The 115,343-nt window shown below is 39.1% G+C and carries 102 protein-coding genes (2 of these 102 only partly in view); 40 read left to right on the top strand and 62 right to left on the bottom strand.

Going from position 1 to position 115,343, the window contains the following annotated elements; genetic code table 11:
- On the top strand, positions 1–550 hold the end of the coding sequence (locus GQR87_RS04300) for an efflux RND transporter permease subunit (RefSeq protein WP_158966894.1). Its footprint begins 2,588 nt before the window's first position; the window shows 550 of its 3,138 coding nt (coding positions 2,589–3,138); the start codon falls outside the window, past its left edge; the stop codon is at positions 548–550.
- 76 nt (positions 551–626) lie between these two features.
- On the opposite strand, the gene GQR87_RS04295 is transcribed toward GQR87_RS04300, so the two are convergent.
- The 6 genes from GQR87_RS04295 to GQR87_RS04270 form a co-directional block, all read right to left on the bottom strand.
- Positions 627–1,154: a gluconokinase gene (locus tag GQR87_RS04295; RefSeq protein ID WP_158966892.1), complete on the bottom strand. Its 528-nt coding sequence runs from the start codon at positions 1,152–1,154 to the stop codon at positions 627–629.
- Entirely contained in the window at positions 1,144–3,555 is a 2,412-nt protein-coding gene (locus GQR87_RS04290; RefSeq protein ID WP_158966890.1) for a GH36-type glycosyl hydrolase domain-containing protein, read from the bottom strand. The genes GQR87_RS04295 and GQR87_RS04290 overlap by 11 nt, the downstream gene beginning before the upstream one ends.
- A 1-nt stretch (position 3,556) precedes the next feature.
- Positions 3,557–4,918, bottom strand: coding sequence for an MFS transporter (locus tag GQR87_RS04285; protein WP_158966888.1), 1,362 nt, complete (start codon positions 4,916–4,918; stop codon positions 3,557–3,559).
- 124 nt (positions 4,919–5,042) lie between these two features.
- Positions 5,043–5,906 carry an ABC transporter substrate-binding protein gene (locus GQR87_RS04280; protein ID WP_158966886.1) on the bottom strand — a complete coding sequence of 288 codons (864 nt, stop codon included), beginning with the start codon at positions 5,904–5,906 and terminating at the stop codon, positions 5,043–5,045.
- Positions 5,907–6,047: 141 nt separating this feature from the next.
- On the bottom strand, positions 6,048–7,088 hold the full coding sequence (locus GQR87_RS04275; protein WP_158966884.1) for a general secretion pathway protein GspB: 1,041 nt from the start codon (positions 7,086–7,088) through the stop codon (positions 6,048–6,050).
- Positions 7,081–7,992 (bottom strand): ExeA family protein, encoded by a 912-nt coding sequence (locus tag GQR87_RS04270; protein ID WP_158966882.1) that lies wholly within the window; start codon positions 7,990–7,992, stop codon positions 7,081–7,083. The genes GQR87_RS04275 and GQR87_RS04270 overlap by 8 nt, the downstream gene beginning before the upstream one ends.
- Before the next feature lie 182 nt (positions 7,993–8,174).
- Here GQR87_RS04270 and GQR87_RS04265 point away from each other — a divergent pair, with 182 nt between their 5' ends.
- The 5 genes from GQR87_RS04265 to lgt all read left to right on the top strand — a co-directional run bounded on the left by GQR87_RS04265 (position 8,175) and on the right by lgt (position 13,014).
- The gene (locus GQR87_RS04265) at positions 8,175–9,401 is read left to right on the top strand and encodes a multifunctional CCA addition/repair protein (RefSeq protein WP_158966880.1); all 1,227 of its coding nucleotides are present in this window, start codon (positions 8,175–8,177) and stop codon (positions 9,399–9,401) included.
- Between the two features lie 25 nt (positions 9,402–9,426).
- A complete protein-coding gene (locus GQR87_RS04260) occupies positions 9,427–10,080 on the top strand; it encodes a dUTP diphosphatase (protein WP_158966878.1) in 654 nt (217 codons plus the stop codon).
- 186 nt (positions 10,081–10,266) lie between these two features.
- Positions 10,267–11,889, top strand: a complete 1,623-nt coding sequence (locus tag GQR87_RS04255) for a response regulator (RefSeq protein ID WP_158966876.1) — start codon at positions 10,267–10,269, stop codon at positions 11,887–11,889.
- 23 nt (positions 11,890–11,912) lie between these two features.
- Positions 11,913–12,131: a hypothetical protein gene (locus GQR87_RS04250; protein ID WP_158966874.1), complete on the top strand. Its 219-nt coding sequence runs from the start codon at positions 11,913–11,915 to the stop codon at positions 12,129–12,131.
- A gap of 94 nt (positions 12,132–12,225) precedes the next feature.
- A complete protein-coding gene (gene lgt, locus GQR87_RS04245) occupies positions 12,226–13,014 on the top strand; it encodes a prolipoprotein diacylglyceryl transferase (protein WP_158966872.1) in 789 nt (262 codons plus the stop codon).
- Positions 13,015–13,095: 81 nt separating this feature from the next.
- On the opposite strand, the gene GQR87_RS04240 is transcribed toward lgt, so the two are convergent.
- Both GQR87_RS04240 and GQR87_RS04235 read right to left on the bottom strand, forming a co-directional pair.
- Positions 13,096–13,509: a hypothetical protein gene (locus GQR87_RS04240; RefSeq protein ID WP_158966870.1), complete on the bottom strand. Its 414-nt coding sequence runs from the start codon at positions 13,507–13,509 to the stop codon at positions 13,096–13,098.
- Between the two features lie 101 nt (positions 13,510–13,610).
- The gene (locus tag GQR87_RS04235) at positions 13,611–14,552 is read right to left on the bottom strand and encodes a GlxA family transcriptional regulator (protein ID WP_158966868.1); all 942 of its coding nucleotides are present in this window, start codon (positions 14,550–14,552) and stop codon (positions 13,611–13,613) included.
- Positions 14,553–14,759: 207 nt separating this feature from the next.
- On the opposite strand from GQR87_RS04235, the gene glgC reads away from it, so the two are divergent.
- A complete protein-coding gene (gene glgC, locus GQR87_RS04230; protein ID WP_158966866.1) occupies positions 14,760–16,019 on the top strand; it encodes a glucose-1-phosphate adenylyltransferase in 1,260 nt (419 codons plus the stop codon).
- A gap of 462 nt (positions 16,020–16,481) precedes the next feature.
- Positions 16,482–17,291, top strand: coding sequence for a thioesterase family protein (locus GQR87_RS04225; RefSeq protein ID WP_158966864.1), 810 nt, complete (start codon positions 16,482–16,484; stop codon positions 17,289–17,291).
- A 77-nt stretch (positions 17,292–17,368) separates the two neighbouring features.
- Here the strand turns inward: GQR87_RS04225 and GQR87_RS04220 are convergent, their stop codons facing one another.
- On the bottom strand, positions 17,369–18,214 hold the full coding sequence (locus GQR87_RS04220; RefSeq protein WP_158966862.1) for an HDOD domain-containing protein: 846 nt from the start codon (positions 18,212–18,214) through the stop codon (positions 17,369–17,371).
- 593 nt (positions 18,215–18,807) lie between these two features.
- Here GQR87_RS04220 and GQR87_RS04215 point away from each other — a divergent pair.
- Complete coding sequence (locus GQR87_RS04215) at positions 18,808–20,703, top strand: PQQ-binding-like beta-propeller repeat protein (RefSeq protein ID WP_158966860.1); 1,896 nt, start codon at positions 18,808–18,810, stop codon at positions 20,701–20,703.
- 90 nt (positions 20,704–20,793) lie between these two features.
- On the opposite strand, the gene GQR87_RS04210 is transcribed toward GQR87_RS04215, so the two are convergent.
- Genes GQR87_RS04210 through GQR87_RS04200 form a run of 3 tightly spaced genes read right to left on the bottom strand, consistent with a single transcriptional unit; the run spans position 20,794 to position 23,129 of the window.
- Positions 20,794–21,030 carry a DUF1059 domain-containing protein gene (locus GQR87_RS04210; RefSeq protein WP_158966858.1) on the bottom strand — a complete coding sequence of 79 codons (237 nt, stop codon included), beginning with the start codon at positions 21,028–21,030 and terminating at the stop codon, positions 20,794–20,796.
- Positions 21,031–21,051: 21 nt separating this feature from the next.
- Positions 21,052–21,486, bottom strand: a complete 435-nt coding sequence (locus GQR87_RS04205) for a hypothetical protein (RefSeq protein WP_158966856.1) — start codon at positions 21,484–21,486, stop codon at positions 21,052–21,054.
- Positions 21,486–23,129, bottom strand: a complete 1,644-nt coding sequence (locus GQR87_RS04200) for a cation:proton antiporter (RefSeq protein WP_158966854.1) — start codon at positions 23,127–23,129, stop codon at positions 21,486–21,488. The genes GQR87_RS04205 and GQR87_RS04200 overlap by 1 nt, the downstream gene beginning before the upstream one ends.
- A 162-nt stretch (positions 23,130–23,291) precedes the next feature.
- On the opposite strand from GQR87_RS04200, the gene GQR87_RS04195 reads away from it, so the two are divergent.
- From GQR87_RS04195 to GQR87_RS04185, 3 genes are all read left to right on the top strand, one after another.
- Positions 23,292–24,290 carry a 2-hydroxyacid dehydrogenase gene (locus tag GQR87_RS04195; RefSeq protein ID WP_158966852.1) on the top strand — a complete coding sequence of 333 codons (999 nt, stop codon included), beginning with the start codon at positions 23,292–23,294 and terminating at the stop codon, positions 24,288–24,290.
- A 119-nt stretch (positions 24,291–24,409) separates the two neighbouring features.
- Positions 24,410–24,805, top strand: coding sequence for a DUF3718 domain-containing protein (locus tag GQR87_RS04190; RefSeq protein WP_158966850.1), 396 nt, complete (start codon positions 24,410–24,412; stop codon positions 24,803–24,805).
- A 449-nt stretch (positions 24,806–25,254) separates the two neighbouring features.
- Positions 25,255–25,959 carry a DUF445 domain-containing protein gene (locus GQR87_RS04185; protein ID WP_158966848.1) on the top strand — a complete coding sequence of 235 codons (705 nt, stop codon included), beginning with the start codon at positions 25,255–25,257 and terminating at the stop codon, positions 25,957–25,959.
- Positions 25,960–26,065: 106 nt separating this feature from the next.
- On the opposite strand, the gene GQR87_RS04180 is transcribed toward GQR87_RS04185, so the two are convergent.
- From GQR87_RS04180 to GQR87_RS04170, 3 genes are all read right to left on the bottom strand, one after another.
- Positions 26,066–27,907, bottom strand: a complete 1,842-nt coding sequence (locus GQR87_RS04180; protein WP_158966846.1) for an ABC transporter ATP-binding protein — start codon at positions 27,905–27,907, stop codon at positions 26,066–26,068.
- Between the two features lie 81 nt (positions 27,908–27,988).
- Positions 27,989–28,402 carry an MAPEG family protein gene (locus GQR87_RS04175; protein ID WP_158966843.1) on the bottom strand — a complete coding sequence of 138 codons (414 nt, stop codon included), beginning with the start codon at positions 28,400–28,402 and terminating at the stop codon, positions 27,989–27,991.
- 68 nt (positions 28,403–28,470) lie between these two features.
- Positions 28,471–29,364 carry a LysR substrate-binding domain-containing protein gene (locus GQR87_RS04170; RefSeq protein WP_199271688.1) on the bottom strand — a complete coding sequence of 298 codons (894 nt, stop codon included), beginning with the start codon at positions 29,362–29,364 and terminating at the stop codon, positions 28,471–28,473.
- A 125-nt stretch (positions 29,365–29,489) separates the two neighbouring features.
- Between GQR87_RS04170 and GQR87_RS04165 the strand changes: the two genes are divergently transcribed.
- Positions 29,490–29,834, top strand: a complete 345-nt coding sequence (locus GQR87_RS04165) for a hypothetical protein (protein ID WP_158966839.1) — start codon at positions 29,490–29,492, stop codon at positions 29,832–29,834.
- Here the strand turns inward: GQR87_RS04165 and rlmB are convergent.
- From rlmB to GQR87_RS04145, 4 genes are all read right to left on the bottom strand, one after another.
- A complete protein-coding gene (gene rlmB, locus GQR87_RS04160) occupies positions 29,831–30,568 on the bottom strand; it encodes a 23S rRNA (guanosine(2251)-2'-O)-methyltransferase RlmB (RefSeq protein ID WP_158966837.1) in 738 nt (245 codons plus the stop codon). The two genes, GQR87_RS04165 and rlmB, sit on opposite strands and share 4 nt — an antisense overlap.
- Positions 30,569–32,989, bottom strand: coding sequence for a ribonuclease R (gene rnr / locus GQR87_RS04155; protein WP_158966835.1), 2,421 nt, complete (start codon positions 32,987–32,989; stop codon positions 30,569–30,571).
- 105 nt (positions 32,990–33,094) lie between these two features.
- Positions 33,095–33,724 carry a tetratricopeptide repeat protein gene (locus tag GQR87_RS04150; protein ID WP_158966833.1) on the bottom strand — a complete coding sequence of 210 codons (630 nt, stop codon included), beginning with the start codon at positions 33,722–33,724 and terminating at the stop codon, positions 33,095–33,097.
- Between the two features lie 92 nt (positions 33,725–33,816).
- Positions 33,817–34,053, bottom strand: a complete 237-nt coding sequence (locus GQR87_RS04145) for a TIGR02647 family protein (RefSeq protein ID WP_158966831.1) — start codon at positions 34,051–34,053, stop codon at positions 33,817–33,819.
- A 251-nt stretch (positions 34,054–34,304) separates the two neighbouring features.
- Here GQR87_RS04145 and fre point away from each other — a divergent pair, with 251 nt between their 5' ends.
- A complete protein-coding gene (gene fre / locus GQR87_RS04140; protein WP_158966829.1) occupies positions 34,305–35,003 on the top strand; it encodes an NAD(P)H-flavin reductase in 699 nt (232 codons plus the stop codon).
- A 63-nt stretch (positions 35,004–35,066) separates the two neighbouring features.
- Here the strand turns inward: fre and trmL are convergent, their stop codons facing one another.
- From trmL to GQR87_RS04115, 5 genes are all read right to left on the bottom strand, one after another.
- A complete protein-coding gene (gene trmL / locus GQR87_RS04135) occupies positions 35,067–35,531 on the bottom strand; it encodes a tRNA (uridine(34)/cytosine(34)/5-carboxymethylaminomethyluridine(34)-2'-O)-methyltransferase TrmL (RefSeq protein WP_158966827.1) in 465 nt (154 codons plus the stop codon).
- A gap of 49 nt (positions 35,532–35,580) precedes the next feature.
- Positions 35,581–36,540 (bottom strand): alpha/beta fold hydrolase, encoded by a 960-nt coding sequence (locus GQR87_RS04130; RefSeq protein ID WP_158966825.1) that lies wholly within the window; start codon positions 36,538–36,540, stop codon positions 35,581–35,583.
- 43 nt (positions 36,541–36,583) lie between these two features.
- Entirely contained in the window at positions 36,584–37,021 is a 438-nt protein-coding gene (locus tag GQR87_RS04125; RefSeq protein WP_158966823.1) for a CBS domain-containing protein, read from the bottom strand.
- A 65-nt stretch (positions 37,022–37,086) separates the two neighbouring features.
- Entirely contained in the window at positions 37,087–38,490 is a 1,404-nt protein-coding gene (locus tag GQR87_RS04120) for an ATP-binding protein (RefSeq protein ID WP_158966821.1), read from the bottom strand.
- Positions 38,478–39,182, bottom strand: a complete 705-nt coding sequence (locus GQR87_RS04115; protein ID WP_158966819.1) for a response regulator transcription factor — start codon at positions 39,180–39,182, stop codon at positions 38,478–38,480. Before GQR87_RS04115 ends, GQR87_RS04120 begins: the two co-directional genes overlap by 13 nt.
- Positions 39,183–39,353: 171 nt before the next feature.
- Here GQR87_RS04115 and GQR87_RS04110 point away from each other — a divergent pair, with 171 nt between their 5' ends.
- Positions 39,354–40,163, top strand: a complete 810-nt coding sequence (locus GQR87_RS04110; protein ID WP_158966817.1) for a Spy/CpxP family protein refolding chaperone — start codon at positions 39,354–39,356, stop codon at positions 40,161–40,163.
- Between the two features lie 108 nt (positions 40,164–40,271).
- Here GQR87_RS04110 and GQR87_RS04105 read toward each other — a convergent pair whose 3' ends face one another.
- From GQR87_RS04105 to GQR87_RS04050, 12 genes are all read right to left on the bottom strand, one after another.
- Positions 40,272–40,679 (bottom strand): methylglyoxal synthase, encoded by a 408-nt coding sequence (locus tag GQR87_RS04105; RefSeq protein ID WP_158966815.1) that lies wholly within the window; start codon positions 40,677–40,679, stop codon positions 40,272–40,274.
- 161 nt (positions 40,680–40,840) lie between these two features.
- Positions 40,841–42,718, bottom strand: a complete 1,878-nt coding sequence (locus tag GQR87_RS04100; protein WP_233267398.1) for a sulfatase-like hydrolase/transferase — start codon at positions 42,716–42,718, stop codon at positions 40,841–40,843.
- 149 nt (positions 42,719–42,867) lie between these two features.
- The gene (locus tag GQR87_RS04095) at positions 42,868–44,217 is read right to left on the bottom strand and encodes a family 16 glycosylhydrolase (RefSeq protein WP_158966813.1); all 1,350 of its coding nucleotides are present in this window, start codon (positions 44,215–44,217) and stop codon (positions 42,868–42,870) included.
- A gap of 32 nt (positions 44,218–44,249) precedes the next feature.
- Positions 44,250–46,625, bottom strand: a complete 2,376-nt coding sequence (locus GQR87_RS04090) for an agarase (RefSeq protein WP_158966811.1) — start codon at positions 46,623–46,625, stop codon at positions 44,250–44,252.
- A gap of 154 nt (positions 46,626–46,779) precedes the next feature.
- Positions 46,780–47,001, bottom strand: coding sequence for a hypothetical protein (locus tag GQR87_RS04085; RefSeq protein WP_158966809.1), 222 nt, complete (start codon positions 46,999–47,001; stop codon positions 46,780–46,782).
- Entirely contained in the window at positions 46,994–47,455 is a 462-nt protein-coding gene (locus GQR87_RS04080; RefSeq protein WP_158966807.1) for a hypothetical protein, read from the bottom strand. The genes GQR87_RS04085 and GQR87_RS04080 overlap by 8 nt, the downstream gene beginning before the upstream one ends.
- A complete protein-coding gene (locus GQR87_RS04075) occupies positions 47,452–47,709 on the bottom strand; it encodes a hypothetical protein (RefSeq protein WP_158966805.1) in 258 nt (85 codons plus the stop codon). The genes GQR87_RS04080 and GQR87_RS04075 overlap by 4 nt, the downstream gene beginning before the upstream one ends.
- A 462-nt stretch (positions 47,710–48,171) precedes the next feature.
- Entirely contained in the window at positions 48,172–49,737 is a 1,566-nt protein-coding gene (locus GQR87_RS04070; protein ID WP_158966803.1) for a lectin-like protein, read from the bottom strand.
- A gap of 466 nt (positions 49,738–50,203) precedes the next feature.
- Positions 50,204–52,846, bottom strand: a complete 2,643-nt coding sequence (locus GQR87_RS04065; protein ID WP_158966801.1) for a TonB-dependent siderophore receptor — start codon at positions 52,844–52,846, stop codon at positions 50,204–50,206.
- A gap of 125 nt (positions 52,847–52,971) precedes the next feature.
- Entirely contained in the window at positions 52,972–53,466 is a 495-nt protein-coding gene (locus tag GQR87_RS04060) for a RidA family protein (RefSeq protein WP_158966799.1), read from the bottom strand.
- 17 nt (positions 53,467–53,483) lie between these two features.
- Positions 53,484–54,098: a c-type cytochrome gene (locus tag GQR87_RS04055; protein WP_158966797.1), complete on the bottom strand. Its 615-nt coding sequence runs from the start codon at positions 54,096–54,098 to the stop codon at positions 53,484–53,486.
- Positions 54,088–55,677, bottom strand: coding sequence for an FAD-dependent oxidoreductase (locus GQR87_RS04050; RefSeq protein ID WP_158966795.1), 1,590 nt, complete (start codon positions 55,675–55,677; stop codon positions 54,088–54,090). Before GQR87_RS04050 ends, GQR87_RS04055 begins: the two co-directional genes overlap by 11 nt.
- Before the next feature lie 312 nt (positions 55,678–55,989).
- Between GQR87_RS04050 and GQR87_RS04045 the strand changes: the two genes are divergently transcribed.
- Positions 55,990–56,991 (top strand): LysR family transcriptional regulator, encoded by a 1,002-nt coding sequence (locus tag GQR87_RS04045; RefSeq protein ID WP_158966793.1) that lies wholly within the window; start codon positions 55,990–55,992, stop codon positions 56,989–56,991.
- Here the strand turns inward: GQR87_RS04045 and GQR87_RS04040 are convergent.
- The 3 genes from GQR87_RS04040 to GQR87_RS04030 all read right to left on the bottom strand — a co-directional run bounded on the left by GQR87_RS04040 (position 56,988) and on the right by GQR87_RS04030 (position 59,405).
- Complete coding sequence (locus tag GQR87_RS04040) at positions 56,988–57,314, bottom strand: YunC family protein (protein ID WP_158966791.1); 327 nt, start codon at positions 57,312–57,314, stop codon at positions 56,988–56,990. The genes GQR87_RS04045 and GQR87_RS04040 overlap by 4 nt on opposite strands.
- A 298-nt stretch (positions 57,315–57,612) precedes the next feature.
- Positions 57,613–58,254: a response regulator transcription factor gene (locus GQR87_RS04035; RefSeq protein WP_158966789.1), complete on the bottom strand. Its 642-nt coding sequence runs from the start codon at positions 58,252–58,254 to the stop codon at positions 57,613–57,615.
- Positions 58,255–58,256: 2 nt separating this feature from the next.
- Entirely contained in the window at positions 58,257–59,405 is a 1,149-nt protein-coding gene (locus tag GQR87_RS04030) for a sensor histidine kinase (protein ID WP_158966787.1), read from the bottom strand.
- A 228-nt stretch (positions 59,406–59,633) separates the two neighbouring features.
- Between GQR87_RS04030 and GQR87_RS04025 the strand changes: the two genes are divergently transcribed.
- The 3 genes from GQR87_RS04025 (at position 59,634) to GQR87_RS04015 (ending at position 63,317) form a co-directional block, all read left to right on the top strand.
- Positions 59,634–60,440: a MipA/OmpV family protein gene (locus tag GQR87_RS04025; RefSeq protein ID WP_158966785.1), complete on the top strand. Its 807-nt coding sequence runs from the start codon at positions 59,634–59,636 to the stop codon at positions 60,438–60,440.
- A 223-nt stretch (positions 60,441–60,663) separates the two neighbouring features.
- Positions 60,664–61,671: an aldo/keto reductase gene (locus GQR87_RS04020; protein ID WP_158966783.1), complete on the top strand. Its 1,008-nt coding sequence runs from the start codon at positions 60,664–60,666 to the stop codon at positions 61,669–61,671.
- 743 nt (positions 61,672–62,414) lie between these two features.
- Positions 62,415–63,317 carry a cation diffusion facilitator family transporter gene (locus tag GQR87_RS04015; RefSeq protein WP_158966781.1) on the top strand — a complete coding sequence of 301 codons (903 nt, stop codon included), beginning with the start codon at positions 62,415–62,417 and terminating at the stop codon, positions 63,315–63,317.
- Positions 63,318–63,443: 126 nt separating this feature from the next.
- Here the strand turns inward: GQR87_RS04015 and GQR87_RS04010 are convergent, their stop codons facing one another.
- Entirely contained in the window at positions 63,444–64,841 is a 1,398-nt protein-coding gene (locus GQR87_RS04010; protein WP_158966779.1) for a PhoH family protein, read from the bottom strand.
- 241 nt (positions 64,842–65,082) lie between these two features.
- Here GQR87_RS04010 and rapA point away from each other — a divergent pair, with 241 nt between their 5' ends.
- From rapA to GQR87_RS03990, 4 genes are all read left to right on the top strand, one after another.
- On the top strand, positions 65,083–67,917 hold the full coding sequence (gene rapA / locus GQR87_RS04005) for an RNA polymerase-associated protein RapA (protein ID WP_158966777.1): 2,835 nt from the start codon (positions 65,083–65,085) through the stop codon (positions 67,915–67,917).
- Between the two features lies 1 nt (position 67,918).
- Entirely contained in the window at positions 67,919–68,575 is a 657-nt protein-coding gene (gene rluA, locus GQR87_RS04000) for a bifunctional tRNA pseudouridine(32) synthase/23S rRNA pseudouridine(746) synthase RluA (RefSeq protein ID WP_158966775.1), read from the top strand.
- 384 nt (positions 68,576–68,959) lie between these two features.
- On the top strand, positions 68,960–69,778 hold the full coding sequence (locus tag GQR87_RS03995) for a DUF3530 family protein (protein WP_158966773.1): 819 nt from the start codon (positions 68,960–68,962) through the stop codon (positions 69,776–69,778).
- Between the two features lie 159 nt (positions 69,779–69,937).
- Complete coding sequence (locus tag GQR87_RS03990) at positions 69,938–70,270, top strand: hypothetical protein (RefSeq protein ID WP_199271687.1); 333 nt, start codon at positions 69,938–69,940, stop codon at positions 70,268–70,270.
- Positions 70,271–70,328: 58 nt separating this feature from the next.
- On the opposite strand, the gene GQR87_RS03985 is transcribed toward GQR87_RS03990, so the two are convergent.
- The 8 genes from GQR87_RS03985 to GQR87_RS03950 all read right to left on the bottom strand — a co-directional run bounded on the left by GQR87_RS03985 (position 70,329) and on the right by GQR87_RS03950 (position 78,702).
- Entirely contained in the window at positions 70,329–72,512 is a 2,184-nt protein-coding gene (locus GQR87_RS03985; RefSeq protein ID WP_158966771.1) for a xanthine dehydrogenase family protein molybdopterin-binding subunit, read from the bottom strand.
- Positions 72,512–72,982, bottom strand: coding sequence for a (2Fe-2S)-binding protein (locus tag GQR87_RS03980; RefSeq protein WP_158966769.1), 471 nt, complete (start codon positions 72,980–72,982; stop codon positions 72,512–72,514). The genes GQR87_RS03985 and GQR87_RS03980 overlap by 1 nt, the downstream gene beginning before the upstream one ends.
- Positions 72,983–73,077: 95 nt before the next feature.
- Positions 73,078–74,316 (bottom strand): ABC transporter permease, encoded by a 1,239-nt coding sequence (locus GQR87_RS03975; RefSeq protein WP_233267397.1) that lies wholly within the window; start codon positions 74,314–74,316, stop codon positions 73,078–73,080.
- Positions 74,316–75,494, bottom strand: a complete 1,179-nt coding sequence (locus GQR87_RS03970) for an efflux RND transporter periplasmic adaptor subunit (RefSeq protein WP_158966767.1) — start codon at positions 75,492–75,494, stop codon at positions 74,316–74,318. Before GQR87_RS03970 ends, GQR87_RS03975 begins: the two co-directional genes overlap by 1 nt.
- Positions 75,491–76,471 carry an HlyD family secretion protein gene (locus GQR87_RS03965; RefSeq protein WP_158966765.1) on the bottom strand — a complete coding sequence of 327 codons (981 nt, stop codon included), beginning with the start codon at positions 76,469–76,471 and terminating at the stop codon, positions 75,491–75,493. The genes GQR87_RS03970 and GQR87_RS03965 overlap by 4 nt, the downstream gene beginning before the upstream one ends.
- Positions 76,464–77,450, bottom strand: a complete 987-nt coding sequence (locus GQR87_RS03960; protein WP_158966763.1) for an HlyD family efflux transporter periplasmic adaptor subunit — start codon at positions 77,448–77,450, stop codon at positions 76,464–76,466. The genes GQR87_RS03965 and GQR87_RS03960 overlap by 8 nt, the downstream gene beginning before the upstream one ends.
- Positions 77,451–77,463: 13 nt before the next feature.
- Positions 77,464–78,147 carry an ABC transporter ATP-binding protein gene (locus GQR87_RS03955; protein ID WP_158966761.1) on the bottom strand — a complete coding sequence of 228 codons (684 nt, stop codon included), beginning with the start codon at positions 78,145–78,147 and terminating at the stop codon, positions 77,464–77,466.
- 249 nt (positions 78,148–78,396) lie between these two features.
- Positions 78,397–78,702: a DUF1244 domain-containing protein gene (locus GQR87_RS03950; RefSeq protein ID WP_158966759.1), complete on the bottom strand. Its 306-nt coding sequence runs from the start codon at positions 78,700–78,702 to the stop codon at positions 78,397–78,399.
- 248 nt (positions 78,703–78,950) lie between these two features.
- Between GQR87_RS03950 and GQR87_RS03945 the strand changes: the two genes are divergently transcribed.
- The gene (locus GQR87_RS03945; RefSeq protein WP_158966757.1) at positions 78,951–79,859 is read left to right on the top strand and encodes a hypothetical protein; all 909 of its coding nucleotides are present in this window, start codon (positions 78,951–78,953) and stop codon (positions 79,857–79,859) included.
- Positions 79,860–79,913: 54 nt separating this feature from the next.
- On the opposite strand, the gene GQR87_RS03940 is transcribed toward GQR87_RS03945, so the two are convergent.
- Genes GQR87_RS03940 through GQR87_RS03925 form a run of 4 tightly spaced genes read right to left on the bottom strand, consistent with a single transcriptional unit; the run spans position 79,914 to position 85,875 of the window.
- Positions 79,914–80,543 carry a hypothetical protein gene (locus GQR87_RS03940; protein ID WP_158966755.1) on the bottom strand — a complete coding sequence of 210 codons (630 nt, stop codon included), beginning with the start codon at positions 80,541–80,543 and terminating at the stop codon, positions 79,914–79,916.
- Positions 80,544–80,562: 19 nt separating this feature from the next.
- Positions 80,563–81,441, bottom strand: a complete 879-nt coding sequence (asd, locus tag GQR87_RS03935; RefSeq protein WP_233267396.1) for an archaetidylserine decarboxylase — start codon at positions 81,439–81,441, stop codon at positions 80,563–80,565.
- Positions 81,442–81,446: 5 nt separating this feature from the next.
- Positions 81,447–84,149 (bottom strand): glycosyltransferase, encoded by a 2,703-nt coding sequence (locus tag GQR87_RS03930; RefSeq protein WP_158966751.1) that lies wholly within the window; start codon positions 84,147–84,149, stop codon positions 81,447–81,449.
- A gap of 1 nt (position 84,150) precedes the next feature.
- A complete protein-coding gene (locus GQR87_RS03925) occupies positions 84,151–85,875 on the bottom strand; it encodes an aminotransferase class III-fold pyridoxal phosphate-dependent enzyme (RefSeq protein WP_233267395.1) in 1,725 nt (574 codons plus the stop codon).
- Between the two features lie 370 nt (positions 85,876–86,245).
- Here GQR87_RS03925 and GQR87_RS03920 point away from each other — a divergent pair, with 370 nt between their 5' ends.
- Both GQR87_RS03920 and GQR87_RS03915 read left to right on the top strand, forming a co-directional pair.
- Entirely contained in the window at positions 86,246–87,511 is a 1,266-nt protein-coding gene (locus GQR87_RS03920; RefSeq protein WP_158966747.1) for a family 16 glycosylhydrolase, read from the top strand.
- 15 nt (positions 87,512–87,526) lie between these two features.
- The gene (locus GQR87_RS03915) at positions 87,527–88,939 is read left to right on the top strand and encodes a sulfatase (RefSeq protein WP_158966745.1); all 1,413 of its coding nucleotides are present in this window, start codon (positions 87,527–87,529) and stop codon (positions 88,937–88,939) included.
- 60 nt (positions 88,940–88,999) lie between these two features.
- Here GQR87_RS03915 and GQR87_RS03910 read toward each other — a convergent pair whose 3' ends face one another.
- The 3 genes from GQR87_RS03910 to GQR87_RS03900 all read right to left on the bottom strand — a co-directional run bounded on the left by GQR87_RS03910 (position 89,000) and on the right by GQR87_RS03900 (position 93,621).
- Complete coding sequence (locus tag GQR87_RS03910) at positions 89,000–90,175, bottom strand: serine hydrolase (protein ID WP_158966743.1); 1,176 nt, start codon at positions 90,173–90,175, stop codon at positions 89,000–89,002.
- Between the two features lie 126 nt (positions 90,176–90,301).
- Positions 90,302–91,816, bottom strand: a complete 1,515-nt coding sequence (locus GQR87_RS03905) for an arylsulfatase (RefSeq protein WP_199271686.1) — start codon at positions 91,814–91,816, stop codon at positions 90,302–90,304.
- A gap of 17 nt (positions 91,817–91,833) precedes the next feature.
- Positions 91,834–93,621, bottom strand: a complete 1,788-nt coding sequence (locus GQR87_RS03900; protein ID WP_158966741.1) for a sulfatase-like hydrolase/transferase — start codon at positions 93,619–93,621, stop codon at positions 91,834–91,836.
- A gap of 571 nt (positions 93,622–94,192) precedes the next feature.
- Between GQR87_RS03900 and leuA the strand changes: the two genes are divergently transcribed.
- The 4 genes from leuA to leuD all read left to right on the top strand — a co-directional run bounded on the left by leuA (position 94,193) and on the right by leuD (position 99,031).
- Positions 94,193–95,752 (top strand): 2-isopropylmalate synthase, encoded by a 1,560-nt coding sequence (gene leuA / locus GQR87_RS03895; RefSeq protein WP_158966739.1) that lies wholly within the window; start codon positions 94,193–94,195, stop codon positions 95,750–95,752.
- A gap of 6 nt (positions 95,753–95,758) precedes the next feature.
- A complete protein-coding gene (gene leuB / locus GQR87_RS03890; protein ID WP_158966737.1) occupies positions 95,759–96,847 on the top strand; it encodes a 3-isopropylmalate dehydrogenase in 1,089 nt (362 codons plus the stop codon).
- Between the two features lie 110 nt (positions 96,848–96,957).
- Positions 96,958–98,400, top strand: a complete 1,443-nt coding sequence (gene leuC, locus GQR87_RS03885; RefSeq protein ID WP_158966735.1) for a 3-isopropylmalate dehydratase large subunit — start codon at positions 96,958–96,960, stop codon at positions 98,398–98,400.
- 4 nt (positions 98,401–98,404) lie between these two features.
- On the top strand, positions 98,405–99,031 hold the full coding sequence (gene leuD, locus GQR87_RS03880) for a 3-isopropylmalate dehydratase small subunit (RefSeq protein WP_158966733.1): 627 nt from the start codon (positions 98,405–98,407) through the stop codon (positions 99,029–99,031).
- Positions 99,032–99,160: 129 nt separating this feature from the next.
- On the opposite strand, the gene GQR87_RS03875 is transcribed toward leuD, so the two are convergent.
- The gene (locus GQR87_RS03875) at positions 99,161–100,039 is read right to left on the bottom strand and encodes a LysR family transcriptional regulator (RefSeq protein ID WP_158966731.1); all 879 of its coding nucleotides are present in this window, start codon (positions 100,037–100,039) and stop codon (positions 99,161–99,163) included.
- Between the two features lie 103 nt (positions 100,040–100,142).
- On the opposite strand from GQR87_RS03875, the gene GQR87_RS03870 reads away from it, so the two are divergent.
- The 3 genes from GQR87_RS03870 to GQR87_RS03860 all read left to right on the top strand — a co-directional run bounded on the left by GQR87_RS03870 (position 100,143) and on the right by GQR87_RS03860 (position 102,080).
- Positions 100,143–100,865, top strand: coding sequence for an outer membrane protein (locus tag GQR87_RS03870; RefSeq protein WP_158966729.1), 723 nt, complete (start codon positions 100,143–100,145; stop codon positions 100,863–100,865).
- A gap of 13 nt (positions 100,866–100,878) precedes the next feature.
- On the top strand, positions 100,879–101,229 hold the full coding sequence (locus tag GQR87_RS03865) for an antibiotic biosynthesis monooxygenase (RefSeq protein ID WP_158966727.1): 351 nt from the start codon (positions 100,879–100,881) through the stop codon (positions 101,227–101,229).
- Between the two features lie 80 nt (positions 101,230–101,309).
- The gene (locus GQR87_RS03860) at positions 101,310–102,080 is read left to right on the top strand and encodes a siderophore-interacting protein (protein WP_158966725.1); all 771 of its coding nucleotides are present in this window, start codon (positions 101,310–101,312) and stop codon (positions 102,078–102,080) included.
- A gap of 90 nt (positions 102,081–102,170) precedes the next feature.
- On the opposite strand, the gene GQR87_RS03855 is transcribed toward GQR87_RS03860, so the two are convergent.
- A complete protein-coding gene (locus tag GQR87_RS03855; RefSeq protein WP_158966723.1) occupies positions 102,171–104,147 on the bottom strand; it encodes an ATP-dependent DNA helicase RecQ in 1,977 nt (658 codons plus the stop codon).
- Between the two features lie 47 nt (positions 104,148–104,194).
- Complete coding sequence (locus GQR87_RS03850) at positions 104,195–104,434, bottom strand: DUF2164 domain-containing protein (RefSeq protein WP_158966721.1); 240 nt, start codon at positions 104,432–104,434, stop codon at positions 104,195–104,197.
- 190 nt (positions 104,435–104,624) lie between these two features.
- Here GQR87_RS03850 and GQR87_RS03845 point away from each other — a divergent pair, with 190 nt between their 5' ends.
- The 6 genes from GQR87_RS03845 (at position 104,625) to GQR87_RS03825 (ending at position 109,824) form a co-directional block, all read left to right on the top strand.
- Positions 104,625–105,005, top strand: a complete 381-nt coding sequence (locus tag GQR87_RS03845; protein ID WP_158966719.1) for a DUF2750 domain-containing protein — start codon at positions 104,625–104,627, stop codon at positions 105,003–105,005.
- A gap of 430 nt (positions 105,006–105,435) precedes the next feature.
- Entirely contained in the window at positions 105,436–106,308 is an 873-nt protein-coding gene (locus GQR87_RS03840) for a site-specific integrase (RefSeq protein WP_158966717.1), read from the top strand.
- A 10-nt stretch (positions 106,309–106,318) separates the two neighbouring features.
- A complete protein-coding gene (locus GQR87_RS03835; RefSeq protein ID WP_158966715.1) occupies positions 106,319–107,503 on the top strand; it encodes an IS91 family transposase in 1,185 nt (394 codons plus the stop codon).
- A 121-nt stretch (positions 107,504–107,624) separates the two neighbouring features.
- Complete coding sequence (locus GQR87_RS22520) at positions 107,625–107,750, top strand: hypothetical protein (protein ID WP_255456460.1); 126 nt, start codon at positions 107,625–107,627, stop codon at positions 107,748–107,750.
- Positions 107,751–108,199: 449 nt separating this feature from the next.
- Positions 108,200–109,159, top strand: coding sequence for a calcium/sodium antiporter (locus GQR87_RS03830; protein ID WP_158966713.1), 960 nt, complete (start codon positions 108,200–108,202; stop codon positions 109,157–109,159).
- Between the two features lie 143 nt (positions 109,160–109,302).
- Positions 109,303–109,824, top strand: a complete 522-nt coding sequence (locus GQR87_RS03825) for a YqhA family protein (protein ID WP_158966711.1) — start codon at positions 109,303–109,305, stop codon at positions 109,822–109,824.
- Between the two features lie 503 nt (positions 109,825–110,327).
- Here GQR87_RS03825 and GQR87_RS03820 read toward each other — a convergent pair.
- The 3 genes from GQR87_RS03820 to GQR87_RS03810 all read right to left on the bottom strand — a co-directional run bounded on the left by GQR87_RS03820 (position 110,328) and on the right by GQR87_RS03810 (position 112,634).
- The gene (locus tag GQR87_RS03820) at positions 110,328–110,822 is read right to left on the bottom strand and encodes a hypothetical protein (protein ID WP_158966709.1); all 495 of its coding nucleotides are present in this window, start codon (positions 110,820–110,822) and stop codon (positions 110,328–110,330) included.
- Positions 110,823–111,033: 211 nt separating this feature from the next.
- Positions 111,034–111,573 carry a nucleotidyltransferase family protein gene (locus GQR87_RS03815; RefSeq protein WP_233267394.1) on the bottom strand — a complete coding sequence of 180 codons (540 nt, stop codon included), beginning with the start codon at positions 111,571–111,573 and terminating at the stop codon, positions 111,034–111,036.
- 413 nt (positions 111,574–111,986) lie between these two features.
- Positions 111,987–112,634: a UPF0149 family protein gene (locus GQR87_RS03810; protein WP_158966707.1), complete on the bottom strand. Its 648-nt coding sequence runs from the start codon at positions 112,632–112,634 to the stop codon at positions 111,987–111,989.
- A gap of 166 nt (positions 112,635–112,800) precedes the next feature.
- Here GQR87_RS03810 and GQR87_RS03805 point away from each other — a divergent pair, with 166 nt between their 5' ends.
- A complete protein-coding gene (locus GQR87_RS03805; protein ID WP_158966705.1) occupies positions 112,801–115,008 on the top strand; it encodes a TonB-dependent receptor domain-containing protein in 2,208 nt (735 codons plus the stop codon).
- Between the two features lie 8 nt (positions 115,009–115,016).
- Here GQR87_RS03805 and GQR87_RS03800 read toward each other — a convergent pair whose 3' ends face one another.
- Positions 115,017–115,343, bottom strand: partial view of a Na+/H+ antiporter NhaC family protein gene (locus GQR87_RS03800; RefSeq protein WP_158966703.1) — the end only. Its footprint extends 981 nt past the window's final position; only the last 327 of its 1,308 coding nucleotides appear in the window; its start codon lies off the right edge, out of view — the gene reads right to left on this strand; the stop codon is at positions 115,017–115,019.

Raw genomic sequence — 115,343 nt, 5'->3', positions numbered from 1 at the left:
TTATCATTATGAAGGTTTAGCTCTATTTATTGCTTACGTATTAATGGCTGTGGCATTTAAATCATACAGTCAGCCCTTGTTGATCATGTCCGCCATACCTTTTGCCTATACAGGTTCAATTTTTGGACATCTAGCTCACGAGGTCTATTTTGGTGCTTTCTCGATGTTAGGCATTTTAGCTGCAGCAGGTGTAGTGGTGAACGACAACTTAGTCTTAGTGGATTGTTTAAACAACTTAAAGGCCCAAGGAAAAAGTTCGTTAAATGCGATGAGAGAAGCTTGTCGCTCTCGTTTTAGAGCCATAACATTAACTTCTCTAACCACCTTTGTCGGTCTTATTCCTATGTTATCTGGTGACACAGAACAAGCCAAGTTCTTAGTACCTATGGTGGTATCTCTCGCATACGGCATTATATTCGCAACTCTCACAACATTAATATTGACCCCATGTTTGTATTTAGTTGGGGTCGATATAGAAATAGCAAAAAACAAGCTATTACATGTGTGGAAACATTTGGATAAACCAACTAATACTACGCCAGAAGTTTAGCGATCAGATAAAGTTAGTACCACCTAAATGATCTAGCTATTAGTTAAAAGAAGTGACAGCCTCGAATTGTTTCTAGTTAACCTGAATTCGGGTTAAGAAGTGTCGTACAAACACGGGCTTGTTCGATAATATCTGCAAGCGATTGCTGTATATCAATATCTACAACATCTACCTCTCCTTCAGGCCATTGCATGGAATCAAATTGACTTTGCAACATTGACTCAGGCATAAAATGTCCAGTTCGTGCCTGCATGCGTTGACTTATCAAGGCAATGCTTCCAGTTAAATGGACAAAGATAGTGTTAAAGCCACATTCACGAAACAACTGTCTGTGCTCTCGTTTTAAACCAGAATAAGCCATTACTGAATTTTTTAACGGCTGTTGTCTTAAGTGAACAATGATTCTGTTTAGCCAAGGTAATCTTATTTCATCGGTCAGAGGTATTCCCTTAGCCATCATATTCTTAGCTTGCTCAGAGTGATAATCGTCAGCTTCGACAAATTGATAAGCTAAATCATTAGCAAGTTGACTGGCCACCGAAGATTTACCACAGCCACTCACCCCCATCACTATAATCAACTTGGGCATAGTGTTATTTGTCATGTGAATTAGCCCCTATAAAAGGTAACTTCACCACTACCTGATAAGTATTACCCGCGGTGAATTCAGTTATACAATTTGATTCTAACAATTGCTCGTCTAGCCATACTTCTTGCTGAAGACAGTTTTTATCACGTAAATAGCAAATTTTAAAAGTTGCCCCTCTGAATTGCCTAATTATTTTTGCTTGAGGCCAATCACTTGGTAATTGTGGCTTAATCAACAAGCCTTGTTTACAACCCGAGACACCAAATACCTGTTCAATCAAACAACGGTAAAACCAAGCAACAGTGCCAGTATTAAACAATTGGCTAGACTTACCCGCTTCATTTGGAAACTGATAATAAGCACCTCGATAATAGTTAGGAATAAAAAGAGGTAATTGACCTTTGGTTAAAATGTCTTTATCAGTAGATAACATTTTTTTCAATTGCTCAAATCCTAAATCGCTCTCACCTAAAGTGAATAGGCTATAGGCATAAAAAGCACTGGCATGATTATACACAGAGCCATTTTCAGCTGTGCCCGGAAATTTTTGCGTCACACGGCCTATGTCTTCTACCATATTGGTAAAACAAGGAGCTAACATCATACAACCGTAAGGTGTATCCAAATTTTGTTTAATCGCATTTAACATCAAAGGTATTTGCGGCCCCGAGGCTGCACCACTTAAAAATGCCCAACTCTGAGGATTAAGAAAAATTTTTCCTTCATTATCACCAGCAATGCCAAATACTCGACCATCATCAGTAATACCTCGAGCAAAACGATCTTCCACCCAGCAATGTTGATTAACCTGCTGATTAATTTCAGCAATTTTTTGCATGAGTGTTCGATTGCTTGCTGTCAATTTTGCACTAACATTATTTTGTATATCTACCCACACAGACATAGCATACGCAGATGCCAAGCTTAACCAAGCTGATACCCCTTTACCTTTAAACCCCACCATATTCATAGGGTCACACCAATCACCTTGGTTAATATAACTTAACCCCCTATGATCTCGACTTTTATCCAGCCAAAACATGGCTCGCTTAATATGTTCAGAGACACATGATGTTTGTTCGGTATCAGCAAAAGCCACTTGTTGATCTAATAAGCCATAATCACCTGTTTCATCTAGGTAAGCTTTTAAACAAATAGGTAACCAAACACAGTGATCAGTGTGAGGCACTTGGTTGATATATTTAAGTTCGGCGCCTGCTGTAATTAAAATTCCATCAGGCATTTCACCACTGCTATTTTGTTGACTCAAAGCCAAGATAAAAGCAGCGCGACTCACCTTTGGCAAAATGTAAGCCATGCCCATATTATCTTGCAGATAATTACGAGTTTGAGGGTCGGTAGTCAGACGATTCACATCACCATGATAATAAAGCTGTCTGGCCATCCAATGGTTAACATATGCATTTAATTCTGTATCAGGCGTATCAATCTGTAATACCCCTTTCCCTCTGTGTAAATACTGTTTAAATTCCGTTTCTAAAGCGTCAAACTCTTGCTGGCCATGGGTTAAAAATTGGCTTTTGTAAGCACTGATTTGAGCAAAATCTTTAGCTGGCCCAAATAATAAATGAATGCTTTTACGCTCTTTAGGTTTTAACCGAGCTTTAAATTGCATGACTGCAGTGGGCGTACAATAATTTGCCACACTATTATTTAAACTTGTTTGTTGTATCGCGGAAGGCTGATGGAGTCCCCCCTCCCCTTCAAATATGTGCTGACTAGTTTCCCAGGAGTCAGCAGGTACATCGGCGGCTAAAAATGTCAGCTCATGCAAACTTTTATTTTTATAATAATCATCGACCTTTTGATAGGGCTCAATACTACGGCACACCACAGCATTTAAAGCAGGTTCAAACTTACCGGACTGATTCATCCAAGAACGATAACCAATAGGGAAATAAGGATAAATACTTAAATCTCTGCCTTGCCCAGACAAATCTTCAACGGTTACCTGCCAACACTCTAGGGCTGCTTCTGTTGGTAAACGCAAACATAAAGTTAAACGAATTTTATTATATTCAGATAACCAAGTAATTTGATGAGGCTCAGCAATAAATTCAAACCTGTCTAGTTTTACTCTAACGGGTTCATAGGGCGCAGAAAAAAAACTACCATCAGCATTATCTTTTACATAAACAAAACGCCCTGGATGATTAGCGTAGTAAGGCTGCTCTGGCTGCATAAATGTTTTTGCTTCAAATGCAGGACCCGAAACATACTTTCCCGCGTCAGGTTGCATAAATTGAGCAAGGGCATAACCACGACAGTTAGCCTGAATTAGCATGTTTTTATTCCACAAGAATCCACTAGCATTTGGCAGTATAGTCGGGCTTTTTAACACATACCGTGCGCCATCATCATGACGTTCTATCGAGCAAAAATTTCCTTTTAACATGTTATGCTTGTTCCTCTTGGCCATATTTCAAATCAGCATGTAAGCTTTTCATTTGGTCCTCATCCAACTGATAAAAACGCACCACAAATACGGCTAATATTGCAAAAGCACCTGGTATCAATGTCATCAATAAAACAATACCTTGTTCAGAGCCGGCATTTTGACTCTGATTCGCCACATAACCCAAAGCACCTAACATCCAACCAATCATTGCACCAGCTAATGCTCCTCCTAACTTTTGCGCAAAAGCAGCGGCAGAAAATATCATAGCGGTGGCTCGTCGACCGGTTTTCCAATGTGAATAATCTGCAGTATCAGCGTACATTGAAAACACTAAGGGAGACTTAGGACCAAGACATAAGCCAATGGCCGCTTGTAAGCTATACATCAACCAAATTTCATCTTTAGGTACAAAATAAAACACCACAGATAAACCAGCCACGGCAGCCATTAACACCATCAATAATTTTTTCTTATCTAAAAACTTGGTCAACAGAGGAGTACTGGCGGCACCAATAGCGAGAGAAATCATATAGATCCCTAAAAAAGTACCAATTAAATCTTCGCGATCCACATAATATTTAAAGTAAAACGTACCAACACTGCCCCGTAATGAGATTGTCATCATTATGACTAAGGCTAAAGTAAAAAGAACCAACCAAGGTTTATTTGAAAGTAAGTCTTTTATATCTTGGATAACTGGTGTTTTTTGACCAGCAGGTGGACTAATACGTTCTTTAGTGGCCAAAAAAGTCACTACAAATAATATCAAAGCGACAAAACCGTACAAGCTCATAGTTAACTGCCAGCCAAGAGCTTCATTGCCTTGACCTAACCAAGCCACTAATTTGGGAGTCATGTAAGCGACTAAGGTTCCCCCTGAAAATGCACCTATAAACCTAAAACTAGTTAAGGTTGTACGTTGCTGACTATCGGCAGTGACCACCCCTAGAAGTGCTCCATAAGGTACATTAATAAAAGTGTAAGCCAACATCATAAATATATAAGTACAATAGGCCCAAATCAGCTTACCGCCATCATCTAAATCAGGCACAGTAAAAGTCAGAATACCTGCTGCCGCGATGGGAATAATCCCCCACAGCAAATAAGGTCTAAATTTACCTAAACGAGTGTTAGTTCTATCAGCTAGGGCGCCCATGATAGGGTCTGAAAATGCATCAATTAGCCTAGTAACTAGCATCATAGTGCCTACGGCCACAGGCGACAAACCAAAAACATCGGTATAAAAAATAAATAAGAACACATCAAAAACACGCCAATAAAAATTAGATGCCACATCCCCCATGGCATAACTGACTTTTTCACCTAAGGATAGTTTTTGGTTACTTGGAACATCCGCCATTTAAGGCTCCTTGCGATGTCTTACAAATTAAGGTTACCAATTATAAACATTAATTTAACATTATTGAAAACGATTTCATTATTAATTTTCGGAATGCCAATTATTACTAGATTTGAGACTTATATTAATTCAGTAATTTACGATATTGATTATCAATAATGGCTCTTTCACCATTACTATCGATCTGCGCTAAGGCTTGGTCAAATTTATCAATCCATAATTGTGAGTCTTTTCCTTGCTTGCTGATTACAAAATGTAAAGGCACCAGAGCAAGTTGTTGAGCAAACACTTTTATCATTTGCTCTTCATCTTGAACGGCTGATAATTTTGAAATATCGATATAGCTATTGATTAATCCCGCATCACTCCAGCCTTTCAGCACATGTTTAATGCATCCAGTTCCATCTTTAACGCGGTTTATTGTCATTGCATATTTATTTACAATATCTTTTTCAAGTGAACTTAAAGCATAGTCATATGGAAAACATAAACGTTTTGTTGTTAATGACTCAAGGGTAGAAAACTCAGAATTTTGCGCCACATACATATAAACAGGTACATGATTAATAGGTTTAGAAAACAATAAGGTCTCGGCTCTTTGCGGGGAGTAAACAAAGGGAAAACTGCCAAAAATTTGTCCTTCATTGGTCCATTTAAGTGCTCTATCCCAAGGTAAATATATAATTTCAGCTTGTACTGATAACTTTTCTAAAACACGCTGAACTATGCTGACTGACCATCCACCATTAGGTAACTTATCATCAATAAATGGAGAGTAATGGTCTCCAGTAGCGATTTTTATAGAAGGATGTTCAGCCCTATGGTGAGCTTCAGCTATAAAAAGAGCTTCAGCCAAACTAACACTTGGTAATAAGACAATAACCCAAATAGTCCAATATAGGTGTCTGATTAACCCGTAAATAGAGCGAATAGAAGTGCTCAAACGTAATTCCATTAAGCATTCTTCTATGATGTGAATTTTATCCATTTTCTACCATACACAACGGCTGTTTCCGATAATTATTTCCCTGATACATTTGCTCGATAACTTGTATTCAAAACTACAACATAATGGAAAATCATAGTATTACAAAAATTTGTGTTAGCGATATTTGTAATATCAAAATTCTTACCAGTCGGTCAGCGCAGCCATTGAAAAATCCTGTCCAGAATACTCTAAAATAACATGTTGTGGTTCTATTCTGATGATCTGCACTTTGTCCGCGATGACATCACCTTCAAACATTTTTGTACCATTTACTCTGACCCACCTTTGTGATGGCTCTGAGGCGTACATATGGGCTGAAAATGACATACTTGGTAAGGTTGTCATCACCCATGCAGGCAGTTGATCAATTCTAAGTACATCTGTTTTAACTGAGCGCTGAGTATTTCCTCTATCTGGCTCATCTGCCACTTGAGCAATCGCTTTGTTAAACTTATCTATCAATTCAGCCGAAATATTCGGTCTACTTTCGGCTACAGCTGGAGCACTTTCTACAACCTTTTCCTGTTCAACAGCGATTACTGTAGCTGGTTCAACGTGCTCTTTAGGTTTAGGTTCTGCAGCTTGTATTGAATTATGTGAGGTAACTGTTTTGTCATCTAGCTGATTTTCTGCTGACTTTATTTCATCTTTTATTCCCTCAGCTCCCACATCAGCGGTCTTAAGTGGGATATTTTGACCGACCCTAATCACAGGCTCAGAGGTAAAAGGAAAAACAGTGAAGACACTTTGATAATTAAATGCAGTTAATCCTAAGCCAAATCCACCTATAGCAATAATACCAAGCTGCACATATCGCTTAACATAGTACTGCCACGCAGAAGGGAGATCTTGTACTGAAGGTAAAAACAAACTGCGATGGTATTGATCTGACAAGCCATCATCAATTCGACTGTTTATCACTGTGTCGCTTTCTAACATTCTACGGGTGGCAGACTTTTTAATTTTCAGGGGCTGATCAGTATCAATTTCAACAGTCTGGTGGTGATCCACTTCTACTTGTTGGATCCCCATTTCAATCAGACCTTGAATCATTTCTTGGCTAGTCACTAGTCCTGATTTTTTAATTTTAATCGGTCCATTTTGCTGAACAACACGTATTATTACCATGCCTGGTTTTAACGCTTGAGTTGTCAGTATATTGTCTTGTTGCTGCTTATGCATTTAACCACCCCGCACTATAACCTAATACTGCAGAGGCGATAAACACGGCCAATAATGTATAAGTCCACACTCGACCTTGTCGCTGTTTAACCACATCAGCGCCCAAAATCTGTTCAGCCGCAGCGATAAATAAATGTTCAGACACCACAGGTAACTGCTTGGTAAACGTTAGGGTTAAAGCCCTATCACAGAGCAAATTAATGACTCTAGGGATCCCCCCGCTAATAGAAAAAGCAGTCTTAATCGTAGCTTTAGAAAACACACTAATATCACCATTTGCTACCCCTAACCTATGACCAATGTAAGCGCTTACCTCTTCTTTAGACAATGGTAATAAGTGATATCGGGCTGTAATTCTTTGAGCTAATTGACGTAATTCATTACGTTTTAATAACTGCTGTAATTCAGGCTGACCAATTAACACCACTTTAAGTAACTTTTCGCGATTGGTTTCTAAATTAGTTAACAATCTTAATTGCTCTAATACCTCAGGCAACAGGTGTTGAGCTTCATCCACTATTAATACAGTATTGATTCCATGTTCATGGTTATTAGCAAGTTTTGCCAAAATTTGATCTGTGAAATATTTTAAGCTGGCATGTTTTTCTTTATATTCAATACCCAATTCATTACAAATGGTTCCCAACAATTCTAGTGAAGATAAAGTAGGATTCAGTATCATAGCCACTTGGGTATTTTCAGGCAATTGTTGCATGAGTTTTCGAGAAACTGTGGTTTTGCCGGTTCCCACTTCCCCAGTCAACATGACAAAACCACCACTTTCCCGTAAACCAAATATGAGATGTGCCAAAGCTTCTTTATGTCTTGGACTCATATATAAATAGTCGGGATTGGGGGCAATAGAAAACGGATTATCATTTAATCCAAAATAGCTAAGATACATAAGTTGAATTAACACGTCCTGTTAGTATAAAAACGTTGGCAAAAGTGCAGTGGGGAAACCCGCCATTAAACTAACCACTAAACCTTTGGTTGTCAAAGACCTGTTGTAAATTTTCCATGGGAAAGCCTTCTGCAAAACTTAGGGATAAGGCATAATAGGACTTCGTTTCTACAGGATTTACTATGCAGCAATATTTAGTCGGTGGCGCAGTTCGCGACAAATTACTTGGCCGTCCTATCAAAGACCGAGACTGGATAGTGGTTGGTAGCACACCAGCACAAATGTTAGATCTAGGCTTTCAGCCTGTTGGTGCTGATTTTCCGGTTTTTCTTCATCCTAAAACAAAAGAAGAATACGCCTTGGCGCGAACCGAGCGTAAAATAGGAGCAGGCTATACAGGTTTTAGTTGTGACGCATCCCAAGAAGTGACCCTAGAAGAAGACTTACTTAGGCGTGACTTAACAATAAATGCCATGGCGATGGATGATAACGGTAATATTATCGATCCTTATAATGGACAAACTGACTTAGCCAATAAACAATTACGCCATGTCTCAGCCGCCTTTAGTGAAGATCCTCTGCGAGTTTTACGTGTCGCTAGATTTGCTGCCCGTTATCATGATTTAGGTTTTAATATAGCAACTGAAACCCTCAGTCTCATGCAACAAATGGTTGAAAGTGGGGAGTTAAACCATTTAACCGCAGAAAGAGTGTGGCAAGAAACAGCCCGAGCTCTTTTAGAAGATCATCCTGAAGTATACTTTGAAAACCTACGACGCTGTGGCGCGTTGAATGTCTGGTTTTCTGAACTTGATATACTTTGGGGAATACCTAACCCAGCAAAGTGGCACCCAGAAGTCGATACAGGTATACATATCATGATGGTGCTACAACAAGTAGCTAAGTTATCCGATAAGCTCCCTGTGCGTTATGCTGCTCTGGTACATGACCTAGGTAAAGGGCTAACCCCCATAGATAACTGGCCGTCGCACCATGGCCACGAAAAATTAGGCTTAAGTGCAATAAGAGAATTAAGTGCTCGCCTCAAAGCGCCTAATGATTGCCGAGAATTAGGCTTATTAGTCAGTGAATACCATAGCCATGTACACCGTGCCTTTGATTTAAAGCCAAGCACTATTTTAGGCATGTTAAACCGCTGTGATGTATGGCGAAAACCAGAACGTTTTGCCGATTTATTACTGGCCTGCAAAGCGGATGCCCGAGGTAGAACCTCTTTTGAAAATATCCCATATGAACAAGCCGATTATATATGGCAGGCTTATCAAGCTGCCGTTAAAGTCGATATAAAGCTTATTTTAGATAAAGGCTTTAGCGGCGCACAAATTAAAAAACAACTCGATCAGCAACGGATAAACGTCATTGCTGAAATGAAAAAAACTATCACTTAGTAAATAATTAACTACAGGACACTCTATGTTAACTTCGCTGCAACTTTCAACAATGTTAAACCTACAAGATGGTATGAACAAAAAGGTCAACCCTGAGTGGCTAAATGCAGGTTACGCTTATTTGCGCGCAGCCATGATTGAATCGGTTGAAGGGATTGAACATCACGGTTGGAAATGGTGGAAAGCACAGCAAAAGGACTTACCTCAATTACAAATGGAATTGGTTGATATATGGCACTTTGCCTTATCCGAGATCATCATTGGTTTTAAGGGAGATGTACAAGAATCGGCTAAAACCATAGCCCAAGAGTTAGCATCTGGCCGTAATCAAGTGACATTTGATGGTAAAGATTATCATTTCAGCCAATTAGGTATTCTCGACAACTTACAATTAATGGCCGGCTTGTGTGCGGCAAAACGTTTTGATGTACCTTTGTTTATCCAAATAGTTGAACAAGCTGAAATGAATTCTGACGAACTATACCGTCAGTACGTTGGCAAAAACATCTTGAATTTCTTCCGTCAGGATCACGGATATAAAGATGGTAGTTACATCAAAGTATGGAACGGTCGTGAAGATAATGAACACTTAGTTGATGTCTTAAATAGTTTAGACATCAACCTAACAAATTACAGTGACCAAGTTTATGCTGGACTAAAACAAGCTTATCCAAGCTAAGTTTTTAGCAATATTGCCGACAATAACTGGTAATTCGCGACTGACTCACTAGTCGCGATAAAATCCAATAAACTTCAGGCGGTAGCTAACATAATCAGTTAATTTACCTTTTTCTGCCAATTCAGCTTATTATTTTCTGTTCAAATACGATAACCTCTAGAGAGATCAGGGGGAAAATATCACGTAATGAATTCGCAACTCGCTAAAAAGACTAAAGTACTGATAGTTGATGACCAAGCTTTAGCTAAGGGATATATGAAATATTCCTTAGAGGAGTTAGGGTTTAGCGACATTACTTACGTAGATAAAATAAACTTGGCGTTAACAGCGATCAGGAACAAACGTTATGACCTAATCATTTGTTCATATAACCTGAAACGAGAACAAGACGGTTATTATTTTTACGACGAAATTAAGACCAATGGTGAATTACCTCTAAGTACTGCTTTTGTGTTTATTAGTGCCGATACCAACTCTGATTTAGTACAAAGTATCATTGAATTGCAACCAGATGACTTTCTCGCTAAACCTTTTACAGTAAAAGACTTAGATCGAAGATTAGGCCGAGTATTAGCACGAAAAGCAGCACTACATGACATATATTTAGCTATCGAAGTTAATCAATATGAAAAGGCCCTATCACAAGTTGAACTTTTTTTAGCAACGCCTAAAAATGCAGAGTTTTTTCCCATAGCATTAAAAATTAAAGGCGAAATGTTGACAGCCTCAGGTCAATTTCAACAAGCCAAAGAGTTTTATTTAGCCGTATTAAAAGTACAAACGTTTACTTGGGCACAACTAGGGCTAGTCAATAGCTATCTTAGATTGGACGAAGACGAATCAGCAGAAAAGTTAGTCTTACGTTTAGCCTTTAAGCCCACCTCGCAGCTTGCTGCCTACGATTTATTAACCGCCTTACAAATAAAACAAAATGACTTTGACACCGCATTAGAATGTGTATTGATGGCCACTGAAATTTCCCCTAGAAGTATTCGCCGTCATAAAACTGCTATGGATTTATCTCGCATCACTCATGACTACGAAACTCAATTCGATGCAGCTAAGAAAATAGTGCGATTTGCCAAAAACTCGATCCATGACAAACCTGAAAACTATCTAAATGTAGCTCGCTCAGGCATAGACTATGCGATGACCACAGATGCAGACGATACAGATCGTTTAATCAGACAAGCAAAAGAATATGTTAGACAACTGAAACAAGCTTTCCCAAAAGCGGAAATGGACGAACAATTACAAGTCATTAATGCTCGGATCTATTATTTAAATGATGAAAAAGACAACGCTTTATCCTTGTTAGAACAGTTAAACGAAGACAATTGGGATAATGACAGTGTTGACTCATTGTTAGATAAAGCCAAGATATTTCATGATTTAGGACTACATGAGCGTTCGCAAAGCGTATTAGAACAAATTGAAAATAGATGTAAATCTGGGACTGAACAAGGTGAAATATTTTTGCACTATATTCACCAAGAGAAAGAAGAAAAAAGTAATATCAAACAGAGCTCCAAAGAACTCAACAATAACGCAGTAAACTATTACCAAAAAGGTGATTTAGACAACGCGCTAGAAACCTTTACCCAAGCCTTTACTTTAATGCCAAAAAGTACTTCAATATCCCTCAACTTATTACAAGTGATTGCATTAAAAGCCAGTAAATTAGGCTTAAACAGCACGTCTTCCATGTTACTAAGAAAGTGTATAAAAAACATTGAAAACAATAAGTTAACTGAAGAACAACAAGAAAGGTATCACAAAATACGTTTAACTTTAGACGAAGCTCGCTAATACACTTTAAAAGAGGCAACCGCTTGACTAAAAGCAACAATCCTAAAAAACTCATTCCTGCCAATGTGCGAGTAATGATAGCGTTAGTGAGTAGCCCAACGTTAATGGTCATAGGCATGTTATTTTATACTCTGTTCACTGACGGCTGGCAAAGTGTATCTATTCCTATGCTTATTTTCTCAGCCATTGGCGCGCTCTGTTATTACATGGTGATAACTGGCAAACTGCCTAAACGAGGTTAATTTTTACAATTTTTCTCTACTCGTCAACTATCTATCAGTTACACTATCCCCATAATTTATATACACATTCATTTAAAAGGTTAAATCAAATTCAATGGAATATTTTACGTGGAATGTTGATCCAGTATTAATCTCACTTTTAGGCTTAAAAATTCACTGGTACGGTGCTTTATTTGCTACTGCGATATTATCTGGTTTGCAAGTAATGAAATGGATATTTAAACAAGAAAAAGCCAACCTGGAATTATTGGATTCTTTATTAGTATATTGTGTCATAGGGATAATTTTAGGCGCTAGATTAGGCCATTGTATTTTTTATGACCCAGCATATTATTTTAGCAACCCACTTAAGATTATTGCTATTTGGGAGGGCGGTTTAGCTAGTCATGGCGGCGGATTAGGAGTCATTCTAGCGGTTTACTTATTTCAGAGAAAATACAAAATTAGCTACTTATGGTTATTAGACCGTTTAGCCATAGCCACAGCCTTGTTTGGTTTTTTTGTACGCTCAGCTAATTTTATGAACTCAGAAATTATTGGTATCCAAACAAATGTTAAATGGGCTGTTATATTCGAAAGAATCGATTCGTTGCCTAGACATCCAGCTCAACTATACGAAGCCTTATCCTATCTCACTATTTTTGCGGTACTTATCGGCCTATATCGACTGACTAACATCAAACAGTATTCTGGGGCATTACTGGGTAGTTTTTTAAGTTTAGTATTCACTGCTAGATTCTTAATTGAATTTGTTAAAGTTAAACAAGCGGCTTATAACAGTGATGTTTGGCTCAATACAGGGCAAGCTTTAAGTATTCCATTCTTTTTAATGGGGCTTTATCTAATTTTTGCATCTTTGTACAAAAAGAAACATAGCGCTTAGAAAAATAAAAATTAAACCTGTGTTAGCTAATATCCATTAGTGATGTCTGCCAAGCTAAGCTGGAATGACAACAAAATGGTATTAGCTAATTTGTGCTGCAGAAATTTTTTGTACCAACCACCAACTAGCCTCTGCTTCCTCTGAAAAGAATCGATAATCACAGCCAGCTTTTTCATAGATATCACTAAGGTGTCGTTTAGCAAATGCCGGAGAGTTTGAATGGTCAACTATAATAGCTGTGGCAACACGTCCTGTTTTTCGTTCTTTTTTAATTGACTGCACAAGATGTTCTGCTGCGTCAGGCACATAAATAGGATCGCCATGCAACACCACCAAAACAGCCCAAGGTTCTCCTGATAAACAGTTAATCAATGGGTTAAAGGTATTCCCAGCTTCTTTTACCGCTTCTAAATTCCAAGGGCCTGAACCTTCAACATATAAAATTCTATCTTTTATATGTAGCTCTACACTTCCATGCCCAATAAATAGTCCCATAAAAAATTAAATATCCCATTAAAAAATTAAACTGAATTAAGAAGTACAGGGTGACAAAGTAATAAACCCAACCAATAAATAATTCAAGAAGATTTATTTGATTATTTATTAATACTAAATTGAGCTTGATACCGACTCGGCGCTACACCTACATATTTATTAAAATTAAACCTGAAAGTAATACCGTTATCATAACCAATTTTTTGCGCTAATTGCTCTACAGTTAAATTTTCAGTCTCTAACAATTGTTTAGCTAGGTTTACTCTTTGCTGATTTAACCAGGCCTTAGGACTGATGCCTAAAGCCTTTTTAAAATGTCTGTCAAAACTGCGCCTAGACATATTTGCCTGAGAGGCTAAGGTATCAACAGTAAGTGGTTTATTAATATTTTCTATAGCCCAATCTAGAGTTTCACTGAATGCGCCGTTTTGTTTAACTAAAGGGGTTTCAATATATTGTGACTGACCGCCACTTCGGTGAGGAGAGATAACCAGTCTTCGAGCCACTTGATTCGCAATTTTATGACCAAAATCTTGACGTACAATTTCAATGCCTAAATCTAAGCCGGCGGCACTGCCCGCAGAACAACTAATATTACTATCTTGGGTATACAGTACATCATCCACAAATTCGACTTTAGGGAATCTTAATTTAAATATTTCAGCATAACGCCAATGAGTTGTCGCTCGCTTATTCTGCAACAACCCTAACTGGGCCAATAAAAATGACCCGGAACAAAAACTAATAATACGTTTTCCGGATTCTGCAAAATGACTGATTTTTTCTGCCATATCTAATCGAACATGATTATTATTAATATCCCAACTGGGAATAATTAGCATATCGTATTGCTGCAGATCATCGGTACATTTAGCGTAAAGAGAAACTCCACCTGTTGCTTTTATTGGTTGTGAGTCAAAAGATATCACTTCAGTCTGATACCAATCAGTATATTCGGGGCGAGGTAAAGCAAAAATTTCAATCGCACAGGATAATTCAAAAATGGCGATATTGTTATAAGCTAAAATTGCAACGTTATACACTCGAACCAGCCTCCGCAAAACTATTAATTATTCACCAAGTTAGCGCTGAACACCAGCAGTAAATTTTGAATTAAAATAAACCAGTCTTAACACTAATCTGTCAATTGTATTAAGTTCATCGTCGTGTAAACTCATAGATGTAAACGCTTATAAGAGTTATTAAAATAAAATAAAAATTTGGCACTTAACTTGAAGGAGTACGGATTTATGGCAAAGCAACCATCTCGCTATATCAGTAATTTAACGCGCGACACTTACGCACTTATTTTAGCTGGCGGCAGAGGGTCACGACTCTATGAATTAACAAATTGGCGAGCAAAACCAGCATTATATTTTGGTGGTAAGTTTCGCATTATCGATTTCCCACTTTCCAACTGTATCAACTCAGGTATTCGAAATGTAGGGGTTGTCACTCAATACAAATCCCATTCGTTAATACGTCACCTCGTTAGAGGCTGGGGACATTTCAAAAAAGAACTAGGAGAATCAGTAGAAATATTACCCGCATCACAAAGATTTTCTGATAATTGGTATGAAGGAACTGCCGACGCAGTATTTCAAAATATCGATATCATCCGTGATGAGTTACCAAAGTTTGTAATGGTTTTGTCAGGTGATCATATTTATCGTATGGACTACGGTAACCTGATTGCTAAGCACGCAGAATCAGGTGCTAAAATGACAGTTTGCTGTATTCCCGTTCCATTAGAAGAAGCCGCTGGCCAGTTTGGTGTGATGTCTGTAGATGAAAACTATAAAATTATTGGCTTTGAAGAAAAGCCTGAACATCCAACACCTTTACCCAATGATCCAGAAAAATGTTTAGCCTCTATGGGCAATTATGTTTTCGATACCGAGTTTTTGTTTGAACAGCTCAAACGTGATGCAGAAAAGTCTGGTTCAGAAAGAGATTTTGGTAAAGATATTATTCCTTCAATTATTGCAGATGGTTCGGTCTACGCTTTTCAATTCGGTAGCGATGATGACGAAACCTATTGGCGTGATGTAGGTACTCTTGATTCGTTTTGGCAAGCCAATATGGAATTAGTCGCACCTGTACCAGCACTTAATTTGTATGACAAAAAATGGCCAATCTGGACATACCAAGAGCAACTACCACCAGCTAAATTTGTTTGGGAAGAAGATAACCGACGAGGAACAGCTATCAATTCAGTAGTATCTGGCGGCTGTATTATCTCAGGAGCGACACTCAGACGCAGTATCTGTTTTTCTAACGCCAGAGTGCATTCTTACAGTGAAATTGAAGACTCAGTATTACTGCCTGATGTTGAAATAGAAAGAAACTGTAGAATACGTAAAGCCATTATCGACCGAGGTTGTATAGTTCCTGAAGGAACAGTTATCGGCCATAGTAAAGAAGATGACTTAGCTCGAGGTTTTAGAGTCACAGACAAAGGTGTTGTTCTCGTAACGAGAGAAATGTTAGGACTGAAAGTAGGTTATTAATACACTACTTTGTAGCAAATAAAGACCGCTTAACTAGCGGTTTTTTTATATGTAAAATTCAGGTTTAATAGCACTCTAGCTAAATTAACCTGAGTTCTGGATAAGAAGTATCGTCCAATCTTAATTTATCATTACAATTCAATAACTTAATAATATCCATCCAATTCACCTCACATGGTTGCTTACTCGGTGACGAAATTTTTCGTGGATAGCAAGGCGGATTGTCGTACGTAATAACGTGTTATTGCTAGACTCTCCTCCAACGCGGCTAGGCAGCCCAACGCCGCAAGGCACAAAAAGAGCGTTATCGAGAGGTTCGGCTTATCCAGTATTCAGGTTAAATTAGTAGTCACTCAGAATTATTTAGCTAGATTGGTATAAGTATAACAACAACTTTTCACAGACTAGACATCAGACCAGTTAGGAGGTATAAATACATAAAGTCTCAACTCAGGATAGCAAATGCATATCGATCAACTTTTACACTCAATTGATACTCAAATGAATGACAACCAGCTGACAGCTAAACTATCAGTATCTGAGTCTTGGTCTCAAGGTCGTACCCTATTCGGCGGCTTATCCGCGGCATTAACCTATCATGCGATGAAACATGCAATAACAAAAGAGCAGTTACTTAGAAGCCTAAATACTAATTTTATTGGTCCAATCAAGCTGGGTGAAGAATTTGAAATCACAATTGAAGTATTACGGCGTGGCAAAAACGTTACTCAAATATTAGGCAGAATAAACCAAGACGGCAAAGCAGTATTATCATCTTTAGCCTGTTTTGGGACAGCAAGACGATCTAAAATAGAGATAAAAAATAATTTACAGCATTGTATGCCGCCGCCAAAAAAAGCTAACTTTTTACCTCAAATACCTAAAGTAACGCCTAAATATTTGGCTCAATTTCAGTTAGCAAAAACTAAAGGCGGTTGGCCATTTACTGGGAATAAAGAAGCCAGCGTGCAAGGTTGGATGCGCTTCGCCACGCCTCCTGAGGTCTTTAGCGATACACATTTAGTGGCTATTATTGATATATGGCCACCGACTATTTTACAAATGTTTAAGTTACCTAAAATGGCTAGCACTATGAGTTGGAATCTGGAATTTATTCATCCTCATTTGCCGATTGCTAATGACGACTGGTGTGCTTACCAAGCAACAACCAGACAAGCCTCTGATGGTTATGCCCATACCGAAGCGAATGTTTGGGACGCAAAAGGAGAGTTAATCGCTATAAGCAGACAAGTTGTTACTGTGTTTGGATAAAATTCGTTATAAAAAACCGTTATAGAGTGAGGATAAATAACGCGAGGGCCTGAGTTCCTCGCGCTAATAAGCAAAAACTAGAAAAGTGAAAAGGATGATGGGCTAAATAAAGCAAGGGCGCTCATTAATTGCAAGTTACTGAAATCCAGGGCATTGTCTACACTCTCTAATTCTAGACCCAAGCTTTCATACATGTCCGGAGTAATATCATCGTATTTAGAGTAATAGTCACCATACACATTATTCAGCGCCAAAATGTAACTTAACTGAATAATTTTTTGCTCTTTGGTTTCAGCAGGCCGCTCACTGACATGAATATGACTTATGATATCTGAAATATCCTGCGGTATTCCCCACTGTTTTAATAGTTCAGCTGATATGGCTGAATATGAAAAACCAAGATATTTTTTCTGCATAGCTAAAGGACGACATTTTTCATCCACTTCAGATCCTTTACGTGCCAGTTCTGGATTGAGTTGAACTAACACCAATTCCCCTAGATTATGTAACAAACCACAAACAAATAACTTCTCTGCCTCTTTAATACCGAGTTCTTCAGCAAAATATTTAGCTAATAAGGCGCAGTTAACACCCAACTCCCAAAACCTTTCCAAATCAACCACTGTGGTATCAATATCTTTAAAAGCCTGAGTAACACCATAGGCTAAAACTAAATCATAAACGGAACGAGTACCTATAACCTGAATAGCTTTTCTGACTGTTGTAATAGTACTAGGAAATTTATATAAGGCACTATTAGAAATTTTTAACACTTGAGACATGATCGCAGGATCATAATTAATGACATCAGCAATATCTTCCATCGAAGTTGCCTCATCATCGATTAACTGTTTTATTTTCATCACAGCTTCAGGAAGCACAAAAACATCATTAGCTATAACTGTATAATCTTCTACTTTCATTAATTAAATTCCCCATACTATTCCTTTAGACCTGAGTGTAATCGATGAATCAATTGAACGCATGGATAATTGTTAAAAAAAGGAATTATAATTACCTAATACTGGGAGATGTTGATCTTTGGTGTGTAAATTTACTCAACCTGAACACTTTTTAATCGCGGAGCTGGTTTGCTTCCGGCATCCTGCCCTACGCTAAAGCGAATAAAGAGTAAAAAGCGTATAGCAAGACCTACTTTCTTTAAAACATAAGAAGCAGAGTTTGTAAGGCATTTCTACTGCTTTATCACTCACTCAAGTAGAACAACTACATCACTCTCGTGCTTCATTGTATAAATACCGCACAATATGCTGCAAAAACATTCACCAAAGATCAACAGCCCCTAATTCAACACACCACAAAAACCATTCAAAGCCGAATACACTGGGACCTAAAGATAAACTAATCCAAGACTTCATTATCCTTAAACAACTGAGGACCAAGCTTACCGCAATGATGTTATACCCAACGACATTTATTAACAAATTGTAAATTAATTTGAAACATTTTGTGTTTTAGTGACAATAACTAGCAATACTTAGACACTCGAGTCCACATGAAATATAACTCTCGCACATTATCCCCTTTATTACTCATATCTTTTCTGAATTTTTTTAGTATCAATGTGGCAGCTCAAACTATCAATATTCAAGAGCAGTGGCCTATGTTTGGTGGGCCTAATGGCAATGGCCAAGTCACCACTCATAATCAACTAAAGAATGAATGGTCTGTACGCACTGGCAAAAATATTAAGTGGCAAGTTGAGCTTCCTGCAGGAGGGCAAAGTGGTATTACGGTTTGGCAAGACCAAGTATTTTTTACTATTAATCGGCCCCTTGACACACCCGCTCTAAATAAGCTCGAAGCACAACATCAAACAGCTAAATTGGCATACGAAACTGAATACACAGCCACAATCACTGATTTAAAACAGAAGAATGATAAAAAGCTAAATGAACTCAATTTGTTAGTAAATAAAACGGCGAATGAATGGAATAAGCTTATAAAAGAAAGACAAGTCCAAAAACTAGCCGAACTGAATTATAGGGCCAAGTTAAAAAATCCCCAGTGGTTAGCGCTGACTAAAAACAAAACGGACAAACTAAACTATATATTCAGTCAAAATAAAACACTAATGACTATGTATGAAAGCTTAACTCAAGCAGAAAATAGCTTGCAACAAAAGGGGATGGGTAGTGACATAATTTTGTACAGTCTCAATGCAATTACAGGCACAGTTCAGTGGCAGAGGACAGTCAAAGGAACAGTAGAGGCAATGTACAATTACACTTTTAGTGATGCAACCTCTCCTTCTCCAGCAACGGATGGTAAACATGTTTGGGTAGTCAATTCAGCTGGCGGTATGGCGGCATTTACTATGCAAGGAAAACCCATCTGGTCACGTACTTTCGAACCATCAAAAGATGCACCTTTTAATAAACAGTACGACACAATTTTATATCGCAAGATGATTTTTAACGTTGAACCTAAAGCACAAGATGACAATAGCCGCATTGATAACTGGAACTATTTACATGCCTTTGATGTAAAAACAGGTAAACGCTTATGGGTAAGTGAAGACGCACTAACTCATTATAGTACGCCGGTTTTCTCATACACAAAGGAAGGGATACCAGCCATTATGATCGGTCGTGGTGGGCCTCACGATGTGCCAGAAAAACCTGAAGGCTTGAGTCTAGTGGATCTTCGTCCTGCTACAGCAGGCAAGTCATTATGGCAATGGCAAGCACCTCATTCAACTAAACCTTTTGGTGGCACCGAGATACAAAATTGGAATACAAACACAGCTTTTTGGCAACAGGGTTTTGATTTTAAGACCTTCGAAATTTATCAACTAGACAGCTCTAGCGGTAAATTTAAAACTAAACAGAATTTACACGAACTCAGCCGTTACCAGTTTGATTTAAATTTACAAGATTATGTCTTACAACAAAATCCTAACTTACAAGGTCACTGGGATCGCCAACCCTACACCCAAGTTGTACTTAATAATAAACTTTATTATATGGTGAGGTACCAGCCCTATATTGCAATGCATGATCTAATAACAGGAGAAAATACCTTGTTAGAAATTCCAACAGAGGTAAAGCGAGAGAAAGGCAAAACTGAGCAATATGTATGGAAAACAATGCAGACCACAGATCAACTAAATTCACGGGGGCAACGTCATAATCCAGAACCTAGAGCACAGGGTGACGGTACGCAAAAGTCCTTTTTAGGATCCCCAATAGTCGTGAACAACAAGATATTTTTTACCAATGCCCACGGCTTAACTTATGTGATTGATGCCAACGTACCTTTTGATCCTAATGCGTTAATTGCGGTTAATGACATAGGCCAAGCTGGTGAAACCGTTTCGTTAAATGCGATGGCATACTCTAATGGCAAATTATTTCACCGTAGTTTGAAATCAATTGTTTGTATTGAGTAAGGCGAATATTGTTTAACTGAACAACGAATAACCGCGGCTCAGAAGAGCCGCCGTTATAATCTAACTTCCAAAAGCTAATTAGTTAAAAGTTTAATCTTCAGGCAAGGCGTCAAACTCAGCCCGTTTTGCATCCATAAATTCTTGCATAGCTTGTGGGTTCATCATCAACATTTGAACTTTACCCATAGCTTCCATATGTTGTGCATCTTGTTGTTGAAACATTTGCATGCCATGCATTTTACTCTGAGTCACTAAATCTTCAAAAGAAGAAGCAGTAAAAGCTAAGTCACAAGCACCACCTAATTGTTTACAAGTCATTGTTTTCATTTTTAATTTCTCTTATTTATATCACTGGTATAATTTAATGGTACCAAATATATGCAACAACCCCATAACTAAACAAATACTTGAACTGATCAACCAAAAAGTCACAGAGTTTTGGCTAATCGCAGGATGAGAACTAATAAATGGTAAAACAAACCCAGCGGTAGCTCTGATTAAATAAACTATACTAATCATCACTAAAGCTATTTTAAGTAACGGCAGTTTTCCGATAATTCCCGCAGCAGATAATGCATACACACCAAAAACACCCAATAAAACGGCAATCCCTGCAGTAATAATAACGGGCTGTATACGGCCTTGTTCAGCCATTTTCGCCATAACTTCCCCAGCACCAAAAAAACGATACCAATTAGGGCCACCGATAATAATACCAATATGGGCTAAAGCCGCGCAAAAACTAGTTATGGCGCCTAACGTTAAGGCTAAGTTATCTTTCATTATTGACTCTGTAATTCGGAGCCTTTTGGCCCCATAGCCCTACGATGAGCTAAACTACTTTTAACCAATAACCTAGCGGTTTCTTGGTATGCATGTACAAAGTCTGTGATACCAATACCTTCTAATGCCTTTTTCTCGGCCAAACTGGATATTTTTACTATAACTTGTGCAGCGGAGTCATATTGTAATATCGCTTGGCATACAATCTTTTTACTCAACAAACTGTTCACTGTCACTATCACACTCGCCGCTTGCTCAATCTTCAATGATTCAAGTACGGGTCGCTTATCTAAGTGGCCAAAATATGCTTGAAACCCGCGCTCTCTTGCTAATAGGACATGCTGCAAATTATCAGAAATAATCACAAATTGAATGCCTTTTTCAGCTAACTCTTTGGCTACAAGGCGTCCAGCTATGGCAAATCCACATATAACAGTATGTTGACTGACATTTATTGGTGATATTTTATCTGACTCAAAAAATTCTTCTGCAAAGTAAGAAGCTAACTTATAAATGTTATTAACCATAAAGGGGGTGACGATCATGGACAACACAGTAACTAGGATCAAAAAACTGCCTAACTCATTAGAGACAAGATTTTCACTTAAGGCCAAAGAAAATATAGCAAAAGAAAACTCGCCAACTTGACATAAGGCAATGGCTGTTTTTACTGAATCACTTTTATTTGATTTACGGCGAATGAGTCCATAAATAATCACCGCCTTTAAAAGCATGGTTAAAGCCAATACAGCTAAGACCCAAAAGAACTCTTGATAAAAATAAACGAAATCAATTTTAGTGCCGATAGAAAAAAAGAATGCTCCGAGTAGAACATCTTTATAAGACGCAATATCCGATTCAACTTTTACATGGAAATTGGTTTCCGCAATGATCATTCCGGCGATAAATGCCCCTAAAGAGTAGGTAAAACCCATTTCGTGAGCTAATAAAGAAGCGCCTATTACGATGCTTAATACTGACCCTAAAAATAGTTCTTCTAACTTAGCATTGGTTGAAAAATGCAATAACCACTCAATAATTTTTTTACCAAGGGTAAACATAAAGACAATCACCAGAGTCGCTGAAATCAGCGTACTCAGTAACACATCCCCCATAGATAATTGGTCATTCGCTAAAAAGCTAATCAATAAAAGTACGGGTATCACTGCCAAGTCTTGGAATATCAAAATAGCCACAGACTTTTCTCCATAAGGAGTAATTACATCTTTCGATTTTTTCAGGTAGCTTAAAACAATAGCAGTGGAGGACAAACTAAAGGCTAAGGCTATTATCACAGAAGCGATTATATTTTGTGCAAACACATAATGTGCCACACAAAATATAACTAAGGCACTACCTATGACTTGAACTAAACCATTAAAAAACACCAGCTCTTTCATTTTTTTCAATTTAGCAAAAGATAGTTCTAAACCAATAGTAAACATCAAAAAAACAATACCAAATTCACCTATTAGATCTAACGAATGTAATTTGTCACTGCCATTAAAATTAAATAAATTACTGATGATAGTGCCGGTAATAATGTAACCAATAATGTGTGATACCGAGAATTTTTTCAAAATAATATTCAACACACTAGCAATTGCCAGTGAGATAAAAATAATCAATAAAATCGAATCCATGAAATAGCCTAAATAAAGTAAGTACCTGTTATTCTACCTAGGATTGACACCACACACATGGCTTAAATAACCATCTCTATACAATTATTAACAAGCTTATTGATAACTGTTATAAAAACACGTTAAATAAGACTCCCATCACTCATCTCTATTGGCTTTGTTATGACTCAAATATCTCAAGTGGCTTTTTTTAGTAGTAAAAATTACGACCAACAAGTATTTAGTAAATTCACCAGCCAGTCTTCGATTAACGTTACCTATATCGAAGCGAAACTAGATGAACTAACCGTCACCTTAGCCACAGGCTTTGATACTGTTTGTGTATTTGTCAACGATGAACTGAATAGCCAAGTAGTCACACAATTAGCAGAGTTAGGCGTTAAACATATAGCTCTTCGCTGTGCTGGTTACAACAATGTAGATATTCCTACCTGTCACCAACTAGGCATAACGGTTAGTCATGTTCCTGTATATTCGCCCCACGCCATAGCCGAACATGCCATGGCCTTGATATTAACTTTAAATAGACGAACCCATAAAGCTTATAACCGAGTAAAAGAAGGTAACTTCGACCTGCAAGGTTTATTAGGTTTTACCATACATAATAAAACTATTGGGGTAATTGGTACCGGTCATATTGGTAGCGCTTTTGTCAATATTGTCAAAGGATTTGGCTGCCGAGTGTTAGCTTACGACCCTTATCCTAATTCAGAATTAGAGTCTGTAGTCGAATATACAAGCCTGCAGCAGTTATTCATTGATAGCGATATTATTAGCTTGCACTGCCCTCTCACCGAAGACAATCGACATATTATTAATCAGCAAAACATCGAAAAAATGAAAAAAGGAGTGATGTTAATTAATACTTCTAGAGGAGGGCTGATTGAAACCAGTGCTTTGATCCAAGGTTTAAAATCACAGAAAATTGCTTATGTAGGTTTGGATGTTTACGAAATGGAATCTGAATTATTCTTCAGAGATAGATCTTGCGAAATGATCCAAGACGACTTATTTCAACGACTTACAACTTTTCATAATGTATTAATCACAGGTCATCAGGGTTTCTTTACCCAAGAAGCATTAAATGAAATCGCACAAACCACAATAAAAAATATAAATGGCTTTGCAAATAATGACAACGAACACACCTGTTTCTTATAACTTTTAACACCTAAGTATCGAAAAGCATGTTTTTTAATCACTAATTTTTCGGTTTAATGTTTGTTAGAAGCCAAGTAAGGCTTTAAAAAACAGCCAACTAATTTATTAGAGTATTTACCATGTTAAATATAGTTAAGACAACAATTGTTATCGCCACTACTTCATTAATCTTTGCTGGCAATGCCCAAGCAGACGTAAATGAAGCATTACAAAATATCTGCACCATAGTAAAAGCAGATGATAAAACCGAATTACGCAAAAAAATGAAAATGGTCGAAACTGACTTCAGCCTAAAAATTAAAGACTATTACGCAGGAGTCTCTTGTGGTGGTAACAGCTTAATTCGTACTGCCATGTTAAGTAATGCAGTAGAAACGGGTACCTTAATCGTAAAAAAAATGCCTAAAAGTGATTTAAGCACCCCAGAACAAGACGGCAAAACTGTCAGTGATTGGGCAATTGAAAATGGCTTAGCAGATTCAGCTCTCGCAGCAGTGTTAAAAGCTCGTATTTAATATTGACTAGCTGCCCATTACCATTTCAACATGGTGTTTAGTTAACCTGAGTTCTGGATAAGAAGTATCGTCTAATCTAAATTTTTCATTACAATTCAATAGCTTAATAACGTTCACCCAAATCACTTCACCTGAATGCTTACTCGGTGACGAAATTTTGGTGTATAGCAATGCGGATTGTCGTACGTAATAACGTGTTATTACTAGACTCTCCTCCATCGCGGCTAGGCAGCCCAACGCCGCTACGCACAAAAAGAGCGTTATCGAGGGGTTTGGCTTATCCAGTATTCAGGTTAGTTAGTATCCTTAAATAGGTAATGTAACTAGCCTAAGAAACGGCCTCAAATGAGGCCGTTTTTTTGTGATTAGTCTTTTGATCATTGACAGTATTAAATATCTTGTTATAACTCCTGCTCATTATTAATCCCCATTCATTAGGAATTAAACAGTTGAATAAAAATGTACTCACTAACCTCCTTGCTCTGGTGTTAATTATTTTAGGTTTTATTTTAGACAACCAAATTATTAAAACAGTCGGCTTGTTTGCTCTATCCGGTGCTATCACAAACTGGTTAGCTATTCATATGTTATTTGAAAAAGTGCCAGGCTTGTATGGTTCTGGCGTGATCCCTGAACGTTTTGAAGATTTTAAAGCAGGTATTCGGAATTTAATTATGCAGCAATTTTTTACTGCCGAAAATATTCAACGATTTATGAGTGATAGCAAACAAAGCGTTAAGATAAACTTAGCGCCAATCATTGACAAAGTCGATTTAGCCCCTACTTTTGATTCTTTGGTCGCGGTGATCCAAGCGTCTTCATTTGGCCAAATGCTCAGCATGTTTGGCGGAGTAGAGGCATTAGAACCGCTAAAACAACCTTTTATCAACAAAATGACAGAATCGATTAAAGATATCAGTGAAAGTGATGAGTTTTCTGAAATATTGCAACAACAACTCACTCACCTCGAAATGGACAACACTCTACAACAGAAAATTAGCAATATAGTTGAGCAACGCCTAAATGAACTCACCCCTATAATGGTTAAAGATATTGTTCAACAAATGATCAAAGAACATTTAGGCTGGTTAGTGGTTTGGGGCGGAGTGTTTGGTGGTTTGATTGGCTTTGTTGCTGCATTAGCGCAAATTTAAAATCAGCCAAACTATAAATAAGTTTTCGAGCTACGAGCATAGAAATTCGTAGCTCGCCACGCCAAGAAAATGGCTCGTAGTTGTAACTCAGAACCCTATGCAGTTTTTACTCTAAACCAATAAAACCACCTGTTTGGTGCTCCCATAATTTGGCGTAAATACCTTTTTTAGCTAATAACTCAGCGTGAGAACCAGACTCCACTATACGGCCTTTATCTAGCACTAATAATCTGTCCATTTGTGCAATAGTGGATAACCTATGGGCTATGGCCAATACGGTTTTGTTTTCCATCACTTTATTTAAACAATGTTGAATGGCCGCTTCCACTTCTGAATCTAAGGCGGAAGTGGCTTCATCTAAAATCAAAATGGGCGCATCTTTTAACATCACTCGAGCGATAGCAATACGCTGACGTTGCCCACCTGAAAGTTTCACCCCACGCTCACCAACATGGGCGTCGTAACCTGTGCGCCCCTGCAAATCAGACAAGGTTTGAATAAATTCATCTGATTCAGCCTGTTTAGCGGCTTTTAACATATCTTCTTCACTGGCATCTAAACGACCATATAAAATATTGTCTCGCACCGACCTATGCAACAAAGACGTGTCTTGGGTGACCATGCTAATATTGGCTCTTAAAGACTCTTGTTGTAGATCCTTAATATCTTGACCATCAATTTTAATACTGCCGCTTTGCACATCATAAAAACGTAATAACAAATTCACTAAAGTGGATTTCCCAGCACCAGAACGCCCCACTAAACCGACTTTTTCACCGGGCTTAATTTTGATATCTAGATCTCGGAATACCGAAATAGGGATATCTCCCGCACCTTGATAACCAAAATTCACTTTATCAAAATGAATGGCCCCACCTTGCATATCTAAAGGTTTGGCTTGTGATTTATCTTGCACATCCACAGGCACCGACAAACTATTGATACCGTCTTGCACTGTGCCTATATTTTCGAATAAAGACGACACTTCCCACATCACCCACTGCGACATTCCATTCAGTCGCAAACATAAACTGACTGTAATAGCGATTTCCCCAGGCGTGACCAATTCTAACATCCACAAATAAATAGCTAGAGCACTGATACTAAACACTAACAAGGCATTACTAAACCAAACACAAGCGTATAACACAGTTGCCAAACGCATCTGTGGATACACTTTTTGTAAAAAGCCATTCATGCCTTCTTTGGCATATTCTGACTCCCGACTGGTATGAGCAAATAACTTAACGGTAGTGATATTGGTGTAACTATCAACAATGCGCCCTGTCATCATAGAGCGGGCATCCGCTTGTTTTTGCGACACACGTTTTAGTTTAGGAATAAGCACACGTAAAATAATCACATACACCACAAACCACACAATTAAAGGCGCCGTTAAGCGCCAATCAGCAGTGAACACTAAAAATAAAATACTGACAAAATAGACACTGACGTATACCAATATATCTAGGGTTTTCATCACAGTTTCACGCACAGCCAGTGCTGTTTGCATGACTTTGGTGGCGACTCGACCAGCAAATTCATTTTGAAAATAACCTAAACTCTGACCTATCACGTATCTGTGGGCTTGCCAACGGATCTTCATGGGGAAATTTCCCATCAAACTTTGATGAGAGATCATCGACTGAGTAATCACTAATAAGGGTAATACCACCAGCACCAACACCGCCATCCAAATTAAACTAGATGAATTTTCTTGTAAAAATGTGGCCCGGTCACTGGCCGCTAATAAATCAACTAATTGACCTAAAAATCCAAATAACGACACTTCAAGGGCAGCGATACAAGCGGCTAAAATCGATACTGCAAAAATAGCCGGCCACATACCTTGGGTATAATGACAACAAAAAGCGAATAGAGTGTTAGGGGGCTGCTTGGGATGTTCAGCCGGAAACGCATCAGTTAAGCGTTCAAAAAATGAAAACATAGAATTTTAATAACAACAGAAAATAAGGCGCATATGATAACTCAACTAACGGTTATCTGGATAAAGTATACGCCTTTAATTTTAGATAAATTTATAGGCCAATAAGCCTAACCAATATATAGCAATGGCGATTTGCACTAGAAAAAACACAAAACGAATTTGCACCGCAATAACACTAGTCGACACCAAATGCACAGCAACTTGCCCTAACCTAGCGCCTAGTATCCAAAAAGCTAAACTATCGGTTATGACTGAAGAGTTAGCGACTAAGGCCAATAACAATAGCCCTCCAATAAAAGGAAAACTTTCGACTGCATTAGCTTGGGCACGTGTCAAACGTTGCCCAAAAGGAGAAACATCTGAACCATCCGATTTAAAGCCATTAGCAACCTTAGTTTTCTTCGTCACTAATATGCTTCTATAAGTGACTAGCCAAATCAACAACACAATAATTAAACCGATATAACCCAATAAGGCCAAAATAGTGGCATTCATAAATTGCTCTCGAATAAATTAAAACACTACTCTACCTTAGCCAATAATTCACTCCTAGGTTTTCTTTATTAGCCTTGTATCCCAGACATCTGTTGAACTAGCCAAGCTTCGAATAATTGTACTTTTTTTTGCTTAAAATGATGTGCGGGAGCAACCAAATAATAGGAATAAAAACTGGGGTGCGAAAAATCAAACAAGGTAACAAGTTGATTTTTATTGATTTGTTCGTAAATCAAATTATAACGCAACATCGCTATGCCTTGCCCGGCAATTGCAGCATCGACTATAGTCACTGTTGAATCATCTACCTGTAAAACCTTGTTAAATTTGTCGTCTTGCAATTGGTATTGATGTAAAAAAGCCTGCCATGCTTGACCGGTAATAGGCCCTATTTCTTCTAGTACCGGCATTTGATACAAATTTTTTGCAGTTAAATTAGGCTTTATCAAACTGGGGTGACAAACCAATACATATTTATCGCCTAAAATAAAGCGGCTCTCTAGACCAGGGTATTTTCCCTCACCAAATCGAAGGGCTAAATCTATATCAGTATCTTCAAAACGCCTAACGCTATTGCTAGGCTCCAAACGCACTCTGATTTCAGGGTATTGTGCTTGAAAGTGTTGTAACCGCGGCACTAACCAACGCGTTGATAACGACTCTACAACCGTGACATTTAATACATGGGGATTGTTATCTTGCTGTAATAACTTGATCCCACGGCTAAAGCTATCAAATCCAGCCTGAATATCGGGCAACAACCGTTTGCCTTGCTCTGTTAATTGCACCTGTCGAGTACCCCTAACAAATAGTTGCATGCCTAAATATGACTCTAGCGTTTTGATATGTTGACTAATGGCCGCTTGGGTCACAAAAAGCTGTTCAGCAGCTTGTTTAAAACTTAACGTTTGCCCCGCGACTAAAAAATATCGTAGCGAATTTAACGGAGGTAATTTTTGCATCAGCCACACCAACAGTTAAGTAAAACTTAACTGTAATTTAGTTTTCATCGTTTGTCAGCAAGCTTGGTTAATTCTAAATTATTTATACCGCACAAGGTAACAACGCAACTAAAGGAACGAGACAAATGAATAGCAAGATAAACAGAGTAACTAAAATACTAGCAACTACTACTCTATGGGTAAGTATTGGTTTACTAAACTTATCAAATAGTTTTGCCAAAACATTGGCTCAAGGCGAGATACTGACCGATGAGGGATACCCGTACAAGATGTTAATCAAGAGAACGTCGCAAGTAAAACTAATCTATAAGGGAGCAAAAAACATTACTTGCCGAGTAGAAATACAATACAAGCAACAGACTTGGGTAGGACAAACTTACAACACAAACCAGAAAAATTTCGCCAATAAACCACTAACTGAATGTATGGATAGAGAATTGGCGAAAAAAATACTTAAGGCAACGTTTTAACCGCGCTGCCTAACTATCTCATACAAACAAACACCTGTGGCCACAGATACATTTAAACTAGACACAGAACCGGCCATGGGTAGTTTAATGAGTTCATCACAATGTTCACGAGTTAAGCGGCGCATACCTTTGCCTTCAGCGCCCATTACTAATGCCATTGGGCCACTCAATTTGCAGTCATATATGTTATTTTCTGCTTCACCAGCCGTGCCGACTATCCATACACCTGCATCTTGTAAATCACGCAAGGTTCTCGCTAAGTTAGTCACTTGCACTAGAGGTATTACATCTGCCGCTCCACAAGCTACTTTACGTACCACTGGAGTGAGTGCTGCTGATTTATCTTTAGGTACGACTACAGCATCAACACCTGCGGCATCGGCTGTTCGTAAACATGCGCCTAAATTGTGGGGGTCTGTCACACCATCTAGAATCAACAAAAATGGAGTTTTACTTGATTCCACTATGGCAGCCAAATCATTTTCGTTAAATTGTTTCGCTGGTTTGACTTTAGCCACCACGCCCTGATGTTGACTACTTTCAACTTTGTCATCTAAGGTTTTACGCTGACAAAATTGGACAGACACGCCAAATTGCCTAGCTTGACTAACGATGGTGTGAACACTTTTGTCATCCCTACCTTTTAGTACAAACAACTCAATTAGCCGTTCAGGTTCACGTTGCAAAACTGACTCCAAAGCGTGAATACCGTACAACCACTCTTGTTGAGCCATTTATTTATTCCTCTTTCTTGATGGACTAGCTGGTTTACTGCGCGCCCCTTTAGTTTTACCTGAACTGGTTCTATTTTTTTTAGCCGCTGGTTTTTTAGTGCTGTTTTTTTGCCCTGAAGCAGGCTTATCTTGGGCTTTAGCTCCTGATTTATCAGCACTTTCAGTACTTTTTCCAGAAGCCGATTTTTTGCGACGAGGAGCTTTTTTATTAGCTGAACGTTTTATATTTTTTCCATGGATCCCATCCATTAAAAAGTCTATTTTACGTTCATCTAAATTGACCGAGGCTACTTTCACCTCAACTGGATCACCCAAGCGATAAACCACACCCGAGTTCTCACCAATCAAATACTGCTTCACTTCATCGTAACGGAAATAGTCATTTTCTAAGGAAGTAATATGCACTAAGCCATCAATATGGAATTCAGTTAAACGAACAAAGAACCCAAAATTAGTCACAGAGGCAATCACCCCAGCAAACACATCACCCACATGATCTAGCATAAACTCACATTTAAGCCAATCAGCGACATCACGAGTGGCATCATCAGCACGGCGCTCTGTCATCGAACACTGTTCACCTAATGCTTCAACTTCATCCACAGTATAAGACTTACCGCCTGATTTACTCTTACGCTGATTTTGTTTGTCGATGATCGCTTTTAACGCTCTGTGTACCACAAGATCCGGATAACGGCGAATGGGTGAAGTAAAATGAGCATAAGCTTCTAGCGCTAAACCAAAATGACCAATATTTTCGTGATCGTATACCGCTTGTTTCATCGAGCGTAATAACATGGTCTGGATTAATTCTTGATCGGCACGACCTTGAATTTTTTCCACTACATCAGTGAAATCACTAGGTGATACCTCATCTGTGATTTTATGAGTAATCCCTACTTCGGCTAAATAAGCCAAAAACGCCGACAATCTATCGGGATCGGGTTCAGCATGTACTCTAAACAAGGCTTCAGCTTTATTTTTTTCTAAGGTTTTAGCCGCCGATACATTGGCCAGGATCATACATTCTTCAATTAGTTTGTGAGCATCATTGCGAGTGACAGGTACTACAGTGTCGATTTTGCGCTGTGCATTAAAAACAAATTTCACTTCTTGGGTTTCAAACTCAATCGCCCCACGTTTAACACGGGTGCGTTTAAGTGCATGATACATATTATGTAAGTTTTTAAGATGTGGGACTTGTTCGGCGTAACGTTTATGCAACTCAGGGTTGGCTTCTGCGTCTTGTTTTAGTAGATCCCACACTTTGGTGTAAGTTAAACGTGCATGTGAATTCATCACAGCTTCGTAGAATTGGTGTTCTAATAACTCGCCATTAGGGCTAATGGTCATTTCGCAGACCATACACAGACGATCGACTTGTGGATTTAATGAACACAAGCCGTTCGACAATACCTCGGGTAACATAGGAATAACTTGTTCTGGGAAATACACCGAATTACCGCGGTTTTGTGCTTCGCTATCAAGTGCAGTACCTGGACGCACATAATAACTGACATCCGCAATAGCCACCCATAACTGCCAGCCACCATTATCTAAAGGCTTACAAAAAACAGCATCATCAAAATCTCTGGCGTCTTCGCCATCGATTGTCACTAAAGGCAGTTGACGTAAATCAACTCTGCCCGCTTTAGCTTCTTCAGGTACTTGTTCGGTTAAGTCTTTGGTTTGTCTGCTGACCCCCTTAGGCCAATCATGAGGAATATCAAAAGTGCGTAAAGCCATGTCGATTTCCATACCCGGCGCCATATGTTCGCCTAGTACTTCAACAATTTTACCTATGCCATTCGCTCTTTTACGGGGACGCTGAACAATTTCCACCACTACAATATGACCTTGACGAGCACCATTGGTTTGTTCTTTAGGGATCATGATTTCATGACTAATGCGGCTATCATCAGGAATAACAGTACCCACATTATTTTCGAAGAAATACCGACCCACAATAGGTTCAGTACGGGGTTCAACAATTTTGGCGATCCGCGCTTCACGCCTGCCGCGATTATCAGTACCACTTTCTTTCACTAAAACAATATCACCGTGTAACACAGTAGCCATTTGTGCTTGATGTATAAATAAATCTTTTTCGCCATCATCGCGTTTTAAAAAGCCAAAACCATCTCTATGGCCAATGACTCGGCCTTGGATCAATTCTTCAAGTTTTAACTTGGCGTACTTTTTATCGCGATTGAATTCGATTTGCCCTTCACGCTCCATTGCCCGTAAACGGCGTTGAATACCGATGCGACTATCTTCGTCTTCAGCGTTGAGAAGTTGGCAAAATTCTAGAAACGATAGTGGTTTCTTAGCTTTAACTAATAATTCGAGTAAATATTCACGACTCGCCACTGGGTTGTCGTACTTTTCTTTTTCGCGTTGATAAAATGGATCGTCGCTCATAGGGCCTTGGAGATTTTAGTTACTTATTAATTAGCTCTAATATAGCAAAATTCGACGCTCGGGTATTTAGTATTTAATGATAGATTTATGACTTGCTCTAAAAAATTATGAATTCAGCGGACGCTTGGCTTTACGCACTGCTTTGGGATGCATTAATTTTTCTAAATCTTGCATACATTGAGTAATTTTTTTATGTAGTTTTTTATCTGCTGTAATCGCGTTATACAACCAATGGTAGGCGTCTTCATAATCATAAGGGCTACCATAACCTTCAAGAAATAGTTCAACTAAACGAATTTGTGCAGCAAGACTGCCTTGCATAGACGCTTCACGCAAAAAAACGACTGCACGTTCTTTATCTTGCTGGACTAACTTCCCTTGGGCGTAGTAACGGCCTAGTTGCTCAAGTCCGGCAGGTAAGCCTTGTTCAGCCGACTTATGCATAAAAGCAACACCTCTTTCAGGATCTGCATCTACACAGACCCCCCAAGCTAACATATCCCCCCATAAAAACTGATACGCGGGAATTAACAAGGTTTCAGCATTGGCTTGGATATCTTGTACAAGTTGGCACTTATCTAAAACCACACGAGACAAATGTTCATTTTGATTAATCAGCTTTATCAGTTCATCTTGCGAATATAATTGCACAGCTTGAATTTCTTCAGCCGCAAAACTTGAACTTAACATAGAGAAAGAGATAAAAACTGATAAAAATAATTTTGATAATCGCATAGGTAAACAGTGCTGTTTTGAGTTCATATTCCCTATATCGGCAATAAACTAGATTTTATAATCTTTATCGATATAGGGATGATTGACTAATTTTATTTTGCAGTTAATGCTAACTTGATAACTTGACCATGTTCCATTAATTCATGACCTAGGTCGGTTAAATAACCACCATCTGGTAAAGTAGTAATACCTTTATCAAACAACCGCTTAGCTGCTGATACAACTGAATCCTCTGCATCATGGTGAATTTTTAGTCCTTGCAGCAGACTCTTATGTGGAAATTTTAATAATAAATTTAACTCATCAACCATTTCAGATGAAAATGTCATAAACAATCCTCTTAGAAAAATAGATTCTTATAGCAAACGTTCAAAGAACCTGCATAAAACACACTCTACTCACAGGATTTGAACTTAACAATACGAAACCTTGAATTATCATATTAAAGCGACTCGTATATCGGCACTCATATGTTTATAATCCAACCCTGAGCCTAAATCCCAATGAGATGAATATCAAAGGTTATTTGTAGAATTTTCCATTCATATTCAAACTAGTCGTAATAATACAGAAGGACGTCATGCAAAAAATCACCTGTCTGGTCGATAAAATTGAACCTCTCACCAATGTGGTCAGTCGAGTCATACTTAAACCTCAATCACCATTAAGCTTCCTTGCTGGACAATATTTGCAAGTCGTTATGGGGGATGAAGATAAACGCCCTTTCTCAATAGCTAATGCACCTAGAGAGGATGGCACAATTGAATTACACATTGGAGCTGAGCCAGGTAATCAGTATGCCGGGCAAGTGCTAGAAAAAATGCGGGCAGCTGGAACAATTGAAGTTGAAGGTGGATTAGGCGAGGCTTTTCTAAAAAAGGTCTGTATTCATCCCATCATTCTTTTGGCCGGGGGGACTGGTTTTTCGTATACATTATCCATTTTAGAGAAATTACTGTCAGCGCCACTTTCTGCTCCGGTACATCTATTTTGGGGCACTCGAACATTAGATGACATGTATGCATTTGAACAATTAACCGCTTTTGCTGCAGAACATGAAAACTTTTATTTTACCCCTGTGATTGAATTACCTGACGCTAACTGGCAAGGCAAAACCGGTTGGGTTCATCAAGCTGTATTAAATGAGTATGCCGATTTACAAAATTATAAGGTTTTTGTGGCGGGTCGTTTTGAAATGGCAAAAACCGTCCGAACAGATTTTTGCCAACAAGGGCTGATAGTAGAAAACTTATTTGGCGATGCTTACGCCTTCATCTAAAAACGCACATTTTATAATCGCCACTAGGGCCTATGTATCCGGCCCTAGTGATTTAAAAAAATATTAAACAGCCCCTTCGAAATCTAACTGCCTCCACGCTTCGTATACAAACACAGAAACCGCATTAGACAAATTCATACTGCGACTCTCAGGTAACATTGGAATTCTGACTCTTTGTTCTGCAGGCAAAGATTGAATCACCTCATCAGGTAGACCTCGAGTTTCTGGTCCAAAAATTAATGCATCGCCGAGCTGATATTTTACCTGTGCAAAAAAAGCAGTGCCTTTAGTCGTGCAAGCAAACAAACGTTTAGGTTGGCGAGCAGCTAAATAAGCGTCTAAATCAGGGTACCTTTGTACTTTGGCAAACTCATGATAATCCAAGCCTGCCCTTCTCACTTTTTTATCATCCCAATCAAAGCCCAGTGGTTCGATTAAATGTAATGAAAAACCAGTATTAGCACAAAGACGAATAATATTACCGGTATTGGGCGGGATTTCGGGTTGATATAAAACGATATCTAACATGAGGATCTTATTTCAGAAAAGTAATAAATGAATAATAACAAAATCTTATCTAGTTATTCGCAATAAACTTAAGAATGTTAGCTAAACAAATATCCCGATAACGGTCTTTTTCCTCCAGTAATTCATGTTTAGCATTATCTATTTGCAAAAATTGCGCGTTTGTCATTTTCTTGGCTACTTTAGTTTGGCGAACATTATCCACAACTGTATCTGCTCCAGCTTGCATAACGAGTGCTGGTATCGGGAATTTTTCAGCATTTTTTTCGACTCGTTCCATTGCAGCAATAGCCGCCCTTAACCATTGTCCGCTGACACCGCCTAATTTTACCTGTGGTTGGTTTTCATACTCTTGTCGAAACAATTGATAACGAACTTGGCTATGGGTCAAATCGTTTTCTGCAAAGGGGACATTTTCGTAATCACTTTGCCCCCAAAAGTACGCACTATTTGTGCTACTGAATTTTACCTGCAGAAAATGAATATCCAATAATAAGTGAGCAAGCCAATTGGGTAAAGCCGGTCTAATACCAAACATAGGAGCAGAAAAAACCACATTTTTAAACAGACTTGGGTAAGCTAAGATCAATAAGGCACCAATTGCGCCACCCATTGAATGACAAACTAGGCTAGCTTGATGTGAGCTATTAGGCGTGACAACTTTATCTATAAATAATTTAAAATCTGCCACGTAATCATCAAAAATATCAACATAGCCCAGCATAGGATGACCAGTCAGGCGACCTGACAATCCCTGCCCTCTATGATCATGAATGAACACAGAATAACCCTGTTGGTATAAATCATACATTAGCTCTTTGTATTTAAGAAAGGTTTCAATCCGCCCAGCAGAAAGCACTACTGAACCTAGTGCTTCAGGATGTACAACGTATGCATAAGCAATATTAATTTGCCCTACACCGATAAACTCACCTAGGATAATTTGGTTTTGCCAAAAAGGTTGAATAGTTTGCAGATAAATATCAGCCAAGTTTGCTTCAGGTGTAAACATACAATTACCTTCTTCGGTGACTAAAATACGATAAAGTTTATAATTAAGTTTTGCTTTTCTTTAACTTTTTTCTATTATGATTTTGTTCTATAGCTTTGAGAATATCTCGCCAACTCAAAATCCCTACCGGATGATTATGTTCATTTATAATTGGGATACAAGACAGCTTATATTTATTAAACGTTTCGATGGCCACATAAATATCTTGATCAGCCGTTAAGCAAATAGGTTTAGGCGTCATTATTTGATGGGCTTTTTTATTTAAGGTCGCCAAATCTTGAACTTTTTCACTCACAGTTCCAATATGCGGACTAATGGTTTTAAGTAAATCTCTATCCGACAACACACCATACAGAACACTTTTTTCTACCACCAAAAGATGATGAAAAGATGCGTTATCAAATATCCTTTTCACATCCCGTAAGCTGTCATCTAATTCAACAGTCACTAATGTTTTGGTCATCAATCGTTCTATTTTCATGTTTTTCTAGTTTCTCCCTAGTCCAATAAAAACACTACATTAGTGGTAGAAAGCAACTTTTCAGCTTACTCTTTTTCAGAGAGGGGCAAAGATATCTTCACCTGTAAACCGCCATTTTGTTGGTTCGTTGCAGTTATTATCCCGTCGTGTTGAAAAATTGCCCGAAAAGCGATGGCTAAACCTAATCCGACCCCACCACTGTTTCTATCTCTAGCTGTGGATGAACGATAAAAAGGTTCAAAAATTCTTTCTACCTGCTCAGTATCCATACCTGGTCCATCATCTTCTATCAGCCACTCTATGTGTTTATTTTGAAGGGTAATAGTGACTTCGATGATATTTGTTGAATAGTGAATCGCATTACGTAACACATTTTCAATGGCACTGCCTAACAATTGAGGATCAACAAACAAATCAGCTTGAACTTGAGAATGGTAGTTTATCTGTTTTCCTTTTTGGCTCGCTTCGAACATGGCGTCATTAATAATTGGCGACATCAGTTGCTCTAATGATACAAATTCTTTATTTAAAACAGCTGATTGATTATCTAATTTAGATAACATCAAAACTTGAGCAATCATACTTTCAATTTGATTAGCTTCTTTTTCAATTCTATCTAAGGCTAATTTAGAATCAGTAGATTGATGTTCTGGCGGCTGTTGTTGGGCAATACCTATAGATAATTGTAATCGAGCTAATGGCGAACGTAACTCATGGGATATATCAGCTAATAATCTTTTTTGACCATTTAACAAAATCTCTACTTTTTCAGACATGGAATTAAAGTCACGACTCAGTTGGCCAATTTCATCCATTCTCTTACTTGCACTTCCTACTCTAGCGGCTAAATCACCACTGGCCATTTTTCTAGATGCCCTTTGAACTTGTAGGATAGGGTTGAGCAGCGAACGAACAAATAAATAACACAAGCCACCACTAAAGGAGATCAAAAAGAATAAAAACAACTCTGGGTATTCTTGCCTGATCACCCTGAGTTCTCCACCAGGCTGAATATTAGCGGTGAATAATAAATAGGTTTTTTGGTCTTTGACAACAAGTGCAGGGCCAATAAAAGTTTTGCCCTGGGTTTCCATGACTAAAGGCGAGCTTTCCACATCAAATTGTTCTAATGCTTGGCTAATTTTAGCCTGCCCCTTATTTAATCCGAAAATAGTTTTGCCCGTTTCAGTATCAACTAACACCACCCAAAACCGATTACGTTTACTCAATATATGTGCATATTCGTTTAAATTGATTTTATTTTTATCAATCTGAAATTGAACTTTACGGGCCAATTGGTTTAATGCTTTAGCCTGATTTGGCTGTAATGGCCTATATTTAACTCCTGAATCTAGTTGTTTAACCAGCCATATTGAACTAATAAATATTAAAAATGTGGCCAACCAAAACCATAAAAACACTCGAAAAAATAAACTTTTCCCGGGATGTAATCGGCTTAAGGAATACATGTAGCCACCAGGTATTGATAACCCGCACCACGTAAGGTTTTAATCTTTTCTTCAGAACTCAATGCCGATAATTTTTTACGCAAATTGCTCACATGCATATCAATACTTCGGTCAAAAGCAGCTAATTTTCGGCCTAACACTTTTTCGCTAATATCTTCTTTGCTGACTAATTTACCTTGATTAATCATTAATAACTGTAAAACCGAAAACTCGGTACCGGTTAATTCTAATAATTGCCCTGCACAATAGACTTGCTGTGTCGATGGAGAGAGCTCAACATCGCCTAATTTAAGGTTCTGCTGAGTGCTATTACTTGGCAACATAGCCATGCGCCTGACTAAAGCTTTGATCCTTGCTGATAATTCTCTATGATTAAATGGCTTAGCTAAATAATCATCCGCGCCAATCTCTAAGCCTAAAATTTTATCGTAATCATCCCCCTTAGCAGTCAACATCAAGACAGGGGTTAAATGACTAGAACGTAATTTTTTTAACACTTCAAAGCCATCGAGTTTGGGCAACATAACATCCAGTAAAATTAAATCATAATGTACGTTCGAGGTAGCCATACTTAGGCCTTCTTCACCATCGTTAGCTATATCTATATCATAACCTTGGGGGCCTAAATACTCAGATAACAACTGAGTGAAATCAGTATCATCATCAATTAATAATAGATGTTTATTGGTCATGTTCTTACCTTAAGTATTGCAGTGTCGGCACTATAACTCAGCTTACCCATTTACGCAGTTTCTCTTTACACAAGTTTTACAATCCCTTTGCGTTTCTTTGCATTGTATTAGCTAGACTGATTACATGCTCAGTGAGAACTTGAGCTTACTTTTAACTCAGAGGACAAAAATATGTTTAAACTTAAAACAGTCATTACCCCAATTGCCGTGTGTTTATCATTGGCACTTTCTAGTCAAGTATTGGCGAAACCTGAACGTGGCCATGAACGTCATAAAATGGCAAAAGTATTTTCTCAATTATCTCTTACAAATGCACAAAAACAAGATATTAAACAAATATTTAAACAAAGTCGTGCCGATCGCCAAGCAACTGGACCAGAAGCTCAACCGTTGAGACAAGATATCGCCAGTTTAGTACATGCTACTGAATGGGATCAAGAAGCTGTAGAAACGTTGCTAGGACAACAGCAAAACGAAATGCTTGAGGCCGGTTTAAAACGTGCAGAAAATAGACATGCAGTATTAAGCATCTTAACTGATGAACAAAAAGCGCAATTAACCGCCATGAAGGAAGCTCATAAAGACAAGGGTGAGCATAAAGGTAAACGAGCCCCCAAAGGCAAAAATAAAGGGAAAAGCGAAAAACGCTTCAAACGTGGTTTATCTGCAGAACAAACCGCTGCAATAGAAAGCATTAAAAGCCAAAGTAAAGAAAGTGCTGAAGTATTAAAGGAAAAATTAAAAGCCTTTAAACAAGCTGAGCGCTCTCTTATTACGAGTGCCGAGTTTGATGCAGAAAGTTGGACGTCATTAAGACAAGAATATCAACATGACTTTTTGGCAATGTCAGTACTTCAAGCCAAAACTAAACACGATATGTGGAATGTACTGACGCCAGAACAACAATCTAAAATGCAACGTATGATGAAAAGAAAACATAAAGGTGAACGAAAAGGAAAAAGACAGCAGAAAGAAGCCTAAAACCTATTCTTTCTAACCCGCTCTAATTAGGCTAATTTTAGTAGCCGGATCGAGCTGACAATTCCAACCAAAGTAACTGGCACCATTTCGCTCATTTGGTGCCTTTTTTTATAAATCAGGAATATCCCTCTTATAGTCAGAGCCTATAAACAATGGTGAGGTAACTATCATATCAGCGGTAGAAGTAGTGCATGCTACAGGTAAATTCCACACAGAACACAATCTTAATAAAGCTTTCACATCGGGATCATGCGGCGCCGGATTTAATGGGTCCCAGAAAAAAATTAAACAATCTAATTTTTGCTCTGCAATTAAGGCTCCAATTTGCTGATCGCCACCTAGCGGACCACTTTTAAATCTGTGAATATCTAAACCTAATTCTTTCTGCAATAAGCCCCCTGTAGTCCCTGTCGCAACTAATTTATGTTTACTTAATTCGGCTTTATGAGCTAAGGCCCATTTAACTAAATCTGGTTTTTTATGATCGTGGGCAACAAGTGCAATGGTCTTTTGCATGGGTTATAAAACTTATAATGAGTATCGAAAGCCAAAGCATACCAATTCAAGCTAAAAAATAAACCTGATAAAATAAAAAAACCACCTAATGTGAATAATCACAAAGGTGGTTTTATTTTATCTGGCAACATCTACTAGCCTTGCGGCTTTAAGAATATCGATTATAAATTGGGTCTCTGTAAATCAGTAATGTCTTTAGAGGGCACTAAATTTTTAGGAATATCGATTATTTTATCATCTGAGCCCGCAGCAAAATTACTTAGGTTGTAACTATTTTTTGTTGACCAGTCCATTTCTATCCTCCCATCACCCAGAGTAATATTACCTAACTTCTGGCGAAACCAATTAGCTAAGGGCATATATTCAACTGTATAAGCAATGTTATTTCTTTCTAAAGGATCATTACGTAAATCATATAACGCCATGTCTGCTTTTAACGGGTGAGTAGTTAATGCCCAAGTAATATTGTCATTCAAATAAGGCGTTTCTGCCACGGTTCTTTTATCACGAGTGCGCATAGAAAAGGCAAAGTCATTAGTGCGCATATATGCCCTATGGCCTGATACCAAGTTCATTTCACCCAAGATATAATCACGACGGAACATCTTATCACTGGCAACCTTGTCTAGATCAACACCATCTAAATAATCGTATCGTTTATCTTCAACATCGATATTTGCAGCGGCCATAAGTGTCGGAGCAAAATCCACATACTCAACTAGCTTATCCACCACTTTACCCGCCGGAAATTTTTTCTTGTCTGATGACACCACTATCACTGCACCGTTAAGAGATTCTTTCCAAGAGCCAAACTTAGCCATTATCCCTTGTTCGCCAAGATGCCAACCGTGATCCCCCACAGTAAACACAATCAAATATTCACGACCTTGTTGCTTGGAATAAGCTTTAAAGTCTTCAACCGCTTCGCCAATTAAAGAGTCACCAAAAGCAGTAAAAGCATAATAATCACGTATCGCTTGTTGTTTGTGTTCAGGCTTCATCGCATCTGTTTTAGATTCATTATAAATCTGCATCTGCTGTGGTGTGAAAGTAGCCAGCTCTTCGCTATCAAAAGCAGGCAATTGGTATTTTTTACCTGCAAATAGATCACGGTATTCTTTAGGAGGCAACACAGGGGTGTGAGGTAAATGGAAGCCTAAATTGACAAACACAGGTTTATCATTATCAGTCCCTTGCACCTTCCTACCCGCCAAGGTTTTATATGGTTTGCCGGAATTTTTTAAATAGTTTTGATATTCATCAACAATACGTGCATCGACGGTTTTATCTGCTGGTTGTGGATTAACCCCACCTAAAATAAGCCCTTTATTAATTCGGGTATAGGCTCTTAATATATCGAATTCTTGTTCAACCCGATCTTTAATCGCTTGTTCTTCAGCATTCAATTGCCTGTCGGCTTTGGTTAGAGTATAGGTTTTGCTAGTACCATTAGCATAATAAACTGTCTCAGTTGCATCTCTACGTAATAACAAACCGTCTTTTAGGCCATAGGCACCAGTGGAATTAAATCCACCAAAGCCATTTCTAAGGAGGTCACGGTTGAACTCAATTTCAAGATCAAAAATCGTACTCTTACCGGTGAAATTTTCTCTTACCCCATGGTGAGTTTTGCCAATAATAGCAGTGCTATAACCAGCTTCTCTTAAACTTTGGGAAACAGCTGGTGTAGCAAAATCTGTATCTTGATGTACTTGTTCCCAAGCGTATTTACCGGATCTAAAGGGGTATTTGCCCAAATGCATAGAGGTACGAGATGGGCCACAAGCGGGAGATTGATTATAAGCGCGAGTAAATAATACTCCTTCGCCGGCGAGTTTGTCGATATTGGGTGAAGACACATAACCTAATGCACTTTCACTTTTACCTGTAGTAGCACGATTATAAGCTTGGATAGAATCCGGACGGTGATCATCAGTAATGATCCAGAGAATATTAGGCTGTTGTGTTTTCGCCAAGGCAGCTCCGGCAAAAAGCAGCATACCTAAACCTGCTAAAACTTTACATTTATTATCTTTCACTATTATTCCTCTGAGATTGCCAAGCTTATTTACACACAAAAAAGCCTTTGCATTTTTGAATGAAAATTGTATTCAATTTACAACTCATTTTATACAAAGGCTCTTTTAGTTTACATAAAACTTACAAAGCTTAAACTTTTCACTCAGGTTTATTTAGCTTGATAATACCTTACGTAATCTATGGTCATAGCTGTACCATCTAGAGCATCGGTAATTTCGCCTGAATAATTTCCTTTCAAAATAGCCAGACTAAACAAAATGGTCGTTTCACTAAAACACACATCATTTCGCACAGTATAATAAAGCTCACCGTCAAAGTAGAAACGGAAATAATCTTCATCCCATGCCAAACCATAAGTGTGGTACTGCTCACCAAAATTCGCTATTTCAGCAGATTGGTAATCGTGAATGATTTGCCACTCTTGGCCATCAAAATATTCAATCGTAAAATCTGTCATTAAATTACGTGATGCTAATTCAGGCTCTAACCAGCCATTATTGATACCATCTTGTGCTAACAGCCCATTAACCAGTTGAATTCCACCAATTTCTTTTTTATCAGCCCACTCATATTGGATCCATTTTTTACCTGTGGAGCGTGATATCCAGCGAGAATCTAAATTGTTGTCTACAGAAAATTCTGTTTTAGATCCTTCAGCATTATTATTACCATTATCTGTGATAGTCACATCTTCAGCTGCGGCATAATTAACAATGCTTGGGTCAAGTGCAGACAAGGCATCAGGAAACCCTTCAAGCTCAGCAGAAAACACTCTAAATTCACGTAAATGTACGGCTTTAGGGTTTTTCGAGGTAAGACGAATTTTGTTAGTTGAAATAGGTTTATCTAACACAATGTTATGTTCTGGTTGACCGATTAAGGTATGAGCAATTTGGTTGTTATAGTGCTTTTGCTTACCGTTAGCTAAGGTCCATTTATCGGTCCAGTTGTGCACATTTGAATTGATTACATTAGGAAAATGTCCTTCATTAATATCCACTTCACACTGTTTTTCACCTTCAGGTGAACCATGTTTAGGCCATAACCAAAATGAATTATTAGTAGCAGGTGCAGCGGCATATTTATATCGTGCTTCAAAATAACCATAACCAAAGTTTTGTTTGGTCCAGACATTACCCGAGGTCCAATCTTGCCCTGCTCGGGTTTCTTTTTTGGTGATCAATTTTAGCTCACCATTTTCAACTACCGCATTTTCACGCCAGCGACTACTGGCCACTAAAACATGTTCAGTCGGGCCATTTTGTGAAATCCAGTTTTCTTCTAATTGTTCATTGGCATAATCAAATTCATCATTCCACAGCAAATTCCAATCGTCTAAATTCAACTGCGTGCCAGCAACTTGACTAGCGGGAGCCATGCTGGTGTTAGCTATGTCACTTTTTGCGGCAGCTTCTTCCACAAAAGTAACACTATTACACGACATCAATACCCCTGTAACAGCAACACAAGTTGCAATACTACTATTTATAATTTTCATGTTTAATCCTATTAACTCGAACTCAATTCAATTCAAAACAAATCACTTAACCACTGTAAAAAACCTGACTTCTCAGCCGCTTTGGGCTCAGTATCAATGCCACTTTTAGCACTACCAAACCTTTGTTGATAAAGGGTTTGATGTAATTCTTTAGAAGCATCTACTAGTTCTTGATAAGGAATATCTGTGGTACTGACAAAACCAACATTATAGTTTTCACCATCGTGGGCTCTGCCTGTAATAGGCGAATCTATATATTGAAACCAGTGAGCACCTACCATATAAGGATTATCGATAACGGTTTTCATATAGTCTTGCCACATACGTCCACGATCTTTTTGATCTTCAGCATGCACAATACCTGGATGAGGCACACCTATATCAGTAGAGCCCATATGAAATTCACCAATAATACTAGGCATATCCAAATCAGCTAAAAATCCCCACTCACTGCTATCTAGCCCTTCGCGATAATAGTTATAACTAATTACATCTGCATATTTTTTAGCGGCCACATGCGCTTCAGGAGAAGTGCCCCAAGAAGTAAAACGAGCGCCCATATATAGATGATTAGGCATTACAGTATGGATTGCTTCACTGACCACTTTAAAATACTCAGAAGCATACAGATCCAGTAACTCAGACATATCATTTAACATGGCTTGATTAAAATCTGTCACTTCTTTGTAGTTCACGCCTTGCTCAAGGGTTTGCCAAGACGGCAGGTCACGTTGCCAAGCTTGACTTAACTTAGCAGCGGTTTGGTATTTACTTTGTAAATGGGACACAAAAGCAGCTTTAGTCGGACTGTCGCTGGCAACACGGCTCAAGGCATCTAAGACAATACCGTAACGGCGAATAGGTTCGCCCTCCCCCCCCCAACTCATTTCATTATCAATAAACACACCCACACACCAAGGGTTATTCAATACTTCTTTAGCAATCACTTGGGTAGTGATATTGGCGCGTTTTACAAATTCCGGATCAAATGGGTCAGGCATGGCTCCCCAATAATCAAAACCAGAACTAACCTTTTTAAAGTCACCGATTATCCAACCATTGGCAAAATAAGGTAGGCGTTTATTTTGATAAAAAACGGGATCAACCCAATTTCCAGTAGAGGTAAATCCCCAATCCAACATACGGTCAACTGTAGTATCACGCCACTGAGTCAAATAAGAACCACGAGCATTCTCACCATAGCGTCTTTCTAAATTGGCTTGATAAAAACTAAATACCTCACCATGAGGCATAGGCCCTTTATGAGCACTACGACGATAGCCGTAATGTTTAGCAAGCGGATCATCGTATTCAGGCAACCATTCAAACATGTCATGGCGCTGTTTATTGGCGATATATTGTGTTTTTCTTACTTCTGTATAGTCTCCACTAATACCTTGAGAGTCTTCTGGGGTGACATCATTAGGATCCACATAACGTACACTGTCATCTTTAAAGTCAACTCCGGTAAAAGTAGAGGTATTCGACATACGAATATTGGCAATACCAGAAGAAAAGAATAAGTAGCCTTCGGGGTCAACCAGTGACCATTTTCCATCTACTTTTGCAGTGCGAAAATAACCTGTTGCTTCTAACTTAGGACCGTCTTTCCAACCACCAAACTTGCTTCTTTCTGCTGGTACTGTTGAAACAGAAAGTTGCGCTAATTCAGCATTGGCAACAGCCCGTAACTCTTCTTCAGAATGCACTTTAAGTGAATATTCTCTATCCGCTCTTTGACCAAACTTATCTACAATATTAACCAAACTATTCACGTCAGTTTCTGGAGATTGCACAAACCTAACGTTATCGATAACTATCTTGGTGCTATGAATAGCTGAGTCCACATAAAATTTTAATGCTTGTACCTTTGTGTAATCTTCTTTTGCCAACCCACCACGTAAAATCATCTTATGTGCAGCAGATTTAAACGACGGAGGTACATCTCGTAAGCCAGTATCTGTATATAAATCTTTACCGGCCAACTCAAAATAATAGGTACCAGTCTTACCAGCCCCAATACCTACCGAACGACGCTGAGTAGCACCATTTCGACCTGTGACATTTACAATTAAATTCACTGTTGTATCTGAAGGATTATACGCTTCAAACCCCAATACAAATTCATCAAACTTATCGATAGTCCATGGCGACTGAGGTTTGAATAACACACCAGATGAAGCGTGCTGATTGGAAAAACTAATTTCTAAAGCGGATGATTTTTTACTTGTCACTAGAGACATCCCGGCATTGTCTGTAGAAAACTGGCTTGGGATCTTACCTCCTTCAAAGTCAGCCAACACAATCGCCTCTTTACTTTGTAGTAAAGGGTTAGTCAGGGAATGCACGTGAGAAGTCAGGAGTAAAGCGCTCACTGCTCCCGCAAAAATATACCTACACTTTTTCATTTGTAACAACCTCAAGAAAATGGTTCTATTATAGTAACAATGTTCAATCCTAGCACAAGGATTGAATATTGTTAACTATTTACTATGGGTTGTTTTTTTGTATGCTACTGGGCAGAAACTAATCAGTCATACTCATGGATTTAATAGGGTGGCTTCATAAAGCGGTATGAGTAAACCAAAGTTCTTTTCGGTTCAAGGGTAAATTTGCAGACTCATCAAAAGCTTCAATTTTAAATATTCGCCGCTTAGTCAAATTAGCTCGAGCAACATCTTCTGCAAAATATTGATTAAACAGCTTATCAAATGAGCCATCTTTAATAGTTTCATTCAGCCCCAATTCAATAATTTTAGCTAAGTTTTTATTCTCGTTAGCCACAAAAAAATACAAGGCAGTAGGATAATAAAGCGCAAGAGTTTGCTCTACAGCAACTGCATCTAAGTTGTAGAGCTTTTTCAGACCATATCTCTAGAACCGAACGAGGGAAATAATCAAAACGAGAGTGTAATAACATCTGCATTAAACTATCTGTATTCATTGCAGTAACTAAATTGAAATTGTTGAGCTGTAGAATACGTGTATCTGTCCAATTATCCCCCTGCCCGACCATAGGTACTTTAAGTTGCTCTACTGATTCTATATTTGAAAATAAACTTAATTCAGCTTGTCTAACAAAAAACAGTCTTAGACCTAACAAGCCCTTGAATAAAGGAATACGAATTGGGGAAGATGTTAATTCCAATTCTTTATTGGTATGCATCCAAGTCACATCAAAAAGTTTATCTTTTAATAATTTAGCCCTGCGACTGGTAACAACTGTAGGAATAATCACAGCTTCAGTTGTATGCTTACACCAGACTTGCTTAAAGCTAAGTGCAGCAGTTCACTTAAATATTGTGACTGTTTAGCAAAACGTAACTCATCTTTGCCAACAACTGTGTAACGAATGTGAGTAGGGCTGGTATTGACATGTTCATTTATCAAGGTCGTAGCAACATTTGCAATACAAGCCGAAGAAAAGAACAGAAAAGCCATGGCCAAAAGAAACGGTACGCGCAGAGATAAAAACATCTTAGCAATCCCCATTTAGACTCTCTCAAAACGAAAACAATATGAAACTATACAACAGAAGTTGTTCTAATATTGAACCACTTAGAAATTAACCCAGCAGCGATCAAAAAACATTATATTTAAACAATCAAAAAAATATTGGGTCTCTGTATTCCAGTATCTAGTTAACAGAGATCATGTTTATTGCAGTAGTTATAAACATAATGCGACAAGAATAATCAGCGCCATCCAAATAGGTTGTTGTTTTAATTTAGTAAAGAACAGGGACTGCTGCTTTCCTTGAAATCAGTAAGATTTCTATACTCACCAATTTTCAGTCAATAAATCGTCAGATAAAATAAAATACAATAAAATGTAATGGAAGAACGTGATGATGCAGAGTTAAAAGACTTAGCAGCATGAGGCAGTAAATAGCTGTTCAAAAAAGCCGTTAGCTACTTTTTTAAAGTAGCACAGTGCTTTACAGTTATTTGTCATTTATATTTTGTCGGGTTCCACATGACTGCCATTTGATTTTTCTGATAAGTTTTGAATTTGCCAGTTCTGTAAGGATGTGGCAGTCATTCTTGTGTGGTCATAGTTGATCAGTTTTGAAATGACATACTTAATATTCGGGTATAATTCATAAGCTTCATCAAAATACATTTGAGCCTGTTCAACGGTATCTTGCTCATCTTTTAACATTGCCCATTTTGTATATAACCCATATGCCAGATTACTTTTAGCCATACCGTATATTTTGAGGGAAAGTGCTTTGCGGCTTGCTTTAATTGAACCATCAATGTCTTGCACTTTATAAAACAAAAAAGCCCCGTAATTCCCCCTTATCCATGCATCATCAGGGTTAAGCTCTATCAGTTCTAAATATGCTGCATTTGCTTTAGTGTAATCATTCTTGCCTGCATACAAAGAGGCTGTGGCCCCCAGAGCGTTTCTGTATTCTCTACTGTCAGACTCAACTAACTCCATTACCATTTTGTAATGTTCAAGGGCGACACCACGTTTGCGCTTTTTGTTTTGAAGTAATCCCCAACTTAAATGCAAAGAAACTTCATCGGCATGCATTTTTGCTGCATTAAATAAGGCCACATGAGCTTCGCCATATCGTCGACTTTTGATCAACATATCGGCCAAGGTAATATAAGCTTGCGCATATTTAGGCGATAACTGTATCGCTGTATGTAGGTGTTTTTCTGCCACTGCCAATTCACTAGGAATGTAATAGTTACTATTAATCATAGCTTTACTAATCGCGACTTTTGCAAGCTCTCTATAAGCCGGAGAAAATGAATTATCTTTAGCTACTATTGCTTCTAGCTGTATTGCTGCCTGTTGTAACGTGTCCTTTTCGCCCCGCCAAGCATTGACTTGTTTTCGTATTTGCATTAACTCTGCGTATATCAAAGGCTGAGCTAATTTATAGGCATTTTCAACAGGGTTTATTGCTAAATTACTAAAAGTGTCATCAAATTCAACAACATACCCCTTCACCTTATCGATGGTAGAATAGTCATCAGAAATATCTGGAGCTCGACCACTATTAACTCTTGATAATAGTCCCTTACTTACAGTTAAATGAGCATAATCTCGACTTTCTAAGTCAGAGCCTCGCTCTAACCAATATCTCATTTTAGGATGCAGAGTTTGACCACATGACCATTGCCACTTACCTTCAATGTCTTGATCTGATAATCCGACCCAAACAGGCTTAGTGTTGCCGTTAATCGCTCTAAGCAAATGTATGTAGGTAAGTTTATCTTCTGTATCAAAACAAGCTAATTTTCCCCCGAGATATTTAGCTTCGGCATCAGCATCATGCCAATTCGTTGTATCAAAAATGACCGTGTATTTTTTGCCTTTATAAACACCTGAAAAACTATTATCCCTATTAAACCGATTGGGATTAACAACTATTTCTGGTGATTTTATTTTTGGTGAAGGAATTTCCAGACTTAGATTCCTGTCAGCAGGAGTAGATTGATTAGCTGCCAGTACATCATTACTAATAGCAGCCAATACGGCAAATAATATTACATTTTTCATTACTGTCCTTGTTAAAATTAATCAAATACAAAGCTTTTCTGGCAATGAATTCAGCTATAAAAATGGCAAAAAATAGTAACATACCTAAAAACATTTTTATAATCTGAACGGTAAGCTTGCAACAAGCTTGCTAGATACAACAGCCAAGTCCACAGTGACCGTAATTTAGATTCCGCCCTAGATACACAATAATACCTTTGCCCAACACATCAATAGTCGCCAGATTTTAGTCACCTCTGTGTTCTTTGTGCTCTCAGTGGTTGACATTTTTTGCTTTTCTACTTTTAACTGCCCCACTCTGTTTTGTCTTTTCCTCGCGGCTCGAATTTCGTAGCTAGCTACTGCTTGATTCTGCCATAGTCTGCTTTCCTCCTAATTTTCTACAAAAAAAACCCGATAACCATAAGTTATCGGGTCAAATTATTTTAAGGCAATCTTATATATGATTACGCTTATTATCTAACATTTAAAAAGCATAGTTTAGACGTGCGTAGTAGTAACCACCTTGCCAGTCAATCATATTGCCTGACCAGTAAACGGCACCACAACATTCATCACGATTTAGGCTACCATCAACCATTACTCCATCTTCGTCTGGGTAAGTATCAAAGATGTTTCTAGCGCCGGCTGCGACACTGAGGTTATCAGTTACTTGATAGTTAGCTTCAATATCAAACAGTACACTTGGATCGTATTCTTGGGTTACAGTCGCATCACTATCAATAGCATTCTCATAAGCACCATAGAAGTTCGCTCGAATAACAATACTCAGCATATCAAAGCTATGTTTAGCTGATAACACAGAGCGCCATTCAGGAATTGCATTTTCAACATCAAATTGCGCTTCCCCATTCAATGCGTCTGAAGCTTTATCAATTTCAGTTGAGTTATAATTCACTGAACCGGTTAATACAGTATCCCCCATAGTGTAACTTGCCACAAAATCAAAACCTGTAGTGGTGGTATCAAATGCATTTTGGAAGTAACGCACACCACCAATAGTATTGGCTCCGACCACACCTGCAGCATCAAGAGCTAAATAGTTTTCGTAATCATCCCCCGATGTTGGATCAGTTGATACATCTAGCGTTGAAATAGCGTAAAAGCGATCTTCCAATGCAATACTGTACATATCAAAAGTAATATTTAAGTTATCTACATTACCGGTGAAACCTAGCGTGTAATTCAATGACGTTTCTGCTTTTAACGGATCAGCACCTAGAGCTTGACCTACTGCACTACTAGCGGGGAATAAACCTACCGCTACTGGAAAACCATCAGGCAAAGTAGTGGCGACGTTAGTGGTACCTTGCTGACCTGGAGTAGGTGCACGGAAACCTGTGCCTAAAGAACCCCGTAAATTAAAGTCATCACTTAAACTGTATTTAAAGGCTACTTTACCCACTAATTCAGCCCCAAAATCAGAATAGTCTTCGTAACGCATAGCGGCTTGAATGTATAAGGCATCACTTAAATCAGAGCTTACATCTAAGAATATACCGGCCATGTCTCGTTCATATTTACCCGAGTATTCACTTGAATAACCAGGGAAACCATTAGAACCCACTCCTACAGCTTGATAAACAGGATCATCACTGTTGGCACAATCTAAAGTTGAACCATTGGCGATAACCGCTAACCCAGTAGGTGTTGCCACATCGTTTTCACAGAAACCCCATGGGTCTGGTAATGAATATGGACCATCAGTGTAAGAAGCCTCATCACCGCCGGTTAATTCATAGCTTTCTTCCATGTAAGTTAAACCAAAGGCAAACAATACATCTGAATATAAACCTAAATCAACATACTGAGCAAAATCAGCAGAAAACTGTAACTCTTCGTTAACTAATTCACCCGGAGTGAATGAGATAGGAGAAGCAGATCCCATTGAAGGGTTGATTGTGTTATTTAATGTATAGGCAATTTCGTTTGAGCCAAAACGACCACTGAAGTCATAAGTCATTTCATTAGCGAACTCACCTTCTATACCGCCAACTATCGAGATATCTGTGATATCACCGAAGAAGCGAGGGGTGAAACCGCCTGGGAATTTTTCAAGGGGACTATAGATAGAGCCGTCTTCTTCACGTATATCTTCAATGGTACCATTACCTGGGTAACGATAATAGAAAGTACCATCTCCTTCACTGGCTGAGTAGTTACCAAAGGCATAAATTTTAGTAGTGTCACTTAATTCATAACCTGTGTTGAAGAATAACCGTGTACCTGATGTATTGGGCTGCCCCCAAGGTTGCACTACGTCTTCGCCACCTAAATTAGCATCGGCTAATCCATCGATAAAACTTTGCTCAGTGTAACCCGATACAGAAGTGTCTAAGCCGTTTAAAAAGTCAGGGCTATCCACATCTACACAAGCCCAACTTTCACAATATTGTTCGCCACGATTTGTAGAACTCGAATCTGAATATTCCGCTGAAATACTAAGGAAACCTTTAGTACCTAGAGCAAAGCCAAGGTTCCCGGCCATGGTAATTTGCTCACCATCCCCTTCATAAAATTGACCAGTATTAATAGAGAATGACCCTCCTTCGTCATTGTCTTTTAATACAAAGTTAATTACACCTGCAATGGCATCTGATCCATATTGAGCTGCCGCTCCATCACGTAATACTTCTATGCCTTTAAGAGCAGATGAAGGGATAGTCGCCACATCTGGTCCTTGGGTTCCCGAGCCAGAAGTTTGCACTAATGCAGAACGATGACGGCGTTTTGAATTAACTAAAACCAGTGTTTTATCTGTGGGCATACCACGTAAGGTAGCAGGACGGATAAAAGATGCCCCATCAGAAATTGGCTGCCTGCCTAATGAATAAGAAGGAACTAAGGTTTTTAATACATCATTGGTATCGGTAAAGGGCACCGAAACAAGATCTTCTTCACTGAATACATCTACAGGTACTGGTGAATCAGCTATCGATCTAGGAGCCCCTCTTGAGCCTGTTACCGCTATTTTTTCAATAAATTGGTTTTCTTCAGCGTCAACTGATTGTGCTTCTTGTGCGAAAGCTGTCGTTAGGCCAACCATGCTGATTGACCATGTCGCTAAGCCAGTTTTTATCGCTTTGCTGAGCATATTTTGCTTTAGCATAGTTTTCCCCTCGGTTTGTTTAGTTAGTGTTTACTCAATTGCCAGGTGTTGTGACTAGGTAGTTATTATTGAAGTATGTGCCGCCGGCTAGTCATCAGCAGCACAACTAAATTATTCAGATATCGTTATTCAGGTTTGGCGATAACCATTTCGATCTCGATCAACATGTTAGGACCGCCTGCTAAACCAGCAATTTGAAATGCTGAACGGGCAGGTTTATTCGGTTGTTCTTTAGTGCCGAAATACTTAACATAAGCTTTCATAAATCCAGCAAAATCCATTTTTCCGTCCATAGTGGGATCACCCACCATGAAAACTTGCATCTTGATTACGTCGCCAAAATCCACGCCCAATTCTTTCATTGAGCCTTCAAAACGTTTAAACACATTTAACGCTTGAGTTTCAGTGTCGCCATAATATTCACGACTGCCTCTTTCAGCTTTAGGATCAACAGGACCTGGCACCATGCCACTATGAAAAATCAAAGTGGTATCTGGAGTCACTTCTACCGCTCTAGAAATGGGAAATGTACTGTTATTAGGTAATGCATGACGGGTCACATCAGCCAAAGTGCTAGCGGCAAATAATGTAGTGGCTGCAAATAAAATACTTTTTTTCATAAAACTACTCCTCGGATTTACTTTAATTTTTGGACATAGGCAGCCAGATTGGCTGCATCTTGTTCTGACGATATAACACCACTGGCCGCTTTCATTTGCTGACCAAAAGTGTCTTGTGCTTTGGAACCACGGATCCCTTGGCGAAAATGATTGAGTTGGGTCAAGATATACCAGTCATTCAAACCACTTAATCTTGGCGCCCCTAATGCTTGGTTTCCTTCTGCGTTTTTGCCATGACACGCGGCACAACTTTGATAAAGCTTTTCTCCTGCCGCAGCATCTGCAAACAGGCTAGGTGTAGGCTTAACGGAATGCGTTTTGGTCACCCAAAGGGCAATGTCAGATATTTGCTGGTTGGAAAGATTCCCCACCATACGCATCATTTCTTCACCCGTAGCATCTTCGGGATGTGAACCTCGTATTCCGTTTTTAAAATTCTTTAACTGACGCTCGACATACCACTGTGACAAACCGGTTAACCTAGGTGCGCCTATATTTTGATTACCCATTAACTGTGAGCCATGACATACAGTGCAGTACTCAAGTCCAACAGGAGTCGGGGCTTCTGAGGTATTTGCACTGATAGTTAGGCTAGTGAAAAGCAATAAACTTGAAATAACTTTAACTAACATGAGACAGATCTCCTTGGCCGATATTTGCACCCAGTAATTTATTCAACTGTTGTAGGGCTTGTTCACTCGAAGCTAATGCGCCTTCTTGCCAACCACTGTGATGACTGATTTGATCACCAATCATGAAATGACGGCCTTCGGGTTTCTGCAATAAGTGGTAGTAAGTTTCGAAGTCTTCAGGACTCATTCGCATACCACAACCCATTTGATGGTTCATCCGAGCCCATGGGATCGAGATGCCGTTTTCAATATATTTGCTGTAGCCAGGATGAATTTTTTCACCTGATATCGCGCCTACTTTTAAACGCTCTTCAGGTGACATATTTTCAAACATGGCACTGACTTTAGAGTTCCAGGTATAAGCACCTAGCAAGATTCCCTTCTGCGCATGGATATCGTGAGACGGATACCAAAGTTGTGCCACGGGCTCAGAGGTATAACTAATGCCACCGTAAATACCATCTCGCTCCCAAAAGCGCTCTTTCATTTGATAAGCAATTTTAAATAAATGGCCACGTTTGATGCTGTCTAAGCCTGACTGATAGGTCGCAGAAAAATTATTTTCGATACCTGCCATAAAATAAGCTGGAATATTATTAAAACAATAATCAGCTTTAACTGTGTGTAACTGTCCGCCTTGTTCGTAAGTAACCTCTACCCCTTGCTCTCGATTGTAGATTTTCTTAACTTGGGCATTTAACACAGGTTGAGTTTTAAGATTTCTAAGGAAACCTTTTACTACAGCGTCCATTCCTCCAATTGGCTCCATTAACGGTTCACACCAATCGTAAAGTTCAGCACCTAATAATCCGCCATACCAAAAGCTACTATCCAGCATTTCTTTTAATTCAATTGGCGTATGAGGAACTGGATGCTCTAACATTCTGTCGGTAGTTGAACCTGCACGTCCGCTGCCTCGGTATTTACCATTTTCTGTTAAATCACCGTAAGCCTGAGAAAATTTCATTAACTTGGCTACATCATCTTCACTTAAAAGTTGGTCAAATTGATTAGAATCCGCAGACTTCCACAACAGTTCAGACATTAAACCGCGCACATCTGTGTGGTATTCGATAATACGTTTAGGTTTACCACCTAAAGATTTATCATCATGGAAATAGGCCATCTTGCTACTGTTAGCTTTGATCTGTAATGGCACATTTAATGTTCTACAATAGTGCAATAAGCGTCTGTGATGACCAGGGATACGTGCAGGACCACAGTTAAAAAACAAATTTTCTTGCTTATCAAAATTACAAATTTGTGGATTACCCATTTCGTCAATCTTGTCACCGTGGCGCACGGTTAAGTTACGTCCACCCGGTCGAAATGATGCTTCTAGGATAGTGCAGTGGTAACCTGCTTTTTCAAGTTCTAATGCGGTAGATAAACCAGCTATTCCAGCTCCTAATATCAGTGCTGTTGGTTTATTACCTGCAGCTGCTGGTTTAATTTGTACAGGTCCCGAATAGGTATCTTCTGGCATCATGCCAAGAGCTAAGCTGGTTTTTAATAAAGCCGAAGATCCACCCGCGGCCCCTACATAAGCAAGAAACTGTCTTCTAGTAATATTAAGCATAAATTAGTTAACTACTTCCTAAATTAGTGTCTACACACACTTCAAATCAGGATGCTATGCTAACCAAATGGTCTACTCTGCAGAACGCAAAATAATATTGTGCAGTACTATATTTTTTATATAGCCCCTATAAACACTGGCCTCACCCAAAATAATTTCATGGAATTTTCATCGCTATGGCATCAATTTTGCGAGGGATAATCAGTCAACTCACTCAAATTGTATTTCTTTACTATTTCTTACAGGTTGTTTTTTCACTCCTACAAAGAATGGACAAAAGATAAATATCACACAGCCGTATTTGGGATAACTATGAACAGTAAACAACTTCAATATTTTTTAGCCACTGCAGAGCAGGGTAGTATCACAGCCGCTGCGCGAGCTGTTGATGTGGCGCAGCCTGCCATTAGTTTACAACTCGCCAATTTAGAACATGAATTAAAATTGAAGTTATTTGAACGAGACTTTCGAGGTGTACAACTCACCGAAGCTGGCAAGATATTCGAGCAACACGCCAGAATAATATTGAACCAAATACAACAAGCCAAAAGCGAATTAATCGGCAATCAAAATGACTGTGGGGGTAAAGTTGTAGTGGGACTCAGCCAATCTATTTGTAATGTATTGTCTGTGGATTTACTGACAGAAATCGAACATAGATTCGCCAATATAGAAGTCATTTTTCGGATTGGCCCTTCAAACGTGGTACATACCTGGTTCGACGAAAACGAGGTAGATATTGCCATAGGTTATCAACATGACAAACCACTGGCAGCACAAGCGAATACTATTGCGCTCATTAGAGAGAATTTGTATTTGTATATCTCACAAAAACCGCAAAACCCGGTTTATTGTGAATTAGCTTTGTTTGGTTCCATTCCATTTGCAGATCTTCAGCATTATGAAATTTTTACGCCTGCTGAAGACGATGCTTTATATACTCTACTTACTACTCAAGCTCAAAAGATGGATATCACCTTAAAAAGAAGAGACGCTTTTGGACAATTAATGACAACGTTGCATTATGTATCCCAAGGCATGGGGTTAATAATAGCGCCATCGTCTTCCGCTTTTCATTTAGAACAAGGAAAGCAACTTCGGCCAATTAAAATTATCCAACCCAATTTGCAGCACAAAGTTTATCTAAGAACGACAGAACAGAAAAAAAACACCCCTGCTGTAAAAGTGGTATTTGAATTAATCAGAGAGGTCACGGCCAACAATCATGGTAAACAACATTGGCGAGGCACATTATTAGACAAAAAATATGCACTCCCCGCAGTTAATAATATTGAAGAATTAGTGGCAGGTTAACGCAGAATAGCTAAGGCCTGTTTCCCAGTCATTCCCAGTGAGACACCTAGTTTAGCGGCCTCTTTTGACAGTGCCACTATGGGTTTGGCTAACATTTCATCATGGCTATTTACCCCAGTGACTATGGCGCAAGCTTCATTGGTTTTATCACAAGTGCTAGCATTCACATAACCACAAGCTAATAAGCCTTTTTCACCTTGGATGGTCAATAAAGGTAATTTCAAGTCGATCCTTTCTTTCTTTAATTCACCCCAATTGAACGTCTCTGCTTGTAAGCTAGAAACAAACAACATACTGAAGAATACAACAACAAGACTTTTCATTTTCTACCTTTTTATTAGCAACAGCATGACCAGTATGATCAGCCTACCAAAACATTTGTGCAGAATTAATGCCATTGCTTTTAATCTTAGCTAATACACATGTTTGTCAAACATTAGGCCATAAAAAATTGAGTAATCACTTATGGCTATTGCACAAAACTGGCTCAAGAATGTGCTATTTGGAAGCAAAGAAGCAGTATATAGGAGGAAATAACGGTGAGATTAAAAAGCAAAATAACACACTGGTTTGATTATTCTTTTACTATTTATTTTTCAATGTAGAAAACTTAAATTACGATTATATAAGGCTATGTTCCATGGCGGTTATCACTGCGCGCGTTCTATCTCTTACATTAAGTTTGGCTAATATTGTCGATACAGTATTACGAATAGTGCCGTCTGAATTATGTAAAGCACCAGCTATTTCATTGTTAGAATAACCAGCTGCAATTAGCCGTAATATTTGAGTTTCTTTTGATGTCAGGGTTTCGAATAATTGATTAACAACATTAACGCCAGCGATTAAATCATGGTTTTGAACCTGTTCAGTGATAGCGGGTTGGATCCACAACTCGCCATTAATAATGCAACGAATAGCCGATATCAGAGATTCTAAGCTAACATCTTTTCGTAAGTATCCTTTAGCCCCTAGCTTCATACATTTAAGGACTAAATCGTGCTCATCAAAAGTGGTCAATACAAGCACCGGACAAGCAATGTCGGCACTTGCCATATTACTGAGTACCGATAAGCCATTAGTTTTAGGCATACGAATATCTAGTAAAATAATATCAGGATGATACTGCGTACAAACAGAATTGACATCACAACCGTCACTAAGCTGAGCCACAACAGTAATGTCATCGGTTAACTCCAGCAAACTACAAATACCGAGCCGAACTAAGTTTTGATCTTCAACTAACAACACTCGAATTGTCATATTTAATGTCCACTCCATGGGAATTTGATGGTTAAATCACATCCAGTTGATAAATTTTCAACTGACAAAGCACCGTCAATCTGATGAATACGCTCAGCCATTCCCCGTAAACCATTACCAAACATTACATTGTGAGTCGATTGACCGTTATCCTTTATCGACAGTAATAAATTTGTCTGTGTTAACTTCAAACTAACTAAACACTCTGTTGCATTGGCATGTTTAATAACATTGGTAATGGCTTCTTGTACACAGCGGAAAATAACAGTGGCAAGACGGACGTTAAGTTGATTGGTGTTGAAATTAATATCAAATGTAACCGGTAAATTTGGAATGTCTTGAGTTAAAAGTAACAGTGCTTGGTCGAGCTGAAAATCTTGTTTATCGCGAATATCTGATACTGTTTTTCGCACATCAGATAATAAACTATTAGCAATAGATTTTGCTTGTAGAATGTGTGGCATTATTAAGTCTGTTTTTTGATGACTTGCTACTTCAAGCTGTAAACTTAATGCAGTTAAATTATGTCCAAGTGAATCATGTAAATCACGAGCAACACGCAAACGTTCATCACGTTTTGATGTATTTGATAACAACAGTTGGGTGGCTTTTAATTCTCTAATAAGTTGTTGGGATTTAACTTTTTCAGCCTCTTCGTTGATAAAACGATGGCTCGACATTACGGCAAATGAATTAAATAAACTAAGCAACAACACATTTTCAAAAAAGTAGGGGAAACCGGTAACAAAGTAATTAGTTAGAGCGCCAATTACAGGAAGAAAACAGCCTATGATAATCGCGGCTTTTAAAGAATACAGTCTAGGTAATTGAGCGACAATAATAATCGCTAAAATGCCGATCAGGCCGAAATGGAAAATAGTGCAAAGCGCCGCAGTCGCAACACCTGACAACCATAAACCTAAGCTATTAGCTGGTATTTTAAAGCGTTTATTGAATGTATCTCCGTGTAAGAAATAACCAAAAATAAACAGTAAAAACAACGACACAACTAATGCAACGTTTAATGGTGTTGGTTGTAATGTTTGTAGGTCGATATCTGTGTTGCCATTAAACCAACTGATCAAACAAAACAGCATAACAGCTGCCCATGTTGTAATGGCGAGTATTAGGCCACCACCTTCAATTTTCATCCATGTAATCCAATAAGATAAATTCCATCGCATTATGTCAAACCACTCATTCCTTTAAACGTGACAAATGTCATGAATATAAATTTTGTAGTGTAAATGAATATCAGCTCTTAACACTAGAGTAATTGTCAGTGAATAAATAAAAAGAATACACCTTATGACATTTGGCACCTGTAAGTTCGATTTCTGTTGCATAAACTGCCATTTTTACAAATAGGTAAATTTATAATGAACTCTAAAAAGCTACTATGTGTTGTTAAGTTACTCATACTAATATTACTTGCTAAACAGAACCCTACTTATGCCCAGCAAGCTCAGATACAAAATAATCAGGCTTGGCAAATAAAAGTGGGGGCTGCGGCTATTGCTTCAGCACCGGCTTGGGTGAGTAATGATGAGCAAGTGTCGGCGGTACCCTATTTTTCAGCACAACATGGCAATTGGTCGTTTGGTGTTGAAAACTGGGTAAAATATCAACTTCCTATTACCACAGACTTAACTTTGTCATGGGGGCTAAATCCAAGAGCCGATGGATTTGATCCTGAGTTTTCATTGTTTAGTACTTGGTCAAAAGATGATGTGTTTGACAGCTATGAGTCGCGAGATCCAGAGCTTTTGCTACATTCTAACGTGCAATGGTCGTGGCTTAGTATAGGTTTAGCATACGATGTAACTGATAATTCAGCTGCCAGTAGTGGCAACATTAGTTTAACTGTCCCCGTATTTGATAACCACCGCGGTATGCAAATAAAGGTATCAATAGCAGCGGATGCTTTTAGCAAAGAATATGTGAATTACTACTACGGAATTACCTCACAACAAGCCAATTTAAGCCTAGGGCGCAATGAGTACTGGGTTGATGAGTATGCTGTAAAAATGTCGATGGGCATTCAAATGATTTACCCCTTTAATCGTCAGTGGTCGCTAATGACTCACTTAAAATACACTCAGTTAGACGATCTGATAGTAGATAGCCCACTTATTGAAAACGACAATGAACAACAAGCAATTATGGCCTTAGTCTACAGCTTTTAAACAATGGATAAGAGCCAGAAATAGCGACGAACAGCAAGCAAAAGATAAAAGCGATTCACCAAATGGATATAACAGAATTAGTAGATAAAGGAAGTGAACAAATGTTAGTTGTGACTACAGCTATATTTCCATTGATTTAGCTGGCTGTTCCCCCTATCATTTATTCATCTATAAACACTAAGAATCAAAAATAAAAATTGATTTCAAATAAGAGCATTTAATCATGAGTTCATCATCTTCAATTCCCAAAATAGTCTTTGGTACTAGTAGTTTAGGTAACTTATTTGTTGAACTTGATAGCGCGACAAAAAATCAATTAGTACAAGCCGCCGTAGAAAACAGCCAAGGTATCCCTCTTTTTGATAGTGCCGGTAAATACGGAGCGGGCCTAGCGTTAGAATCATTAGCCGCCGGATTAAAAGCCCTAAAGGTAGCCCCAGACGCAGTTAAAATAAGTAATAAACTTGGCTGGAAGCGTGTACCACTGACCACACCAGAACCCACATTTGAACCTGGCGCTTGGATCAACTTGCAACACGATGCGGTACAAGATATTTCATACCAAGGAATTTTAGATTGTTATCACCAAGGTAATGAACTGTTAGGTGATTATGAATCAACCATAGTTTCTATTCATGATCCTGACGAATACTTAGCGGCGGCAAGTGACGAAGCTGATATTAAAAAGCGCAAACAAGATATTTTAGATGCTTATAAAGCGTTAATGGAATTGCGCGATGCGGGTAAAGTAGAATCAATTGGCGTGGGTGCAAAAGATGTTAGCGTTATCGACTTTATTAGTGATCATGTGCAACTTGATTGGGCCATGTTTGCTTGTTCAGTCACGCCGTATACTCATAAAGCATCAACCTTATGCTTATTAAAAAAATTAGGTAAGCAAGGAGTGAAAGTCATTAACTCTGCAGTATTCAACGCAGGTTTCTTGTTAGGTAGCGATAATTTTGACTACAAAAAAATCAGCCGAGAAACCCACCCAGCAGAATTCACATGGCGCGATAAATTTAATAATTTATGTGAAAAATTCTCAGTGTCACCTGCTGAAGTGTGTGTGCAATTTTCATTTTTATTCCCTGAAATTGTTTCTATCGCCTTAAGCTCTAGCTCGCCTAAACGAGTAAAAAGCAATATTTCATTAGCAACAGCTGAGATCCCAGCTGAATTTTGGCAAGCAATGAAAGACGAAAATTTAATTGATATTGATCTAGCCTGACACAGGGGGTAACGGGCAATGACACGTAGGCTAACATTGGAACGAAGCGACTGAGCCTAGGTGTTAATTTTTTATGATGGGTGACAATATTAGATAGTAAAAACTGTCTCCTATTTACTATCTACTGCTCCTAAACTGCTTTTTCTACCCCACTCTGCTTAGTCTGCTACCTTCTGTTTTGCTGCTTTCGTCTTTTGTAGGTCGTCCATTTATGGCGTCTATTTTATAAATTTGACGGGCTAAAGCCGCGACCTACAGTTGAGAAAAATCTTAACCAACTTTAATTCTGTGCCCCTCTGTGACAATTTTTTAGCTTTTAATCTCGTGGCTCGAATCTTGTAGCTTTTAACTGCTTTACACTGCAACATTCTGCTTAGTCTGCTACCTTCTGTTTTTACTGCTTTTCGTCTTTTGTAGGTCGTCCATTTATGGCGCCTATTTTATAAATTTGACGGGCTAAAGCCGCGACCTACAGTTGAGAAAAATCTTAACCAACTTTAATTCTGTGCCCCTCTGTGACAATTTTTTAGCTTTCAATCTCGTGGCTCGAATCTCGTAGCTTTTAACTGCTTTACACTGCAACATTCTGCTTAGTCTGCTCCACTCTGCTTAGTCTGCTTTATCCCAAAACACTAAAAAATAAATAACAATCAGCGAATTTGTTCAGCCGTTAGGTATAATAATAAAATCCACATTTGCATTACTATGTGGTCCTTTATATTTATGCAAATTAGGCAGCCAATATGTCACATAGTCACAATCATGCTCATCATCATGATGGTAAATTAAATCTTGCCGTTTTTATCAATATTTTATTAACTATTGCGCAAATTATTGGTGGTTTATTATCTGGTAGCTTGTCTCTTATTGCGGATGCATTACACAACTTGAGTGATGCAGGAGCCATTTTAATCGCCATATTTGCTAGACGGATTGCCAGAAGACCTGCCAATAGCAAAATGACATTTGGTTTTAAAAGGGCTGAAATATTAGGCGCCTTAATCAATAGTACGATCTTAGTTATTGTTGGTCTTTATCTGATATACGAAGCGCTTAATAAGTTTTTTGATCCACAACCAATAGACGGCTGGATCATCGTCTGGATCGCATCCATTGCACTAATAATAGATGCTTGGACAGCATGGTTAACTTATCAGTCTGGAGCTAAAAATAATCTCAATTTAAAAGCCGCCTTTATTCATAACATGTCAGATGCCTTAGCCTCTGTTGCAGTCATAGTGGCCGGCACTCTAATTATTTTATATCAATGGTACATAGTGGATTTATTAGCCACGATTGCCATATCAATTTATGTGATTTATCACGGTTATAGTCTGGCCAAACAAACTATGGTTATTTTGATGCAAGCCGTACCGGATAGCATTGATATTGATAAACTATGTGCAGAACTAGAAAGTTTAGAATCAGTAGCTAAAATTTGGCACCTGCACGTATGGCAGCTTGATGATAAAGAAATACTACTTGAGACAAGTTTAGAATTTCATGCAACTGACTCATTGCCTGATCTAGAACCGATCAAAACTATGCTCAAAGAAAACTATGGCATTCATCACGCCACCATAGAAAACAGTGCGAAGAATCTAATTGGCCATCATTGTTATGACGTCAATACCGCTAAATCATAAAGCAGTGGCTAGGAGGTAGTTTAAAGATTTAATTTTTACTTCGATCTATTGACTAGCTCCTATCTACTGCTTGTACGACTTACCACCAGCGGCTAATAATTTGCCGCTGGTGACTAAGCTATTAACTTACAAATGTTCTTCAGCAAATTCAGCCAACCTACTACGCACAACGCCGTCCAGGTTAATAGTGGCACTACCAGAGAAGTTTTTAAATTTCTCCACTATATAAGTTAACCCCGATGTTACTGCAGACAAATAATTACTATCTATTTGGGCCAAGTTACCACTACAAATTAATTTAGTGCCTTCACCACAACGAGTAATGATAGTTTTCAATTGGGCAGCCGTTAAATTTTGGGATTCATCTAACAGCACAATCGCATTTTGAATGCTACGGCCGCGCATAAAATTAACTGATTTAAACTGAATGTTGGCTTTTTCCATAATGTAATTCATGGAACCTTTTACGTTTTCATCATTTTTATGCAGCACTTCTAAACTGTCGGTAATAGCAGCTAGCCAAGGTGCCATTTTTTCTTCTTCTGTACCCGGTAAAAAACCTATTGATTCGGCAATTTCGGGTGTACTTCGAGTGACGATGATCTTATCGTACATATTCTTTTCGACCACCATTTCTAAGGCTGCCGCTAAAGCGAGTAATGTCTTACCACTACCTGCTGGGCCAGTTAACACCACCAAATCTATATGTGGATCGAGTAAAGCATGTAAGGCCATAGCTTGGCCGATATTTTTCGGTGTTATGCCCCAAGCTTTACGACCCATCAAACGTTCGTAACCTAAATCTAATATTTCTAAATGATCTTTGGTTACCGACTCCACTAAGCCGGCAAAGTGCTGGCTATCATCTAATAAAAATTCATTGACGTAGGCTTCAGGTAACACCTTACGTTCAATGGTGTGTATGGTATCTCTACCTTCTGTACGACTATCTACCGCCTTGATCTTTTCCCAAAAATCACCAGGAAACTGGTGGTAACCTTTAGATAAATATTTGATATCGGTGATCAACTGATCCGTTCGATAATCTTCAACGTGACCTAATCCTGCACCTTTAGCTTTCAGACGCATATTAATGTCTTTAGTGACTAGGACAACTTGTCGGGGGCTGAGTTTAGCTTGTAGATGTAAGGCACTGTTAATAATGCGGTTGTCGTTTTCGTTGCTGGTAAAAACCTGTTGTGATACTGGCATTCCATGATCAACAAATATCGACAAAGTACCAACTGGGGCGTTTTCACCGGCCACAAGACCTTTCATGGAAACACCTTGCATTAACTCTTCTGGAGTAGCGTCATGCAACAAGTCTTCCATAGCACGAATCGACACTCGAGCATCTCTGGCTACGTCTTTTTTGCTGTCTTTAATGTGGTCTAGTTCTTCCAGAACTGTCATGGGGACTACAACGTCGTTTTCTTTAAAAGATAAAAAAGCGAGAGGTTCATGTAGGAGGATATTGGTATCTAACACATAGATTTTTGTCTCAAGTACATCTTTTTTTGGCATCCGGCGCTCCTAAAGATTGGCAAAACAAACCTGTAATTGCATATTATGTCTAGTCTCAGGGCGCTAATGGTAAACAACTGAGCTTGAAACAAAACGAACCACAGGTTTACTAATCATCAATTAAATTCAATTGACCTATTAACAGTAAACCACTTTCTGCTGACAATCATCTACTTTTAGAAGTACAGAGCAATATTTTTGTTACAATGCGCGCCGCGAAATTTTAGGAGAGGGTAATACCATGGCTAAGCAAAACTTTTTTGCGCTCGGACAACGCTGGTTAAGCGACACAGAAACCGATCTCGGGTTAGGTACAATAGTGTTAATGGAATCTCGAACTATTACCCTATTATTTCCTGCTACCGGTGAAACCCGAGTATACGCTGCACAAACAGCTCCTCTCACGCGGATTGAATTTTTAGTGGGTGATACAGTAAAAAGCCACGAAGGCTGGGAAATGTTAGTGGAGCACGTCGAAGATATAGACGGGCAATTAATCTACATAGGTGAACGTACCGATAATCAAGAACCCGTTATCCTCAAAGAAACCTTTGTTGACCATCATTTTCAACTAAATCAACCAGAACAACGTTTGTTAAATGGTCAGTTTGATGATCCTAAGTGGTTTGATTTACGTGAACAATGCCTCACTCATCAATTTACCCATAGCACTTCCCCTCTGCTTGGCTTTGTGGGTGCACGAGTTGATTTGATTCCTCATCAGTTACACATAGCTTCAGAGGTGGGCAGTCGTCATGCCCCTAGAGTGCTATTAGCCGACGAAGTGGGTTTAGGTAAAACCATTGAAGCTGCACTCATCATCCACCAACAAATACTCACAGCTAGAGCCCAACGTGTATTGATAGTGGTGCCTTCGAGTTTAGTACACCAGTGGTTAGTAGAAATGTTAAGGCGGGTTAATTTAGCCTTTTCTGTTTTTGATGAAGAAAGATGTCAGGCTATGGCCGAGGACGCTAGTAATCCATTTGAAGCCGAACAACTGATCATATGTAGTCTAGATTTTCTGACTCACAATAGTCGTTACTACCAACAAGTATTAGAAGCCGAGTGGGACTTAATGGTGGTAGACGAAGCTCACCATTTAACTTGGTCTGAAGGACAACCTTCGCAAGAATATCAAGTGATAGAAGGCTTAGCCAATATCACTAAAGGTGTATTGTTACTTACAGCCACCCCAGATCAATTAGGTCACGAAAGTCATTTCGCCCGATTAAAACTGCTCGATCCGGCACGTTTTCATCACTACCAAGATTTTGTTAATGAAGAGAAAAAGTACAGTCAATTAGCCACGGCTATTAACCCCCTGTTATCTGGTGATGCTTTATCAGCAGAAGATATTCAAGCCATTAGCCAGTTTGCCGAGCCTGAACTATTAGAAAACATCAATCAAGCAACTGCCGAGGCAAAAACTAAGTTATTACATACTCTGCTTGATCGCCATGGCACAGGCCGCATGTTATTTAGGAATAGTCGTGCTGGGGTCAGTGGTTTTCCCATTAGAAAATTATTTAGTTATGCATTAACCCAACCACAAGAATATGCTCAGATATTGGCTGCAGAACCTGAAAATTTGCAATTACAACTGACCCCAGAGCGTCATCCTGACATGGTTAATTCCTGGTTCGATTTTGATCCAAGAGTGGAATGGTTTATTCAGCAATTAAAAACCCTTAAAGGAGAAAAAGTGCTGACAATATGTGCCAATGCCAGCACTGCTATGCAACTATCTGAGGCATTAAGAGTAAAAGCGGGCACAAGGTCAACCATTTTCCACGAAGGAATGAGTGCTGTAGATCGCGACAGAGCCGCTCATTATTTTGCTCAATCTGACGATGGAGCACAGGTACTTATCTGTAGTGAAATTGGTAGTGAAGGCCGAAACTTTCAGTTTGCCCATCATTTGATTTTATTTGATTTACCTTTGGTTCCCGACTTACTTGAGCAACGTATTGGTCGCTTAGACAGAATTGGGCAAAAACATGATGTGTGTATTCATGTACCGTATTTTGATATGAGCGCCCAACAAGTGCTCCTAGATTGGTATCATTTGGGTTTAGGTGCGTTTGAACATACCTGCCCTACAGGCATGGTGGTACATGAAGAAACCGAAGAGTTACTTGCTGCCTGTATCCAAGATCCTAGCAATATTGATGCATCAAATAATCTGATTAATCAAACCGCCAGTTTACATAAAGCGCTAAAACAAAAATTAGAACAGGGCCGAGACAAGCTGCTCGAATTAAATTCTTCGGGGCAAGGCCGTATTGATGGATTATTACAGCAAATTTTAGATGCAGAGCAATCTCCTAAACTCGAATTGTTTATGAACCGTTTATTCGATGGTCTCGGTTTTTTACAAGAAGATCATGGCGAAAGTTGTTATTTATTGCGCCCGACTGAAACCATGATTGGCCCACTTCCCGGCTTAGATGAAGAAGGCTTAACAGTCACCTATGAACGCACCACTGCCACGCTATTAGAACATGTACAATTCTTAAGTTGGGATCACCCAATGATCCAGCACGCAATGGACATGTTAACCACAGATGTGATTGGCAAAAGTTCAGTGGCATTTTGTCATGACAAAAGCCAACCACCTGGCGCTTACTGGTTAGAATGTTTATTTGTATTGTCAGCTAAAGCCGATAAAAAACTACAATTGGCTAAGTTTTTACCTCCCACGCCGTTGAAAGTATGTGTTGATGCCAAGCTCAATCTGTCAGATAAACACTTTATTCAATTAAGTCCCGTTAAGGGTAAAATGGGTAACCAATTAATTAATGCCTTAAAAACCCAGTTAGAGCAGTGTATAGAGCAAGCTCAAGAGCAAGCCAATATACAAGCTGAACAAGTAAAAAGCAGTCGTATTAGCCTGATGCAAGAATCTTTAGGAGATGAGCTTTCTCGCTTACAAAGTTTACAGAAAGTGAACCCAGCAATCCGAGATGAAGAGATAGAACATGTGGCGACACAAATCAATAGTTTGCATGAAACCATGAGCACTGCAAAATTAAATTTAGAAGCGGTCCGTTTAATTGTGAATAACCCGCAATAATATGGCTATTCTAAACTACGCACCACCAACCAACCCCTATTTAGATATCATCTATCAAGATGACGATATTTTGCTATTAAACAAACCTAGTGGTTTATTAAGTGTGCCAGGAAAAGCGTTCGAACACAGAGACTCATTACAAACTCGAGTACAAACTGTATTCCCAACGGCCACTGTGGTGCATAGACTTGATATGGCCACATCTGGCTTAATGGTAATGGCGTTAAATAAGCCAGCCCATAGGCACATATCTAAACAATTTGAACTCAGAGAAACCAGTAAAACATACATAGCCGTTGTGTATGGACACACTGCAGCAGAAAGTGGCACAGTTGATTTGCCGCTTATTTGTGATTGGCCTAATCGACCAAAACAAATGGTTGATCACGAAAGAGGTAAAAAAGCCTTAACCCATTGGTCTGTATTACAAAGAAACGAAAATTCAACTCGAGTCGAATTAAAACCTATCACAGGGCGCTCACATCAGTTGCGAGTGCATATGTTGAGCCTAGGCCACCCAATTATTGGTGACAGACTTTATGCCCATCCAGAAGCACTAGAAATGGCAAATAGGCTCAACTTACATGCCCTAACTTTGAGTTTTCGTCATCCACAAAGTGAACAAGCATTAAACTTTGAAACTCCAGTGCCTTTTTGAAGCGGAGAAAAGCAGTTGAAAGCAGTAAATAGGGGATAGGGGCAAGGAAATAGAAAAAGCAAAACGTTCGAGCTGAGAGCTATTAGCTTTTAAACTGCTTTAGTCTGCTTTTCAAAAATGGATTCCTGCTAACGACATGCAGAAATGACTGACTTTGAGGTTGGCTGATGTTCTTGCACCAAATCTCAGAGATTTAACTATCTGCTAGCTACTATTTGCTATCTACTGCTTTATAACTATTAAATCCATTCAACATTAAAGAACTGACCTGATCTTTCCGATATAGGGTAAACGACCCATTAAAGTTAGCTTGTTATCAAATACTGTTTACTTTTTTTACTTATATTAATCAGCAAATTAAGTTTTGCTGCACTTGATAGCCAGATGTTAAGACAACTGGATATTCAGCGTGGCCTGTTTCCTGACGAATATCAAAGTGTAGAATTAGACGGCCAACAGTATGTATATGTTCTACGTGAAAATACTACCCCCATAACCCGTGGTGTAGCGGTGCTGATTGCTGATTCAGGCGTTTCTATGCTCAGTCAACAAGGGTTGGCAATGTTGGCAACTAACTTAAATGGTCTTGGCTGGACAACATTACTCTTATCTGCACCTGACACTGCGTTTTATCCTTTATTAGAACAAGAGGCTGTCGCTGAAGAGAACAACTCCGCAGCAAGCACTGAGGAGGTTACGCCCCAAGCAACAACTGAGCAGCTACCACAATCCACCCACAATAAAACTGCAGAAAAGAGCTTTGATCCCATAGCTTTTAATAATCACCAAGCAGACTTGATTAAACTACTCGACGTGGCAGAGAAAAAAGTAGAAGAATATCCTGGGTTTTATCTAGTCGTAGGCCAAGGTACAACAGCCGCTTGGTTAACAAAAATTTTTGCTGAGGCCAAGTCGAACATTCCTGATGCATTTGTGGCTATTAGTCCATTTTGGCCTGACAGAGATTACAACCGACAACTGCCGCTTTTAATGGCTAGAAATCCTATGCCGGTGTTAGACATATATTCATTAAACGACAATTATTGGGCGTTAAGCACCACAAAAATAAGACAAAGCTCCGCGCTAAAAGGGTTAAAATTACATTATCGACAAAGACAATTAGTAGGTAATCCACAAGCCCAACAAAAATCCAATTATTTAGCTAAAGAAATGTACGGTTGGTTAAGTAATATGGGGTGGTAAATTTTCATACCAAGATGTTCAATAAATGCTCAAAAATACAATTTAATAACGTCATGTTATAAAAACGTTACAAATTAATTGTCGACAAGTTCTGCGAATCTCAAAAAAATCACTATACTTTAGTCTATCAATAAACAAAGAAGTGAAAGAAATTTAACCGTGGCCACAGTCGATCGTTTTATACAGCGCAAATCAAAACAATTGGCATTTTATGTTCGTGGATTCCTGCAAAATCAAATTACCTACTCAGAATTAGACCTGTTTTTTTGGGATACTATGGAAGAATGGACACAAATTAAAAGTGGTAAGCAAACCCCTTACGAAAGAATAGAACAAGTATTTTGGCACGTATTGCATCAAGTACATTATTGGCCACAAAAAACCTTATTAGAAGATGAGTATCTAAGAGAAGAATTAGAAATGTGTTTAACCTTTTTGGAAGGAAAAAGTGAATACCTTCTGCCTATAGACTGCATCGGAATTCGTCCTTAAAATTCTAATTTAATAAAAAAGCCGTTAGAGAAAGTCACTAACGGCTTGAAAACAGAGCTTAAATAGTTTGAGGTGTAAAGGGTAAGTCTCGATAACGTTTGCCTGATGCAGCAAATACCGCATTACTTAATGCTGGCGCAAAAGGCCCCACACCAGGCTCCCCCAAACCGGTTGCATCAGCATCACTCTCTATAAAATGTACATTCACTTTCGGCATTTCATTGATACGGATCACAGGATACTGATGAAAGTTTGAGTTTACTACGGCGCCATCTTTAAACACTATTTCAGTACGCAGTGCCAAGCCCATCCCCATCACCACTGCCCCTTCCATTTGCGCTTTTGCACTATCTGTATTCAACACTTGCCCACAATCGACAATGGCATCGACTTCTAATACTTTAATATCATCTCCATTGACTTCAACCCTTACCGCCATAGCGACATAAGATTGAAAACTATAATGAACGGCTATACCTAAACCTTGGTTTTTAGGTAAAGCATCCCGCCCTGCCCAATTAGATTTTTCAGCGGCCAAAGCTAAGGCTCTTTTAGAGCGCATCACTTGTTCGGCTTTCTTTTTATTCTGATTATTGTCGTAAATGTCATTCAACATAGTGACAGTATCTTTTTTCACTTTATGGGCTAATTCATCAGCAAAAGTACCAAAAGCAAAACCATAGAAAATAGCATAAACCGCTCGATACCAACCAATTCGAGTATGAGCAATAGCCTCACCCGTTTCACTGCGCACATTTTTAATGCCAAAAGGGTGATTCAATACTTCGGCGATATCCCCTTTGCGGGCTCTATCTGTTGACGGATTGAACAAAGAAGTAATAGGTGGAAATGCAACTCTGTGTAACCAGCCACTAACTTGGCCATTTTTATCGATAGATGCTTGAATATGTTGGGCATTGATAGAATGAAAATATCCAGTACGCATATCTTCTTCTCGAGACCAAATCAGTTGTACTGGAGCTTTAACTGCTTGGGATAACACCGCAGCTTCGTGTACATAATCACACTTAAACTTACGGCCAAATGCGCCACCAGCCATAGTTACATGGACTAAAATATCCTTTGGCTCACGCTTTAAATATTGTGCTAACACCTTTTGAATATCTGCTGGGCTTTGTGTGGCAGCCCATACTTCACAACTATCATCTTGTACCCAAACGACACTGGCATTAGGTTCCATAGGCGAATGAGATAAATGTCCACCAGTATATGTGGCTTTAACTATAGTGTCCGCCTCAGCAAAGGCTTGTTCAACATTGCCTCGCTCTTTACCTAATTCAGCTGGCGATTCAACATTTTTAACTAATTGCGCTTTATAAGCTTGGGTATCGTAACTGCCATTTTTACCAGCGTCCCACTCAATTTGTAATAACTTTAATGCTTGTTGCGCGGTCCAAGTATTATCAGCAACCACAGCCACACCACCAATTGAACCAAAAGGCACATCGAATCGAGGGATTTCAATCACATCAAACACTCCTTGCATGCCAAGAGCGGCAGACTTATTGCCAACACTTTTTAACTTTCCACCTAACACTGGACAATGAGTGATAGCGGCGTATTTCAGACCTGGCATTTTAGTATCTACACCATAAGTCAAAGTGCCCTGCAAAATATCATCTAGGTTATGTCTAGCTAGACCTTTACCTATATATTTATATTCTGACTTTTCTTTTAACTTAGGCTTTTCTGGCACGTCCATAGTCGCAGCAAGACTAGCAAGTTCACCGTAAGACAATTTTTGTTGGTTAATTTGATTAATCACAAAATGATTTTCAGCCACACATTCAGTAACAGGTACATTCCACACTTTGGCCGCAGCAGCAATCAACATGAGTTTGGCCACAGCACCTGCTTCGCGCATAGGGATGTACATTTTACGAATACTGGCGGAACCACCTGTAGCTTGCGAACCGTATAATTCTTCATTACCGTCAGCTTGACGTACTTCGACTCGCTCCCAATCAGCTTCTAGCTCATCGGCTACCGCAGCGGGTAAAGCGGTACTTATGCCTTGGCCCATTTCACAACGACCACAATAAATTAATGTGTCGCCATTTTCGCCAATGTGGACAAAAGCATTAGGGTTAAAATTGCCATCATCGCCGTCAATAAACTCAGCCATAACATGTTTAGGAGCAGTCACTCCTAACACTAAACCGCCAGCCGCTAAGCCAGAAGTTTTCAGAAATTTACGTCTACTCTCATTAGTAATAGCCATTATTTCACTTCCTTATACATGACTTCGGCAGCATCAGAGACAGCTTGCTTAATACGTTGATAAGTACCGCAACGGCAAATATTACCTTGCATGGCATTATCTATTTCATCACTACTAGGTTTATTGTTGGTGGCTAAGAAGCTAGCTGCATTCATGATTTGGCCTGCCTGACAATAACCACACTGCGGGACTTTATTGTCTAACCAAGCTTTTTGTAATGGATGATCGCCCTTGGCAGATAAACCTTCGATAGTAGTAATTGACTTGCCAGCGACAGCAGAAACAGGTAATACACAAGAGCGTGTGGCTTGCCCGTCTACATGAATAGTACAAGCTCCGCATAAGCCCATGCCACAACCAAACTTAGTGCCAGTTAATTCCAATTTATCACGTAAAAACCATAATAAAGGCATATCATCAGGCACATCTATGGGATAGTTTTTTTGATTGATTATAATGGATGTACTCATTAAAGCTTTCCTTTCATGTAGGCCTAACTGAGCCCTTAAAATTGATAAAATTAAACGGACTTATTTAAACATATGACGTTTGGAATTAGAAAGCTTTAATCGCTGTGTAGTGCATCTATCGGGTTGAGTTGCGATGCTTTAATCGCTGGATAGACACCAAAACCAATGCCTACCGCCATACAAATAGTTAAAGACAGAATGATTGCAGTGATAGACCAAGTCACAGCCCAGCCAGAATAAAAGCCAATTATCTCAGATAGGATCAAACCAAAGGCGACCCCTAACAACCCACCTAAGACTGAAATAGTGAAACTTTCAGCAATAAACTGCATTTTAATATTTTGTTGAGTAGCCCCTACCGCTCGCAATAAACCTATTTCTTTAGTGCGCTCTAACACATTAGCTAGCATGATATTCATTATGCCTATACCGCCTACCAGCAAAGATATTCCAGCTACACAAGCCATAACAATATTAAAAATTTGTTGAGTTTGTTTTTGTTGGGCTAACAAGGCGGCTGGTACTATCAAGCTATAATCATCAGCTTCGCCATGGCGTAATTTAAATAACTGAGTCACAGCTTTAGAAGCGATTAAAGGATCAATGCCCTGTTTGATTTTGAGTTTAACCACATCTAACTCGCTGGCCATTGCTGGCGCATTAAGCTTTTTCATGCTGGTACTCAAAGGCACAAACACTTTTTCGCTATCGCCGCCAATCTTCACCCCTTGAAATTCATCTTTAGCTAAAAACGGATTATTAAGTACACCTACAACTTCAACCCATAGATGGTTCACTTTAACGTATTGCCCTATCGCGTCCGTTTCTGGAAATAAACTTTGTGCAGCACCTGCGCCCAACACAGCCACTTGAGCTACGTTTTTATCGTCATTTTCAGTTAACACTCTGCCTTGTTCAATTTTCATATTCGACAAGGCAAAATGACTGGCACTCACACCTAACACAGATAAATCAGCGGAGAAATTATCACTATAAACAGATTGAGTTTTTACATGCCTTTCAGCGCTATAACCGTCAACAAATGGCAAAGTGGCTTGCGCCGCCTCCACATCAGCCAAGGTTAACCCTAGTGACTCTTGACGAATTTCTCGCAATTCATCTCCTGCAAAAGGTTTTACCTCTACAATTAAATTTCTAAGACCCATAGAATCAATCATTTTCAGGGCTTGTTGTTCAGCGCCTTCACCTATGTTTAACATGGCAATCACCGCCCCCACGCCAAAAATCATGCCCAGCAAGGTTAACAAGGTACGTAGCTTATGAGCGGCCATTTCTGCCAGTGCATCGAACACTAAATGCATAAAATTATTCATTACACTTGCTCCGGTTCACTAAGAGCGATGACATCACCTGAGGTTAGCCCCTCAGTTATTTCAACAAAGTGTAAATTTTTGTTAGCGGTTTTAATGGCTTTACGCACAAATTCTGTTCCTTGTTTGAGATACACATAGTTCTCTCCGTGATCACTGAAAATAGCCTGTAAGGGAATGATCACTTTTGATTCTTCATCTTGCACTATGATCTTGGCCACTACTTTACTTCCAGGTTTTAGTTGCCCTTCTTCTTTTGTTAGTGACACTATCACATCAAAATATTTGGTTGGATTACCCCTGTCTATGGTTCTAGAAAAACCAGAAACTGTCTTTATTTTGCCTTCTAAAAGCTGATCAGGATAAGCTTCTAAGCGCACCTCCACTTTTTGTTCTGGTTTTAACTCAATTGCATTTTTATCCAATACATAAACTTTGGCCTGCATAAGTTCTAAGTTAGGTAACTTTGCTATCACACTACCTGGATAAACGGTTTGCCCAATACTAGGTTTTTCGCCTCGATAATTTTTTTGATAGACTAATAACCCATCAAAAGGTGCTATGACTTCTAATTTAGCCAGTGCTGATTTGTGCTGGTTGAACTTAGCTACATGACCCTTTTTACGAATATCCAAAACGTCTACCGAACTTTGAATTCGTGCACCTATACTGTCTTGTTTCCACTCTATAAATTCATCTTTAGCCCCAAGATAATCTCGGTTAGACATGGTTTCGATGATTTCTAATTTCGAATACAGGCGTAAATCATCAATGGCAAAAGCATCTACAAATTCATATTCTTTACTAATAAATACCTTATCTGACTGTAATGCATTTTTTTGTTCAGTTTTTTCTGCCGTTTTAGAATGAATGTCTTCATCTAACAACAGCATTTCTAATTCTTCTTTACGACTATCTAAGGTTAATTTTTCTGCATCAAAACGGGCAACTACATCGCCTTTTTTGACCAAAGAGTTCTCTTCTGCCATCCACTCAATCATCATTGGCTGTCGTCCCGGCACATTAATAAACTCTGCCTGAGCCGCCTCTAATTCACCGAACGCGGGGATCTCAATATTAAAAGATTGTTGTTCTACCAAATAGGTTGGAATCGTCGATTGCGGTGCTTCTGAACACCCAGTCAAATTAAAAACCAAGGCTAAAGCAATATATTTATTCATGATTTAACCACCTCAACTTTTGCTTTCATACCGGGGCGCATCACTTCTGGCCGGGCATCGCCTAACTTAATTTCAGCTTCAAATACTACTTTAGGGTTTTGTACCGACTTAGGATAAAAAGCTTGCCCCAACTCTGCAATTTCGCCCATGTAAGACATTTCAGGATAGGCTTCAAATACTACTTTCACCTGTTGGCCTACACTCAATTTAGCCGTGTCGGGTTCAGAAAACTCTGCTTTTAAAACCACATCATCTAAAGAAGGCAATTGAATTAACATTCTTCCCATATAGACAGTTTCACCAACAGCGGCTTTTTCTCCGTTCCAGTCCTCTAAATACATGACTAAGCCGTCTTTAGGTGCTTTAACTGTAAGTTTGCCAATTTCTTCAGTCATGTTGTCTACTCTACGCTGTAAGTTATTTATCTTGCCTGCCGTAACTTTACGATTAACCAATGTGGCTTGTTTTTGATAATCAAGTTGTTGTTTAGCTTGAGCGAGCTTTTCCTGTTGATATAAAAAATCAGCTTGTTGTATTTTTTTGTCTATTTCAGAACGAGAAATATCTATAATTTCGACTTTACGTTTAGCTTTTTCAAAATTCATTTCAGCTTCTGCTAAGGCCAACACTAAATCTTGTTTAGTTGATTCATCATTAAGCTCATCTGTTTCACCTTTCTTAATCTCAGCATTGAGTTGACTTTTTCGCCCAATGAGATCATTTTTCAGTTGTTGCCCATCAAACTGAATTACCACATCACCTTTTTTTACTAAGGCGTTTTCAGGTAACATTTTTTGGATTTTAAATTGCCACATACGATTCACCAAAGGTGGGCCTAACTGAGCATTATCTAGTGCAATGAGCTCTGCAGTCGCACTCAAATTAGCCATGTTAGAGGCAGTGACAGGTGCCACTTGCTCTTCACAGCTAAACAAACTCAAACACACAATTAACCCAACAAGTTTGGTCTTAATCATGATTGCTCACCCCTGCGATTTCTGCCCCGTCACTGCTTAATTTAACTCTGACACTCATACCTGGATAGATATCGTTAACCACCTCTTCACTAAAGCCCAAATCAATTAAATAATAAGCACTATTACTCCATTCAGTTTTTTGTTCCGATTGAGAGGACATGTTGAGTATTTTACCTGTGTATTCTTTATTGGGGTATGCATCTAGCGAAAGTGTCACCTCTGCCGTGTCAAAATCTATTCGAGAAGCATCTAATTCATGTACCCAAGTTTTCACTTGATAAGATGATTGAGCTTGTACTAAAAGTACTTTCCAACTCACTCGTACGTTCATACCCGTAGCTATTTTGTCGCCCGGCATATGTGGGTGCATCATATGAGATACCGGCCCTGTAACTTCTGCAACGACACTCATTTTAGACAATTGACTTTTCTTGTAGGCAATATTTTCGGTTAGTTTAATAATTTGTATTTTTTGTTTTTCGATACCTACTTTTTGTTCTTCAAGTCTTAATTTATAACTTTCTTCGGCTTTAACTTTTTCAACTATGGATCTTTCGTAGGCGATAACATGTTTGCCTTTTTCGTAGGCACTGATCTCCCCGTCTGGAATAGATGCTTGAACCTTGGTCTTTTCTACCATTATTTGGGCTAATCTAAATCGACCTTGAGCAACGGTGACCGCTTGTTGCAAACGCATTTCAATTTGATGCAGCTCGAGCTTCTCCATTTCTAACTGCTCTTCGCTTTGCTCGACTTGCGCTTGAATACCGCCTGCATCAAACACCACAACCAAATCGCCTTTTTGCACAATGCTGCCTTCATCTGCCATCCATTGGATTTGTACTTGCCAATTATCAGATTTTGGTGCGGTCACTAACTGGTTTTCTGCCGACGCCACTACGCCAGTCAACAAATGGGTTTGTTTAGCATTGACCGCCAAACTGCAGAGCAATAACAAACTTATGAGTAATTTATACATGATTTTTTTGTCCTTAGGCAGCGTTAAGCTTATCTGTTAACACTACGCCATCACGCATGGTGATCACTCGCTGGGCATAAGTGGCAATATCATCTTCGTGAGTCACCATGATTATGGTTTGCCCTTGTTTATGTAGATCAGTGAGTAAGGTCATGATTTCTAGTGAGGTTTTACTGTCTAGGTTACCGGTTGGCTCATCAGCCAACACCACAGTAGGTTTATTGATCAATGCCCTAGCAATCGCCACCCTTTGCCTTTGACCACCAGACATTTCGTTGGGTTTATGAGTTTTTCTATGGCCTAAGCCTACTTTGTCTAACAACTCATGGGCACGTTTATTAGCTTCTTCTTCAGACACATCATCTGCATATCGCAAGGGCAATTTTACGTTTTCTAATGCAGTTAACTTAGGTAATAAGTGAAAGGTCTGAAAAATAAAACCAATATGTTTATTACGAATAGCTGACAAAGTATCGTCATCCATAGCAGCGACATCTTGATTATTCAAAATATATTGGCCCGAATTAGGGGTATCCAAACAGCCTAAAATATTCATTAAAGTGGATTTACCTGAACCAGAACTGCCCATAAATGCAACAAATTCATTTTCTTGGATAGACAAGGAGATATCTTTCAAGGCGTGGACAATTTCAGATCCATTAGCGAAAGATTTTGCTATATGACTTAGCTCTAACATGTTGATAATATGTTTGTTAATTGTAAATTGTCGTTACCTTAACCGTATGCTACTAAAGTAGCAATCACAGTTAAGGTTAGTTAACTTAAACCTAAGGTAAGCAACGTCTAACCGCCATTACTAATAATAGCTCGTCACTTTGTTTACCATGGATTAGCCTAAGTTAATATAAAACTGGCCATAATGTTTCAAAATATTTCATTATCGAGTTGATTCGCAAACTAGCTGTGTTAGCAAACAGACTAAAATTTAAGAACAGCCTTTATCTGCTTGTCTGGCATCAAATGCAGCAAGTTGTTCTGGGGTGGCAGGCAATTGAAATTTTTCTTTCCATTCTTTAAAAGGCATACCGTAAATCGCCTCTCTGGCTTGGTCATAATCCATTTCAAGTCCTTGCTCTTTGACACCGGCCATATACCACTTAGCTAAACAGTTACGACAAAAATCTGCCAATATCATGATATCGATATTCTGCACATCTTTGTTGTCATCTAAATGTTTGATTAATGTTCGAAAAGCGGCCGCTTCCGCTTGTAATTTTTGTTGTTCGTTCATGGTTAAATCCTGCTACACAAGTTATATATAAATAATATTATACTCAGTTAAGGGGATAATAATGTTGTTTAATAGCAATTTTTTTATTCAACCTAGACAAGCTAAGGTTTTTTAAAAAATAGCAGTCCCCCTATAAACAGCAGCCTAAATGATTCAAGATAAAAACAAGGTTTGGTGATTGATTGGCAGCTAAATTACTCGTAAAGTACTGGCAAAAACGGGCAATTATACCATGTTAAGGCAAAATAATGAGTGGATTAAAATCAACGCCACTGACATTCATCATAGTTAGCATAGCCTTCCTTAGCGGTTGTTCAACTGTTTTTCCAAACCTTAAGCAAAAACATTTTGTCTATTTGTCCGACAAAAAAATGGTGCTTAATTACACAGGTAAGCTAAATCAAAAAGGCCTTGAAGAATTTAGAGAAACCTTTTATTCAACCAAACCTTTTCCTAGATTACTAAAAATATCCAGTGTGGGTGGCAGTGCCAAAATAGCCATGGATATGGCTGATATCATGTTAGAAAACAATATGGATGTACACATAAACAAAATGTGTATGTCTGCATGCGCCAACTACATATTCTTGGCCGGTAATAGAAAGTTTTTAGAAAAAGATTCCTTATTGGTGTGGCACGGTGGAATACAAGACATTACGCAAGTAGAGCGGTTATACGAATCTGCCATCAAGAATACCAAAGAAAAAGGTCAGCATACTGATTATGATTTAGACGAGCATAGCCGTAATCAGCCAAAAATAAATATGAGCTTACAGCCAAGTGATCTAGCAGAAGACAAGTTTAATGACCACGAACAAGTAAAACAAAAGTTGCTCGAAAAAATCCAAGAATATAAAGAAACTGACATCCCTGAGCTTAGAATTAGAAGCCAAAAGATGTATGCCGCTATAAATGTTGATCCACTAATCGCAGTTTATGGAAATTATCAAAAAATACCTAATCCCAATACTGACACAGAAGATTATTACTACAATATATCTGGTATGACTGGCTTTTATTATTCATTACAGGATCTAGAAAAAATGGGAGTATCAGGTATTGAACTGTTAGTCGGTAAATGGTTTCCCAATTATCCTACTCATACTTTTAAAGTGGATATGCAAAAAGTAGAACATCAAGCCCTGCCGAGGTTATAACTGGCATAAAAAAAGAGAAGCAATTGGCTTCTCTTTTTTTAATTTTAGTAAAAATTATAAAGCTTTATTTTCGAATGATGCTTCTTCGTACCAATCGTCCATCTTGTCATACATTTCACCCTTTAATATGAAGTAAGGTGACTTGTGATAAATTTTAATGTCGTGGAAAGGGTCGGTGATAATTTTACTGCACCAGACCAAACCTGATTGCACACCCAATAATTTAAACAGATGAATCGTTCTAAATGCGATCGCCCCTAAACCTACAAATAGCCAAATAATTGCCATGTTATTAATAAACCCCATAAAGTCAGCGGCCGGTTCAAAGGCACCAAAAAAGCTAGGCTGAAAAAACAACACAATTGGCACTAGCGCCCAAATAGATAACAGCACTACTTTACGCTGTAAGTTATAACCTACTTTGACTTTTTCTTTGTATTCATGGCTGGCCTTGTTCACATTATCGTATGTCAGTGGTTCAAAAAAGAAGTGGCCAGTTTGTCTTAAAGTCATGGCTAATAACCAACCTACTAAGGCTGCTGCAGCGGGATAATAAAATACCAACACATAACTGGCTAAGAAACACATGGCACTTAACAAATGTAAAAATTGGTTGATTCTGTTGTGGTGATAATATCTATGGTCATCCCATCTTTGTTTTTGTAGTTCTTCGAAAAAAGTCATATTAATACCTATTGGTTAGTTAAAGTGTTGATAAATCAGAGTGACCAGACAACAAAGCTTGTCCCATCTTAATAGCCTTGCCAGTTTCAATACCCTCGCAAAAACTATAATTATTAGTGGCAAACAAAATAATGGTAGACCCATGTTGGAAATAGCCCATTTCATCGCCTTTTTTAAACTGCGCATCACAAGCAATATCGTTAGGGCCTTTGTACTTCAAATCTAAGATTTGTGATAAAAACTTAAATTTCATACTGGCCACCAAAATAGCCGCCACAGGCACTAAGGTAATACTGTTTGTGGGATGACCGGTTTTTAGCTCAATGACCGCTCTTTCATTTTTACAGAATAATTTTTCTACTCGTTTTAACGCCACAGGATTCACATTCCATGTATCACCAGAGATATAACTGACCTTACTAACATTACAATCCACCGGCGCATGAAATCTGTGATACATGCTCGACTTCAAACGTAAAGTGATAAAAACCCCATTACGATATTTATGATTGATATGTAAGTTAGGAATTAACTCACTGATTTCATATGGAAACCCTTTAGCTTGAAATACTTCTGTCCCCCGGACTTGGCCAAAAGCTCCCACAATGGCATCACATGGACTGGTGACTATGTCAGGATCTGCGGTTATGGGCCGTAAACCATCTTTTAACTCACGGGTAAAACAGTCCCCTAAACTGCTAAAGTGTTGTTTTTTAGCATCTTGTAGACGTAAATCTTCCGCAAATAAAGACCAGCCCCAAATTAAAAATTTAGTTAACAGTGGATTTTCAATTTGACTTAACCAACCGACAAAAAACGTCAGCCAACGCCTGGGGATCCGATTCGTTAATAAATAATTTATTTGTTCCCGTTTAGTCAATTTTTGGATATTTACCATCACAATTAAGCAACCGTTCTTTGATTGTTATAAAGGTGAGGAACTGTCAATCCCATATCAGTTAAGAATTGCTGCATAATAGGCTCAGCTTGATATTCAGCAGCACGCAAACAAGCTTTTTGGCGCATAGTTGACCCAATGGTTTCATTCTGAAAAAAGCTCACTATTTGCTCACTCATTTGCTCTGTATCTTCCACTAAAAAGCCATTTTTATTATGTTGAATAATGTCTTTTGGCCCTTTGCAATTAAATGCAATAGTCGGCATGCCATGCACAAATGCTTCTAAAATGACATTGCCAAAAGTGTCGAAACGAGAAGGAAAAACGAACAAATCTAAACTTAAATACAGCTCGGCTAATTGTCTTTTGCTTTGCCAACCTAAAAACACAGCTTCTGGTAACGCCGCTTTTAATTCATCTGTTGCTGGGCCTGAACCAGCAATCACAATTTTTAAATCTGGGAGCTGTTGTTTAGCAACCGCCACTATGTCAGGTAAATCAAAAATACCTTTTTCTTTACTGATACGACAAGCAATAAACAGTACCGGAGTGTCTTCAGTTGCCCCTGAAATAATACTGGCTTTGGGAATTTTGTGAACACCAAGATCTCTCGGTTGTGTATGGTGAGCAGTTAAAAATACTTGCTCTTCTTTCAGCTCCATCTCATGACCAATTAACCACTCTTTGTGTTCTGAATTTAAAACAAACACACCGTCGTAACGATTGTACAAAGCCCTCATCCAGCGTCTTACTCGGTCACGTTCATGTTTATTTAAGTCAGTGGTGTGCTTAATAAAATCAATCCAGTCTGTGTGCATAAAGAAGTAACTGGGCACATTAAACATTTGCTGAATAAACAAGGACACCGCTGCCATAGGTCCTTCAGTAGAACAGACTACTCGGTCGTAACCGCCTTCATAAAATATCCGTGCTACTTCCATTAAATCAGGAATACGTATGGTTTGTTCACCGTAACGTTGCACATCAAATTCAGCGATAGGCCTGACAACATGTAAATGATCAGTTGATTCAGCCTGTGAATCACAAATCAAAAAATCCACAGGTAAATTTGCCCGTTGAATTTCTTTGAGTTTTCCAGATAAGGAAGTTGATACACCATTTTTGTCAAACAAGGTATCCGTTAAATACAAGGCACGATTAGAGTGTTGGTTTTTGCCTAAGTGCTGAGCAAATTGGTTAAGTAATTCACGGTTTTGATACAAAACTCGGGTAGACGCTAAAGTAGAGCCCGCCAGCACTAAACTAATTAACAGTGGGAATGACAAGTTATCTAACAACTTTTCAACCCTGACATTACTCATGTTGTCTTGGCGTTTACCATCACCAAAAAACAAGGCTGTGAGTTGACTGGGTATTTCAAATTTACGGGTAATTTCTTCAGTAGAAAAACTATCTAGTTGAATACCATTATTATTTTTTATAGCTTGTTCAACTCGTGTGGCAATCAGTTTATTTAAATGAGAAAACAATTCATTAATAGCGTTATTTACTGTTTGGCTAAACTCTTCAGGAGATGATTTTTTGCTATCAGCAATTTTTTCTAATTGATTAATACAAAACTTGTAATCTTTCGAAACTTGCCACTTGAGTAATTTATTAGGTTTTTTACCTTGTAATGCTTCATGTACAAAAGAGAAAAACTTCATGGTTTTTTTGTGTTTTTGCATTTCAAGTAATAGGTTACTCACCACAAAACAGCCTACCTTGTCCCAGGTTGAACCTCTGTGCAATAAGATACGAAACATACCTGGATCTTTTATTTTAGTGGCCACTTGGGCAAAATAATCGAGTAAAGCAATGTTCAGTTTTTGGTTTTCACCTATTTGACCAAAAGGCGCAATATTGCCAGCTTTAATGGCTTCTAATGCTAATTCGGAAGGTTTAGCCGTCTTTAACCTTTCTGATAGATTTTCAATATATAAATAAGAGCCACATTGCCCTGCAAAAATCCCAGTATGATCATCTGACCCCCCAGTTAATACTTTAGGTTTGTTGGGATCAACTGCAAAGTCTCTAGGGTTTAAATTATGCTTTTTAGCATAACTCTGAACTTTCTCAGGGGTTAAGCTCTGTGCCCAATTCAGAGTTAATACACTTTGCCAAAGATCTCTTTGCCCATTTAATACCTCAAAACGTTGAAATAAACAGGCCAGCTTTTCGAACAAACCCAAATCAATTTTGTCATTCCGAGTATAAAAATAAAGAGGATGCGGCATGATCACAGGAATGTCTTCAGTAGCGGTATAGCGTAAAAAATCATAAATATTTTGACGTTTTTTATTAAGGATTTTTTCTTGTTCTTGATCAAATCCATAAGTTAAAACATGAATAAATAAATCATATTCAGGAAAAAAGCAGGTGAACTCCGCAGCTACTAAAACATCAATACCTTTATCTTGTAGATCCCAACAAGAACGAGCGTTGTTATGATTCGTCACTGTGTAAACATCACTGCCATTGTCTTTTAATAACTTCACCAACTTTTTGGTCTTTAACCAAGTTTCAGGCAAACGTAAAATTCGTCCCCACAATTCATCGGGTACATCACTGTTATGATCATGACAATGAAAATCAATTTTAAGACAATCCCTGCGGTCAAAACGCTGACTTTGTTGTTGAATAAAATCGCCAAACTCTAGCTGTAACGATTGACGAAACTCACTATTTACTGGGGGGCTAAGCAACATTTTATCCAGCCTTATGAATTGGGGTTTCAGGAGCACTAGTTAATTCTTCTGATGAATTTAGCTGTGCTGAAGTAGCTGTTAAATTGGCACTACTTTTACTTAAAGGGTTAGATAAAAATGGCGCCAAAATAGGAAATTTAACTGACAACATATCAGTTAAAAACTGCTGTTTAATGGCCTTGTTTGTCAAGCTGGCCGACTGCCACCACCAGCCATCTTTTTCCATTTGTTGCGCAGCGTTCACTATGCAATCTATAACTGCAGAAAACTCTTCATCGGTATAACTTAAATTCATGATAAATCGACCAGTCCCCGTCCAACTCAGCTCCAAACCAGATTGACGTAAATAGAACTGAAACATCCAATTGTAACGGCTAGGACGGGTGTAAATAACTGACAAAATAGAGTGCATATTGACTATCTTCACAGGTAGTTTTGCAGCCTTTAAGCCTTGGTTGAGTAAATTGACTCTATCGTTCCAAACTTTTTCTGAGGATTGATAGATGGCTTGGATTTCAGGACTATTCACTCGCCTTAAAAAGGCATTCATTGCCCCCATCACATAAGGATGAGAATTGAAGGTTCCTCGAGCAAAAGATACATCAACAGGCTTATTGTCTTTGTACCGCTTCATCAATTTATGAGTACCCGCTACCACCCCAACAGGATAACCACCACCTAGGGTTTTACCATAAGTGACTAAATCTGCTTGAACCCCAAAGAACCCCTGAGCGCCGCGATAACTTAATCTGAAACCAGTAAAAACTTCATCAAAAATCAACACAATATTGCGCTTAGTGCACACCGCGCGGATTTTCTCTAACCACTGTGTGTATGTTTGTTTGTCGAAGTTAGCCGCTCTATCACTGGCAATTAACGACACATCTGATGCTGAATCTGAATTAGGATGAAAAGCTTGTAATGGGTTAATCAATACACAAGCAATATCGTCACGGCTATCTAAAATACCTAGAGTGTTATCGCTTAAATCCGTCAAGGTATATACATCTTGCGTTTTACGATTGTTACCTATGCCAGGCTGTACCCCATCCCACCAGCCGTGATAGGCACCACATAATCTCACAAGATGAGTTTTGCCCGTATGATAACGAGCTAAACGCACAGCTTGCATGACGGCCTCGGTGCCAGACATATGAAAAGACACTTCATCTAAACCAGAGACTTGTTTTATCATCTCGACGTTTTCAGCTATCACTGGATGATAAGCCCCAAGTACCGGCCCTAAATCGCCAACCATGTTTGTGCCTTCAGCCATACATTCTTTGTAAAAATCATAACCAAAAACGTTAACCCCATAAGAGCCAGACAAGTCATAGCGCCAATTTCCGTCTAAGTCTTTAATCCTTGATCCTTGGGTTTCTTCAACAATCGATCCCAACTTAAATTCTTTACTTAGTTGGTTACGAAACGGAAAAGGGATGCGATAGTTGCTGGTGAACCTGACATCCGAAATACTATTTTCTAGGGATGCACTTTGCGCTAAGGTTTTAGGACTAGTTTGTTGAATTTGTTTTTTTAACTTAGCAAAAGCTTGCTGCCTTTTTATTACAATAGATTGAGGCGCACCATCGGTACTAAAATATTCAGCTTCTGGATAAGCAAAAAAAGGGATCTGCCCGGCAATACGACGTGACCATTTACTGTGACCTCGCAAAGACGGATGTTTAGCTCGCGATAAACGAAGGCGGATCAGTACTCTTTTCACTAGATAAAGAGCCAGACAAACTAAGATGAAATAAACCAAGTAATTTTGCGACATTTTGAGACTATGACATTCTGTTTGTCACAAGCTAACACGGCATTTTGAACGATTTATTTCAGTTTTGAGACCGTTTAATGACAGTGCAAAAAATTAACCAAAAACTGCGATTAAAGGCAGTAATTCTAGCAACCACTAAAAATCATCTACAAAAAACATCTATTAAATTTAATTCATTTACTTATCTTTACAAAATATAGTATTTTTATTAACCAATACTTAAAGTATAGTGAATCACAATTTTCGGTCGACTAGAATTTCACTTCCGATAACAAAAAATCATATACAAAACAAAACTACAGACAAAAAGGCACTTATGAAGTTACTTAATTTAGCTATTACTACCTCTATACTCACTTCATCTTTAGCTTTGGCTAAACCTCCTGAGCCAGAACTCGGGAAACGTTGGGTGATCAATAACGCCTATTCAGATGAATTTAATGGCAATACCTTAGACAAACGAAAGTGGTTAGATAAACATAGAACGTGGAAAGGTCGTCCACCCGCCATGTTCGATCCGTCTACAGTTTCAGTACAAAATGGCAATATGCAAATCGCCAATAAAATGATGGACAAACCCAACAAAAAATACACCATTTCTGGTGGTGCAGTGCAGTCAATTGGTCAAACTGCCTATCATGGTTTCTACGAATCTCGCTTTAAAGCGTCACGCTTAAACATGTCTACCACCTTTTGGTTATCAAACCGTAATGTTCCGTTTGAAGGTAAAAATCACCTAGGCCAAGATTGTGATAACGATGGTTGGTCAATGGAACTAGACATAGTTGAAGCACTAGGCGGCGTTATCGACAAACCTTTTGGCGTGAACTTTCGTAAAGGCATGCAGTACAACACGCACGTTTGGTATAGCGGTTGTGAAAAAGGCTCTCGCTCGCGTTTTTCAAAAGGGGCGAATGTAGCAGAAGGTGACGGCACCCAAGCATTTAACAACCAACTACCAGAAGGTGAAGAAGTATGGCAAAACTTTAATACTTACGCCGCTTGGTGGAAAAATGAAAACGAAGTAGATTTTTATTTAAACGATGGTTTTGCTGGCCGTATCCAAGTAGATACCAGCCTGTTAGAAAAGCCATATAGTCGTCCTATGAGTATGCAACTACTAACCGAAACCTATGATTGGGGACGTCCTCTACCGACACCAGAACAATTAGCTGATGATGCTATCAATACGTCTTATTACGACTGGGTACGCTCTTATTATTATGTAGATGCAGATAAAGATGCACAGCAACAATTAGAAAGAATAGGTAAAGCTGATGATATTTTTGTTGAGTCTGCCATTATCAAAACCACTAAATTAGTGCGCGACACTTTGCAGTTCACCTACCTATACGAATCAGATGAAAACGTGACAGCCGAGTTCGAGCTGACCAAAGGCAATAATCAAGTCTTCAGTAAAAAGGTTAACTTAAAAGCAGGTTATGGCCACCTAGCTGACATAATCCAACTAGATAAAGCGATGGATTTTGACAACACTCAACTGAGTATTCACTTATTAAGCAAAGGCAAACAAAAAATAGCCTCAGCAAAACCAGTAACTATTAAAGTGAATGTTAAATAACAGGTAACAAAGTTAATGAATACTAAAAGTAAATTTACCTCACTGTTATTCACAGCTATTACTGTCTTGCTTGCTCAACCTGTTTTAGCGGCAAGCAAACCTAATGTGATAGTTATTTATTCTGACGACCAAGGATGGGGAGACGTAGGTTTTAACGGTGCGCAAGATGTGCTCACTCCTAATCTGGATAAATTAGCGGCACAGGGTACTATATTTGAACAAGGTTATGTGTCTCATCCCTATTGTAGCCCTAGCCGTGCAGGTTTATTGACAGGCCGTTATCAACAAAGGTTTGGCCACGAGAATAATCCAGAATTTACTCACGACGAAAATATCGGTTTGCCAATCGATGAAAAAACTATGGCCGATGAGTTTAAACATGCAGGTTACACCACTGCTGCTATCGGTAAATGGCATTTAGGCGATCATCAAAAGTTCTGGCCAACCAACCGAGGGTTTGATTATTGGTATGGCTTTTCTGCAGGAGGTATGAGCTTTTGGGGAACGCCTAAAAAAGCCAAAATAGCTACATCTGGGGTACTCGAGAATGGCGTGCCTGTTCCAGTCAAAGAACTCAGTTATTTAACTGATGATTTCACTAATGCCGGTATTAAGTTTATTGAAGAGAATAAAGACAAACCTTTCTTTATGTATTTAGCTTACAACGCCCCCCATATGCCAGCACATGCACCACAAAAATATCTTAAATACAGTGAACATATTGAAGATGGTATGCGTGCAGTTTATGCCGCTATGGTCAGCGGTATGGATTATGGTATTGGTCAAGTGATTGAAACTCTTAAGAAACAAGGTTTATACGAAAACACCTTAATTGTTTTTGCTAGTGACAATGGTGGTCATTTGCACGGAGCCAGCAGTGCTCCCTATCGTGGTCACAAAGGAATGTTGTTCGAAGGCGGTATACGGGTGCCATTTACTATTAGCTGGCCAGGTAAAATTGCCGCCGGTAAACGTTATAATAAACCTGTTTCAACATTGGATGTACTGCCTACTACCTTAGCGGCAGCTGGCGTGACCTTAACTTCAGGCAAACCTCTTGATGGGGTGAACTTAATACCTTATTTAACCGGTGAAAATCCCGGCGCCCCTCACGACACATTATTCTGGCGCTACTCAGACGGAGCAGGTTATGCCGTGCGTCATGGTGACTACAAATTGGTGATGTCAGCTTATAAAGAGCAAACCTTTTTATTCGACATGGTAAGTGATCCACTAGAACGTATTAACCTAGCCACAGAAAAGCCTGAAAAAACAGCGGAATTAGAAATCTTATTTAAAGGCTGGAACAAACAAATGATCAACGCCCTATGGCCGGATGCTCATTTACCCCATGTAAAAGAAGAAGAAGCTGAACGAGAAAAACACATAAAATCAGCTTATCGAGGCGCTCCAAAAGGTAGGCATTAACCCGATACTTAATAAGAAAACCGCCGATTTAAAGTGACCGCCAATAGTTGAACTATGCAATTATTGGTGGTTTTTCACATCTAACGCGGCATAAACTAGTTTACGCATATCAGCCAATAAAGGCAGTGACCAATAAGGAAAGATATTAGTCATCAATATCGCCACTGTATTCGATTTAGGGTCAACAAAAAATAGGCTGTTAGCCTTGCCTTCCCAATAAAATTCACCTTCAAAGCCATGACCTGCAATTTTACTTTCATCCATCACCACACCAAGGCTAAAACCATAACCTAAGCCAGAATCCTCTTGCCAAATACCCGGTATATGCTCAGGTAATTGGTTTTTGGTCATTAAAGAAACAGTGTTTTCTTGCAGTAATCGAGTACCGTTAAACTCACCTTTATTCGCTAACATCTGGGCAAATTTCCAATAATCTTTAGTGCTCGCCACTAAACCCGTACCACCAGATAAAATGGCAGGCGGCGCTAAAAAATCAGCCAGATCAGGCCCACGATATGGCATCAGAGGTGGCGTTTGGCTAAAAGCATACATTTCACAGAGACGATGAGACTTTTCTGCAGGCACATAAAATCCGCTGTCTGACATACCCAAAGGTTTAAATATCTGCTGTTGTAAAAACTGCTCCAATGATTGGCCCGATAACACTTCAATTAACCGCCCTTGAATGTCACTAGACAATGAATAGATCCAGCGTTCACCCGGCTGAGCCACTAAGGGTAAAGGCCCTAATGTTTGACTTAACTTAGTTAAATTTGCCTGAGATTCAACCCCTTTAGTTAAATACAAACGCTCAACCACTCCTTTGTCTTGTGAACCTGCAGACAAGCCAGAAGTGTGGCGTAATAAATCTAAAATAGTCAGCGGCTGGCTATCGGTAGTAATGACTTCACCGTTGTCAGTTTGTTTAACAAATACTTTAGGATTGGCAAACTCAGGTAAATATTGTCCTACAGTATCAGTTAACGCAAAACGTCCTTGCTGCCACAGCATCATCAAAGCAGTTGAAACAATGGGTTTAGTCATGCTGTAAATACGATAAATAGTGTCAGCAGAAGTCACTAAGTTGTGTTCTTTATTTTGATAACCGTAACTTTCAAAATGAACTATCTCGCCTTGATGGGCAACAAGAGTGGTTAACCCCACCATTTGTCCTTGATCGACATATTGCTGAAAATGAGTAGTGATTGCTTGCAGTTTTTTATTAGAAATAGTCATTTATTAGATTACTGATCCACATGGCCTCGCAGTGTAGCCTGAACCCTACAGAAATTGAAATGTAAGCATAGAGCTGAAACAAAAAAGCCCGATTATTCGGGCTTTTATTAGACAAGATTTATGTGACTAAAGTACAGGTGCGGTACGTTGTCCTGACTCGCGTATTTGCCAATACTTTTTAGCCATAGCCTGAGCACGGGCTTTGTGTTTTTCTGAGTGAGCTAGGTTATTTTTTTCGGTTGGATCGTCTTTTAAATTGTACAAGGCAATCACATCTCGTTTGGTTAGGTTACGGTTAGATTGAATAATCACTTTCCAATCACCTTCACGTAACATCAACTCACTTTTACTACCAGCTTGTTGCATGATCAGTTTACGTTCTTGGTAAGGCTTACCCACTAAGGCTGGTAATAAATTCCAAGAATCTTTAGCTTGTTCTTTAGTTAATTTCACATCTAAAAGCGAAGCGATAGTGGCAACAATGTCAGTACCATTGACCATAGTATCATTAGTAGTGCCGGGCTTAATTTTACCCGGCCAAACCGCAATAAACGGTACACGATGCCCACCTTCTAGCGGCGAGTTTTTCTGACCACTCCACTGAGCTGATGAATCATGCCCTGCTTTGAGTGCTTCTCTATCGCCTAAACCACCGTTATCAGAAGTGAAGATGATTAAGGTATTTTGGTATTGCCCAGTATCTTTTAGGGTTTGCACAATGCGATCTACTTCAATATCTAATACACGGTTCATGTCGGTATGATTACTAGGTGTAGTACCAGCTATTTTTACGCCGTTAATTTCTTTAGGTGGCGTGTGAGGCACATGTACTGCAGGGCTCCAATAGTTAAGCACGAAAGGCTTTTTGCCTGCGTTGCGTTTAATAAAGTCAGTGGCCTTGTCAGCTAACAACATATTTAAAGTACGAGAATCCCAATGGCTATCGCCTACACCAGGGCCTTTAGATGAAACAAAACTAGGGTCAAGTGCACTTTTTTCATCCACATAAACTATTTTAGAACCTTTATTGATGGGGGCCCAAACTGAGTTTTCGTAAGCCAAATACATTGGCCCTTGTACACCAGTTGGAATGGTATAATCGTAGTCAAAGCCAAACTCTGCTGGGTTACCCGCTATCCATTTAGTAACGTCTACATTCATGGTTTTTGGACCACCTTTAGGGCCGTCGTATATTTTGCCTTTTTTGTCGTAAAAAGTGCCCCCCATGTGCCACTTACCAATAAAACCTGTGACATAACCGGCTTTTTGTCCTACTCGACCTATGGTCGCGTCGGCATCTGTCACTGCTGTTTTGGCAAAAGTACTCCACACTCCCCATTGGTTATAACCACGATAAGTTGAATTACCACTCATCACAGCATAACGAGTAGGTGCACATAAAGCAGTAGGCGAATGAGCATCGGTAAAAGACATACCAGCCTCTGCTAGTGAATCAATAGTTGGCGTGGCAGCCATAACAGGATTGTCTGTATATTGGCGATGAAAATAACTCACATCACCTGGGCCTAAATCATCAGCCATAATGATGACTATATTGGGTTTATCAGTTGCTAAAGCTAAAGTAGGCATCACACAACATAAGGCCAACAAGGAATAATTTAATTTTTTTATCATATTCATATAATTAGTCTCTTCTCTTAGAAAACAGTAAATGCATGTGAATCACTGACACCACTTGTGAGTAGTTCAGGTGCTTGATTGTTAGCCAAAGGTTTGGCGTCAGCCCAAGAGTAAACTTGAATGTTAGCTTTACCCGCTTTATGAGCCATGACTTCACCAAATTTATTAACCGACACTACACTTGGGTCACTCGACACCCAAACCACACCATTACGCGTAGTATTGGCAGGTATTAATTTGGCATGTACTTGGCTCACTTCGCCCACTTTTAACTTATTAGGTGCAGACATAATCGCGATGTCTTTTACCTCGACTATTCGGTTTTGTTTAAGTACCTCACCTAGCATGTCATAAGCTGCCTTTTGTTCAGCATCTAAAGAGTCAATTGGTAAACCACTGTAGCGTAATACTTTAAATTTAAACTCTTTAAAAGTGTCACCTTCGCGCTCTAATAAGTCTGTACGCAAATCAAAAAACCGACCTTTAGGAAAATGCTGGGTAGGCGCATATCGCTTGAAATTTTGATTAAATGCATAATCCACTAACATATGGTCATCGGTATACTTGTTATTTCCATTACCCCAATGATGAATAGTTGTGCGGGCTTCACCAGCAGCTCCTTTGGCTTGTTGCCAAAAACTGATGCCATCAATATCTTTTTGATTGGGGATCACTACATTGGCTGCTTCAGCAATGGTCGGATAAATGTCGACTATATCCACCATCCCCTGATAATTATTTTTCTTTCTACCTAAGCCTGCAGGGATAGTTTTAGGCTGATTTAGAATTAACGGTACGTGCAAACCGTTGTCGGCATGGCCACCTTTGCGTCCTGGATAACGAGTACCATCAGCAAATACGTGTTCGAAAGATTCTTTGGTACCATTGTCACCAACTACCACGATTAGGGTATTTTCTCGCAAACCCGTTTCATCGAGCTTTTTCACTACATTGCCGATCATTTTGTCCATGTACGCGATCATGTCGGGTAAGAACTTATGGTCGTCTCCACTTTGTGCCATAGGCACATTGCGTTTCTTATTTTCTTGGAAATTATCAAACACCGAATGGGGCAAAGTGTCGGGAGTAGGCTGATGTTTGTCATGAATTAACATCATGGGATAATACAAAAAGAAGGGCTTATCTTTGTTTTTTTCAATAAAATTTAAGGCGTCACGATTAACAATGTCTGGGCCATACCAACGACGACCTGTGATCGGATCAAGGTCTTTACGGTCATTGTAATTAACCTTCTCGCCATTAATCACTAAATCAGGATTAATAAAACGGTTTTTAGCGGTCACCACATCAAAAGCGGTAAACTCATCCCAACCAAATTCATAAATATAATCCTTACCTGGCTTATCTTTCGTCCCTCTAGTTTGTTTCCATTTACCAAACAAACCAGTTTTATAGCCGGCTTTTTGAAAGGTGTCGCCAAAAGTAATATCAGAATGATGTTGTGATTTTGGCTGCAAGTAATTACGTTTATTTTCTTTGCCACTCATGATGGCGATACGGGTATTTTCACATAGCTGGTAAGCAAAAGCGTTAGCTACCATCACACCTTCATGAGCCAATTGATCAATATTAGGCGTGTGTATTTTCACGTCTTTAAAACGTTTACGATATGAATTTACTCTGTCAGCACCATAAGCCGTAACACCATAATGACTGATATCATCAATCAGAATAAGCACTACGTTAGTACTGTCTTGTTTAGACGCGGCAACTACATGAAAACTCAACACAAAAGTACAACAAATAGTAAATACAACATGAGGCAGATGTTTAATGCTGACCATAAATAATCCTATGAATAATGAAACTTGCCGAACACCATTTTAAGGTTTGCATCCAAAAATAATGTAAGACTTGGCAAGAGTAGGTTAACCTAGGATAGGGAATCACATATAAACAATCAATTTTATATATGTAAATTATTTGTAAGTATTCAACTCTAAAAAAAGTGACTTAGATAGCCAACATATTTGAATAAGGAACAGTCAGTTAGAAAACAATTCATTGCGATGAATTTAATAGATAATCTTTGCTATTAGATCCCATAAGCCGATAACCAACCGACAAAAATTTGAATTTATACTTTTAAGTTATATGCTTTAAGTCAATCTCTGGTTGACCTAAAGCCTCTTCCGCGATACAAATACACTTATAAATTGTAAGTATACTTTTTAAAGAATTTAAATCATGAAATACGCTTTTTTTACTTTATCACTCCTGCTGGCAGCAAGACTGCACGGGTAAGTTGTAAGCAAGCGTAACGCATTTACAGAACCCGTGCTCAGCACGGGTTTTTTTATATGTTTTTTTTCATTTATCACACTATCAAACAACAGAGCAAATTAAGGAGAAGGTATGTCTAACCAAGTTAAGATATTTGATACCACCTTGCGGGATGGCGAACAAGCGTTACCGGCCAGTTTAAGCGTAAAAGAGAAACTGAAAATTGCTCTGGCACTAGAACGTTTAGGTGTAGATATTATTGAAGCAGGTTTTCCGGTTTCATCACCGGGTGATTTTCAATCGGTCCAAGCGATTGCCCGCGAAATCAAAAATGCCACTGTTTGCGGTTTGTCTCGTGCACTAGCAAAAGACATTGATGCTTGTGGCGAGTCTTTACGCGTGGCAGAACAATTCCGAATTCATACTTTTATCGCTACTTCTGATATTCATGTGAATACTAAACTACGTAAGTCTCAAGACGAAGTGGTTGAAATGGCAGTAAAAGCGGTACAACACGCACGTAAATATACAGACGATGTAGAGTTTTCTTGTGAAGATGCTGGCCGTACTCATATCGATTATTTGTGTCGTATGGTCGAAGCCGCTATCACTGCCGGTGCCACCACAGTCAATATTCCAGATACTGTGGGTTACACCACACCTACTGAGTTTGGTGGCATAATTCAAAATCTATTTAACCGTGTACCGAACATAGACAAAGCCGTTATTTCTGTACATTGTCATAACGATTTAGGTTTAGCTGTAGCTAATTCTTTAGCCGCTGTTGAACAAGGAGCTCGTCAAGTAGAAGCCACTATCAATGGTTTAGGCGAACGTGCAGGTAACTGTTCATTAGAAGAAATTGCGATGATTTTGCAAACTCGCGAAGCAAGATTAGGCTTAAAAACCAATATCAAGAGCCAAGAAATATCTCGTACTTCTAAGTTAGTCAGTAACTTATGTAATATGCCAGTTCAGGCTAACAAAGCTATAGTTGGTTCCAACGCCTTTAGTCACTCTTCAGGTATTCACCAAGATGGTGTTTTAAAAGGGCAAAACACTTACGAAATCATGACACCAGAAAGTGTTGGCATCAATAAAAACAACTTAAACCTAACTTCTCGTTCTGGTCGCCATGTGATCAAACATCGTTTACTTGAGTTAGGCTATAAAGAATCTGATTTCGACTTAGAAACTGTCTACGAATCATTTGTTAAACTAGCCGACAAAAAAGGCCAAGTATTTGATTACGATTTAGAAGCTTTATTATTTTTCAGTCAACAAGAACAAGAAGAACAACACTACCAGCTTGAATATTTACAAGCTAATTCGGGTAAACAGATCATTCCAAGCGCCACAGTTTGTATGAAAGTGGGCGGTATCGAAATCACTGAATCAGCAATAGGTAATGGCCCAGTAGATGCTGCATATAATGCAATTACTAAGGTATTAGGTCACGAAAATGTAGATATTGTCGACTTTAAACTCGACTCAAAAGGTGAAGGAGCCAACGCTCTGGCCCAAGTATCAGTAGTGGCTGAGTACAACGGTCGACGTTTCAACGGTATTGGTTTGGCCACCGACATAGTTGAATCTGGGGTAAAAGCCCTTATCTACGTACTCAATAATACACATTTAGCTGACCAGATTGATCAGCAGAAAAAACAAAACGTTAAAATTTCAGGGGTATAAAGAACAATGTCTGACTACAAGTTAGCAGTATTAGCAGGCGATGGCATCGGTCCAGAAGTCATGGTTGAAGCCAAAAAAGTATTAGCCGCAGTAAGTAAAAAGTTCGACATTAGCTTTGAGCTAAATGACTATGACGTAGGTGGTATAGCCATCGATAATCATGGCCAAGCACTGCCTCCAGCCACATTAAAAGGTTGTGAAGAGGCTAACGCTATTTTATTTGGTTCGATTGGAGGCCCCAAATGGGACAGCTTACCACTAGAGCAAAGACCTGAGCGTGCAGCTTTATTAGCTTTACGTGGACATTTTGATTTATTCAGTAACTTGCGTCCTGCTAAAATTTACAAAGGCCTTGAAAACTTCTCACCTTTACGAGCTGATATTGCCGCTAGCGGTTTTGATGTGTTAGTGATCCGTGAATTAACCAGTGGTATTTATTTTGGTCAGCCAAAAGGCTTAGAAGGCGAAGGCGAAGAAGAATTTGCTTTTGATACTATGCGTTATAGCCGTAGAGAAATTCGCCGTATTGCTATCACAGCATTTGAAGCCGCTCGTAAGCGTGGCAAAAAAGTGACCTCTGTGGATAAAGCTAACGTTTTGGTTTGTAGCCGTTTATGGCGTGAAGTCACAGAAGAAGTAGCCAAAGATTATCCTGAAGTAGAGCTTGAACATATCTATATTGATAATGCGACTATGCAACTTATTCGAGATCCAAGTCAGTACGACGTAATGTTATGTTCTAACCTATTTGGTGACATTATTTCTGACGAATGTGCCATGATCACGGGCTCCATGGGTCTTTTACCTTCTGCCAGCATCAATAGTGATGGATATGGCATGTACGAACCGGCGGGTGGTTCAGCGCCAGATATCGCAGGTAAAGGCATTGCTAATCCAATCGCTCAAATATTATCTTTGTCTATGCTTCTTCGTTTTAGTTTGAACGAAGTGGCTGCCGCAGATGCAATTGATGCAGCTGTGACAAAAACCTTAAGTGACGGGATCCTAACAGGCGAATTATTAACCCCTGAAAACCGAGACCAAGCTAAAAGTACTAGCCAAGTTGGCGACTATATTGCCGCATTAATTGCCTAAGTGACTATTAATTAAATAGAAATTTAGCGCTACAGCTTAGATTTAAACCTAAGCGAGAGAGTAATACCTCTCGCTAGGTAAACAACAGATTAACTAAAAGAGTACGCATAATGGCGACAACCTTATACGACAAAATATGGCAAGACCATGTTATAGACAAAAGCACTTCGTCTGCAGTTGGCAGTGAAGGACTCATTTACATCGATCGCCACTTAATACATGAGGTGACTTCTCCTCAAGCTTTTGCTGGTCTTGATGAAAAAAATCGTAAGGTGCGTTGCCCTCAGCGTACTTTCGCTACTATGGATCACAGTATTTCAACTCGCTCTTTAGCCATTGACGCCTGTGGCCCAACCAACAAATTACAACTACAAACTCTTGCAGACAACTGTGAAAAGCATGGTATTTCGCTTTTTCCAGTGGGTCACCAAAAGCAAGGTATTGTGCATGTAATGGGCCCTGAATTAGGCCTTATTCAACCGGGCATGACAGTGGTATGTGGTGATTCACATACAGCTACTCACGGTGCATTTGGTGCTTTAGCCTTTGGTATTGGTACTTCGCAAGTTGAACATGTATTTGCCACCCAAACCCTTAAACAAACAAAAGCTAAAAGCATGTTAGTTAAGGTGAACGGCGACTTACCTATTGGCATTACTGCTAAAGACGTTATTTTGGCCATTATTGGTAAAATTGGTCACGCCGGTGCCACAGGTTTTGTCATTGAATATAGTGGTGCAGCAATTTCAGCCTTGAGCATGGAAGAGCGTATGACTGTGTGTAACATGAGTATTGAAGCTGGCGCCAAAGCTGGATTAATTGCGCCTGACCAAACAACCTTTGATTACCTTGAAGGTCGCGAATATGCGCCTAAAGGTGACGACTGGACACAAGCTGTCACTTACTGGAAAAGTTTAGTTTCCGATGAAGGTGCACAATTTGATTCAGTGATTGAATTAAATGCCGCAGACATCACCCCACAAGTGACTTGGGGCACAAACCCTGGACAAGTTATTGGCGTCAACACACCAGTACCTGCAGTGGCTGATTTTAGCGACCCTATCGACCGTGACTCAGCGATTAAAGCTCTTAAATATATGGACTTAACCCCAGGTCAAAAATTATCTGATTTAAGTGTTAATAATGTATTTATTGGCTCTTGTACCAATGGCCGTATTGAAGATATGCGTGCTGCTGCTGCCATTGCTAAACAAGGTAAAGTTGCTAGTGGTGTGACAGCTATAGTGGTGCCTGGTTCTGTGGCAGTGAAAAAACAAGCGGAAGAAGAACAGCTAGATAAAATATTTATCGAAGCAGGTTTTGAATGGCGTTTACCTGGCTGTTCAATGTGTTTAGGTATGAATGACGACATTTTACAAAATGGCGATCGTTGTGCTTCTACCAGTAACCGTAACTTTGAAGGCCGTCAAGGCCGGGGCGCACGTACACATTTAGTTAGCCCAGCCATGGCAGCAGCTGCTGCATTAGCTGGTCACTTTGCTGACGTACGTGACTATCAACCTAACGTTCAAGACTGTCAACCAAAAGGATAGACTTATGACAACTACAACATCTCCTGCTGGAATAGACGTACACACAGGTACTGCTGCGCCTTTGAATCAGGCTAACGTAGACACAGACCAAATCATCCCAAAACAGTTTTTAACGGCAGTAACCCGTTCTGGTTACGGTAAACATTTGTTTCACGATTGGCGCTACCTAGATGAACACGAGCAAGTGTTAAATCCAGAATTTGCGTTAAACAAACCTGAACATCAAGGTGCCAGTATTTTATTGATACGAGAAAACTTTGGTTGTGGTTCAAGTCGTGAACACGCCCCTTGGTCGTTAGCTGATTATGGCTTTACATTATTAATCGCCACCAGTTTTGCCGACATATTTTACGGTAACTGCATTAACAACCAATTGTTGCCAGTACAACTGACAAGCGAACAAATGGATCAGTTATTTGCTTTAGTTGAAGCTAATCCGGCAACAGAAATCACTGTTAATTTACAACAACAAACAGTGACAACTGGTGATTTAAGCTTTAGTTTTGATATTGCTGAACAGCATAAAAACAACCTATTAAAAGGCTTAGATGCAATTGGCCAAACTTTAGAGTTAAATGACAAAATTACTGACTTTGAAAACAGTCGTCCTAAGTGGCAACAAGCATCATAAATTAGTCACAAGCTAATCAAACAAAAAAACGACTCTACTGAGTCGTTTTTTTTGTCAGATAAAATAATAAATTTAACTTTCTAAATTAAACTCACCTCATTTTCTCTAATGAAAAACCACAAGATGTGTTTAACATCGCTCCGCCAAAAACCTCACCAAAAGTAAGGTCAAGTTTTCTCTTCGTGATTTATTTGGCCACACTGCATAATACCCTAAGGGTTTTAGCTTCCAATCTGGTAACACATGGACTAAATCACCGGTTTTGATATCCTCGGCTACAATATGCTCTGGTAAATAAGCTAAACCCACATGTTTTTTGGCAAAGCTCGCCAAAGCGTCAGCACTATTCACACTAAAACGAGTATTTTCTGTAATAGACACTTTTTCGCCAGTGGCTGATTCAAATTGTACCGAATTAGTGCGAATATCAAAACGGATCCAATCCCAGCTTAATAAATCTGTGGGGTGCGTGGGTGTAGTTCGCGTGGCTGCATATTCTTTACTCGCTACTAGCAAACGTCTACCGTCATAAAGCTTACGGGCCATCATAGTACTGTCTTGCAACCAACCCACTCGGATACTCATGTCTATACCTTCATTCAAAATATCCACTATGTGATCGGTGAAGGTCAAAGATAGAGACACTTTAGGGTATTGTTTAGCAAATTCAGCAATAGCAGTGGAAATCAACGAAGAGGTGAGAAACGCCGGAAGCGATATACGTAACGTCCCAATGTGCTGTTGTGACAATGCATTTAATTCATTTAAACCCGCTTCGGCATTTCTTAACATTTCTAAGGCGTGAGTATAAAACTTGCTACCTTCGTTAGTCAGTACCAACTTGCGGGTTGATCTGTATAACAAGGTCACGCCTAAATATTGCTCAAGATCAGCCACTGTTTGACTGGTTCTTGAAGGCGCTAATCCCAAAGATTTAGCTGCTCTGCGAAAAGATCCTTCATCTACAACCCTAGCAAAAACAGCCATGTGTCTTAAGTGGTTTATCATTGTTCTGATATTCAGAATTATAAAATCATATTATTGCATATATTCAATACAATAAGTAAGTACTAAGATCCTCCTGAACTTAACAAACACAACAGGATAAATAATGAAAAGCATCAAACACACATTAGCTATTAGCATTGCACTTACTTTGACTGCACCATCAATAGTGCAAGCAGAAGGTTTTTATGGCACAGCTCAATTGGGTGCCAGTCAGCAAATTAATGACTCACAAGCTTACGGTAATAATATTGCTGTAGATCCAGACTTCCCAGCTGAATTTGATGCAGGAAACGGCATAGTGGGCAGCATAGGTGTAGGTTATGTCATTAACCAACAATTTCGTGTAGAAGCTCGTTTAGGTTATCGCGAAAGTAGTTTCGACCAACAACAGTTTGGAACAGGCGAGCGTGAAGGTGAAGAATATATATTAGATGGTGAAATAGAAAGCACTACACTGACCATTGAAGCCTTTTATGACTTTGTAAATAACTCGGCATTCACTCCTTATATTAAGGCGGGTTTAGGTATAGCAGACAACAGTTATTCCGCTAAATTAGGTGGCGCGGGTGTAGCAGGTTTTGATGCATTTGATGGCGCAGCCGATGGTTTTTACGATGCTTACGCAGATGACGACTCAACAGAGTTTTCTTGGAACTTAGGTTTAGGCGTTAACTACAAAATAACCGACAACACTGGCATTTATGCTGAATACCAATACACCTCTTTAGGTGAAGTGATGACAGGTCAAGATTCATTTACAGATGGTTTTATGATCGATGATCTAGCCACTAATGAACTATCAATCGGCATTCGCGCTAACTTTTAATTAGGAAAAGAAAATGAAATTAATGAATAAACTAGTACTCAGTATTGCATTATTAACCACGCCTATATTCGCCTTTGCAGAAGTGATTGAAATAGCCAGTTTCACTCTAAATAAAGGTGTGACTTTTCAGGAGTTTGCTGCCATTGATAAAACGGTAGAAAAAGAACATGTCAAACTACAACCTGGCTTTATATCCAGAGAAACGGCTAAAGGTGAAAACGGTGAATGGTTGGTAGTAGTGCACTGGGAAACGTTAAAAGATGCAGATGCTTCAATGAATAGTTTTATGCAGGCTAAAGCAGCCAACACTTTCATGTCAAAAATTAATACATCCACTATGAACATGAAACGTTACACTAAATAATTAGCAGACTAAAAGCATTTGGGGTAAGTCATCCTTACCCCAAATAATAAGATACTTTATTTCAACTATTGGAGAGCTCTATGAAAAAGCCAGCCCCCATGCAATTAACAGTTGTTGATTCACAACAAGTGACACCTAATATGCAACGCTTAGTGCTTAAAGGCGATGAACTGGTTAATTTCCCCAACAATTGTGAAGGTAGCTATATAAAGTTTCTATTCAATAAAGAAGGCACAACTGATTTAAGCCAACTTAACTCAGGTGAACGACCCGTCATGCGCACTTATACAGTAAGACGTTTTTCAGCGGAAAATCGCAGTATAGAGGTAGATTTTGTTCGCCACCTCAGTACTGACTTACAAAGCGGTTTTGCCACCCGTTGGGCCATGTCAGCCCAAATAGGTGAAACGGTTAATATTGCTGGCCCAGGTAGCATTAAAGAAATTAACACAGATGCAGATTGGTTCTTTATGGCCGCGGATATGACAGCACTACCTGCCCTTTCCGCAAAAATTCGCCAGTTACCGTCAGATGCGAAAGGTTATGCTGTGATAAAAGTCACTGCACAAGAAGATACTCAACCAATTACAGCTCCGCAAGATATACAAGTTATCTGGTTAAAAAATGAAGATTCGCTTACCGCTCAAGTAAAATCTTTGCCTTGGTTAACAGGGGTTGCTTCGGTTTGGACTGCTTGCGAATTCGATGATATGCGCGAATTGCGCAAATACTTTCAAAATGATCAACAAGTTCCACGTGAGCTTATTTACATTAGTAGTTATTGGAAAAACGGTTTATCTGAGGATGGTCATAAAGTCATTAAACAACAAGATGCCCAAAGCAGTCAGTAGTTATCGTCTGACCGCTTTGAGCTGGTTGGAATAGAACAAACAACCAGATGTTTTTTTAATGATCTTTTTAGAAGCACCTGGTTAAATGCTCTATAAGTGACTTTCTCTGCAGACTTCTGTAACTAAGTGTTTTACGTCTGCATACCTAGCATGTTCACAACTGCCAAATCCTGTAACCTGCCTGACTTTTAAACGAGTAAATAAAGGCATGGTCATGGCGGTCAAAAAGCGGCAATAAATCGATTCGGTTATCTCCACTTCTGTTTTACCGGATAAATGTTTGCTTAGATTGGCCATAGACTCAGCCACTAATGTTTTATTGGGTATAGCGATGGGTTTAGAGTATGCAAGTTTGGCCACATGCCCTTTACACACACTACAATGTCCGCAGTGTTCGGGCACTTGTTGATCATCAAAATAAGCCGATAAGTTAAAATTCAAACATTTATCTAATTCGAAAAAGCGCACTAAAGTCGCAATACGTTTTACTTCTTTTTGTTCATTTTCGGCAAAGTAGCTAGCTAACTTTATGACTAAATCATTGGCTAACAAGGCCGCTTTATTCACCTCATATACCTCAGTGATCAAGCGAGATTCTAATTGGATATGATTGTGCTCGTGTAAATATTCTAATGCAGCTACCACTCGGCCACGCTCTGCGCCATAATTTTGATAGATCTCATCAAAGTTGACCACACCCCATACTTTTTTCATCGAGGTATGCGTAAACACCGCATTTAAAAACTCACTTCGCTCAGCAGAAAATTGCTGCAAAATAACAGCTTTGTCTGTAACAAATTTATACTTAAATTCAGCAAAGTAGGCATATAAAGGGCGAACAACCTTGGCTAATTCTAATTGTACTAATAGCGTTTTAAGAGGTAATTGGCGAATATTACTCAGGGTCGACAAAGTGTTAATTTGCATTTCCCATTGAAATTGACCATTAGCTGCTGCGTCTTCCCCTTGAGCCGCTATGTCATCAATCACTCGTTGAATAGCGGGTTGGTCTGGAGTGTCACCATAAACAAAGTTTTCTATGGTCACTAAACCATCTAAATTAGCTAAAACTGTACAATTTGCTGGTTGACCATCTCGCCCACCTCGACCAATTTCTTGACTGTAATTTTCGATGGACTTAGGTAAATCATAATGCACCACAAACCGAATATCTGATTTGTCTATGCCCATACCAAAGGCGATGGTTGCCACCACAATTTGTAGTTTCTGCTGCATAAAATCATTTTGAATATTCTGCCGTACATCAGTGTCTAACCCCGCATGATAAGCTTGAGCTATACAACCACTTTGCTGTAAAAAGCGAGCCACTTGTTCAGCCGTTTGTTGCAAGGTTACATACACAATCCCCGCTCCTTGCTGCTGTTGCAACACATTCAACAACTCTTGGTTTTTATGCGCTTCTAAAACAGGCAGTACATGTAAATTTAAGTTTGACCGATAAAAACCTGTTTGTACTATATCCTCTGGGGCAATGGCAAAACGGCTAGCCATATCTTGTTTGACTTTTTTGGTGGCGGTCGCCGTGAGTAACAACACTAATGGAATATTTAACTCTTGTTTATAGGCAGGCAGTTTTAAATAATCGGGACGAAAGTTATGACCCCACTCAGAAATACAATGGGCTTCGTCAATCACCAGCATAGACACAGGTACTGATTCAATAAACTGTCTAAATCTTTCGTTTTTAAAGCGTTCAACCGACACCATTAAAATTTTACACTGACCAGAACGCACATCCTGCATCACTTGTTTATTTTGTTCAGGTGATAAGGTTGAATCGATACTCGCAGCGGCAATGCCTTTACTGTGTAAAAACTCTAATTGATCTTTCATTAATGCCAATAATGGCGAGACCACTAAAGTTAAATGGGGCAATTCAGTAGCGACAAACTGATAACATAAAGACTTACCAGAACCGGTAGGAAATATTGCTAAAGTTGAACGTTGATTTAATAATCTTTGCACCACATCTTGTTGGCCTGAGCGAAACGAATCAAAGCCAAAACGGCTTTGTAATAACTGAGTATAATCAATATTTTGCATCATTTTGGGGAGCCTTCCTTGGTTAGTTTTAACGCTCTCAAAGATAACACTTAATATTTCTCTAGCTGATAAATAGCATCAGTTAGCAAATCCATCTTGTCTGTTAATACACTTTGGGCATCGGTTAACGCTTGATTATAGTAGATATTGCCCATTTCTTTAGAAATAAAATCTAACAGAAACTCAGCATCAAATTGACCAAGTTCAACTTCTAACTCATTAGACATATATTTTTGTAATTTTGTGACTAATGCCAATTTTTGTTCGGGGGAAAATTCTATAGCAGACAATGGTGACTCCAGTTTTTTATCAATAGCCCGATGATCTTGACGGCTAAGCAGCCACTTGTATAGGGCTAATTCATAGCAATTTTAGCGGCGAATAAAGTTAAGTGCTTTTTATAATCACTAAAGACTAAATGTTAAGTTTGCTTTATTCTATTCAACGTATCCTTACAGCTCTCTATTTTGTGGAAATAATATGTCAAACTCAATCGATGCCAACACTATCGCTCAGTACACACCAGAACAACGTCTAAATTATTTAGTCAAAGAAATTATTCAACACCAACAAGTTTGGATATTAACCGACCAAGATGGTTGTGTGATGTTAAATACTGAAGACGAAGATTGTGCACCCGTTTGGCCAAGTGAAGCATACGCACAAGCATGGGCCACTGGAGAATGGGCAGATTGCGAGCCTAAAGCCATAGACCTAAAGACATGGCATGCAAAGTGGACCCAAGGCCTTGAAGATGACGACGTAGCCATAGCGGTATTCCCCAGTGAAGATCAAGACGGTTTAGTGATTTCTGCCCAAGAGTTAGATTTTGAGATTAAAACCAAGGGGAAAAAGCTGTAGCTAGGAGATAGATGCTAGTAAATAGAAAAAGATTAAAGCAAAAGAATTTGTCACAGAGTTGCACAGAGAAAAGCAATGGAATGTTAAAATCAAAAGATGATCACAGAGGCTTCGCTACACAGAGGGGAAACGCAGACTTAGCAGCGTGAGGCAGAGTAGAGCAAAAAACAGTTTTAAAAAAAATGCCAAATGTAGCTAGCTTTTAAACTTCGTTTCGAAGTTTGGTTTCGACCAAGGCTGACAGGCGGGTTTGAGCGATCAACGGTCATTCGAGCTACCTCAGTCGAACGACTGCTTTGCCCAAGAAGGACTAAACCGCTAGCGCGGTAGGACTCCCACTTCGAGATTGTCAGTATTCCCAAAGTTTGTGATCCGCACCTAACCTGAATAAAGGGTAATTTTGCCCTGAATTCAGATTAGGAGTGATCTCATGTCACAACAGAATGAAACAGTAAGTCCCCTTCGTCAGCGCATGATAGAAGAAATGACCATGCGCAAGCTAAGCCCAAAAACTCAAGCTCAATACATCAGAAGTGTAAAGAAGTTAGCTGCATTTTTGAAGCGTTCGCCAGAAGAAGCTACTGCTGAAGAGCTTAGGAAATTTCAGTTAATGCTAGCGGAAACCGGCACGTCTAACATTACTATCAATGCGACTTTGCAAGGTTTGAGGTTCCTATATTGTAAAGCACTAAAACGCCCTGAGGTACTCAGTAAAACGAGTTCAGTACCTGAGCCACGCAAGCTACCGAACGTGTTAAGTGTTGAAGAAGTTAAACAATTGATGATGGCAACCACCAGTGTTAAGTATCGTGCTGCACTGTCTGTGGCTTATGGTGCAGGTTTACGCATTGGTGAGGTGGTGAAACTAAAAGTCTCTGATATCGACAGTAAGCGTATGCTGATACGCGTAGAGCAAGGGAAGGGTAAAAAAGATCGCAATGCCATCTTATCGCCAGTGCTGTTAGACCAGCTAAGAGAGTGGTGGCGTTATGCACACGCCAAGCGCTTGATGTTAAATGGCGGATGGCTCTTCCCCGGACAGCAACCCGTTAACCACCTATCCACAAGACAACTTAGCCGAGGGTGCAAAGCCGCAGCAGAAGCTGCCGGTATCGAAAAATGTGTATCGATGCACACGCTTCGGCACAGTTTCGCGACGCACTTATTAGAAGCGAATGTGGATATTAGAGTTATCCAAGTGCTGCTAGGACATAACCAACTGGAAACGACCGTCACGTATACGCAAGTCGCGACGAAATTGCTTCATAGGGTGGTAAGTCCGCTTGATGCGCTATCGGATTGAGTAGCGTGTTATGGATCATCCATCATCAAGGCCAGCACTTGAGGTGGCCGACGTATTTCGTTTTTATGGTGCGCAGTATAAAACCCAACAACAAGGCCATCTGAGTCTACACCAACTCAAAGTGATGTCTGCGATTGAGCGCTGTAGAAGTGCGCAATTAGGAGGCCATCAACTGCATTGTGGGAAGTGTGAAACGGACTTGATTGCATATAACTCCTGTCGAAATAGGCATTGCCCTAAATGTCAGTCATCGGCTGCAAAAAGATGGCTCAAAGCACGGCAAGCACAATTACTGCCTGTTGAGTATTACCATGTGGTGTTTACCCTGCCGGAGGAAGTCGCACAGTTGGCGTTTTATAATAAAGCGCACATGTATGACTTACTGTTTAGTGCCGCTTCGCAAACGCTTAACACCATTGCAAGAGACCCAAAACATCTGGGTGCCGATATTGGCAGCACCATGGTATTACATACATGGGGTTCAGCCATGACGCATCATCCTCATGTTCACTGTATTGTTCCCGGCGGCGGCATCAGTCTTGATAAACACAGTTGGAAATCCTGTAAGAAAGGCTTCTTTCTACCTGTGAGAGTATTATCTCGCTTGTTCCGAAGGCTATACATGCAAGGCGTGAGGCAGTTGTATAAAGATGAGCAATTACAGTGCTTCGGCAAACTTGCTGGTACCACTAGCTTTAATGACTCTAGCAAGTTCAATGATTGGACACGCGCCCAGCAGCAAAGAGAATGGGTAGTGTATGCTAAACGTCCCTTCGCAGGCCCTCAAGCGGTATTGGCTTATCTATCGAGATATACGCATCGGGTGGCGATTGCCAATAGTCGATTGCAAAAAATGGACAAATATCATGTCCATTTTAAATACAAAGACTATCGGCGAAAAGGCAACAATATGCACAAAGTGATGCGAGTAGACACTGACGAGTTTATTCGCCGGTTTATGCTACATGTGTTACCCAACGGCTTTCATCGTATCCGTCATTATGGACTGCTTGGCAGTCAAACTAAGCTTAAACGCGCTAGACAACTGTTGAAGGTCACGGAGCCTGAGCCTGTCGCTTGCTCAGGTGAAAGTGAAGCGTCGCCCGCACCATTTACATGTCGTCAGTGCCATTCTCCGCTTACAATAATGGCGATCACAGAGCCGATATATCGACCTAGAGCACCACCGAAATGATATAAGCAATCAGTGAACATACAGCAGGCGTCATTATTATCGCGTAAAATCGATAACGGACAGGCCGTGCCTAGTAAGTGGAAATGTTATAAAACACAGCAACTATAGCTATAAGCGTTCAATGAAAAAGCCAAAAATAATGGAAAATAACGAAAACCCAACGCCTAGAAATTTAATAGCAACAACCCAAGATGTATCACACGAACAACTCAATAACGAAATCCCCATAGCCAAACATCGCAGTTAACCCACCGCGGTTCCGTCCTTCTTTTATTATCCGCCATCTGTCACTGAACAGCGAAGAAAGCTGTGCCTTCATGAGGGTGACAGAGAGCAGATAACCTACAAGATAGCGGACGTAGCTATTTATTGCGGTTTATTCTCCTTCGAGCGAAAACCAGTTATACGAAAACATATGTCAGCAATCTGCTTCTAAGGCAAAAGGAGTCATTCGCTACTTAAACATGCATGAGAAGTTTTATGTCTTTTTCTGCCGTTAGTAGATATTGTAATGAAAAGTTTTGTGACAGGAGCGGTTAGGCATTGTAAGAAAGTATATGGCTACACATAAAAAGAATCAAAAGAACTCCCTTCGCACCATGTTACTGTCTGTTAACATGGTGTTATATTAAAGCCTACGTGTAACGTGTGTTTTCTCTGAGGGCTTATTTAAATTTAAACTAGGGCCTACGAATCATGATTAATCTTTTGTTTTTATTACTCGGCGTTGGTTTACTTACCATTGGTGGTGAGGCTCTGATCCGTGGTTCATTGGCTGTCTCGAAGCGTTTTGGTGTGTCGCCATTACTAAGTGGTCTAGTTATCGTAGGTTTCGGCACTTCAGCTCCAGAATTGGTAGTATCCGTAAATGCAGCCTTAAATCAACAGCCGGATATTGCGATTGGAAACGTAGTGGGTAGTAATATCGGTAATATTCTACTAATCCTAGGGATCTGTGCTCTCATCGCGCCGATGACAATTAAGCCATTGGCATTACGCAGAGATGCTGTCACGGTAGTTGCTGCTAGTATATTCTTTTTGGTTTTAGTTGGCGGAAGCTCACTGGGTCGAGCGGATGGTGTGTTCTTGCTAATTGCCTTACTCGTATATTTAATATGGGCTTATCGAAGTGAACGCATTCATACACCCTCTGCGGAACTAAACATAGCCGAGGCTGAAGAAGTTCACGAGTTACCCAAATCAATAGGCTGGACAGTGACGGCTGTGGTAATTGGGCTACTGCTGTTAATCTTAGGGTCACAGGTACTGCTTATTGGAGCCGTTGGTATTGCTGAAAGTTTAGGATTTTCCGAGGCGGTTATCGGTTTGACACTGGTCGCTGTTGGTACATCTCTTCCCGAGCTTTCAATTTCTGTGATTGCTGCTCTGCGTCGGCACGCTGATGTGGCTATAGGAAATATACTTGGTAGCAATATATTTAATTTGCTTGGAGTTTTAGGCGTCTCTGCTTTACTTCAGCCGCTGCCGGTGCACATTAGAATTCTGCAATTCGACCAATGGTTCATGCTTGCATCGGCGGTATTACTATTTCTGTTTTTGTATACAGGGCGCCGTCTAAGTCGATTAGAGGGTGGAGTACTCTTGACCGCCTATGGAGTTTATTTAGGCCTAAGTTTCACTGCATTAGGTGGTTAACGATAGATAACTATGCTTACACAACTCAGATTGGCAAACAGATGATTGTGAAGTGAGTTTTAAATGAATTAGAATAAAGTGACTTTTACCGCAGTTAAAAGCTGCAATTTAGAAATTTTTGTTTTCAGTTGGAGCGTGACTTAGTGAAAAAATTAGAATCAGTTTTCGAACACTTTTTATGGAACTCTCGATTGTTGGTTCTAATACCGGTGATTACAAGTTTACTGGGTTCTTTAGCACTCTTCATAGTAGGTACTGTTGATATAATAATGGTAACTATCAAAAGCATTAATTACTACCTTGGCCGCGAAACTCTAGATATCCATGACTTTATTGTAACCGACATTATATTAGCTATAGATATTTATCTTATTGCCATTGTTTTGCTTATATTTGGTGCAGGTATATACAGACTATTTATCTCTCCGATTGATGAATCTGAAGCCAGTGAAATTAAACATCCATTTAACATCCAGTCTTTTGATGAGCTAAAAGATAAGATTGTCCGAGTAGTTATTCTTGCGGTAATTATTGAGTTTTTTAGAGCTGTTGTGGACATTAAATTTTCAACCGCTCTAGATGCAATTTACTTGGCATTATCTGTTTTTGCACTTGCAGCATCTCTATATCTTATGAATAAGAGTCATAAAAGTCCCCCCGAGTAATTAGTTTATATGCGTACTAAAGTAAATCAATCACATACAAGTTAATTAAGACCTTTGCAAAAAGCGTGCTGGGACAAATGCGCACGAGGCTTCACCTAGCAATGTTCACATTTAATAATTGGGGTCGTAGTTAATTTAAATAATAGATTTCACATAAATCTGTTATTTCTTGGTTGAAAATCGGCATCGCTTAAGTCAGCAATGTCGCACTTGCTGTAATTAAATACAAAATGACTCGACTGTCCGCTATTAGGCTCAAAGCTGCCTGTCACCAAAGCCCTTATCTACTTCTGCCAATGGCACATTTGAGTAATTCGGCTTTGAGCGAATTGCAGACATTAAGCATTTTCGTTTTTTGGTTGAATTAACATACAAAAGCGGTCGTTTGGTGGCTCTGAATTTTCAAACAGCCTAGCTGCTAAAATCGTCGTTTAGGATTATAAGGTATATGTCTTTGTATGAAAATTCTACGTTGGAGTAACGTTGGTTTTATAATATTGACGCTACTCAATGATCCGAACAAACTCCGTATCTTCCAGTACCGATAAGGGCGCTTTATCCGATGAAAAATCTGTCACTGTTTGCCAAGCTTTCCCTTTTTTTACAAAAACCATAGAAAATTTAAACAACTGTTCTTTTGCATCGAGCCCTTCTTTATTGGACATTTTAGAATAACGATATCCAACATCATTTGCCATATTACCGGTAATTATTCGTCGTACGATAAAAGTTTTCATGGTCAACTTTATTTTGTTTGAATTGACCATTGATGCAATTGTCTCAACATTACTCAGGAAGCTCTGATTGCCAAACTGCAATGACAAATTATCTCCACCACTTTTTATTAAGTCGAAGCGAAAGTCATGTTCAATTTTTGATAAATCATCTGGAAGAGATGCTAGACGTTTATAAATATTATCGAGTGCATCATTATCAGATATTTCTTCAGTGGCGCTCAGATTAAAGCAAATGAAAAAAAACAATAGAAACTTAAGCATAATTCTCTTCCTTATAAAAAAACCTTTTTCACTCTACTCAGGCCAACATACATTTTCCCCCGAAAAGAAGCAATTATTTGATGATGTGAATGTCAGCTTTAGTATGAGGCTTTGTGAAAATTCATATATCTTAACTGTCTGCATATGGCACATTGGAGTCAATTTGATTAAGCCCAAAAATTCAACCTATAAATGTCAGCTTATGTCTGAACTATGTGACTTGTAGGTTGTGCCATGTAGAAAGCCAACCTTTAGAATTTACTCGGTGTTCAAAAACCGCTTTCGATCGCTTTGGGTTATGGGTAAGTTGTAAATTAAACAATGAATCAACCCCGAACGCTGAGACACATTCTAAACTGCCATCATTTAATTGACGAATACCAATTGCCGTTTCTTTTTCTGGCCAATAACTCATAGCATCCAGTGAACTTCGATACGGTTCATCATTGTTTCGTATATGCATCAATGCTTGGTTTCTCACTTGCCAATCTATATTTGGCTGCATTTCTTTAAGCCTTGATTCATATATTCGATATTGTGCAGGGTTAGATTCGTTTGAATCAAAATATATAACATCGACATCATTCAGTGCTGTTGGAGTCGGCATTTGATGCAAAAAATCCCAAACTAAATTTCGAACAAAACCAGCAGCAATATAACAATCAGGTAAATCAAGTAAGCTAACAAATTCAAGCGCCCTTAACCGTAATTGATCTGACTCAATAAGCTTCACGATACTATTTATGCTCATCTTACGTAATTCCCTCTGTGTAGCGCAGCCTCTGTGGTTTAAAACTTTTGTCTTTTCGGCGAAGCCGCATCTTTAATCTCTGTGTACCTCTGTGACATGCTTTGATCTTTGCTTTAATCTTGGTCTTTTTCTATTCACTAGCATCTAGCTACTGCTCCACTCTGCTTAGTCTGCTTCATGCTGCTTTAATTTTTTCCTCTATGTAACTCTGTGGCAATTTTTTGCTGTTAAACTTGAATCTCGCGGCTAGGCGCTGCTTTTAAAAGAATGGATTCCGGCTTAAAAGCACACCGGAATGACGAAATTTAAGACTATCAATATGACTAAGAAATGGTACTAGCTACTACCTCCTAATTACTGCTCTAAACTTCTTTTTCTGCTCCACTCTGCTTAGTCTGCTTCATGCTGCTCTACTAATCTTTGGCAAAAGTTTCAAATTGATTCGGCAAAAAATCCACCAACCGGCCAGATAATCCCACATAAGTTTCTAAGGTTTGTGGGAACGACAGGAATATTTTAGGTAAAACCTTTAATAACTGATCATTGCCTCTGCTTTCAGCTTGGCTAATTGCCAAAGGGATATCAGCGAAGGTGGTAAACATATACAAACAATGGGATAAGTCTTTTTGTAATTGCAACATAGTCTGTTGGTCGGTGATCTGCATCTTATTCCATGCATCTTTCCAAACAGGTTCAAGCTGTGCATGCCCGAACAACATGCCCTGACACCACAAAGAAAGTGGACTTTGTTTTGAAGTATCTCCCTCAAAAGTCACACCTTGAGGTAATACTATGTGTTCATCACTCATTTCTTTTAACTGCCACTGCAACAATTTCATCAATAAATCGGTTAGCTGATCAGCTTGTTTTTCACTGGTTAATTGGTTTTTGTTATCGATTACCCAAGGCAGCCAGACTTCGGGCATAGGAATTTCAGGTGCAGCACAAACCGCAAAAATCTCACCTTGAATAAAAGGGTAAGGATGCAAAACATTCACTAGAGCTGCAGAGTCACATAAGTCATACAAAGTGGCATGAGAGTAGGATTCAAAATTAGGCATAATGACAAAGACCAATGTTCATTTGAAATGCAGTATAACAAGATAGCTTAAGCTTATGGAATGCCAACCATAATGCCCACCAGCAAAATTAATTAGAAAATGTTATTGCATCGCCCCCACATTGTTATAGTATAACATCACTCCAGTTATTCTATTTGTAATTTTCATGACCCATTCATTATCAAAAATTAGCATGCTTGTATTCGCAGCCTTGTCTAGTCAAGGTACTTTAGCAGCAGACAAACCTATTCAAAAAGACGAAAGTGATATTGAAACTTTAGTTATTACTGCTAGCCCTTTAGGGCGCTCTATCCTTCAATCTGCCACGCCAGTATCTATTTTAAGTGGTGATGAATTAGAGAAAAACCAGGCCGCGACTTTAGGTGAAACCTTGAAATCGGTGCCAGGAGTGAATAGTACTTATTTTGGGCCTGTTTCTAGTAGTCCTATTATCCGAGGGTTAGATGGCCCAAGAGTAAAAGTTATTCAAAATGGCTTAGATAGTTCTGATGCCTCACGGGTTGGACCTGACCATGTGACCACTAATGAAACTAGCACAGCGACTCAAATCGAAGTATTACGTGGGCCATCAACGTTATTATACGGAAGTGGCGCAATTGGTGGCGTAGTCAACGTAGTGGATAATCGCTTACCTAAAACTCGCCAAGATGAAACATCAGGTCGAGTCAGTGGACTTTACGATTCAGTTTCAAACGAGCGTTCGTTGTCTACCGATCTAAATGGTGGTTCAGGTAATGTTGCTTGGCATCTTGATGCGTTTAAACGTAAAACCGATGATTATGATGTACCTGAGTTCACCCTTGAAGATGGTGACGTAGTAAACACCATAGATAATTCAGATATAGATTCTCAAGGTTTTACATTTGGCGCAGGTTGGATTGGTGACGATGTGACAGTTGCTTTGTCTTATGGCCGCTTAGAAACGGAATATGGTATTCCTGGTCATTCTCATGATGATCATGAGCATGAAGAGGAAGACCACGACGAAGAGGAACATGACGAGGACGAGCATGATGAGCACGCAGAAGAAGAAGTGTTTGCTCGCATGAAACAAGATCGTGTCCAGTCAATAGTCGAATGGAAAAACCTCTCTGGTTTATTCTCCGAGGTACATTGGCTTAGTGCTTATACAGATTACCAACATAGTGAAATTGAAGAAGGCCAAGTAGGCACGACTTTCAAAAATGATTCCCTAGAATCAAGACTATGGGCCAAACATAAAGCACTAAATGGCTGGGAAGGAGTTCTAGGTTTACATTATACAAATTCTGAATTTTCAGCTGAAGGAGAAGAAGCTTTTACCCCTTCTACTGATACAACTAATACCGCATTATTTGTATTAGAAGAAAAGTCAATCGGCAACTTTTTATGGCAATTAGGTGGCAGAGTTGAACATGTTTCTCACAAACCAGACAATGACTTTTTCATCAATAGTGAAGTAGATGCTGATTTTGATGATTTAACTTATACAGCAGTGAGCGCATCAGCAGGCTTTGTTTATCAAGTAAAAGATAATCAGTCACTTGCATTAAATTATGCCTTCTCTGAACGGGCACCTTCATCTGCTGAAATATTTTCGAATGGACTTCACATTAGCACATCGACTTATGAAATCGGTGCTGGGTTTGATTTAGAAATTGATGATAGTGATCCAGATGATATTGAATTTACTGTAGTGCAATCGAGTCATGCTGTTGATAAAGAAATTTCTAATAATCTAGATATTACTTACAGAATTCAAGCCGATAATCTGCAAGCTAACTTCAGTGTATTTTACAATCAAATAGACAATTATTTGTTTGAACAAAACACCGGCTTAGAATACCACGAGCATGAAGAAGAACATGACGCAGAAGAGGATCATGAAGAGGAGGGGCATGAAGAAGAAGGCACACCAGTATATGCCTTTAACCAGCAAGACGCGGTACTTTATGGATTTGAAGCAGATGTGGATTGGCATTTAAATGATAATTTACGTGTAAGTGGTTTCACAGACTTTACTCGTGCCAAGTTGAGTCATAGTGATAGTGATAATAATAATTTACCACGTATCCCACCAATGAGATTAGGTGCAGAATTACACTGGGAGCAAGATAGTTGGCACGCAGAGCTAGGCGCAACCTATTATTCAAAGCAGGATAAAATTGCTGACTATGAAACCCAAACCGATGGATACACCATAGTTTCTGCATCATTTAATTATTACCTTCCGTTGGGCGACAATGATTTAACACTTTACGTAAAAGGTAATAATTTAACCGATGAGTTAGCTCAAGTTCATAGCTCGTTTATAAAAGATGTGGCTCCTTTACCGGGTCGTAGTTTCGTAATGGGTGCTAAATTAAATTTTTAAGCATCACTTTAAGTGCTGGTACTCGATTTAAATTTTGGCAAACCCGTGGCAATTGCTAACGAGCCAAAAATTAATATCAACATTGGGTACCAGCAGTAAGGTGTCAGTGAAAAAGGCGAGACACCCGCTAAACTCGCCGCAGCTAACAGCTGGCCACCGTAGGGAACTAAGCCCTGAAAACCACAAGAAAAAATATCTAAAATACTGGCAGTACGTCTTGGATCAACATTAAATTGCTGACTAAAATCCTTAGCGATTGGGCCACTTGTGACAATCGCTATAGTATTATTTGCTGTTGTCACATCTAAAAAGCTAACTAAAGCGGCGCTACCAAC

This window comes from Paraglaciecola sp. L3A3 (genome assembly GCF_009796765.1).
In the GTDB taxonomy this organism is placed as follows: domain Bacteria; phylum Pseudomonadota; class Gammaproteobacteria; order Enterobacterales; family Alteromonadaceae; genus Paraglaciecola.
Note: the sequence above shows the minus strand (reverse complement) of the source record. Positions and strands in the feature narration are given on the sequence as shown.

What these genes read in the sequence shown, in the direction of transcription:
- GQR87_RS03845 (WP_158966719.1), top strand. Translation starts at nt 104,625, where the DNA reads ATGTCAAACTCAATCGATGCCAACACTATCGCTCAGTACACACCAGAA.
- GQR87_RS04025 (WP_158966785.1), top strand. Translation starts at nt 59,634, where the DNA reads ATGAACTCTAAAAAGCTACTATGTGTTGTTAAGTTACTCATACTAATA.
- GQR87_RS04095 (WP_158966813.1), bottom strand. Translation starts at nt 44,217, where the DNA reads ATGAAAATTATAAATAGTAGTATTGCAACTTGTGTTGCTGTTACAGGG.
- GQR87_RS04180 (WP_158966846.1), bottom strand. Translation starts at nt 27,907, where the DNA reads ATGTTTTCATTTTTTGAACGCTTAACTGATGCGTTTCCGGCTGAACAT.
- GQR87_RS03970 (WP_158966767.1), bottom strand. Translation starts at nt 75,494, where the DNA reads ATGAATAAATATATTGCTTTAGCCTTGGTTTTTAATTTGACTGGGTGT.
- GQR87_RS03835 (WP_158966715.1), top strand. Translation starts at nt 106,319, where the DNA reads ATGGATCATCCATCATCAAGGCCAGCACTTGAGGTGGCCGACGTATTT.
- GQR87_RS03865 (WP_158966727.1), top strand. Translation starts at nt 100,879, where the DNA reads ATGAAATTAATGAATAAACTAGTACTCAGTATTGCATTATTAACCACG.
- GQR87_RS04125 (WP_158966823.1), bottom strand. Translation starts at nt 37,021, where the DNA reads ATGAAAATAGAACGATTGATGACCAAAACATTAGTGACTGTTGAATTA.
- GQR87_RS03815 (WP_233267394.1), bottom strand. Translation starts at nt 111,573, where the DNA reads ATGAGCATAAATAGTATCGTGAAGCTTATTGAGTCAGATCAATTACGG.
- lgt (WP_158966872.1), top strand. Translation starts at nt 12,226, where the DNA reads ATGGAATATTTTACGTGGAATGTTGATCCAGTATTAATCTCACTTTTA.
- GQR87_RS03905 (WP_199271686.1), bottom strand. Translation starts at nt 91,816, where the DNA reads ATGAATATGATAAAAAAATTAAATTATTCCTTGTTGGCCTTATGTTGT.
- GQR87_RS04210 (WP_158966858.1), bottom strand. Translation starts at nt 21,030, where the DNA reads ATGAAAACAATGACTTGTAAACAATTAGGTGGTGCTTGTGACTTAGCT.
- GQR87_RS03930 (WP_158966751.1), bottom strand. Translation starts at nt 84,149, where the DNA reads ATGTTGCTTAGCCCCCCAGTAAATAGTGAGTTTCGTCAATCGTTACAG.
- rapA (WP_158966777.1), top strand. Translation starts at nt 65,083, where the DNA reads ATGGCTAAGCAAAACTTTTTTGCGCTCGGACAACGCTGGTTAAGCGAC.
- GQR87_RS03900 (WP_158966741.1), bottom strand. Translation starts at nt 93,621, where the DNA reads ATGGTCAGCATTAAACATCTGCCTCATGTTGTATTTACTATTTGTTGT.
- GQR87_RS04205 (WP_158966856.1), bottom strand. Translation starts at nt 21,486, where the DNA reads ATGAAAGATAACTTAGCCTTAACGTTAGGCGCCATAACTAGTTTTTGC.
- GQR87_RS03810 (WP_158966707.1), bottom strand. Translation starts at nt 112,634, where the DNA reads ATGCCTAATTTTGAATCCTACTCTCATGCCACTTTGTATGACTTATGT.
- glgC (WP_158966866.1), top strand. Translation starts at nt 14,760, where the DNA reads ATGGCAAAGCAACCATCTCGCTATATCAGTAATTTAACGCGCGACACT.
- GQR87_RS04075 (WP_158966805.1), bottom strand. Translation starts at nt 47,709, where the DNA reads ATGGGGATTGCTAAGATGTTTTTATCTCTGCGCGTACCGTTTCTTTTG.
- GQR87_RS04120 (WP_158966821.1), bottom strand. Translation starts at nt 38,490, where the DNA reads ATGTATTCCTTAAGCCGATTACATCCCGGGAAAAGTTTATTTTTTCGA.
- GQR87_RS04030 (WP_158966787.1), bottom strand. Translation starts at nt 59,405, where the DNA reads ATGAAAATTGAAGGTGGTGGCCTAATACTCGCCATTACAACATGGGCA.
- GQR87_RS03830 (WP_158966713.1), top strand. Translation starts at nt 108,200, where the DNA reads ATGATTAATCTTTTGTTTTTATTACTCGGCGTTGGTTTACTTACCATT.
- GQR87_RS03950 (WP_158966759.1), bottom strand. Translation starts at nt 78,702, where the DNA reads ATGAACGAACAACAAAAATTACAAGCGGAAGCGGCCGCTTTTCGAACA.
- trmL (WP_158966827.1), bottom strand. Translation starts at nt 35,531, where the DNA reads ATGTTAGATATCGTTTTATATCAACCCGAAATCCCGCCCAATACCGGT.
- GQR87_RS04265 (WP_158966880.1), top strand. Translation starts at nt 8,175, where the DNA reads ATGCAGCAATATTTAGTCGGTGGCGCAGTTCGCGACAAATTACTTGGC.
- GQR87_RS04165 (WP_158966839.1), top strand. Translation starts at nt 29,490, where the DNA reads ATGAATAGCAAGATAAACAGAGTAACTAAAATACTAGCAACTACTACT.
- GQR87_RS04070 (WP_158966803.1), bottom strand. Translation starts at nt 49,737, where the DNA reads ATGAAAAATGTAATATTATTTGCCGTATTGGCTGCTATTAGTAATGAT.
- GQR87_RS04260 (WP_158966878.1), top strand. Translation starts at nt 9,427, where the DNA reads ATGTTAACTTCGCTGCAACTTTCAACAATGTTAAACCTACAAGATGGT.
- asd (WP_233267396.1), bottom strand. Translation starts at nt 81,441, where the DNA reads ATGGTAAATATCCAAAAATTGACTAAACGGGAACAAATAAATTATTTA.
- GQR87_RS04170 (WP_199271688.1), bottom strand. Translation starts at nt 29,364, where the DNA reads ATGCAAAAATTACCTCCGTTAAATTCGCTACGATATTTTTTAGTCGCG.
- GQR87_RS03805 (WP_158966705.1), top strand. Translation starts at nt 112,801, where the DNA reads ATGACCCATTCATTATCAAAAATTAGCATGCTTGTATTCGCAGCCTTG.
- GQR87_RS04115 (WP_158966819.1), bottom strand. Translation starts at nt 39,182, where the DNA reads ATGACCAATAAACATCTATTATTAATTGATGATGATACTGATTTCACT.
- GQR87_RS03945 (WP_158966757.1), top strand. Translation starts at nt 78,951, where the DNA reads ATGAGTGGATTAAAATCAACGCCACTGACATTCATCATAGTTAGCATA.
- fre (WP_158966829.1), top strand. Translation starts at nt 34,305, where the DNA reads ATGCAAAAAATCACCTGTCTGGTCGATAAAATTGAACCTCTCACCAAT.
- GQR87_RS03840 (WP_158966717.1), top strand. Translation starts at nt 105,436, where the DNA reads ATGTCACAACAGAATGAAACAGTAAGTCCCCTTCGTCAGCGCATGATA.
- GQR87_RS04175 (WP_158966843.1), bottom strand. Translation starts at nt 28,402, where the DNA reads ATGAATGCCACTATTTTGGCCTTATTGGGTTATATCGGTTTAATTATT.
- GQR87_RS04065 (WP_158966801.1), bottom strand. Translation starts at nt 52,846, where the DNA reads ATGCTAAAGCAAAATATGCTCAGCAAAGCGATAAAAACTGGCTTAGCG.
- GQR87_RS04275 (WP_158966884.1), bottom strand. Translation starts at nt 7,088, where the DNA reads ATGCATAAGCAGCAACAAGACAATATACTGACAACTCAAGCGTTAAAA.
- GQR87_RS03915 (WP_158966745.1), top strand. Translation starts at nt 87,527, where the DNA reads ATGAATACTAAAAGTAAATTTACCTCACTGTTATTCACAGCTATTACT.
- rlmB (WP_158966837.1), bottom strand. Translation starts at nt 30,568, where the DNA reads ATGGCTCAACAAGAGTGGTTGTACGGTATTCACGCTTTGGAGTCAGTT.
- GQR87_RS04290 (WP_158966890.1), bottom strand. Translation starts at nt 3,555, where the DNA reads ATGTTAAAAGGAAATTTTTGCTCGATAGAACGTCATGATGATGGCGCA.
- GQR87_RS03855 (WP_158966723.1), bottom strand. Translation starts at nt 104,147, where the DNA reads ATGATGCAAAATATTGATTATACTCAGTTATTACAAAGCCGTTTTGGC.
- leuA (WP_158966739.1), top strand. Translation starts at nt 94,193, where the DNA reads ATGTCTAACCAAGTTAAGATATTTGATACCACCTTGCGGGATGGCGAA.
- leuD (WP_158966733.1), top strand. Translation starts at nt 98,405, where the DNA reads ATGACAACTACAACATCTCCTGCTGGAATAGACGTACACACAGGTACT.
- GQR87_RS03910 (WP_158966743.1), bottom strand. Translation starts at nt 90,175, where the DNA reads ATGACTATTTCTAATAAAAAACTGCAAGCAATCACTACTCATTTTCAG.
- rnr (WP_158966835.1), bottom strand. Translation starts at nt 32,989, where the DNA reads ATGAGCGACGATCCATTTTATCAACGCGAAAAAGAAAAGTACGACAAC.
- GQR87_RS22520 (WP_255456460.1), top strand. Translation starts at nt 107,625, where the DNA reads ATGAAAAAGCCAAAAATAATGGAAAATAACGAAAACCCAACGCCTAGA.
- GQR87_RS03920 (WP_158966747.1), top strand. Translation starts at nt 86,246, where the DNA reads ATGAAGTTACTTAATTTAGCTATTACTACCTCTATACTCACTTCATCT.
- GQR87_RS04105 (WP_158966815.1), bottom strand. Translation starts at nt 40,679, where the DNA reads ATGCAAAAGACCATTGCACTTGTTGCCCACGATCATAAAAAACCAGAT.
- GQR87_RS04220 (WP_158966862.1), bottom strand. Translation starts at nt 18,214, where the DNA reads ATGAAAGTAGAAGATTATACAGTTATAGCTAATGATGTTTTTGTGCTT.
- GQR87_RS04240 (WP_158966870.1), bottom strand. Translation starts at nt 13,509, where the DNA reads ATGGGACTATTTATTGGGCATGGAAGTGTAGAGCTACATATAAAAGAT.
- GQR87_RS04010 (WP_158966779.1), bottom strand. Translation starts at nt 64,841, where the DNA reads ATGCCAAAAAAAGATGTACTTGAGACAAAAATCTATGTGTTAGATACC.
- GQR87_RS04295 (WP_158966892.1), bottom strand. Translation starts at nt 1,154, where the DNA reads ATGACAAATAACACTATGCCCAAGTTGATTATAGTGATGGGGGTGAGT.
- GQR87_RS04215 (WP_158966860.1), top strand. Translation starts at nt 18,808, where the DNA reads ATGAAATATAACTCTCGCACATTATCCCCTTTATTACTCATATCTTTT.
- GQR87_RS04130 (WP_158966825.1), bottom strand. Translation starts at nt 36,540, where the DNA reads ATGTTTACACCTGAAGCAAACTTGGCTGATATTTATCTGCAAACTATT.
- GQR87_RS03870 (WP_158966729.1), top strand. Translation starts at nt 100,143, where the DNA reads ATGAAAAGCATCAAACACACATTAGCTATTAGCATTGCACTTACTTTG.
- GQR87_RS04055 (WP_158966797.1), bottom strand. Translation starts at nt 54,098, where the DNA reads ATGTTAGTTAAAGTTATTTCAAGTTTATTGCTTTTCACTAGCCTAACT.
- GQR87_RS04015 (WP_158966781.1), top strand. Translation starts at nt 62,415, where the DNA reads ATGTCACATAGTCACAATCATGCTCATCATCATGATGGTAAATTAAAT.
- GQR87_RS03985 (WP_158966771.1), bottom strand. Translation starts at nt 72,512, where the DNA reads ATGGCTATTACTAATGAGAGTAGACGTAAATTTCTGAAAACTTCTGGC.
- GQR87_RS04060 (WP_158966799.1), bottom strand. Translation starts at nt 53,466, where the DNA reads ATGAAAAAAAGTATTTTATTTGCAGCCACTACATTATTTGCCGCTAGC.
- GQR87_RS03940 (WP_158966755.1), bottom strand. Translation starts at nt 80,543, where the DNA reads ATGACTTTTTTCGAAGAACTACAAAAACAAAGATGGGATGACCATAGA.
- GQR87_RS03965 (WP_158966765.1), bottom strand. Translation starts at nt 76,471, where the DNA reads ATGATTAAGACCAAACTTGTTGGGTTAATTGTGTGTTTGAGTTTGTTT.
- rluA (WP_158966775.1), top strand. Translation starts at nt 67,919, where the DNA reads ATGGCTATTCTAAACTACGCACCACCAACCAACCCCTATTTAGATATC.
- GQR87_RS03960 (WP_158966763.1), bottom strand. Translation starts at nt 77,450, where the DNA reads ATGTATAAATTACTCATAAGTTTGTTATTGCTCTGCAGTTTGGCGGTC.
- GQR87_RS04020 (WP_158966783.1), top strand. Translation starts at nt 60,664, where the DNA reads ATGAGTTCATCATCTTCAATTCCCAAAATAGTCTTTGGTACTAGTAGT.
- GQR87_RS04225 (WP_158966864.1), top strand. Translation starts at nt 16,482, where the DNA reads ATGCATATCGATCAACTTTTACACTCAATTGATACTCAAATGAATGAC.
- GQR87_RS04110 (WP_158966817.1), top strand. Translation starts at nt 39,354, where the DNA reads ATGTTTAAACTTAAAACAGTCATTACCCCAATTGCCGTGTGTTTATCA.
- GQR87_RS04050 (WP_158966795.1), bottom strand. Translation starts at nt 55,677, where the DNA reads ATGCTTAATATTACTAGAAGACAGTTTCTTGCTTATGTAGGGGCCGCG.
- GQR87_RS04045 (WP_158966793.1), top strand. Translation starts at nt 55,990, where the DNA reads ATGAACAGTAAACAACTTCAATATTTTTTAGCCACTGCAGAGCAGGGT.
- GQR87_RS03860 (WP_158966725.1), top strand. Translation starts at nt 101,310, where the DNA reads ATGAAAAAGCCAGCCCCCATGCAATTAACAGTTGTTGATTCACAACAA.
- GQR87_RS04270 (WP_158966882.1), bottom strand. Translation starts at nt 7,992, where the DNA reads ATGTATCTTAGCTATTTTGGATTAAATGATAATCCGTTTTCTATTGCC.
- GQR87_RS04285 (WP_158966888.1), bottom strand. Translation starts at nt 4,918, where the DNA reads ATGGCGGATGTTCCAAGTAACCAAAAACTATCCTTAGGTGAAAAAGTC.
- GQR87_RS04145 (WP_158966831.1), bottom strand. Translation starts at nt 34,053, where the DNA reads ATGACATTTTCATCTGAAATGGTTGATGAGTTAAATTTATTATTAAAA.
- GQR87_RS04040 (WP_158966791.1), bottom strand. Translation starts at nt 57,314, where the DNA reads ATGAAAAGTCTTGTTGTTGTATTCTTCAGTATGTTGTTTGTTTCTAGC.
- GQR87_RS04200 (WP_158966854.1), bottom strand. Translation starts at nt 23,129, where the DNA reads ATGGATTCGATTTTATTGATTATTTTTATCTCACTGGCAATTGCTAGT.
- GQR87_RS04280 (WP_158966886.1), bottom strand. Translation starts at nt 5,906, where the DNA reads ATGGATAAAATTCACATCATAGAAGAATGCTTAATGGAATTACGTTTG.
- GQR87_RS03980 (WP_158966769.1), bottom strand. Translation starts at nt 72,982, where the DNA reads ATGAGTACATCCATTATAATCAATCAAAAAAACTATCCCATAGATGTG.
- GQR87_RS04035 (WP_158966789.1), bottom strand. Translation starts at nt 58,254, where the DNA reads ATGACAATTCGAGTGTTGTTAGTTGAAGATCAAAACTTAGTTCGGCTC.
- GQR87_RS03995 (WP_158966773.1), top strand. Translation starts at nt 68,960, where the DNA reads ATGTTAAGACAACTGGATATTCAGCGTGGCCTGTTTCCTGACGAATAT.
- leuB (WP_158966737.1), top strand. Translation starts at nt 95,759, where the DNA reads ATGTCTGACTACAAGTTAGCAGTATTAGCAGGCGATGGCATCGGTCCA.
- GQR87_RS04090 (WP_158966811.1), bottom strand. Translation starts at nt 46,625, where the DNA reads ATGAAAAAGTGTAGGTATATTTTTGCGGGAGCAGTGAGCGCTTTACTC.
- GQR87_RS03820 (WP_158966709.1), bottom strand. Translation starts at nt 110,822, where the DNA reads ATGCTTAAGTTTCTATTGTTTTTTTTCATTTGCTTTAATCTGAGCGCC.
- GQR87_RS04255 (WP_158966876.1), top strand. Translation starts at nt 10,267, where the DNA reads ATGAATTCGCAACTCGCTAAAAAGACTAAAGTACTGATAGTTGATGAC.
- GQR87_RS03975 (WP_233267397.1), bottom strand. Translation starts at nt 74,316, where the DNA reads ATGAATAATTTTATGCATTTAGTGTTCGATGCACTGGCAGAAATGGCC.
- GQR87_RS04190 (WP_158966850.1), top strand. Translation starts at nt 24,410, where the DNA reads ATGTTAAATATAGTTAAGACAACAATTGTTATCGCCACTACTTCATTA.
- GQR87_RS03875 (WP_158966731.1), bottom strand. Translation starts at nt 100,039, where the DNA reads ATGATAAACCACTTAAGACACATGGCTGTTTTTGCTAGGGTTGTAGAT.
- leuC (WP_158966735.1), top strand. Translation starts at nt 96,958, where the DNA reads ATGGCGACAACCTTATACGACAAAATATGGCAAGACCATGTTATAGAC.
- GQR87_RS03955 (WP_158966761.1), bottom strand. Translation starts at nt 78,147, where the DNA reads ATGTTAGAGCTAAGTCATATAGCAAAATCTTTCGCTAATGGATCTGAA.
- GQR87_RS04195 (WP_158966852.1), top strand. Translation starts at nt 23,292, where the DNA reads ATGACTCAAATATCTCAAGTGGCTTTTTTTAGTAGTAAAAATTACGAC.
- GQR87_RS04150 (WP_158966833.1), bottom strand. Translation starts at nt 33,724, where the DNA reads ATGCGATTATCAAAATTATTTTTATCAGTTTTTATCTCTTTCTCTATG.